This window comes from Jeotgalibacillus marinus, assembly GCF_040801915.1.
GTDB lineage: Bacteria > Bacillota > Bacilli > Bacillales > Jeotgalibacillaceae > Jeotgalibacillus > Jeotgalibacillus marinus.
Genome location: NZ_JBFMIA010000001.1, coordinates 115,343 through 230,685 on the forward strand (window position 1 = coordinate 115,343; position 115,343 = coordinate 230,685).

Annotated in this window: 112 protein-coding genes, 4 pseudogenes and 2 riboswitches (1 of these 118 cut by a window edge); of the genes and pseudogenes, 25 read left to right on the plus strand and 91 right to left on the minus strand. The window is 39.0% G+C overall.

The annotated features are described in order from the left end of the window. Window positions 1-12: 12 nt before the first annotated feature. Genes AB1471_RS00625 through ulaA form a run of 3 tightly spaced genes read left to right on the plus strand, consistent with a single transcriptional unit; the run spans window position 13 to window position 2,017 of the window. Window positions 13-456, plus strand: a complete 444-nt coding sequence (locus AB1471_RS00625) for a PTS sugar transporter subunit IIA (RefSeq protein ID WP_367777579.1) — start codon at window positions 13-15, stop codon at window positions 454-456. A gap of 19 nt (window positions 457-475) precedes the next feature. Continuing rightward, a complete protein-coding gene (locus tag AB1471_RS00630; RefSeq protein ID WP_367777580.1) occupies window positions 476-751 on the plus strand; it encodes a PTS sugar transporter subunit IIB in 276 nt (91 codons plus the stop codon). Window positions 752-754: 3 nt separating this feature from the next. Next, a complete protein-coding gene (ulaA, locus tag AB1471_RS00635; protein WP_367777581.1) occupies window positions 755-2,017 on the plus strand; it encodes a PTS ascorbate transporter subunit IIC in 1,263 nt (420 codons plus the stop codon). Between the two features lie 84 nt (window positions 2,018-2,101). On the opposite strand, the gene AB1471_RS00640 is transcribed toward ulaA, so the two are convergent. After that, complete coding sequence (locus AB1471_RS00640) at window positions 2,102-2,896, minus strand: SDR family NAD(P)-dependent oxidoreductase (RefSeq protein WP_367777582.1); 795 nt, start codon at window positions 2,894-2,896, stop codon at window positions 2,102-2,104. 4 nt (window positions 2,897-2,900) lie between these two features. Continuing rightward, entirely contained in the window at window positions 2,901-3,878 is a 978-nt protein-coding gene (locus AB1471_RS00645; protein WP_367777583.1) for an MBL fold metallo-hydrolase, read from the minus strand. Window positions 3,879-4,270: 392 nt separating this feature from the next. Here AB1471_RS00645 and proC point away from each other — a divergent pair, with 392 nt between their 5' ends. Both proC and namA read left to right on the plus strand, forming a co-directional pair. Then, on the plus strand, window positions 4,271-5,101 hold the full coding sequence (gene proC, locus AB1471_RS00650; RefSeq protein ID WP_367777584.1) for a pyrroline-5-carboxylate reductase: 831 nt from the start codon (window positions 4,271-4,273) through the stop codon (window positions 5,099-5,101). Between the two features lie 169 nt (window positions 5,102-5,270). Beyond that, window positions 5,271-6,287: an NADPH dehydrogenase NamA gene (gene namA, locus AB1471_RS00655; RefSeq protein ID WP_367777585.1), complete on the plus strand. Its 1,017-nt coding sequence runs from the start codon at window positions 5,271-5,273 to the stop codon at window positions 6,285-6,287. Between the two features lie 292 nt (window positions 6,288-6,579). On the opposite strand, the gene AB1471_RS00660 is transcribed toward namA, so the two are convergent. Both AB1471_RS00660 and rnz read right to left on the minus strand, forming a co-directional pair. Next, a complete protein-coding gene (locus AB1471_RS00660) occupies window positions 6,580-7,395 on the minus strand; it encodes a lipid II flippase Amj family protein (RefSeq protein ID WP_367777586.1) in 816 nt (271 codons plus the stop codon). Window positions 7,396-7,558: 163 nt separating this feature from the next. Continuing rightward, on the minus strand, window positions 7,559-8,491 hold the full coding sequence (gene rnz, locus AB1471_RS00665; protein ID WP_367777587.1) for a ribonuclease Z: 933 nt from the start codon (window positions 8,489-8,491) through the stop codon (window positions 7,559-7,561). 382 nt (window positions 8,492-8,873) lie between these two features. On the opposite strand from rnz, the gene zwf reads away from it, so the two are divergent. Continuing rightward, complete coding sequence (gene zwf, locus AB1471_RS00670; protein ID WP_367777588.1) at window positions 8,874-10,382, plus strand: glucose-6-phosphate dehydrogenase; 1,509 nt, start codon at window positions 8,874-8,876, stop codon at window positions 10,380-10,382. Window positions 10,383-10,690: 308 nt separating this feature from the next. Here zwf and AB1471_RS00675 read toward each other — a convergent pair whose 3' ends face one another. Then, on the minus strand, window positions 10,691-10,816 hold the full coding sequence (locus AB1471_RS00675) for a hypothetical protein (protein WP_367777589.1): 126 nt from the start codon (window positions 10,814-10,816) through the stop codon (window positions 10,691-10,693). 225 nt (window positions 10,817-11,041) lie between these two features. Here AB1471_RS00675 and AB1471_RS00680 point away from each other — a divergent pair, with 225 nt between their 5' ends. Then, complete coding sequence (locus AB1471_RS00680) at window positions 11,042-11,422, plus strand: hypothetical protein (RefSeq protein ID WP_367777590.1); 381 nt, start codon at window positions 11,042-11,044, stop codon at window positions 11,420-11,422. A gap of 382 nt (window positions 11,423-11,804) precedes the next feature. Here the strand turns inward: AB1471_RS00680 and gnd are convergent, their stop codons facing one another. Continuing rightward, window positions 11,805-13,217 (minus strand): NADP-dependent phosphogluconate dehydrogenase, encoded by a 1,413-nt coding sequence (gene gnd, locus AB1471_RS00685; RefSeq protein WP_367777591.1) that lies wholly within the window; start codon window positions 13,215-13,217, stop codon window positions 11,805-11,807. Between the two features lie 258 nt (window positions 13,218-13,475). Further along, window positions 13,476-13,892, minus strand: a complete 417-nt coding sequence (locus AB1471_RS00690; protein WP_367777592.1) for a universal stress protein — start codon at window positions 13,890-13,892, stop codon at window positions 13,476-13,478. Window positions 13,893-14,466: 574 nt separating this feature from the next. Here AB1471_RS00690 and AB1471_RS00695 point away from each other — a divergent pair. Next, complete coding sequence (locus AB1471_RS00695; protein ID WP_367777593.1) at window positions 14,467-14,919, plus strand: AraC family transcriptional regulator; 453 nt, start codon at window positions 14,467-14,469, stop codon at window positions 14,917-14,919. 591 nt (window positions 14,920-15,510) lie between these two features. On the opposite strand, the gene AB1471_RS00700 is transcribed toward AB1471_RS00695, so the two are convergent. The 3 genes from AB1471_RS00700 to AB1471_RS00710 are packed head-to-tail and all read right to left on the minus strand — an operon-like array spanning window position 15,511 to window position 18,869. Further along, window positions 15,511-17,787, minus strand: a complete 2,277-nt coding sequence (locus AB1471_RS00700) for a glycoside hydrolase (RefSeq protein ID WP_367777594.1) — start codon at window positions 17,785-17,787, stop codon at window positions 15,511-15,513. Window positions 17,788-17,809: 22 nt separating this feature from the next. After that, window positions 17,810-18,670 carry a metallophosphoesterase gene (locus AB1471_RS00705; RefSeq protein WP_367777595.1) on the minus strand — a complete coding sequence of 287 codons (861 nt, stop codon included), beginning with the start codon at window positions 18,668-18,670 and terminating at the stop codon, window positions 17,810-17,812. A 37-nt stretch (window positions 18,671-18,707) separates the two neighbouring features. Continuing rightward, window positions 18,708-18,869 carry a hypothetical protein gene (locus tag AB1471_RS00710; protein ID WP_367777596.1) on the minus strand — a complete coding sequence of 54 codons (162 nt, stop codon included), beginning with the start codon at window positions 18,867-18,869 and terminating at the stop codon, window positions 18,708-18,710. A 108-nt stretch (window positions 18,870-18,977) separates the two neighbouring features. Between AB1471_RS00710 and AB1471_RS00715 the strand changes: the two are divergent. After that, window positions 18,978-19,191, plus strand: a pseudogene (locus tag AB1471_RS00715) (IS3 family transposase); the annotation flags it as partial. Window positions 19,192-19,209: 18 nt separating this feature from the next. On the opposite strand, the gene AB1471_RS00720 reads toward AB1471_RS00715, so the two are convergent. The 5 genes from AB1471_RS00720 to putP form a co-directional block, all read right to left on the minus strand. Then, window positions 19,210-20,598: a sensor histidine kinase gene (locus tag AB1471_RS00720; protein WP_367777597.1), complete on the minus strand. Its 1,389-nt coding sequence runs from the start codon at window positions 20,596-20,598 to the stop codon at window positions 19,210-19,212. Continuing rightward, a complete protein-coding gene (locus AB1471_RS00725) occupies window positions 20,591-21,238 on the minus strand; it encodes a response regulator transcription factor (RefSeq protein WP_367777598.1) in 648 nt (215 codons plus the stop codon). The genes AB1471_RS00720 and AB1471_RS00725 overlap by 8 nt, the downstream gene beginning before the upstream one ends. 133 nt (window positions 21,239-21,371) lie before the next feature. Continuing rightward, a complete protein-coding gene (locus AB1471_RS00730) occupies window positions 21,372-21,500 on the minus strand; it encodes a hypothetical protein (protein WP_367777599.1) in 129 nt (42 codons plus the stop codon). Beyond that, window positions 21,497-21,820, minus strand: coding sequence for a hypothetical protein (locus AB1471_RS00735; protein ID WP_367777600.1), 324 nt, complete (start codon window positions 21,818-21,820; stop codon window positions 21,497-21,499). The genes AB1471_RS00730 and AB1471_RS00735 overlap by 4 nt, the downstream gene beginning before the upstream one ends. 115 nt (window positions 21,821-21,935) lie before the next feature. Next, window positions 21,936-23,426: a sodium/proline symporter PutP gene (gene putP / locus AB1471_RS00740; protein WP_367777601.1), complete on the minus strand. Its 1,491-nt coding sequence runs from the start codon at window positions 23,424-23,426 to the stop codon at window positions 21,936-21,938. Window positions 23,427-23,639: 213 nt separating this feature from the next. Here putP and AB1471_RS00745 point away from each other — a divergent pair. Next, a pseudogene (locus tag AB1471_RS00745) lies at window positions 23,640-23,772 on the plus strand (IS6 family transposase); the annotation flags it as partial. A 252-nt stretch (window positions 23,773-24,024) separates the two neighbouring features. Here the strand turns inward: AB1471_RS00745 and AB1471_RS00750 are convergent. The 9 genes from AB1471_RS00750 to AB1471_RS00790 form a co-directional block, all read right to left on the minus strand. After that, a complete protein-coding gene (locus AB1471_RS00750) occupies window positions 24,025-24,630 on the minus strand; it encodes a precorrin-2 dehydrogenase/sirohydrochlorin ferrochelatase family protein (RefSeq protein ID WP_367777602.1) in 606 nt (201 codons plus the stop codon). Window positions 24,631-24,640: 10 nt separating this feature from the next. After that, window positions 24,641-25,366 (minus strand): sirohydrochlorin chelatase, encoded by a 726-nt coding sequence (locus AB1471_RS00755; RefSeq protein WP_367777603.1) that lies wholly within the window; start codon window positions 25,364-25,366, stop codon window positions 24,641-24,643. 12 nt (window positions 25,367-25,378) lie between these two features. Then, a complete protein-coding gene (gene cobA, locus AB1471_RS00760) occupies window positions 25,379-26,155 on the minus strand; it encodes a uroporphyrinogen-III C-methyltransferase (protein ID WP_367777604.1) in 777 nt (258 codons plus the stop codon). A gap of 3 nt (window positions 26,156-26,158) precedes the next feature. Then, on the minus strand, window positions 26,159-26,377 hold the full coding sequence (locus AB1471_RS00765; RefSeq protein ID WP_367777605.1) for a DUF3906 family protein: 219 nt from the start codon (window positions 26,375-26,377) through the stop codon (window positions 26,159-26,161). Further along, window positions 26,361-27,992 carry a nitrite/sulfite reductase gene (locus AB1471_RS00770; protein WP_367777606.1) on the minus strand — a complete coding sequence of 544 codons (1,632 nt, stop codon included), beginning with the start codon at window positions 27,990-27,992 and terminating at the stop codon, window positions 26,361-26,363. Before AB1471_RS00770 ends, AB1471_RS00765 begins: the two co-directional genes overlap by 17 nt. A gap of 11 nt (window positions 27,993-28,003) precedes the next feature. Beyond that, window positions 28,004-28,603: an adenylyl-sulfate kinase gene (gene cysC, locus AB1471_RS00775; RefSeq protein WP_367777607.1), complete on the minus strand. Its 600-nt coding sequence runs from the start codon at window positions 28,601-28,603 to the stop codon at window positions 28,004-28,006. Between the two features lie 13 nt (window positions 28,604-28,616). After that, window positions 28,617-29,762 (minus strand): sulfate adenylyltransferase, encoded by a 1,146-nt coding sequence (gene sat, locus AB1471_RS00780; protein ID WP_367777608.1) that lies wholly within the window; start codon window positions 29,760-29,762, stop codon window positions 28,617-28,619. 62 nt (window positions 29,763-29,824) lie between these two features. Beyond that, window positions 29,825-30,865, minus strand: a complete 1,041-nt coding sequence (gene cysP / locus AB1471_RS00785; protein ID WP_367777609.1) for a sulfate permease — start codon at window positions 30,863-30,865, stop codon at window positions 29,825-29,827. Window positions 30,866-30,880: 15 nt separating this feature from the next. Further along, window positions 30,881-31,597: a phosphoadenylyl-sulfate reductase gene (locus tag AB1471_RS00790; RefSeq protein ID WP_367777610.1), complete on the minus strand. Its 717-nt coding sequence runs from the start codon at window positions 31,595-31,597 to the stop codon at window positions 30,881-30,883. Window positions 31,598-32,597: 1,000 nt separating this feature from the next. Between AB1471_RS00790 and AB1471_RS00800 the strand changes: the two are divergent. Continuing rightward, a pseudogene (locus AB1471_RS00800) lies at window positions 32,598-33,601 on the plus strand (serine hydrolase domain-containing protein). Between the two features lie 146 nt (window positions 33,602-33,747). On the opposite strand, the gene AB1471_RS00805 reads toward AB1471_RS00800, so the two are convergent. The 5 genes from AB1471_RS00805 to mce all read right to left on the minus strand — a co-directional run bounded on the left by AB1471_RS00805 (window position 33,748) and on the right by mce (window position 38,784). Further along, window positions 33,748-34,989 (minus strand): DNA polymerase IV, encoded by a 1,242-nt coding sequence (locus tag AB1471_RS00805; protein ID WP_367777611.1) that lies wholly within the window; start codon window positions 34,987-34,989, stop codon window positions 33,748-33,750. Window positions 34,990-35,082: 93 nt separating this feature from the next. After that, window positions 35,083-35,565 carry a chemotaxis protein CheW gene (locus AB1471_RS00810; RefSeq protein ID WP_367777612.1) on the minus strand — a complete coding sequence of 161 codons (483 nt, stop codon included), beginning with the start codon at window positions 35,563-35,565 and terminating at the stop codon, window positions 35,083-35,085. A gap of 54 nt (window positions 35,566-35,619) precedes the next feature. Continuing rightward, window positions 35,620-36,744 (minus strand): M20/M25/M40 family metallo-hydrolase, encoded by a 1,125-nt coding sequence (locus tag AB1471_RS00815; RefSeq protein WP_367777613.1) that lies wholly within the window; start codon window positions 36,742-36,744, stop codon window positions 35,620-35,622. 71 nt (window positions 36,745-36,815) lie between these two features. Then, on the minus strand, window positions 36,816-38,366 hold the full coding sequence (locus AB1471_RS00820; protein WP_367777614.1) for an acyl-CoA carboxylase subunit beta: 1,551 nt from the start codon (window positions 38,364-38,366) through the stop codon (window positions 36,816-36,818). Further along, complete coding sequence (gene mce, locus AB1471_RS00825) at window positions 38,359-38,784, minus strand: methylmalonyl-CoA epimerase (protein WP_367777615.1); 426 nt, start codon at window positions 38,782-38,784, stop codon at window positions 38,359-38,361. The genes AB1471_RS00820 and mce overlap by 8 nt, the downstream gene beginning before the upstream one ends. A gap of 132 nt (window positions 38,785-38,916) precedes the next feature. On the opposite strand from mce, the gene prli42 reads away from it, so the two are divergent. Next, complete coding sequence (gene prli42 / locus AB1471_RS00830; RefSeq protein ID WP_367777616.1) at window positions 38,917-39,012, plus strand: stressosome-associated protein Prli42; 96 nt, start codon at window positions 38,917-38,919, stop codon at window positions 39,010-39,012. A 113-nt stretch (window positions 39,013-39,125) separates the two neighbouring features. Here the strand turns inward: prli42 and AB1471_RS00835 are convergent, their stop codons facing one another. Both AB1471_RS00835 and AB1471_RS00840 read right to left on the minus strand, forming a co-directional pair. Then, on the minus strand, window positions 39,126-40,187 hold the full coding sequence (locus tag AB1471_RS00835; RefSeq protein ID WP_367777617.1) for a tartrate dehydrogenase: 1,062 nt from the start codon (window positions 40,185-40,187) through the stop codon (window positions 39,126-39,128). A 22-nt stretch (window positions 40,188-40,209) separates the two neighbouring features. Next, the gene (locus tag AB1471_RS00840) at window positions 40,210-41,859 is read right to left on the minus strand and encodes an SLC13 family permease (RefSeq protein WP_367777618.1); all 1,650 of its coding nucleotides are present in this window, start codon (window positions 41,857-41,859) and stop codon (window positions 40,210-40,212) included. A 192-nt stretch (window positions 41,860-42,051) separates the two neighbouring features. Here AB1471_RS00840 and AB1471_RS00845 point away from each other — a divergent pair, with 192 nt between their 5' ends. From AB1471_RS00845 to AB1471_RS00860, 4 genes and pseudogenes are all read left to right on the plus strand, one after another. Beyond that, window positions 42,052-42,741, plus strand: a complete 690-nt coding sequence (locus tag AB1471_RS00845; protein WP_367777619.1) for a GntR family transcriptional regulator — start codon at window positions 42,052-42,054, stop codon at window positions 42,739-42,741. A 124-nt stretch (window positions 42,742-42,865) separates the two neighbouring features. Beyond that, window positions 42,866-43,127: pseudogene (locus tag AB1471_RS00850) on the plus strand (recombinase family protein); the annotation flags it as partial. A gap of 171 nt (window positions 43,128-43,298) precedes the next feature. Further along, a complete protein-coding gene (locus AB1471_RS00855; protein ID WP_367777620.1) occupies window positions 43,299-44,804 on the plus strand; it encodes a CehA/McbA family metallohydrolase domain-containing protein in 1,506 nt (501 codons plus the stop codon). A 161-nt stretch (window positions 44,805-44,965) separates the two neighbouring features. Then, the gene (locus AB1471_RS00860; protein ID WP_367777621.1) at window positions 44,966-46,021 is read left to right on the plus strand and encodes a HupE/UreJ family protein; all 1,056 of its coding nucleotides are present in this window, start codon (window positions 44,966-44,968) and stop codon (window positions 46,019-46,021) included. Window positions 46,022-46,401: 380 nt separating this feature from the next. Here the strand turns inward: AB1471_RS00860 and AB1471_RS00865 are convergent, their stop codons facing one another. From AB1471_RS00865 to AB1471_RS00915, 11 genes are all read right to left on the minus strand, one after another. Then, window positions 46,402-46,941 carry a DUF6143 family protein gene (locus AB1471_RS00865; RefSeq protein ID WP_367777622.1) on the minus strand — a complete coding sequence of 180 codons (540 nt, stop codon included), beginning with the start codon at window positions 46,939-46,941 and terminating at the stop codon, window positions 46,402-46,404. 128 nt (window positions 46,942-47,069) lie between these two features. Continuing rightward, the gene (locus AB1471_RS00870; RefSeq protein ID WP_367777623.1) at window positions 47,070-48,143 is read right to left on the minus strand and encodes a YncE family protein; all 1,074 of its coding nucleotides are present in this window, start codon (window positions 48,141-48,143) and stop codon (window positions 47,070-47,072) included. Between the two features lie 854 nt (window positions 48,144-48,997). After that, entirely contained in the window at window positions 48,998-49,972 is a 975-nt protein-coding gene (locus tag AB1471_RS00875; protein ID WP_367777624.1) for an aromatic acid exporter family protein, read from the minus strand. An 81-nt stretch (window positions 49,973-50,053) separates the two neighbouring features. Further along, a complete protein-coding gene (locus AB1471_RS00880; protein WP_367777625.1) occupies window positions 50,054-50,776 on the minus strand; it encodes an amino acid ABC transporter ATP-binding protein in 723 nt (240 codons plus the stop codon). Further along, entirely contained in the window at window positions 50,769-51,422 is a 654-nt protein-coding gene (locus AB1471_RS00885; protein ID WP_367777626.1) for an amino acid ABC transporter permease, read from the minus strand. Before AB1471_RS00885 ends, AB1471_RS00880 begins: the two co-directional genes overlap by 8 nt. 86 nt (window positions 51,423-51,508) lie before the next feature. After that, on the minus strand, window positions 51,509-52,291 hold the full coding sequence (locus AB1471_RS00890; RefSeq protein ID WP_367777627.1) for a transporter substrate-binding domain-containing protein: 783 nt from the start codon (window positions 52,289-52,291) through the stop codon (window positions 51,509-51,511). A 301-nt stretch (window positions 52,292-52,592) separates the two neighbouring features. After that, window positions 52,593-53,030, minus strand: a complete 438-nt coding sequence (locus AB1471_RS00895; protein WP_367777628.1) for a BrxA/BrxB family bacilliredoxin — start codon at window positions 53,028-53,030, stop codon at window positions 52,593-52,595. A 192-nt stretch (window positions 53,031-53,222) separates the two neighbouring features. Beyond that, a complete protein-coding gene (gene meaB, locus AB1471_RS00900; RefSeq protein ID WP_367777629.1) occupies window positions 53,223-54,260 on the minus strand; it encodes a methylmalonyl Co-A mutase-associated GTPase MeaB in 1,038 nt (345 codons plus the stop codon). Continuing rightward, window positions 54,253-56,409, minus strand: a complete 2,157-nt coding sequence (gene scpA / locus AB1471_RS00905) for a methylmalonyl-CoA mutase (protein WP_367777630.1) — start codon at window positions 56,407-56,409, stop codon at window positions 54,253-54,255. Before scpA ends, meaB begins: the two co-directional genes overlap by 8 nt. Beyond that, window positions 56,393-58,213, minus strand: a complete 1,821-nt coding sequence (locus tag AB1471_RS00910) for a methylmalonyl-CoA mutase family protein (protein WP_367777631.1) — start codon at window positions 58,211-58,213, stop codon at window positions 56,393-56,395. The genes scpA and AB1471_RS00910 overlap by 17 nt, the downstream gene beginning before the upstream one ends. Window positions 58,214-58,536: 323 nt before the next feature. Then, window positions 58,537-58,773: a hypothetical protein gene (locus AB1471_RS00915; protein WP_367777632.1), complete on the minus strand. Its 237-nt coding sequence runs from the start codon at window positions 58,771-58,773 to the stop codon at window positions 58,537-58,539. 185 nt (window positions 58,774-58,958) lie between these two features. Here AB1471_RS00915 and AB1471_RS00920 point away from each other — a divergent pair, with 185 nt between their 5' ends. Further along, entirely contained in the window at window positions 58,959-59,399 is a 441-nt protein-coding gene (locus AB1471_RS00920; RefSeq protein ID WP_367777633.1) for a cell wall hydrolase, read from the plus strand. Between the two features lie 489 nt (window positions 59,400-59,888). After that, window positions 59,889-60,014, plus strand: a complete 126-nt coding sequence (locus AB1471_RS00925) for a hypothetical protein (protein ID WP_367777634.1) — start codon at window positions 59,889-59,891, stop codon at window positions 60,012-60,014. On the opposite strand, the gene AB1471_RS00930 is transcribed toward AB1471_RS00925, so the two are convergent. From AB1471_RS00930 to AB1471_RS00970, 9 genes are all read right to left on the minus strand, one after another. Beyond that, entirely contained in the window at window positions 60,015-61,448 is a 1,434-nt protein-coding gene (locus AB1471_RS00930; protein WP_367777635.1) for a Na+/H+ antiporter NhaC family protein, read from the minus strand. It lies immediately after the preceding gene. Window positions 61,449-61,962: 514 nt separating this feature from the next. Further along, window positions 61,963-63,285, minus strand: a complete 1,323-nt coding sequence (locus tag AB1471_RS00935; RefSeq protein ID WP_367777636.1) for a dihydrolipoamide acetyltransferase family protein — start codon at window positions 63,283-63,285, stop codon at window positions 61,963-61,965. Between the two features lie 25 nt (window positions 63,286-63,310). Beyond that, window positions 63,311-64,294 (minus strand): alpha-ketoacid dehydrogenase subunit beta, encoded by a 984-nt coding sequence (locus AB1471_RS00940; protein WP_367777637.1) that lies wholly within the window; start codon window positions 64,292-64,294, stop codon window positions 63,311-63,313. 14 nt (window positions 64,295-64,308) lie between these two features. Next, on the minus strand, window positions 64,309-65,307 hold the full coding sequence (locus AB1471_RS00945) for a thiamine pyrophosphate-dependent dehydrogenase E1 component subunit alpha (RefSeq protein ID WP_367777638.1): 999 nt from the start codon (window positions 65,305-65,307) through the stop codon (window positions 64,309-64,311). A 29-nt stretch (window positions 65,308-65,336) separates the two neighbouring features. After that, window positions 65,337-66,761, minus strand: a complete 1,425-nt coding sequence (gene lpdA, locus AB1471_RS00950) for a dihydrolipoyl dehydrogenase (protein ID WP_367777639.1) — start codon at window positions 66,759-66,761, stop codon at window positions 65,337-65,339. Window positions 66,762-66,776: 15 nt separating this feature from the next. Beyond that, window positions 66,777-67,880, minus strand: coding sequence for a butyrate kinase (buk, locus tag AB1471_RS00955; protein WP_367777640.1), 1,104 nt, complete (start codon window positions 67,878-67,880; stop codon window positions 66,777-66,779). Between the two features lie 69 nt (window positions 67,881-67,949). Further along, window positions 67,950-69,044: a branched-chain amino acid dehydrogenase gene (bcd, locus tag AB1471_RS00960; protein WP_367777641.1), complete on the minus strand. Its 1,095-nt coding sequence runs from the start codon at window positions 69,042-69,044 to the stop codon at window positions 67,950-67,952. A 23-nt stretch (window positions 69,045-69,067) separates the two neighbouring features. After that, window positions 69,068-69,973 carry a phosphate butyryltransferase gene (gene yqiS, locus AB1471_RS00965; RefSeq protein ID WP_367777642.1) on the minus strand — a complete coding sequence of 302 codons (906 nt, stop codon included), beginning with the start codon at window positions 69,971-69,973 and terminating at the stop codon, window positions 69,068-69,070. Window positions 69,974-69,977: 4 nt separating this feature from the next. Then, window positions 69,978-72,041 carry a sigma 54-interacting transcriptional regulator gene (locus AB1471_RS00970; RefSeq protein WP_367777643.1) on the minus strand — a complete coding sequence of 688 codons (2,064 nt, stop codon included), beginning with the start codon at window positions 72,039-72,041 and terminating at the stop codon, window positions 69,978-69,980. 131 nt (window positions 72,042-72,172) lie between these two features. On the opposite strand from AB1471_RS00970, the gene AB1471_RS00975 reads away from it, so the two are divergent. Continuing rightward, a complete protein-coding gene (locus AB1471_RS00975; RefSeq protein ID WP_367777644.1) occupies window positions 72,173-72,418 on the plus strand; it encodes a DUF2627 domain-containing protein in 246 nt (81 codons plus the stop codon). A gap of 83 nt (window positions 72,419-72,501) precedes the next feature. On the opposite strand, the gene AB1471_RS00980 is transcribed toward AB1471_RS00975, so the two are convergent. Beyond that, window positions 72,502-73,233, minus strand: coding sequence for a glycerophosphodiester phosphodiesterase (locus AB1471_RS00980; protein ID WP_367777645.1), 732 nt, complete (start codon window positions 73,231-73,233; stop codon window positions 72,502-72,504). Between the two features lie 387 nt (window positions 73,234-73,620). Between AB1471_RS00980 and AB1471_RS00985 the strand changes: the two genes are divergently transcribed. Further along, on the plus strand, window positions 73,621-73,764 hold the full coding sequence (locus tag AB1471_RS00985; RefSeq protein WP_367777646.1) for a hypothetical protein: 144 nt from the start codon (window positions 73,621-73,623) through the stop codon (window positions 73,762-73,764). Window positions 73,765-74,567: 803 nt separating this feature from the next. Here AB1471_RS00985 and spo0A read toward each other — a convergent pair. The 26 genes from spo0A to AB1471_RS01115 form a co-directional block, all read right to left on the minus strand. Further along, the gene (gene spo0A / locus AB1471_RS00990) at window positions 74,568-75,353 is read right to left on the minus strand and encodes a sporulation transcription factor Spo0A (protein ID WP_367777647.1); all 786 of its coding nucleotides are present in this window, start codon (window positions 75,351-75,353) and stop codon (window positions 74,568-74,570) included. Between the two features lie 379 nt (window positions 75,354-75,732). Beyond that, entirely contained in the window at window positions 75,733-76,785 is a 1,053-nt protein-coding gene (gene spoIVB, locus AB1471_RS00995) for a SpoIVB peptidase (protein ID WP_367777648.1), read from the minus strand. A 116-nt stretch (window positions 76,786-76,901) separates the two neighbouring features. Then, complete coding sequence (gene recN, locus AB1471_RS01000) at window positions 76,902-78,614, minus strand: DNA repair protein RecN (RefSeq protein WP_367777649.1); 1,713 nt, start codon at window positions 78,612-78,614, stop codon at window positions 76,902-76,904. A 17-nt stretch (window positions 78,615-78,631) separates the two neighbouring features. After that, a complete protein-coding gene (gene ahrC / locus AB1471_RS01005) occupies window positions 78,632-79,081 on the minus strand; it encodes a transcriptional regulator AhrC/ArgR (RefSeq protein WP_367778102.1) in 450 nt (149 codons plus the stop codon). 196 nt (window positions 79,082-79,277) lie between these two features. Next, the gene (locus AB1471_RS01010; RefSeq protein ID WP_367777650.1) at window positions 79,278-80,111 is read right to left on the minus strand and encodes a TlyA family RNA methyltransferase; all 834 of its coding nucleotides are present in this window, start codon (window positions 80,109-80,111) and stop codon (window positions 79,278-79,280) included. 2 nt (window positions 80,112-80,113) lie between these two features. Further along, window positions 80,114-82,006, minus strand: a complete 1,893-nt coding sequence (dxs, locus tag AB1471_RS01015) for a 1-deoxy-D-xylulose-5-phosphate synthase (protein WP_367777652.1) — start codon at window positions 82,004-82,006, stop codon at window positions 80,114-80,116. A 362-nt stretch (window positions 82,007-82,368) separates the two neighbouring features. Further along, window positions 82,369-83,250, minus strand: coding sequence for a polyprenyl synthetase family protein (locus AB1471_RS01020; RefSeq protein WP_367777653.1), 882 nt, complete (start codon window positions 83,248-83,250; stop codon window positions 82,369-82,371). Continuing rightward, window positions 83,247-83,486: an exodeoxyribonuclease VII small subunit gene (gene xseB, locus AB1471_RS01025; protein WP_367778103.1), complete on the minus strand. Its 240-nt coding sequence runs from the start codon at window positions 83,484-83,486 to the stop codon at window positions 83,247-83,249. The genes AB1471_RS01020 and xseB overlap by 4 nt, the downstream gene beginning before the upstream one ends. Window positions 83,487-83,488: 2 nt before the next feature. Next, complete coding sequence (xseA, locus tag AB1471_RS01030) at window positions 83,489-84,835, minus strand: exodeoxyribonuclease VII large subunit (RefSeq protein ID WP_367777654.1); 1,347 nt, start codon at window positions 84,833-84,835, stop codon at window positions 83,489-83,491. Between the two features lie 216 nt (window positions 84,836-85,051). After that, on the minus strand, window positions 85,052-85,906 hold the full coding sequence (folD, locus tag AB1471_RS01035; protein ID WP_367777656.1) for a bifunctional methylenetetrahydrofolate dehydrogenase/methenyltetrahydrofolate cyclohydrolase FolD: 855 nt from the start codon (window positions 85,904-85,906) through the stop codon (window positions 85,052-85,054). A 23-nt stretch (window positions 85,907-85,929) separates the two neighbouring features. Continuing rightward, on the minus strand, window positions 85,930-86,331 hold the full coding sequence (gene nusB / locus AB1471_RS01040) for a transcription antitermination factor NusB (RefSeq protein ID WP_367777657.1): 402 nt from the start codon (window positions 86,329-86,331) through the stop codon (window positions 85,930-85,932). A 358-nt stretch (window positions 86,332-86,689) separates the two neighbouring features. Further along, complete coding sequence (locus tag AB1471_RS01045; RefSeq protein WP_367777659.1) at window positions 86,690-87,106, minus strand: Asp23/Gls24 family envelope stress response protein; 417 nt, start codon at window positions 87,104-87,106, stop codon at window positions 86,690-86,692. Between the two features lie 16 nt (window positions 87,107-87,122). After that, on the minus strand, window positions 87,123-88,481 hold the full coding sequence (gene accC / locus AB1471_RS01050) for an acetyl-CoA carboxylase biotin carboxylase subunit (RefSeq protein WP_367777660.1): 1,359 nt from the start codon (window positions 88,479-88,481) through the stop codon (window positions 87,123-87,125). A gap of 16 nt (window positions 88,482-88,497) precedes the next feature. Continuing rightward, window positions 88,498-89,001, minus strand: a complete 504-nt coding sequence (gene accB, locus AB1471_RS01055; RefSeq protein ID WP_367777662.1) for an acetyl-CoA carboxylase biotin carboxyl carrier protein — start codon at window positions 88,999-89,001, stop codon at window positions 88,498-88,500. Window positions 89,002-89,251: 250 nt separating this feature from the next. Continuing rightward, on the minus strand, window positions 89,252-89,800 hold the full coding sequence (locus tag AB1471_RS01060; RefSeq protein ID WP_367777663.1) for a SpoIIIAH-like family protein: 549 nt from the start codon (window positions 89,798-89,800) through the stop codon (window positions 89,252-89,254). Window positions 89,801-89,803: 3 nt separating this feature from the next. After that, a complete protein-coding gene (locus tag AB1471_RS01065) occupies window positions 89,804-90,421 on the minus strand; it encodes a SpoIIIAG-related protein (RefSeq protein ID WP_367777664.1) in 618 nt (205 codons plus the stop codon). Window positions 90,422-90,425: 4 nt separating this feature from the next. Continuing rightward, window positions 90,426-90,959 carry a stage III sporulation protein AF gene (locus AB1471_RS01070; RefSeq protein ID WP_367777665.1) on the minus strand — a complete coding sequence of 178 codons (534 nt, stop codon included), beginning with the start codon at window positions 90,957-90,959 and terminating at the stop codon, window positions 90,426-90,428. Window positions 90,960-90,972: 13 nt separating this feature from the next. Beyond that, window positions 90,973-92,103, minus strand: coding sequence for a stage III sporulation protein AE (gene spoIIIAE / locus AB1471_RS01075; RefSeq protein ID WP_367777666.1), 1,131 nt, complete (start codon window positions 92,101-92,103; stop codon window positions 90,973-90,975). Between the two features lie 16 nt (window positions 92,104-92,119). Then, entirely contained in the window at window positions 92,120-92,518 is a 399-nt protein-coding gene (locus AB1471_RS01080) for a SpoIIIAC/SpoIIIAD family protein (protein ID WP_367777667.1), read from the minus strand. 9 nt (window positions 92,519-92,527) lie between these two features. After that, a complete protein-coding gene (spoIIIAC, locus tag AB1471_RS01085) occupies window positions 92,528-92,734 on the minus strand; it encodes a stage III sporulation protein AC (RefSeq protein ID WP_367777669.1) in 207 nt (68 codons plus the stop codon). Window positions 92,735-92,751: 17 nt separating this feature from the next. Beyond that, a complete protein-coding gene (gene spoIIIAB, locus AB1471_RS01090; RefSeq protein WP_367777670.1) occupies window positions 92,752-93,267 on the minus strand; it encodes a stage III sporulation protein SpoIIIAB in 516 nt (171 codons plus the stop codon). Continuing rightward, window positions 93,264-94,175 (minus strand): stage III sporulation protein AA, encoded by a 912-nt coding sequence (gene spoIIIAA, locus AB1471_RS01095; protein WP_367777671.1) that lies wholly within the window; start codon window positions 94,173-94,175, stop codon window positions 93,264-93,266. The genes spoIIIAB and spoIIIAA overlap by 4 nt, the downstream gene beginning before the upstream one ends. 254 nt (window positions 94,176-94,429) lie before the next feature. Beyond that, complete coding sequence (gene efp / locus AB1471_RS01100; protein WP_367777672.1) at window positions 94,430-94,987, minus strand: elongation factor P; 558 nt, start codon at window positions 94,985-94,987, stop codon at window positions 94,430-94,432. 24 nt (window positions 94,988-95,011) lie between these two features. After that, window positions 95,012-96,073, minus strand: a complete 1,062-nt coding sequence (locus AB1471_RS01105; RefSeq protein ID WP_367777673.1) for a M24 family metallopeptidase — start codon at window positions 96,071-96,073, stop codon at window positions 95,012-95,014. Between the two features lies 1 nt (window position 96,074). After that, complete coding sequence (gene aroQ, locus AB1471_RS01110) at window positions 96,075-96,521, minus strand: type II 3-dehydroquinate dehydratase (protein WP_367777674.1); 447 nt, start codon at window positions 96,519-96,521, stop codon at window positions 96,075-96,077. A 63-nt stretch (window positions 96,522-96,584) separates the two neighbouring features. Further along, window positions 96,585-97,052 carry a YqhR family membrane protein gene (locus AB1471_RS01115; RefSeq protein ID WP_367777675.1) on the minus strand — a complete coding sequence of 156 codons (468 nt, stop codon included), beginning with the start codon at window positions 97,050-97,052 and terminating at the stop codon, window positions 96,585-96,587. Between the two features lie 161 nt (window positions 97,053-97,213). On the opposite strand from AB1471_RS01115, the gene AB1471_RS01120 reads away from it, so the two are divergent. Then, window positions 97,214-98,161, plus strand: coding sequence for a DUF1385 domain-containing protein (locus tag AB1471_RS01120; RefSeq protein ID WP_367777676.1), 948 nt, complete (start codon window positions 97,214-97,216; stop codon window positions 98,159-98,161). Window positions 98,162-98,206: 45 nt separating this feature from the next. Continuing rightward, entirely contained in the window at window positions 98,207-98,584 is a 378-nt protein-coding gene (locus AB1471_RS01125; protein WP_367777677.1) for an SA1362 family protein, read from the plus strand. Here the strand turns inward: AB1471_RS01125 and AB1471_RS01130 are convergent. The 3 genes from AB1471_RS01130 to AB1471_RS01140 form a co-directional block, all read right to left on the minus strand. Further along, complete coding sequence (locus AB1471_RS01130; RefSeq protein ID WP_367777678.1) at window positions 98,576-99,460, minus strand: patatin-like phospholipase family protein; 885 nt, start codon at window positions 99,458-99,460, stop codon at window positions 98,576-98,578. The genes AB1471_RS01125 and AB1471_RS01130 overlap by 9 nt on opposite strands. A 191-nt stretch (window positions 99,461-99,651) precedes the next feature. Beyond that, the gene (locus AB1471_RS01135) at window positions 99,652-102,192 is read right to left on the minus strand and encodes a vitamin B12-dependent ribonucleotide reductase (protein ID WP_367777679.1); all 2,541 of its coding nucleotides are present in this window, start codon (window positions 102,190-102,192) and stop codon (window positions 99,652-99,654) included. A gap of 847 nt (window positions 102,193-103,039) precedes the next feature. After that, on the minus strand, window positions 103,040-103,876 hold the full coding sequence (locus AB1471_RS01140; protein WP_367777680.1) for a lipoate--protein ligase family protein: 837 nt from the start codon (window positions 103,874-103,876) through the stop codon (window positions 103,040-103,042). A gap of 155 nt (window positions 103,877-104,031) precedes the next feature. Here AB1471_RS01140 and AB1471_RS01145 point away from each other — a divergent pair, with 155 nt between their 5' ends. Further along, window positions 104,032-104,412 (plus strand): rhodanese-like domain-containing protein, encoded by a 381-nt coding sequence (locus AB1471_RS01145; RefSeq protein WP_367777681.1) that lies wholly within the window; start codon window positions 104,032-104,034, stop codon window positions 104,410-104,412. A 181-nt stretch (window positions 104,413-104,593) separates the two neighbouring features. Here the strand turns inward: AB1471_RS01145 and gcvPB are convergent, their stop codons facing one another. From gcvPB to gcvT, 3 genes are read right to left on the minus strand one after another with little or no spacing between them, the layout of a single operon-like run. Continuing rightward, window positions 104,594-106,069, minus strand: coding sequence for an aminomethyl-transferring glycine dehydrogenase subunit GcvPB (gcvPB, locus tag AB1471_RS01150; RefSeq protein WP_367777682.1), 1,476 nt, complete (start codon window positions 106,067-106,069; stop codon window positions 104,594-104,596). Then, a complete protein-coding gene (gene gcvPA, locus AB1471_RS01155) occupies window positions 106,062-107,405 on the minus strand; it encodes an aminomethyl-transferring glycine dehydrogenase subunit GcvPA (RefSeq protein ID WP_367777683.1) in 1,344 nt (447 codons plus the stop codon). The genes gcvPB and gcvPA overlap by 8 nt, the downstream gene beginning before the upstream one ends. 26 nt (window positions 107,406-107,431) lie before the next feature. After that, on the minus strand, window positions 107,432-108,529 hold the full coding sequence (gene gcvT, locus AB1471_RS01160; protein WP_367778104.1) for a glycine cleavage system aminomethyltransferase GcvT: 1,098 nt from the start codon (window positions 108,527-108,529) through the stop codon (window positions 107,432-107,434). Between the two features lie 94 nt (window positions 108,530-108,623). Continuing rightward, a riboswitch (glycine riboswitch) is annotated at window positions 108,624-108,700 on the minus strand. Between the two features lie 3 nt (window positions 108,701-108,703). Then, window positions 108,704-108,795: riboswitch (glycine riboswitch) on the minus strand. Between the two features lie 252 nt (window positions 108,796-109,047). Here gcvT and AB1471_RS01165 point away from each other — a divergent pair. Together AB1471_RS01165 and AB1471_RS01170 are read left to right on the plus strand one after the other, a co-directional pair. Further along, window positions 109,048-110,682: a DEAD/DEAH box helicase gene (locus AB1471_RS01165; RefSeq protein WP_367777684.1), complete on the plus strand. Its 1,635-nt coding sequence runs from the start codon at window positions 109,048-109,050 to the stop codon at window positions 110,680-110,682. After that, window positions 110,682-111,443: a YqhG family protein gene (locus tag AB1471_RS01170; RefSeq protein ID WP_367777685.1), complete on the plus strand. Its 762-nt coding sequence runs from the start codon at window positions 110,682-110,684 to the stop codon at window positions 111,441-111,443. Before AB1471_RS01165 ends, AB1471_RS01170 begins: the two co-directional genes overlap by 1 nt. Here the strand turns inward: AB1471_RS01170 and AB1471_RS01175 are convergent. The 7 genes from AB1471_RS01175 to comGA all read right to left on the minus strand — a co-directional run. After that, window positions 111,440-111,946 (minus strand): shikimate kinase, encoded by a 507-nt coding sequence (locus tag AB1471_RS01175; protein ID WP_367777686.1) that lies wholly within the window; start codon window positions 111,944-111,946, stop codon window positions 111,440-111,442. The two genes, AB1471_RS01170 and AB1471_RS01175, sit on opposite strands and share 4 nt — an antisense overlap. A 16-nt stretch (window positions 111,947-111,962) precedes the next feature. After that, window positions 111,963-112,262 (minus strand): hypothetical protein, encoded by a 300-nt coding sequence (locus AB1471_RS01180; RefSeq protein WP_367777687.1) that lies wholly within the window; start codon window positions 112,260-112,262, stop codon window positions 111,963-111,965. Then, window positions 112,153-112,761 (minus strand): competence type IV pilus minor pilin ComGF, encoded by a 609-nt coding sequence (gene comGF / locus AB1471_RS01185; RefSeq protein ID WP_367777688.1) that lies wholly within the window; start codon window positions 112,759-112,761, stop codon window positions 112,153-112,155. The genes AB1471_RS01180 and comGF overlap by 110 nt, the downstream gene beginning before the upstream one ends. A gap of 233 nt (window positions 112,762-112,994) precedes the next feature. Beyond that, window positions 112,995-113,468, minus strand: a complete 474-nt coding sequence (gene comGD, locus AB1471_RS01190) for a competence type IV pilus minor pilin ComGD (RefSeq protein ID WP_367777689.1) — start codon at window positions 113,466-113,468, stop codon at window positions 112,995-112,997. Continuing rightward, entirely contained in the window at window positions 113,428-113,763 is a 336-nt protein-coding gene (gene comGC, locus AB1471_RS01195) for a competence type IV pilus major pilin ComGC (RefSeq protein WP_367777690.1), read from the minus strand. Before comGC ends, comGD begins: the two co-directional genes overlap by 41 nt. A gap of 10 nt (window positions 113,764-113,773) precedes the next feature. Beyond that, on the minus strand, window positions 113,774-114,838 hold the full coding sequence (comGB, locus tag AB1471_RS01200; protein ID WP_367777691.1) for a competence type IV pilus assembly protein ComGB: 1,065 nt from the start codon (window positions 114,836-114,838) through the stop codon (window positions 113,774-113,776). Next, window positions 114,747-115,343, minus strand: the 3' portion of a protein-coding gene (gene comGA / locus AB1471_RS01205; protein ID WP_367777692.1) for a competence type IV pilus ATPase ComGA. The gene runs 474 nt beyond the window's last position; the window shows 597 of its 1,071 coding nt (coding positions 475-1,071); its start codon lies beyond the right edge, outside the window; it ends in the stop codon at window positions 114,747-114,749. Before comGA ends, comGB begins: the two co-directional genes overlap by 92 nt.

The following is a 115,343-nucleotide window of genomic DNA, read 5'->3' on the forward strand; positions in this document are numbered from 1 at the left end:
CTTTACAAACCTATGCTAAACGAAATCATTGGTGGTATTCAAATAGCAGACAAAGTCGAGAGTTGGCAAGACGCTATAGAATTAGCCGCCTCACCATTACTTCAAAAAGGCATGATCAAAGAGGATTATATTGATGCGATGATCACTAACATAAACAAACTAGGTCCTTATGTAATCATTGCACCTCACGTAGCCATTCCACATGCTAGACCTGAAGATGGTGTGAATAAATTGGCCATGAGCTTATTAAAGTTAAATCAACCAATTGCCTTTTCCGAAGAAGAACGACATCAAGCATCATTAATTTTCATATTGGCTGCAACCGATAACCAAACGCATTTAAAAGCATTATCACAACTATCTACCATGCTGTCTGAAGAAGAAAATATTGATACGTTAATCAATGGGAAAACAATCGAAGACCTTCAAATTTTAATAGATAAGTATTCTGAATAAAAAAACGGGGGAATGAAAAATGAAGATATTAGTTGTTTGTGGAAATGGATTAGGAAGTAGTTTTATCGTTGAAATGAATGTAAAGAAAGCACTTAAAGAATTAAATATCGAGGCAGATGTTTCACATACAGACCTCGCAACTTCAAAAACTGAACCAGCAGATTACTATATAGGCTCCAAAGATATCATTGAAAATTTAGATGATGGTAATAGAAAGATCATCCCACTCATCAATTTATTAAATCAACAAGAATTAATGGATGCCTTACAAAAGCAGATTATTGTGGAGGGGTAATCAATGGCTGATCTAATTATGAATGACATATTAGGAACGCCAGCAATCTTGGTAGGTCTATTCGCACTTCTTGGACTACTGTTGCAAAAGAAAAGCGCTGCAGACACCGTTTCTGGTACATTAAAAACAATTATGGGATTTGTTATTCTAGGAGTCGGTGCAGGCGTCCTTATCTCCTCACTTGATTTCTTTTCACAAATGTTTGAAACCGCCTTTAATATAAGGGGTGTCATCCCTAATAATGAAGCGGTTGTAGCCGTTGCTCAACAAACATTCGGTACAGAAACAGCAATGATTATGCTCTTTGGTATGGTAGCCAACATTGTCATTGCTCGTCTTACTCCATTTAAATATATTTTCTTAACTGGACATCACACCTTGTTTATGGCTTGTATGATCGCAGTCATCTTAAGCACAGGTGGGATGAACGGGATTCCTTTAATCGTAACGGGGTCTCTTATCCTTGGGGCGCTAATGGTATTCTTCCCTGCCATACTACAACCGTATATGAGGGAGATCACAGGGAATGATGATATCGCACTTGGGCACTTTGGATCAATTGGATACTTTGTCTCAGGAACCATTGGTAAATATTTTGGAAACAAAGAAAAAACAACGGAAGACATTAAAGTACCAAAATCATTAGGATTCTTGCGTGATACGTCAGTTGCTGTATCCTTAACAATGGCCCTTCTATTCATCGTCGTAGCATTCTTTGCTGGCTCAACGTACATTGAAACACAATTAAGTGACGGGATGAACTTTATTATCTTTTCACTCATGCAAGCAATTACATTTGCTGCTGGAGTATATATTGTACTAGCAGGGGTTCGTCTACTTCTAGCTGAAATCGTACCAGCATTTAAAGGAATTGCAGATAAAATTGTACCAAACGCAAAACCAGCTCTAGATGCACCAATTGTATTCCCATTTGCACCGAATGCCGTCATCATTGGTTTCCTATCCAGCTTCATAGCAGGACTTGGCAGCATGTTTTTCCTACCTGCTGTTGGATTAGCGCTAATCGTACCAGGTCTGGTCCCTCACTTCTTCACAGGTGCAGCTGCCGGAGTATTCGGTAATGCCATGGGTGGACGCCGAGGTGCTATACTTGGAGCAGTCACAAACGGAATTCTAATTAGCTTCCTACCCGCTCTACTATTACCAGTTCTAGGCTCAATAGGATTTGAAGGAACTACATTTGGGGACTCTGACTTTGGTATTGTGGGGATTCTGTTGGGATGGTTTGTGAGTTTATTTTCATAAAATAGCGTTTGTAAAGCCTACTCAGTCATTTGAGTAGGCTTTACCTTTTTGTTACCTCTATGAGCGAGGATACTGCCATCGCTATTATTTCTGATTAAACCCTTTCTTACCTAATGTTTCAACCACACCAGGGAACACGGCGTGCATCTTTGAAATGATATTCATCCATTGTGGCAAGTTGATTTCTCTTCGTCTTGTAAAAAGGGCATCTACCGTTTTTGTTGCGACAGCTTCAGGGTCAAGCATCCATCGTTTCACGCTTTCTGCATATTTACCAGAGTCATCTGCTTGATCAAAAAAAGCCGTATTAATTGGTCCTGGATTAACTGTTGTGACCAAAATGCCATCATCAGCCACTTCCATTCGCAAACTATTTGAAAAGCCAATGACCGCGTGTTTTGTTGCTGAATAAATACTTGATTTAGGTGTAGCAAGTTTTCCCGCCTGAGACGCAATATTGATAATATGACCGCTCCCACGCTTTTTCATTGAAGGAATGACTGCTTGAGAAAGTGTCATCAACGCGATGACATTGACATCAAACATCGCCTTAATGGTCTTGTTAGGTGTGTAATTTAACTTCTCAAAAAGCCCAAAACCAGCGTTGTTAATTAATGCGTCAATTGCTCCAACCTCTTTTTCCACTTTACTTATCAATGCAGGAATCGACCCAACTTCTCCTAAATCAAATGGATAAGCGCGTACCTCTTCCGCTCCAAGGGTCCCACAGCACTCAACTACAGCTGCTAACCGATCCTGGTTACGTCCGATTAAAATAATCGACGCCCCATTTTCCGCACATTTCTTCGCTAGTTCTCCTCCAAGACCACTCGAAGCACCTGTTATCAGTATTGTTTTACCTTTTAAGTTCTTTCTCATATCCTTACTCCTTTGTGTTTGCCAGCGCACGATAAACGACAGCATCTCCTATCAAATCTACTTGTTCAATTTCCCCAATGGAAAGTAAATAATCAATCTGCGCCATCGTTTCTGAAAGTGTCAGACCTAGCTGCTTGCGGTACACACTAGGAAATAGTGCCACACAAAGCTCAAATGCAGTGGCCTCTTTTTCTATAAGTAGTTGTTTTACATAACATGCACGTTCATGTTGCTTTTTTAAACGCTGATGAATTAACGTATGGGCATTTTCCACAACAGGACCATGACCTGGCAACACAGACGAAATCGGCAAATCAAGTAGCTTTTTCAATGATTCATTGTATTGAAGTTGTGGAATTGGTCGCTCTTCTTGTGGACTGAAAGGCGGTTCGATCAGCGGATTTGAGGAAACCTTCGCTAACAGCATATCGCCACCAATTAGTAGCCCATCACGTTCTCGAAATAGCGAAATATGACCTTGGGCATGACCAGGTGTTTCAATCACCTTCCACTCTCGAGCTCCTGGCACAAAATCGTGAGGGGCTACGGTCTTGTCGAGTCCCCGTTGACCAAGTGCTTGAAGTGGTTCTCTCATTTTTTCAATCAATACAAAATACGCTTCTGGAACACCAATTTCTTTAAATGATGTTTCATAAAAAGTATCATGCATTTCCATAAACGCATCTTCCCGAACGAGAAATCGATTCGTTTCCGCAGCACCGAGAACAACTGCCTGATCAAATCGATCAATGAGACCCGCATGATCTGGATGGTGGTGAGTTAAGACGATTTGTTTTATATCTTCCGGGGCAATTCCTAACTCTTTCAATTGACCTTCAAGGGATAGCCATGCTTCTTTCGTTTTAGGTCCTGTATCAACAAGTGTTAATTTTTCCTCTTTAATAACATATACATGCACGTCCCCCACTACAAACGGTGTTGGGATTGTAAGTTGAGCAATTCCATTATACCATTGAACCATACGATGACCTCCTCTTAAAATGAATGTTCATTCACTTTCTTTAAGTGTAGCCTTTTTCCTATAAAAAGTCGATCACCCATTCTAAAAAACTGGACAGAAGACATCACAGTCCGCATAATCGCATATAATTAAACCATAGACAAATGCAATGATAAGGACTAGTACATGAAGGAGAAACGTCAGAGAGCGGAGTTCATAGGCTGTAAAACTCCGTCGCCCACTCCCCATTGAACCTACCTTTGAGTGGCAGAAAAACCTGCCCGTCTTCCCTCGTTACGGGCAATGAAGTGTGCTGGATTTTTCAGCAAAACTAGGTGGTACCACGGAAGCAATCCTTTCGTCCTTGTTACAGGATGATTGGGTTTTTTTATGTTTAAAAGGAGGAGTTTAATATGAAGATCCTATTCGTAGGCGCAGGTTCAATCGCAGAAGCAATGATTCAAGGAATCGTTCAAGCTCCGAATTTAAACAAACTCGATATGTGGGTAACAAATCGTTCGAACCGTGAACGTTTAGATACGCTTCAACATAAATACAGCGTTCAAATTAGCTATGACCTTAGAGCATTACTGTCAGGTGCTGATGTAATCATTCTTGCTATGAAGCCAAAAGATGCAAGAGATGCTATGAAAGACATCCACCAATATCTTACTAAAGATCAGCTTGTCATCTCCGTATTAGCTGGTTTGTCACTCCAATTTATAAATCGTATGTTAGGTGAAACGATTGCCATTGCACGAGCGATGCCAAATACGTCTGCAACCATTCTACAATCGGCAACTGGATTATCCTTTAACGAGTATGTAACAACAGAGCAACAAGGAATCGTACGATCTATTTTCTCAAGCATCGGCACGGTTACGGTCGTAGATGAGCAGCAGCTTGATTTAGTGACGGGATTGTCAGGAAGCGGCCCAGCGTATATCTATTACGTCGCTGAAGCAATGGAACAAGCAGCAGTAGAGCTTGGTTTAACTGCTGAAGAAGCTAAACGATTCATTCTACAGACACTCACTGGTGCATCAAAAATGCTGGAAGCAACAAACAAACCGCCATACGTTCTACGACAAGCCATCACTAGCGCTGGAGGTACAACAGAAGCCGGCATCAAAAAGCTCGATCGATACCACACAAAAGAAGCGTTCAAAGCCTGCATTAAAGAAGCAACCGAACATTCTGGCAGATTACGTTCACAGTTTGAACACAATGAGCCTACCGACTGAGCATGCTAGTTGCCGAGTGTCGTTTGTACGAGACGGCATAAAGTAGCAAGGAACTATTTATCGATTAAAAGAATTGAAAAATACACAAATAAGTGCAAATCTTTTTGTTCTCCAGAAACCGCTTGCTATACTATTTAGGAAATCTAAAGAATATAGGAGGCATTAATTTATGACAACTGCTTTATTTTCTCCTTATACAATAAAGGATGTAACATTTAACAATCGCATTGTTATGGCACCGATGTGTATGTATTCAAGTCACAATCAAGATGGTCGCGTGGAAAATTGGCATAAGACACACTATACAACACGTGCAGTTGGCCAAGTAGGATTAATTGTGCTTGAAGCAACCGCTGTTACGCCACAAGGTCGTATCTCAAATGAAGATCTTGGCATTTGGAGCGATGATCATATTGACGGTTTAAAAGAACTTGTTTCTTTGCTAAAAGAACAAAATACAAAAACAGGTATCCAACTTGCACACGCCGGTAGAAAATCAATGACAGATGGTGACATTATTGCCCCTTCTGCCATCGCTTTTAATGACCAAATGAAAACGCCTATTGAAATGACAAAAAAAGATATTCAAGATACGATTGAAGCGTTTCGTCAAGGAGCAAGACGTGCAAAAGAAGCTGGCTTTGATGTCATCGAATTACATGGTGCTCATGGCTATTTAATCAATGAATTTTTATCCCCGCTTTCTAATCGTCGTGAAGATGAATACGGTGGCTCTGCTGAAAATCGCTATCGATTATTAAGAGAAACGATTGATGCCGTGAAACAAGAGTGGGAGGGTCCATTATTTGTTCGCATATCTGCATATGATTACGACAAAAATGGATTAACTGCCGAAGATTACGTGCCTTTTGCAAAATGGATGAAAGAACAAGGTGTCGATTTAATCGATGTGAGCTCTGGGGCAGTTGTTCCTGCTAGAATTCACGCATACCCTGGTTATCAAGTCCCCTTCGCGGAAACCATTCGAGAAGGTGCTGACATTCCAGTAGGAGCTGTTGGACTTATCACTTCCGGTATTCAAGCAGAAGAAATTTTACAAAATGAGCGAGCAGATTTTATTTTCTTAGCAAGAGAGTTGTTAAGAGACCCTTACTGGCCAAGAACTGCGGCAGAAGAATTGAATGAAGAGATTGAATCACCGAAGCAATACGAGCGTGGTTGGTAGTCATGAGTTATGTACGTTTGATAGTCAAGGCTTAAACAAATAAAAAATAGGACGGCTCAGAATTTCAGCCGTCCTTATTTCTTCCTATTAAATTCTTCCTCGTTAACGTCTTTCGTTTTTAATTTTTTGCATGATTTATACTTCGTTGATACTAACATTTTCAGTTTCTTAAGAAACCTCTCAACTGCATAAAAAAGAATTTTTTCTTCAAAGACCTATTTCCTGGAAATTATCAACCTTCTTCTGGCACGATAGTACCCCTTTGTTCATAATCACCAAACTTCTAAGACACCTATACAATAAATTTAGTAAGCCAAGCTACATACTTTGCACCAGGTATAAACAACACTTGTGCAAATAGTGTTCCTAATAATCTTGAAGTAATCATCAATAATGAAATGCTCTTAAGTGTAAGATAACTTCCCCTTTGATTTACAACATCATCAGCAAGTACGGAGATTTTTGGGTCAATAAATATAACAAGCAGAATCGTGGCTACACCATTTATTAGACCTGAAGCCATAATAGCTGTTGTAGCTTTATCTGGAACCAATAAAGCAGCATATAATGCTGACAATACTCCAATTGTATATATTGCAGTTATTATCAAATTTACTAAGAATAAGTTTATAGGAATATCTTCAATATTAATATTCTTCAAATAAGACAACTTAGGTAAACTAAAATGTTTTACCCCTCTCCTTATAAATTCAAAGGTCATTCCCTTCTTAATCAAAGCAGGAACAGACCCTTTTTCTTCGGATAAATGAATGATAGCTCTTGAAAATAAGGCGATAAATGTAGGTAGTAAAACGATCCCAAATAAGGTACCTAACGTTGATGCACCAATAAGGACTCTAAATTGATTTTCTACAAATTCTAAAGTGTTCTCTGTCGGAGCAGAATCTATAAGGCTCCCTGTAAAAGGCTGTTGCATCATATTAGCTAACCGTGAAACAATGACCATTATATTAAACAGAGACAAAGCCGAAGCAATCATTCTTACCCTTGCCCCCGACAACCTCACAGCATAAGCAAGTGTCTCGACTGAATGAATAAGAAATAAGAAAAAGAATATAAATAATAAATTTACCGTTAAAAAATCCAAATTAAGTACCTACTCTTATTTTTATTTAACACCCTAATATTACCACGATTAGAAGGTAAGCCGAATATATTTTTCAAAATCACAAAGAGAAATCTAGCCATTAAATCTCATAAGAAAAGAATTAAATTAATTTAAAAATCGTGAAACTGTTGATTCGACAGTTTCACGATTTTTCGTTTACGGATGAAATAACCGTTTCAAGCAAGTCATACGCCACATGACTATTAGGGAAAATAGCTCTCGCTTCTTTCTCTAAACGATCTGCGTCCTCTAGTGTGTAACGTGAACTTATGTGAGTTAACCAAAGTTCTTTTACCCCTGCTTTTTTTGCGACCAATGCGGCTTGTGACGTGGTAGAATGAAAATATTCATACGCCATTTCTTCACTATTTTGTTCAAAAGTTGCTTCGTGAATGAGTACATCTGCTCCGTCTGCAAGTTCGAAAGCGGATTGACATAGGCGTGTATCCCCAAGAATTGTCACAATCAACCCTTTTTTATCTTCACCAAGAAAATCTTCTCCGTTTAGCGTCTTTCCTTCGCATTCGACCACTCGCTTCATTTTAAGCTGCTGATAAACAGGACCAGGAGGAATTCCCAAATCACGAAGCTTTTCCACTTGCAGTTCACCTGGTCGATCTTTTTCTTTCACACGGTACCCAAATGAATCAATCCCGTGATCAAGTTTTCTTACTTCGATCGTACAATCATCTTCTTCAATGATCGTTCCATCTTCTATTTCAACAACATTTAACTCATATTTTACATAAGTTGCACTGACTTGAAGTGTTGTTTGGACAAATTGTTCGATTCCTTTAGGTCCGTAAACAGTTAAAGGCTCTGTTCCACCTTGAAACGAACGACTCCCAAGAAGACCTGGCAGACCATAGATGTGATCCCCATGGAGGTGGCTAATAAATATTTTTTCTATTCGTCGAGGCTTAATTGTTGTATATAGAATTTGCTGTTGAGTCGCTTCTCCACAATCAAAAAGCCATACGGCCCCTTGTTTATTCATACGTTTTAATGCAATTGATGTAACGTTCCGATGTTTAGCTGGCACGCCAGCCCCAGTTCCTAAAAATTGTAGTTGCATTGTACAAGCACCTCCACTCGAGCAACATCATACCACATTTTCAAAATTTTTGACGCTTTAATCCTTCTTGCAGGAGTATTTTTTGAGTTTTTGTTCATATTGACAAGTACACGGAAAATATGACGACAAACCTACTATTCCCATCAGCAGAATTTCGAAGTCACAAAATGGCATAATTGGTTACACATCTTAGCATTTTTTCATCCATATCTCCTTACGTACTATAAAAGCCATTTGAATTTCAAATAATTTATATCATTTCTTTAATGATGTTGCATAACTGTTGCATATCAGCCATCTCATCTATACAATCTAGATAATGTGATTTTAGTTTTTTCGACAAATTACTAGCTTGAACAACAATAGAAGTGAGGTTCTTATCGTGAAACAAGAAAATACACCTTCAACATTAATTATGATTTTTGGGGCAACGGGTGACCTTGCTAAACGAAAGCTCTTCCCGTCTCTTTACCAGCTATATTTAAAGGGAAAAATGTCCAATAACTTTGCCTTATTAGGTGTTGGGCGTCGTGAGTGGTCACATGATCGTTTTAAAGATCATGTCCGGGATTCTTTACAAGCTTCATCTCATTCAAAAGAACACATCGAATCATTTATTGAGCATTGTGCTTATCAGTCGCATGACGTGTCAGATTCTGATTCATACATACAGTTAAAAAATCTCGCAAATGAACTTGATCAACAATTTGAACTTTGTGGAAACCGTATTTTTTACTTAGCAATGGCACCAGAATTTTTCGGCACAATTACAGATCACTTAAAGCAAGATGGGCTAACCGACACGAAAGGCTTTTGCCGTTTAGTCATTGAAAAACCATTCGGTCATGACTTGGCATCTGCCTCTGCTTTAAATGAACAAATTAGAAAATCATTTTCAGAAGAACAAATCTATCGAATTGACCACTACCTCGGGAAGGAAATGGTTCAAAACATTGAAGTTATTCGGTTTGCCAACGCTATATTTGAACCACAGTGGAATAGCCGCTTCATTTCAAATATCCAAATTACTTCTTCCGAGACTCTAGGTGTTGAAGAACGTGGTCGCTACTATGAAACGAGTGGTGCACTGCGTGACATGGTTCAAAACCACATGCTCCAAATGGTCGCCTTGCTTGCGATGGAACCACCAATTCGCTTAAGCACAGACGAAATTCGTAGCGAAAAAGTTCGTGTATTCCGTGCCATGCGTCCAATTGAAGGAACAGAAGTAGATGATTATTTTGTCCGCGGTCAGTATGCAGAAGGAACCGTAAATGGAACTGACGTGGATAGCTATCGAAATGGAGAAAATGTTGATCCTACATCCAACACGGAAACATTTGTTGCTGGTAAAGTAATGATTGATAACTTCCGTTGGGCAGGCGTTCCATTCTTTATCCGAACGGGTAAGAGAATGACTGTAAAATCAACAAAAATCGTTGTTCAGTTTAAAGATATTCCGATGAACCTTTATTACAACAAAGAGCATTCATTGGATCCCAACTTACTTGTCATTCATATTCAACCGGATGAAGGAGTGACGTTACACTTAAATGCGAAGAAAACGAGTCAAGGGATTGATACGAAACCCGTCAAACTCAGTTATTCTGCCTCAAGCATTGATGGCATTAATACGCCTGAAGCATATGAGAAACTGTTATACGACTGTATCTTAGGAGATGCAACGAACTTTACGCATTGGGATGAAGTCAAACATTCTTGGAGCTTTGTTGATAAAATATCTACTCATTGGGAGTCTACAACCGAAGAATCGTTCCCGAATTACGCATCTGGCTCAATGGGACCTGCTAAAAGCGATGAGCTACTCGCACAAGAAGGTTTTGAATGGTGGCCAATTGGAGAATTAGATGTTAAAAAAACGATAGAATAGGGTACAAACAGTCCAATTCAACGATGTTATGGTACTCTGGTGATTTAAGTCTGAACGACAATTAAACTATATTGAGAAGACCTGAAAGGCTGTCCGAGAAGTTCTCGGGCAGCCTTTTTGGGTAAACGTTCAGTTTTACGAATAGAATAACCTTGATTCTTACGTGAATGACAAGAGGTGCTACAAGACAACATCAAGTTCACGAGAAAAAACAGAGAAACTTGTAAAGTTCGTACCATTGTACGCGAGCAACATTGCGTTATTATCGTATAAAAAACCGCTGCATGTGCAACGGTGAATATCATTCACTATCTTCTACTTGCCTTGTTATACGCTTCTTCCACTTCTTCAAATGTTACGCCAAAATAATCAGCTACAATTTGAATTATTTCTTCATCGGGCGTGATCCTATATTCAAGTCTAATGGCGTTCATTACATTAACATCACCTTCATGTACAACTGTATAAGATGGTATGTTAGATAGTTTAGTAGATTCAAACTCACCTGTTCACCTTATTCAAAGAATATCACATATTTTGATTTTGAAAAATCATCTTTATACTAAATCATTTGTCTACACAGTTTTTAATTCTATGAATATAGTATATTGATTGTTTCTTTTTAAGAGACACTCTGATCAAAGAAAGGAGAGAAATATATGACCGTAGCTTTATTTACTACTTTACCGGATACCATTATTGTTGATGAACAACAAGCTTTTCAGGTATGCACAGTAAACTCAGACCCTTTACAAGATGGGGTGGAAGTAAGGATCTTTGTTACTCTTAGCAACCTAAACTTACTATCTGAATTTACAGCGTTTATTTTTGATCCAAGTTCAGGCATGTTTGTCCCAATTGAATTTAATGAATTTGGTGTTGCTATTTTAGAATCAACACTTGCTCCGACTAGCTGTAGTCAGGTTCTTGTTACATTCACAGATGATAGTAACTATCGTTTTCAACAACAAGTTGTTGAAAAATCTTCTGGTAAACTACTCGCTTCAAACACGCAAATATTTAGAGTTTTAAGCGCTTAATATCTATGGAATCAAGAGGAGTTTTTTTCTCTCTTGATCCTTTTAAAAAACAAAATTAATACCTAAATTCCACGTCAAATTCATTTGACCTTAACATTAATAATTCTCACAACTCCTATATATCACCTATACAAACCAATTAATTTTACCATCTGATTTTTTTGTTTTTTTGTTTTTTTGTTCTGATTCTTTAATAACATTCTAAAAAATAACATCTTAATATGTCTGTAAGTTGTAATATCTAGATCCCACAACCTCAAAAAAGAGCCTCTATCCAATAGGACGAGGCTCTTTTTGAATATTTCTGCTAACAAAAAAATTGTGCAGCACGTCTTCTACTTATACTTGTCTTGGCTAGATCGAGCTGCTTCTGCTTTTGTATTTAATCTTCCATCCACTCCGTGTGGAAGGTACCTTCTTTGTCGACACGTTGATACGTGTGGGCACCGAAGTAATCGCGTTGTGCTTGGATTAAGTTCGCTGGCAATGATTCTGTTCTATAGCTATCATAATAAGAAAGAGCGGTTGAGAATCCTGGTACTGGAACACCATTTTTCACAGCGAGTGCGATCACGTCACGCAAAGCTGATTGATACGATTCTACGATGTCTTTAAAATAGTCATCAATCATTAAGTTCATAAGCGCTGGATCGCGATCATACGCGTCTGTGATTTTTTGTAAGAATTGAGCACGGATAATGCAGCCACCTCTGAATATCCTGGCGATTTCACCGAACTTTAAGTCCCAGTTATATTCTTCTGAAGCAGCTTTCATTTGCGCAAAGCCTTGAGCATATGCAGCAATTTTAGACATATACAAGGCACGTCTAATTGCTTCGATTACTTCTTTTTTATCGCCTTCAGGTACAACCGGTGTTGGACCACTTAGCACTTTACTTGCTTTTACACGCTCATCTTTAATTGCAGAGATAAAGCGTGCAAATACAGATTCCGTAATGATTGGAAGTGGTGTGCCAAGGTCTAATGCACTTTGGCTCGTCCATTTTCCAGTTCCTTTTTGTCCTGCTTTATCTAAGATCACATCAACCATTGGTTTGCCAGTTTCAGTGTCTTTCTTTTTGAAAATATCGGCTGTAATTTCGATCAAGTAGCTGTCAAGCTCACCCTTGTTCCATTCAGCAAATACTTCATGAAGATCGTCTGCTGACAAACCGAGTACATTTTTCATAATGAAATAAGATTCAGCAATCAATTGCATATCGGCATACTCAATGCCATTGTGAACCATTTTCACATAGTGACCCGCACCATCTGAACCGATGTATGTGCTACATGCTTCGCCGTTAACTTTAGCTGAGATCTCGTCGAAAATTGGTGCCACAAGCTCATACGCTTCTTTTTGACCACCTGGCATAATCGATGGACCTGTTAACGCTCCTTCTTCCCCACCAGAAACACCTGTTCCAATAAAGTGGATGCCGTGTGTGCTAAGTTCTTTGTTACGACGAATGGTATCTTGATAAAACGTATTCCCACCGTCAATTAAAATATCACCTTTATCAAGTAAAGGAAGCAAGCTACTAATCGTTGCGTCAGTCGCTGCACCTGCTTTTACCATTAACATAATTTTACGAGGTGATTCGAGTGACTCAACAAACTCCTCCAGGCTATATGTACCATAAATTTGTTTGCCTTCTGATTCTGCCAGCATATCATCCACTTTTTCAGCTGAACGATTATACACAGCAACAGAAAACCCTCTACTTTCAATATTCCAAGCAAGGTTCTTACCCATTACAGCAAGACCTACTACACCAATTTGTTGTTTTGACATAGTTAAACGTCCTCTCTTTCACGTAATTCATTTACTCCGAAAAGCAGGAGCTTCTTTTATCATTCACTATTGTACCACTTTTTTATGTAAAGGCGAAAAAAAAGCTTTTCAATAAATGTAACAGGTTTAACCATAGAAAATTCTCTTGATCGCTGTGTTGCTTAGTAGCACTTATTTAAACATTCACCTTAAGATAAATAAAAACCAGCCCATTGAACATATGAGCTGATTTTTTTTATTTATGTAAAATCTAAAATATTATTTAACAACCATTACAGGAGCGTCAACATATTTTACTAATTTGTGACTAACGCTACCTAAAAGCATAGTTTGAAACTTATTGCGCCCTCGGCTACCAACAACAACAAGATCATAATTACTATTATTAGCATACTCGATAAGCGTTTCAAACGGAGATCCATGAAGAATCTTGATGTTCACTTGTACGTCTGCTTTTCTTGCAAGATCTGCACTTTCTTTTAACATTTTTTCACGCTTATAACTAGCTGTATCCGAATCTCCGTAACGGAGTACATCTGCTTTAGATGTCTCGCCATCCACAACATAGACTAAATCAATCGATACCTCATCTTTTGATGAAATCACACTAATCGCTTTCTTTAGAGCGCGGTTTGAATGTTCAGAGCCGTCCGTTGCTACCATTATCTTCTTCATAATTAAACCCTCCATACGATCTTTTTTTATGTCGTCAATGGCACTGGTCGCTGAATCTATAGGTGAGCACCAGTAAAAGCTAACTCAACTTCTGTAACTCTTTCTTGGAAATCAAAATTTGTTAGAATTTTCATTATCGAAAATCCTATTAGTAATTATTGTATCTAAAATCAAAGGGGTTTCATAGTAATGAAGCTTTACATTTTTTGCGAATATTTTGTCGCTTTTGACGACATTTTGTCATTTTTGATATTTTTCTACTGAACTCCTTGTTCGACTTAAATGCCTCATTAGTTAAACAAGAATATTAACGTGACGACTTTTCACTCTCAGAAAAGTCAAGTTCTCTATAAATGTGGCGTCTATAAAAAAGGCTATGTTCCAAAAGATTGTTGGTATCTTTTTAATAGATGAGTACCCTTTTGAAGTCCTCTTTTGTCTATATTTTTACGCTAACGCCTCCGGTTCGATTATTAAGAAAATCATAAATTTTAAAAAAATAATTGATTATATTTTTATATCCTAATAGTATTCGAAATGTAGTAAATATTTATGGAGAAAGGAGAAAGGGACTATGAATATTAAAGTTGAAACTCTTCCCAAATATCGCATTGCATATGTGCGACAAGTTGGTCCATATGGGCCTGCTAACATTCAAGCAATGGAAAAGTTAAAGAAATGGGCTGAGGAGAAAAATCTTATTAAATCGGCAATAATACTTGGAATTCCGCAAGATAATCCTGAAACAACACTTCCCAAAAATTGTAGATATGATGCTTGTATTGTGATTTCAAAGGATTTTCAAATTGATGCTTCAATTTGCGAATGTGAACTTTCTGGCGGAAAATATTTTATTTACAAAGTCAAACATACAGCAGAAGATATTCAAAAAGCGTGGGCTGAAATTTTCCCAGATTTACAAAACAGTGGATATCAAATTGATAATAAACCGATTTTAGAAAGATACACTAATGATATGATTAACAACAATTATTGCGAAATATGTGTACCTGTAAAACCGTTATAGCTTGATTAGTTACATTTTACTTGTTCGGCTTTATATCCATCACTAGAAAATTAAACATAGAAAAGGAGGAACAAGTAGTTTTCAGTAACGATAACTTCTTGTTCTTCTTTTATTATTCTGCTCCGATAGTGAAATAAGCTATATTAGTGAAATACATCAGTTAAAATTTCTAATATCGATTACAGTTGTGAAATTTACTTTTTAGCAAGTAAGTTAATTGGTTATGAACATTTAAAAACTTCTCCTAAAGTTAAGTTCAATTAACGGGCACGTTAGTTGATAAGGATTGGGGAGCCTTTATAGTTGGGGATTCCCTTAAATTATCAACAGTAATATTTAACATTGTTAAAAAAAAAAAGATGTGTATGTAAATCGCTTGGAATCTAGTATGAACGCTTTATTCATTAAAGTCCCTGTTCAATTATCTAGCGATTGAAAGTAAAAACGACGAGGGCGAAGGCGATCTCTGTTAGAGCTAGTAAACATTTATCGTATAAGTGATCCAACGTACTATGAAGCCAATTAACAAACTTTGACTATCATTCGCAGCTAAAAAAGGAGCTCAGCGTTGAGCTCCTTTTTCTTTCTCTATTATTCAATCTTCACTTCATGATTCCCATCAATAATAACAGCTGAATTCGCGCGAATCGTTCGATCGTCGTCTTGGAAGTCTTGATCCGAGAAATTAGCAATCACTGTTAATGACTCGCCGTACGTCGTTGATTGCACGAGTCGATCATCCGACAATACACGAAAATCAGTCATCGGTTGTTGCACGGCTTCCTCATGAAATGCCGACCATGTTTGATAATTGGTTGTAATGGTTTCCTTTTTATCTTCCCATGAATTTGCATCTAAATGATACATCGGCGGGATGTTGTATAGATATTCATTGATCTTACGTTCTGTCTCTAATCCCTCTATTTTTAAGCTATCCCATTCCCATTGGTGGGTAGTGATGACTGAATCATTGTATACAAGCTTATAAAGCGGGATCGAATACGTTGGATCAGTATAAATTGCCTTGTATTCCTCTTTAATTGGCACGGCCTTGCTATAACGTTCGGGTATTCCCCCCGTAGGTGAGTAGTAATTCCCTACAAAATACTCACTATCTGCGTTTTCTCGCATGTCGGGATCTCCCCACTTGATTACGGGTGTTTCAATCCCATGAGCAAAGGCGATTACTTCACTAGCAAAATCGTTTCCTCCTTCAGCTCCAACGACTAGACCATGCTCTTTTGCTAGGTACTCCATTCTCTCTAATCTTGCTGTCCAGTCTTCTTCTTGCGTCGTTAGATGCGTTGGCGAATAATCATCGTAGATTTCTCCTGTTGCGTCTGTATCCATGAACCACGAGTTAAATTGAATGCCTCCTGCTAGAACACCTTCCACACGATCCTTCACGCTTGGCAATGAAAGCGTTGGGTTTAGCTTGCGTCCTCTACCTAAAAACCCTGTGACGTGCTCTCCGTCTTTCTTTGTGATCGTAGCCTCTTCAAAAAGAGCGGGATCTTTAAAGGTTGCTGTATTCCAACTTATATCGGGTGTTTCGTGGATCGAGTGATACGAATCATAAGGCGCAACTAGATAGCCCGCATCCTCCGCATATTTCACCATGTCAGGTTGCATAAGACCATTCACCCAGTTCGGTAAACCAACCCAAGCACGGTCGATTCCTTCTTTCTTCATGTCTTTCAGAACCTCTGTAGATGTTTCCTTCCCCCAGTCTTCCACTGGTGAAACGGCTTCTTTCAGTACACTCGCAAGCAGGGATTTATTTGTTGCGTATCGCTCTTGCTCATTTTGGTTATCGTTCGGCGCTTTGCCATCGGGGAAGACGGCTGCGTCATAAAATTCTTCCAGTTGAATAGCGAAATTTAAACCGTTCAGAATCGCCGTTTTTTGGAATGGTGTCACGTATTCTTCGTCATTCAGACTTTCAAGAACTTGAATAAATTCGTCCCCGCTGTCTTCGCTGTGTTCATCAATAAGCGTAGCAACCCATGCAAAAATAGGATCATCCACTTTTTTCTTTAATTTCTTCCAATCCACACTATGATCATCTAAATATTGATCATTCCAAAAATAGATATGTGGGGCACCGTATAACTTTTCAATGTCGGGAACATATTTGGCTTTTTCCGCCAATGTGGTGAAGTTGTCCGACTCTAGTAATTCGTTTTTGTAAATCGTTGCCCAGTCTACTGGATCATTCTCAGCGACATAAATACGCGTGTTATACGTCTTGTTGTCGTTGATCGTTGGATATTCGTGGGTAATGTTAAATTCAATGTCGTCCTCTGTGTCATACGCTATCGTGTTGTTAAACGTGTTTTCGGGGAGGTAAAGAATCGAATAGTCATCTTTCTCACTCCCATAAAGAGGCATCGTGAACGAATCGTTCATATCCATTTCATGATCTAAATGTGTTTTCCAGTCTTGATCATCCTTTGGGATTCGTTTTCCTTCTCCTATCGGCAATATAAGTTGTTCTCCCGCCACGTAAGGGAAACTTACCTCATTTTCTATACCTTCTCCCGCTAGTGACGTGATCGACACATCTATAAATTTATCTTCTTGGTGAATCTCTATTTCTAGTTCTGATTCGGGATAGGTCCACGAAATCAATTTGTTCGTTTCCTCAAAATTCTCTACGGCTTCCGCTTCTCTTGCTTTTGAAATCGTTTCCTCCTTCCCGTCATGAATAGCGGTGATTTCGAATGTTGACGGGTCTACATCCACCGTAAACGCCTTTTCAGGGTTATTTATCGGTGTATTTCCCGTGTTCGATCCGTTTGGTTTATCGGGTGTACACGCCCCCGCTAATAACAATAATGCACTCGTTGATAGTAATACCTTTTTCATGTTGTGTTTTCTCCTATCATTTTTATTTTTTATCTAATGTAAACACCGTTACTTCGGGTCTACATAGAAATCTAAATGGTAGCCTTGCCGTGCCTATGCCTCTATTCACGTAAAGAGTTAAACCATCTACGTTATATTTCCCAGCATCGTATTTTTCCGCATAAGGTGGCGTGACTAACGACCCTACAAACGGTATTCTTACTTGTCCGCCGTGGCTGTGACCGCTCAATTGATAGTGAATGTCGTATTCTTTGGCTTCGTCTGCCAAATCGGGGCAATGGGATAGTAAAATGGTAAACGCCCCTCTTGGGATCGAGTAAATAGATTCGTGTATGTTTGGTCTACCTAAAAGGGCATCATCCACACCCGCTATATAAATACTTGTCCCATCATCAATCGTAATTTCAGATACGTCATTGACTAAAAGAGTAAACCCCGCTCCCTCCATGATGTTGCTATAAAGACTAGAACCCCATCCACCACGGTCGTGGTTGCCGTATATGGCGTATTTGCCGACATTGGCATGTAATTGCTCTAATGCAACGGTAAGAGCCTCAGCCCCCTCGTATTGGTTCGGCTTGTCCACCAAATCCCCAGTAAAAAGAATAATGTCGGGATCTAGCCTGTTAATCTTCTTCACCAATGAATTGAGATCACCAATGGTGTAATTGAATCCCATGTGTAGATCGCTAAATTGAACGATTTTTAACCCGTTAAATCCTGCTGGTATGGCTGTGTGCATCATGGTCTTCTTATTGATGTCTACTAGTTTAGGCTCAATCTTACGGGCATATAAATATCCTCCGGCACTCAATCCAATTGCTGTTAATAGAACTCCCGTTGTTTTTTTTAGAAAGAATCTTCTTGATACCTTTTCCTGCATTGTTTTCTACCAACCTTTAAATTTAAGTCTCATAATATTAGACGCGATCATTGGAAATTAAAGCGTGCAGTTTGTCAATTGAATAGACCTCTACGTACATGACTTCTTTCAAAATCCCTTTTAGATCAATAATCAGCCAACCTAAGAAAAAATGTTCATTTCTTGTCGAGCATAAATTCCTCATTGTTTCAGCTGTCACACCTCCTCTTAGAAAAACTATAATTTCTTTTTGTTACATTAGTTTTACAACTTTCTACAAAATTGCAGTTTTTGAATGTATAAAAAAAGAACCCTAATGATTTGATAATCCATGTCTCGTATAGGAATTTGTTAGGATAACGCTCCTATCGAATCTTTCTTTGGTCATTTTAAAGATGAAGTCGAAGAAAAAGAATGCGAGAATTTATGTGAATGAAAGGAATTAGTGGATTTATCTATCGAAGAGTACAATAATCATCGTTTCCAGTGGAGATAAAAAAATGACCCCGAGTCAATACCGAGGTCATCTTTTAGCAGCCTAGTCCGTTTTATAGGGTAATTCAGGTGATAGGATTCTTTTCAAAATAAATATAGAATTCGATTTGATCGTCGGACATCAAGACTCCATGATTAAAGTCATGGCGATTAAGAATGGATTTGACAATGGCCAACCCTAAGCCTGTGCCAGAGACTTTTTTGTTTCTAGAGGCTTCTATCACATAAAATGGTTCCCAAATCTGCTCAAGCTTTTCTGTTTTTTGTATATTGCTACCATTCTTTATTCGGAATAAGATACCTTTTTTTGAATCCTCAAATGTAACTTCAATTTTATCATCTGCTGTATATTTAATCGCATTGCTTATTAAATTGTTAAAAACCATCTCTATTTTATCTTTATCCGCTAACACAAATAATTCTTGTAAATGATCATTAACAATGGTTACATCTAGTTTTTTCGTTTCGATTTCTATTCTGTGTTTTACAAGACCAGTATGAAATAAGTCTATAAGATCAAACGTGGTCTTTTCAATCTCATCTCTTTCAATTTTTGAAAAGTTTAATAAATCCTCAATTAAATTGGTGATATTATCTGTTTGTTTTACGATCGTGTCGATATAAGTACCATCGTCTAATCCATCTTTTATCCCTATACTATAGGCTTTTATTAAAGACAATGGGGTTTTCACTTCATGTGTAAGATCGGACATAACGATTTTTAAGTTCTCATTTTTTCGCGTTAAGTCCTGATGAGCCTTATTAAGCTTCATACTCATCACATTGATGCTGGTAGCCAGCTCCTCAATTTCATCATTTGTTTTTATATGAGCCGTTGCAAATTTCAAATTCGAAATATCTTTAGAAATATCTTTTAATTCTTTTAAAGGAGTGGTTATCTTTTTTGACAATAACCAGACTAACATAACGATGACAACAACGGAAAATCCTAACATATATAAATTAAATTCATTGACAATTATTGCCGTATCGCTAAAATGTTCAATGGAAATACCGACTACAACGACCATATCGTCTTTTTGCATAAAACTGGCTAAAAAACTTGATTTTAACTTTCCCTGGTTATATAATTTATTCACTTTTTTTCCTTCTGCCAATTTTTCTAACGTTTCTTGTGTTATCCAAAATTTATTTAAAGTAATTCGTTTTTGGTCTAATTGATTACGTATTGTCTTATTTAATTCATCTACATTGCTAGAAACAGGCTCGTATACAATGGTTATACCATACTTATTTTCAATCGTTTCTATCGAATCGATAAATGTAGTTTTATCCATTTCTATTATCTCATTCGAAACTTGCTCTACCTTTTCTTTTGTTTTGTACAAGTAATATTTAGGCAAAAAAGATTGAGTAAGCAAGATTGAGATAGAAAAAATGACGATGACCGCTAAGGATATACTTATGGATAGCTTTCTTCCAAGCTTATTCATCCTCTTCCTCCAAACTATATCCCAACCCTCTATGAGTTCTTATCACGTCTTCTCCAATTTTTTCTCGTAACCTTCTTATATGGGTATCAACCGTTCGTTCTTCGCCAAAATAGTCAAATCCCCAGACGATATCAAGGAGTTTTTTTCGTGTCAATATACTCCCTTTATGATTTAAAAAGCATCTCATAAGTTCGAATTCCGTTTTTGTCGCATTCAAATCCTTTTCGTTTTTATAAATCTTTTTTGCTTCTAAATCAATTTTTAGGTCTTTTATATGAACGACCTTCTCTTTACGAAGAAGTTTCTTTGCTCTTGCCAATAAAACACCTGGATGGAAAGGTTTCCTTACGTAGTCATCTGCCCCAATCGTTAACGCTTTCAGTTCATCTTCATTTTCACTTTTCGCCGTAAGCATTAGTACTTTTGTGTCACTGGTACTTTTTATTTGCTTACAAACGTCCAAACCGCTTATCTCAGGCATCATCCAGTCCAGAATAGCTAAGTGGATTTTGTTGCTATAAATAATAGTTACTGCCTCTTCTCCATCTTCAGCTAGAAAAACATGAAACCCTTCCCGCTCAAAATAAACCTTTAAAATTTTCAACATATCTTTTTCATCGTCTGCGATTAGTACGTTCATTTTCCCCTCCACTTATCAGTAAAATATGATGTTCTTAGTATTTACACGTTTCGGAAATTCCAACAGCTCTTCGTCAGTGTAACAGCTAGTTATTACCGATTAAATACAGAAATTTGTAAAAAAGTTCGATAATTTATAATAAAGTTTGATTAGAGTTATCGTAAACTTTTTTGAAATGTTTAATTAAATATTCTACTTCTGCTTGTAAAGCCTCAAGTGATCCTTCAGATGGCGTTGTCTGTTTTGTTCCTTTTTTCTTCATGGATTGATGCCCCTTTTTCTTTGGTTGTAGGGCGTCAACACCTCCATCTTTATAAAGAGCTTGCCATAAACATCGTAGCTGTCTCTCTCGTAGACGTCCTGTTTTCTTGCATATATTTGAGTACCTAGTTTATCGCTTGCGGAATAGGTTGTATAGGATTTTTCAAACGCTTCTTCCCCTCTGTATTCAAATTGTTTCAACCAAGCAGGGAAATTATCTGGGTCTGCACAAATAGAGTCTGGGATCCCTCGAAGGGAACCTTCCCCTGCTATATATCTTTTGACTGCCACTAGTTTTTCTTCTTTTGAAAATTTAGCCATAAAAAACTGCACCTCCAATTGTTAGTGGTGTCTAACAATTAGGGGGCAGTTCACTTTTTGGAATCAAACAACAAATCCCACTAGATCAACGTTCATATCTCCCTTTTTGTTTTCCCTATTTATTTGATTCAACTTCATGGACTTTTTCGAATGCGTTATAACCTTCACGAGTGATTTTATCAGCTCCACCAGTCATTTTGCTGACTACAATGATTGCAAGTAAGCTTAATATGAATCCCGGTATCATTTCATATAAGAATGCGCTTAGTTGGAATACATAAATCCAAAGAATAACGGTAATCGCGCCAACAAATATACCCGCAATAGCTCCCCAACGGTTCATTTCTTTCCAGTAGAGACTCAATATAATTGCTGGACCGAAAGCAGAACCAAATCCTGCCCAAGCATTACTAACAAGGTCCAAAATTGTATTCTCCGAATCAAGTGATAAAAAAATAGCGACAATAGCAACTAAAAATACAGATGCGCGTCCGACAAAAACTAATTCTTTATCCGAAGCTTTGCGTTTTAAGAATGTGTTATAGAAGTCCTCTGTTAGCGCGCTTGATGTTACAAGAAGTTGTGAAGAAATCGAACTCATAATGGCTGCTAAAACGGCAGCTAATAAGAATCCAGAAATCAATGGGTGGAACAATACGTGAGAAAAAACAATAAAGATTGTTTCTGGATTTTTTAGCTCTTCACCTTGAGTAGTTATATAAGCTAATCCAGTTAACCCAGTTAATACAGCACCCGTGTTGGCTATAACCGTCCAAGTTATCCCGATGTGACGAGCTGTTTTTAATGATTTTACATTACGAATGGCCATAAAACGTACGATGATATGAGGTTGCCCGAAGTAACCAAGTCCCCATGCCATTAATCCTAAAAATCCTAACACAGTGGTTCCTTGAAAGAACGATGTTAGGGTAGGATCGATGTCTTTTATTGTATTAAATGTCGAACTAATACCACCAAGTTCGCTAAAAGCAACGATAGGTACGAGAATTAGTGCAATAACCATGATACAGCCTTGAACAAAGTCAGTCATACTTACAGCTAAGAATCCACCAAAAAGTGTGTAAACCAGCACTACACTTGTCGTAATAATTAATCCAGTTAAGTAATCAAAACCAAAAGCACTTTCAAACAATACGCCACCGGCTACCATTCCTGATGAAGTATAAACAGTAAAAAAGATAATGATAACTATTGCTGATATAAAGCGTAAAATCTTTGTATCATCTGAGAATCGATTTTCAAAATAATCTGGAATCGTGATTGAATTATTTGCCACTTCTGTGTATGTCCGTAAACGAGGTGCGACAAAAATATAATTTAAATAAGCTCCGATTGATAAAGCAACAGCAATCCACATGCCGGATAGCCCAGAAACATAGATCGTACCCGGTAAACTAAGTAAAGTCCAACCACTCATAACAGATGCCCCAGCAGACAATGCTGTAACGGCAGGTCCTAACTTTCTACCTCCCAACATGTATTGTGATAAGTCACCAGTAGATTTTTTATAACCATATAAACCAATACCAAGCATAGCTATAAAATAGAGTACGAGTAAAAAATAAATTTCAATTTCAACCTCCATCAAATTTCTCCTTTTAAAAAGATCAAACCGCACCATGATTGGATGCGGTAGGGCTTTTTCACATAAAGCGGGGCGGCAATCCCGATCCCTATTGACTACCTAGCGACAGCATGTGAGTCACCTTTCTCACCTCAAGCACCCTCTGTTTTAATAAATAGTGTATTCAATAGGGACTAGAAGGTTCTGGTGCAAAAACATAGGATGCGTGATCATATGGAAAATAAATTTAAATGGAAGCACTATCAGCCTGATGATGATTTTATTAACGGTAAGATGGTACTTACGTTACAACCTAAGGTTTCGTGATTTATTGGAAATGATGGAGGAACAAGGTTTATCGATTACTCCTCACCATTCCAGTCCTTGCATCATCGATCAACAAAATATAGGAGAATACCAAAAGAGGCTCGTTCCTTCAATCGATAAAAGAATTCAGCCGTTCATTTCCCACGCTAATGGAAGTGCTTTAGATATCATGGTCAGCGATAAAGTGGCGTAAGGTGTAAACACTGTGTTAGCAGATAGCATCAAGTATTTTATGTAAATATACATAGCTAATAAAATGTAATGAAAAACTTTTCATTCTAACACACCGTCTTCACAAATATTGTAATTTATTCCATTTTCCTTGCCTTGCTTTTTTGTCGAGACGATAGCGCTCATCTAGTAATTCCAGTAATAGTTCGTTTTTTTCTTGTAAAGGAATTTGTAGGTGTTTGATGAGTTCTCGAGACTGGGCCAAAAATTCAGTATATGGTTCCCACGATTGCTCGAATTGTTGTTCTAATTCCTGCTTCAATTTACGTGTTAGCTTAGGACTGGCTCCGTTAGATGTGACAGCTACTTGAAGATGACCTCTCCGCACGGTAGCTGGGAAAGTGACATTTCCTTCTCCTCCTTCATCTACAACGCAACTTAATTGATAAGGAGGAAGAGAACGAACTAATGTCTTATTTGCTTCTCGGTCGTTTGTTGCCAAAATGACCAAAAATGCTTCTTGAAAGTCTGAGGTATGAGCTTTCCGACTTATAAGTAAATACCCTTTCTTTCGTGCCAATTCTAGAACTTCTTCAGAAAAAGCAGGTGAGACGAACGTGATCTCCGCTTCTTCAGCATCTAAAACCTTTGCCTTACGTGCAGCAATCCGTCCTCCTCCGGCGATTACTACCTTCTTCCCCTTTAAATTAATAATAAGTGGTTGCATAAAAATCCTCCTATCCTAAAGCACGATCTATAACGATGTCTTTAATCACTCGATGGCTAGAAAGAGGCCCTGTATGCACAATGGATTGCCCCTGATTTCGCCTCTTATTCACCTCTTTAATAATCTCAGAAAGCAATAGACCAGGGAATAATAAATATGGAACAACAATAACCCGTTCTCCTCGTGCTTTTTGAATGATCGTTTCTAACCCCACAGTAAACGTTGGTGATGCGGCAGCTAAATAACAAACTTGAATATTCCTCACACCAAGTTTTTCCTTTATTCCTCTAGAGATTCTAGTAAAGGCATCGTGTATAGCTAGGTCGCTACTCCCTCTTCCAACAATTAAAATCGAATCCTCCAAGTTCACATCATGTACTACGCTTCTTACAAGTTCTCCAATAGCATTTAAAATTCTGTCCTGCACACTAAATGGAGGAGCTACTTTCACCTTTATATGCGGATACTTCTTTCTTAATGGGATAAGTGAATCTGGTATATCCTTTTTTATATGTCCTGCAGCTAGGAGGAAGAGTGGAACAACCGAAATCTCTGTTGCACCTCTGTTAACACACTGTTCAAACCCTTCCCCTATAAATGGTTTTGTCAATTCAAGAAAACTAATCTCTTGAATGGGTACCTCGACTAAATCAATCACACTTTCTAAAAACCGCCTAACTTCTTCTGCACCTTGCTTAGATCGTGTGCCGTGGCTAACATATAAAATAGCTTTCATGAAGTCCTCCTCTTAACCATGTATTACAGGAAGGTGAGGGACAATCTCTTCATCAAACCAATTTAATTTGTGGTGAAGCCCCACAACCTCACCTATGACAATCATACTTGGATTAGAAAGCTTAGCCTCCTTCACCTTACCCTCTATTGTTTGGAGAGTTCCTGTTACCGTATGCTGATCTTTTCGTGTACCCCAATGAACAAGAGCGATCGGAGTATGAGGAGATTTACCATTCTCAATTAAACGATTAATAATGCTTGGAAGGTGAGCAACGCCCATATAGACACAAATCGTATCTACAGCATGAGCTAAATGTGCCCATCTAAGCTCAGATTCCTTCCCTCCTGCTTGATGGCCAGTCACAAAGGCAAAACTCTTACTTAATGTTCTATGTGTTACAGGAATCCCTGCATAGGCTGATGCAGCGATTCCTGCTGTAATTCCAGGGACAATCTCAAATGGCACATCATGCTTCGCGCATTCCTCCGCCTCTTCCCCTCCACGTCCAAACACAAAGGGATCCCCCCCTTTCAAGCGTACTACCTGAAATCCTTTTTTGGCGTATTTTACTAGAAAATGGTTAATCGTTTCCTGTTTCATCGTATGGGAATCTGGCAGCTTTCCACAATAGACAAGCTGAGCATCTTTTGGTGCAAATTTAAGTAATTCAGAGTTAACCAGTCGATCGTACAAGATGACATCTGCCTGCTCTAGGCACCGCAATCCCTTGATTGTTAATAACTCTGGGTCTCCGGGGCCTGCACCAACTAGATAAACCGTGCCTACCATGCCTTACCACCCTTTCTCATCTTCATCAAGGATATAACCGCTTCTTTTTCCTAATCCCTTTTTCTCTCTTAAAATAACCTCTTTGACCTCCGGCTTTTTTAAGTAAAATTTTTCAAGTTCAATATCTAAATGTGCAAAAGCAGCATCATCGTTTTCTGCATGAATAATAGCGACAACCTCTTTTTGTATGGTGATTACATCAAACCTATATAGATACGCCATCAGTATCTTTCCCCAATATAGAATCAAGGACCTTCTGAAGTGTTCCAACGCTTTTACGTTCAACAAAATCAAAGAAAGATTCGCCTTTTACTTTGTCTTTTTTAAAGTAATGCAATAACTCATCAAGTACATCCGTTAATTTTGTCGCCGGTACTTTTCCTTTGAGTTTTTGATTGAACCTTCCATCATCATTCAATGTGCCACCCACATAGATTTCATACGCTTCAACCATCTCTTTGTTTTCATTGCGTAGCTTTATGCCTTGTAACCCAATATCTGCAATTTGCCTTTGACCACAAGAGTTTGGGCAACCGACCATATGAATTCTTACGGGAACGTCTAATTGAATTCGTTTATCTAGTTCCTCTGCTATTAATCTCATACGCTCCTTCGTTTCAACAAGTGCTAGGTTACAATATTCTATTCCGGTACATGCAACTGCATAACCGATAAAGGAATTCGGGTTTATAGATATACGTTTAAATATAGGTTCAGCTAACAAAGCTTCCACATTTTTTTCAGGAATATTCGGTATAATCAAATTTTGCGAGTTACATGTACGTATTTCTCCGCTCCCATATTGACTAGAAATACGTGCAAGTTCAAAAACCTCATCAGCGTCAAGGCGACCTACTGGTACGTTAAAACCGAGAAACTTTAGTCCCTCTTGCTTTTGATCTTGAACCCCGTAGAAATAACCTGCGTTCCATTCTTCGGTCGGTTCAACTCCTTTTGTTAGAAGCGGTCCTGTATATTCCTCTAGCTTCTCTTTGAATTTTTCAGCTCCCCAATCGGCAACTAAGAACTTCAGCCGAGAAAGATGACGTTTTTCACGATATCCGTAGTCACGGAAGATGGTCGTTACAGCAATAGCCACTTCAAGCGTCCTCTCTGGTTCAATGAATATATCTAATGTTTTAGCTAAGAACGGACGAGAAGATAAACCTCCCCCCACCTTTAAATGAAATCCTTTTGTTTCAACACCATCAATCACTTTTATAGCTGGGGTAAAGGAAATACAGTTAATCTCTGCATTGGAAGCATTTTTCTTATTAGCGCTAATGGACATTTTATACTTTCTTGGTAAGTTAGAGAAATCCTCATTTCGTTGGAAAAAATCATATACTTCTTTTACAAGGCTTGTCGTATCAAATAGCTCGTCAGGATCTATTCCTGCAATCGGGTTCCCAACTATTGTTCTCGTAATATCACCACAAGCCCCTACACTAGACAATCCAGCCGATTCTAAGCGTTTAAAAATATCTGGAATTTGTTCGATCTCAAGCCAATGAAATTGCACAGCTTGACGTGTCGTAATGTCAAAAACGCCTCTGCCGTAGTCTTTCGCAATTCCTGCAAGTGTATCTACTTGTGATTTTGTTAAAATTCCAGATGGCACGTTTACTCTCATCATAAAATATCCATCTTCTTTTGGACGTTGAAGATAAAGACCTGCCCATTTGAATAAATCCCACTGTTCCTTAGGGATGGAGTCAAAGCCATTTTCAGCATAAAAAGGAATATTATCTAATATACGAAGACCATCTTTTTCTAATTTTACTTTTTCTGTTTTGTTAAGCTTCTTATTTTCCTTCCAATGCTTTTCATATACCATGTTCTTCCCCCCTATATAATATTCTTCTTCTCTAGGTAGCTAATGATTTGTTCGACTGATTGTTCGACTGATAGCTGATCTGAACGGATAGAGATCTCAGGATTCTCTGGTGCCTCGTACGGAGAATCAATTCCTGTAAATTCTTTAATTTCCCCACTGCGTGCTTTGGAATAGAGCTGTTTTGGATCACGCCTCTCACATTCATCTAGTGGACAATCTACAAATACTTCAATAAATTCTCCTTCTTTAAGGAGATTACGTACTTGTTCTCTCTCTGAACAAAATGGAGAGATAAAAGCAGTGATGACTATTTTTCCGCTGTCAACAAAAAGCTTTGCTACTTCTCCGATTCGACGAATGTTTTCCTTTCGGTCATCGTCCGAAAATCCGAGATCCTTATTTAAACCATATCTGACATTATCACCATCTAGAACATATTCATTAATTCCTTGCCTATATAAGTAGTTTGACACCGCATTAGCTATTGTTGATTTTCCTGAACCTGAAAGGCCTGTAAACCATAATACATAACTACCATGCCCAGTTTGATTACGGCGGTCTTCGTTTGTTATCTTTGGTTCATGCCAAGTAATGTTGTTTAAATTAGACAATTTAAGGTCCTCCTTACACGATTTCTTTTTCTTTTAGTCCATCAATTAATACCTCTACAACTTCTTTACGGCTAAAAGTAGCTGGAGGCAATACACCTTGACGAAGCATTTCTCGAACTTTTGTCCCTGATAAAATAACACGATCTTCTTTACCATGAGGACATGTTTTTTCAGATGACATCCCCTCACATTTATTGCAATAGAAGCTATGCTCAAAGAACAACGGCTTGATTCCTAGTTCCTCCTCAGAGAAATCATTGAAAATATACTGTGCATCATACGTTCCATAATAATCCCCTACACCAGCATGATCGCGCCCCACAATGAAATGAGTGCATCCAAAATTTTTTCTAGCAATAGCGTGAAAGACTGCTTCACGTGGGCCAGCATATCTCATAGCAGCAGGATAAATCCCTAGAAGAACACGTTCTTTAGGATAATAGTTTTCTAGTAATACGCGGTAACTTTTCAAACGGACATCGGCAGGAATATCATCGGCTTTTGTTTCACCAACTAGCGGATTTAAGAATAGACCATCGACCGTCTCAAGAGCTACTTTTTGAATATATTCGTGTGCACGATGAACAGGGTTTCTCGTTTGGAAGCCAACAACCGCTTTCCATCCCTTCCTTTCAAATAGCGCACGCGTTTCCTTTGGCTCTAACCAAACGTCTCCAGAACCCCCCTTCTCAAGATGTTTGACAACGGTTACCTCACCAGCAACATAAACGGGTCCACGTTCGAATAGTCTTTCCACGCCTGGATGAGCAATGTCTTCTGTTTTATAAACATAAAGTGCTTCTTTTGCTAAGTCAGGTTCAAACCACTCTGTCACTTTGATGACACCATACACTTCATTTTCATGCGTAAGCTTGAATGTTTCTCCCTTCATTAAATTTTCAGCCACATCATAAGATACAGGCAATGTGATAGGGATTGACCAAACCGTACCATCTGCTAAACGTAAATTTTCCACGACTGAATCGTAGTCAGCTTTTCCGAGGAAACCTGTTAAAGGACTAAACACACCAACACCAATTAACTCCAGGTCGCTTAAAGCAATCTTATCAATCTTAATTTCTCTTTCGATGGACGTAAAATCATAAAATGGATCAAATGATTGAACAAGGCTTCCCCCATGTGGTTTTGGTAAAGACATCTTTATCCACCTTTCTTTACTAATTTAAATTGTTTGGTTTTCTTTTATGTGGATGATTTTTTCTATCTTCCTTTTGAACGTTTCATCAAGAAAAGCACTCCAAAAGCGGAAACTAATATACCAACCATGATAATGATCGGGTAAACATTGTGTTCAATGACGATCTGAATGATCGTGTAAGAAAGAACCATCGATAAAACAGGAGAAACGATCCAAACAGTTAACAGCTGAACGACAATATCTTTCTTTAAAACTGCTCCCCCCTGCTTTACAAATCCGACTCCAATGATAGAAGAGGTTGTAATTTGTGCTAATGGAACAGGAATACCAACGATAGAAGCCGCAGTAACAATTCCCGCACCAGTTCCTGATATGACGCAACCTTCTTCAAGGCGGAGTTGGGTGATTTTTTTCCCATTTGTCTCTAGCACTCTTTTCCCTAAAAGGAATGCACCAATCGCAACAAATAATCCTCCCCAAAAGATCCCACCATTTGTAGATAGCAAGCCTGCTCCAACAAGCGGACCAATAGCATTGGCAACATTATTCATCCCTGCTGCAAAAGCTTCAAACAAACCCATTATGAGTACAAGTAAGGATAGGACTTTTGCTGATTTTGGAGCATTCACCCAAGCCTTTATAAGCTTGATCTTTAATAGCGCTGTTGCCATAACGGCAATCAAGAACGCAACGATCGGTGTGATGAACCAAAATAGAACGATCACAAGAAGCTTTCCAACGAATACTGATTGATACACAATTCCAGCGCCTACAACAGCACCTACAGTTACTTCACTTGTTGAAAGTGGTATACCGAGGACATTGGCTAAAAATAAAGATAAAGTAGCGGAAGCGACTACAATAAGTGCAATAGCAGTTGTAAAAGTATTCTCCGGAACGATGCCACTTCCTATCGTTTTTACCACTTCACCACCGCCGAACCATGCTCCAAGAAATATAGCCACTCCACATATCCCTAAGGCTATTCGTCGGTTTTTAATAACGCCAGATCCGTAGGCAACCCCCATCGTAGCAGCGCCTCCACTAGCACCGATATTCATGGCGAAAAACAAGCCAACCGAGATAGCGATAATTGTGAGCATTCCGTTCAACTCCTGTTAATCAGAATGCAAGCCGCATTCTGTTTTACTGCTACCTGACCAACGACCTTCACGGGAATCTCCGTTCGATTGGACTGCCTTTGTACAAGGAAAACAGCCTATACTTGGATAGCCTTGATCATGCAATGAGTTGTACGGTAAATTTTGTTCTTTTATATAGGTCCATACTTCCTCCCAAGTCCAATGTATAAGAGGGCAAATCTTAATATTCAGAAATTTTTCATCCTTATTAAGAAATTCAGTATGCGCCCTTGTATCCGATTGTTCCCTTCGTAAACCTGATATCCACGCATCTTTGCCTGACAATGCTTTCTTTAATGGGATAACCTTTCTAATGTTGCAACAGCTATTTGGCTCTCTCTTCCATAACGCCGAACCATGCTCAGATGCTTGTTCATCTAATGTGAGCGAAGGTTTGATTCGATCAACTCGAAGTTTAGGAAAACGTGCTTCGATCTTCTTTATTACTTCATATGTTTCTGGAAAGTGTAGGTCTGTATCTAAAAATACAATTCGAGCATCAGGTTTCACCTGTACAATAAGATCGATTAAAACAATCGCTTCAGCCCCAAAGCTTGAAGCATAAACGATTTTATCATCTGGATAAGCATTATAAGTCCATTTAAGAACTGCAAGAGCTCCCTTTGTTTTATCATCAATTGGAAATATGTGCGAAATAGATTTCCAATTTTCATAAGTTACTGCATTCGTCATGATCTTCCAACTCCTTTTGTTAACTTTCACCTTCTTCATACAAAATATCTTCTAGATGAAGGTAAACATTGAATATTATTTTAAATATAATAATTCTAAAGGTGTTAATATTAAACATACCACACCGATAGGAATTATCAACATTTAAAATATAATATGATAAAAATCGTTTTTTGATAACTTGTTCCTATTTATTTGGGTAAATAACGTAAAATTTTAAGGGGGTTTTATTGAAGGTTTAACCTGCCATCAAGATATACTTACATGATGATATAATTTGCTATTCGAATTAAAGTGAGAGGTTTGAATGAGCGTCGGTGATGTGCATTCCTTAACGAAAGATTGCCGTTTGAGAAATTATTTTGATCAACTTTATTTTATTAACTGTACTATGATTATAAGAGGATAATTAGTTCAATATATAAGCTAATATCCTCTTTTTTAATATCTCCGCTCATACGAGCCAATGAAAAAATTAATTTTAACAGTGTCTCAAATGAATCAGGTGTAACGAAAACAACGTTGTACAACAATGTCTTGTCTATATTCGGGAACGGATTGAAGCCAAGGCATTAACAATCACAAGCACCTACACCAAAACAAGTTAAGCAAGAAATAAATGAGAGCAACAAGGATGCTCTTATTGAATCACTGAAATGGAAGATTAAGAAATTAGAAGATGATAACTAACAACTTAGAGAGCAATTGAAAGGTGCTAATATAGAGGTATATAAAAAAGTTTAGTTTATGGCTAGAACGGTGCTCTCCGTCCCTGCATGTTCAACAAACGGACCATATTCTGGAATAAGCGATTGTGAAATTTCTTAAAATTCGAAATGATTGTTAAGCAATGGGGCAGAATTGCGGAATATGGAAGGTGGTAAATTCAACTCTTAAGCGTCTCCATAAAGAGGTATTCTTATTTATTTAGGAAAGGGATAAAGTATGCCTAAGTTAAGTTGGAATGTAATGGATGATAAGGAAAAGGGGTAATTTTAGGATGAAGTCAAAGTACAACAAATTAGTTTCTTGGATAGAAAATATTAAAGAATGGAATCAAAGTTCTGCATCTGCATTGATTATTCTTAAAGATAATCAAGTTGAATTAGAGCATTACAGTGGTGAGCATTCCAATACAGTTAAGGCATTACCAGTGACAGCAAATTCCCGATTCAATGTGGCTTCCGCTAGAAAGAGTTATTTAGGTTTATGTATGGCTTTGGCTATATACGAGGGTAAGATACAATGTATAGACGATTACGCTAGTCAATACTTTATTGATATTAATCCTGAACTACTAGGGAAAACCACCATCAGGCATTACTCATACTCATGGATTAGATGAAAATTCAAATGGAGAGATAATCAGAGAATTTAATCCTGGTGAAAATTGGGCATATAGAGGTATAAATATTAAGCTAATGACTAAACTGCTTCATAGATTATATGGTGTCCCTTTTCCTGAATTATTATATCAGAGAGTATTTGCACACTTGAAACTCTCGAGGACACAATGGGAGACACAAGACAACGATGAGTTAGTAAGAGTTATCATTGATCCGAAAAAAAATGGGGAAAAGTCTATTGGTATTACTGATGATGGTATGGAATCGAATCTTTTTGTATCTACTAGAGAATTTGCAGAGTGGGGAAACCTCTTTTTAAATTATGTTTAATGGTAAACAAATTGTACCGGAAGAGGTTATTAATTTAGCAATTCAAATACATAGTCCGAAGGATTTGGATAAAGAGTTACCACGTAACGGGATGTTCTGGTTCGTTCAGGATATCCCTAGAGAAATGAGTGAATTTGGAAATCGCGTACCCAGTGGGTCATACCAAATCCTTGGAGTTACAGGACCTACTTTGCTAGTAATACCTGAAAATAATTTAGTGGTTGCAAAAATGTATAACAAAAGATACAACTACGGAAATGAGAATGAGAATTATCTATACTATCTTAAAGAGTTTAGTAATATTGTTGCGGATACATTTAAAGAATAAATGGCTATTTTCGTTATTCAATTAAAGGCGTTTGTTGAACAAGAAGTAAAAGAGTGATACATATTATACATAACTAATATGTATCACCCTATATTTTTAATCGCTTTTTACGATTTAGATCTTGATAAATTTCAAACCAACACTCGTCATTCATGGTCTTGTAGAAACTCCTTACTAAAACTTGTTTGGGCTGAAGACTTATGAGATTTCCTGTTCATCTGTATTCCTCTTTTTAGCTTTCCTGATCCGTAGCGTTTTTCGATGTCTTCTAATAAGCGATCAATCGGCTCGTGTTTAGCATCTTCTTCATAGTTGAAGAGGTCGAGTTGCTTCACAGCTTGATTCCGTTCGATAAGTTCTTGGGATGTCACCCCTAAAAGTCGGATCGGTGTCCCATCCCAATGTGTTAAAAACAATGATTTTGCTACACTGTGCAACTCATCAATACTTGCTATGGGACTTTTTAACATGATGCTCCGCGTAATTGTTTTGCGATCTTTAAAACGAATCATTACTGAAACACCGTACCCAAGCATGGATTTTGCTTTTAATCGCAGGCTCACTTTCTCAGAGAGCTTATGAAGTATGCCAATCAGCTCCGATTGATTCGTCACATCAGATGGCAATGTGGTTGAATGGCCAACACTTTTTAAATCATAAATGCTGTCGGGATCCACTTTTCGATCGTCAATACCATTTGCACGGTCCTTCAATCGTTTTCCGTTTATTCCGAGTAGCGCTTTTAATTGCAAATCTTCCCCATGTGCTAACTCACTAATTGTTGTGATGCCAATCGTTTCTAGCTTTTTTGCCGTTTTCTTCCCGACACCATGCATGGCCTGAGCAGGCATTGGCCACATGATTGCCGGTATATCTCTTTTTCTGAGAATCGTAATTCCTCGAGGCTTTTTCATATCAGACGCCATCTTGGCTAAAAATTTATTCGGTGCGACACCGATACTGCATGGTAAATCGAGTTCTCGCAAAATTTGATCCTGAATCTTTTGAATAAGTTCAATTGGAGATGTTTCACCAAGAATTTCAGTTAAATCCATATAACCTTCATCAATAGACACTGGTTCAACATGAGGTGTAAAGGATCGAAGAAGTTCAAACATTGCTTTAGAAGCTTGACGGTATCGATCGAAATTCGGGCGCATGACTATCAGCTGAGGACAACATTTTTTTGCTTCCCATAAAGGCATCGTTGTTTTCACACCAAAAGCACGTGCTTCATAACTACACGTAACGACGATCCCTTTTCTTTCTTGCGGATTTCCTGCAATCGCCAGTGGTTTTCCTTTTAAAGAAGGGTCATGAGCAGCTTCAACTGATGCATAAAAGCTATTCATATCTACGTGTAATATCACTCTTCCTCGCTTTGTCATACTTTGTCCCTCCTTCTTCCATTATACATAAAAAAAGAGTGTATTTAAAAGACGAAGCACCCAAGGATGTGTCTTGGGTGCTTCTTACGATTACTAAGTCATTTGTTTAGCTTTAAATTCCTTCATATACGATTGAATTTGTTTCATTCCATCAAGACTTTGCGCGAGGATCGTTGGATCGATGATCGTTATTAAACGATCGTCAAGCTGGGCAATTGCTGTGAAATAGGTCGTCTTCCCATACGCGACAAGACCCATTTGCTTCAAGCGATCACCTGGAATATCTACTATCTCTTTTGCCTCTTTCACTCGGATTGCAAATGAAAGATCATCTGTTTTTAACACGATTATTTTTGCTTGTTCAAAGCCCTCGCTTGAACGGTGATACAAAATTTGTTCAAAATCTAAAATAGGTACAAGCTCACCTCGTACATTGATCATACCAAGCATATACGATGGTAAATGTGGAATAGGTGTTACTTTTTCGTCTTTTTCGATGGACAATATTGCTTCAATCGAGATCCCATATTCTTCATCTCCACTTTCAAACACAACTACTTTTCTACTATCTTCCACAGTTAATCTTCCCTTCATTTCCAATAAGCATGTGTAATGTAAGAGAAAATGTTTTTATTTGTTTGAAACTTCTTTCACCACTGCGATAAGCAATTCACTTAGTTTATTTAATTCCTCAATTGGCATTTTTTCATTTTTTGTGTGAATCTCTTCGTAGCCTACAGCTAAATTCACGGTTGGGATGCCTAAGCCAGCGATGACATTGGCATCACTTCCCCCACCACTTGTTAGTAATGCGGAAGGCCGACCAATTGACTCCACTGCACGCAATGCAATTTGTACGACTTCATCTTGCTCTTGAAATTTAAAGCCTGGGTACATGATCTCCACCTCAACATCAGCTTTTCCCCCCATTTCTTCGGCCGCTTGTTCAAATGCATTTTTCATTTTCGCTACTTGTGCTTCCATTTTTTCAGGAACTAATGAGCGCGCTTCTGCTAACACATCGACACGGTCACATACGATATTTGTAGCACTTCCACCTTCAAAACGTCCAATGTTGGCGGTTGTTTCTTCATCCAAACGACCTAGTGGCATTGAAGCGATTGCTTTTGATGCAATCGTAATCGCGGAAACACCTTTTTCTGGTGCAACACCAGCGTGTGCTGTTTTACCGTGAATGACGGCTTTTACTTTTGCTTGAGTAGGTGCAGCAACAACGATGTTTCCAACTTTTCCATCGCTATCAACCGCATAACCTAATTTGGCTTTCACATAAGATGGGTTTAGCTCTTTTGCACCAACTAGACCAGATTCTTCACCAGCTGTAATGATAAATTGAATCGTACCATGTTCGATATTTTGTTCTTTTAATTGACGAATCATTTCTAACATAGCTGCAATCCCAGCTTTGTCATCGGCACCAAGAATAGTTGTACCGTCCGTATGTACATAACCGTCATCTTTCACAATCGGTTTAATGCTTTTACCAGGTGTTACAGTATCCATATGAGAAGTGAAATAAATCGGATCAACACCTTCTTTTATTCCTTCTAACGTACAAATTAAGTTATTGGCACCATGTCCTGTTTCACCCATAGAATCATCTTCTTCAACATTGACACCTAATGCGTTAAATTTTTCTTTTAATACAACAGCAATTTCCGCTTCATGTTTTGTTTCTGAATCAACTTGCACAAGTTCTAAAAATTCTTCTAACAGTCTTTTTTCATTAATCATTTTTGACCCTCCAATTATGGTTTCACGTTGATTAGTATATCGTGAATTCTCTCCATACTCAAAACAATGTCTTACAGTGGAATATTTCCGTGCTTTTTCTTCGGTCTTTCTTCTTTTTTGTTGCGCATCATATCAAGTGCTTGAATTAACTTGATTCTTGTTTCCCGTGGATCGATCACATCGTCCACCATCCCTCTAGCTGCAGCAACAAATGGATTAGCGAATTTTTCACGATATTCTTCTATTTTTTTCGCACGAGTCGCTTCAGGGTCTTCACTTTGGGCAATTTCTTTCGCAAAGATGATATTTGCTGCTCCTTGAGGTCCCATGACAGCAATCTCAGCATTCGGCCAAGCAAATACAAGATCCGCTCCTATGGATTTACTATTTAGCGCAACGTAAGCACCTCCATAAGCTTTACGTAAAATAACCGTTATTTTTGGTACCGTCGCTTCTGAATAGGCATAAAGGATTTTTGCTCCATGGCGAATAATTCCACCATGCTCCTGTTTGATGCCAGGGAAAAATCCGGTCACATCTTCAAATGTGATCAGTGGTATGTTAAACGAATCACAGAAACGAATAAAACGTGATGCTTTATCACTTGAATCAATATCAAGCCCACCCGCCATCACTTTCGGCTGGTTACATATAAGCCCGACTACTTCACCTTTAATTCTAGCAAGTCCAACGACAATGTTTCGAGCGAATTCCTTGTGAACTTCCATAAATGAACCCTCATCTACTACGTGCTCCAATACAATGCGTACATCATATGGACGAATGGGATCAAACGGAATGTCATCTGCCAAGTCCGGACGATCATCTGATCCTTTATCTACTTCCAGGCGAGGTGGTTTCTCTTCATACGTTTGAGGCAAATAGCCTAACAAAGTTCTAACTTGTTCAAGAATTTCTTTTTCAGAATCCGCTCTAAAATGAGCATTACCACTGATTGAATTATGTATTTTCGATCCACCGAGATCTTCAGATGAAATTTTTTCACCTGTAACGGTTTCAATGACTTTCGGTCCGGTGATAAACATTTGACTCGTTTTATCAACCATGAACACAAAATCCGTGATTGCAGGTGAATAAACCGCTCCTCCCGCACATGGTCCCATGATAACCGAGATTTGAGGAATGACCCCCGAATAAATAGCATTGCGGTAAAAGATGTGACCGTATCCATCAAGTGATACGACACCCTCTTGAATTCGCGCTCCACCGGAATCATTTAACCCAATAAAGGGGGCACCATTTTTTGCAGCTAGATCCATGACGTGGGCAATTTTTTCTGCATGCATCTCACCAAGCGCTCCACCAAACACAGTGAAATCCTGCGAGAATAAATAAATTGGTCTTCCATTTACTTTCCCATACCCCGTAACTACTCCGTCTCCTGGTCCTTTCATTTCATCCATCCCAAAATCACTCGAACGATGCTCGATAAATGGGTTAAGTTCCATAAAGCTCCCCTCATCAACGAGAAGATCTATACGTTCACGTGCGGTTAATTTCCCCTTTTCATGTTGGCGTGCAATTCGATCATCACCACCGCCCAGTTCGATTTCTCTTCTTCTATCATAAAGTTCATTGATTTTTTCAAACATATCACTCATGACTTGACGCTCCTTTTTTACCTCTATGGTCACATAATTCATATAATACCCCGTTTGCTTGAGTGGGATGTAAAAAAGCTATATCAGCCCCCCCTGCCCCCCGTCTTGGCTCGTCTGAAATAAATCGAATGCCTTTTTCTTTTAATTCTTGGATTCTTTCTTCTATCCCGCTTACTTTGAAAGCCACATGATGGATACCTTGCCCTCTTTTCTGAATAAATGTAGCAATCGGTGATTCGTCATGTAAAGGCTCTAGCAGTTCGAGTTTTACATTCCCTGCATCGATAAAGGCAATCTTTACCCCTTGTTCTTCTACTCGTTCTACTTTTAATAGTGTAAGCGTTAACATATCTACATAAAAAGGAAGTGATTCCTTGATAGATTGAACCGCAATCCCAATATGATCAACCGTTTCCATTATACCATCTCCTTCATTCCGCCTTCTTCTCTCCTATTCTACCGATTTCTTGTATTATTGACCACCTACTTGCGAATTTCCTAGGATGACGATAAAATAAACGTACTATGCCTACGATAAGGAGAGAGAATATTGAGCAACCGTAAATTTCGTAAAGTAATTGTGTATGTAATGATTTTCGCCATGTTAGCATCGACATTAGCAGTTGGCCTGTCGTTCGTTTTATAAAAATAACTTACGTCATCAATGAAATAGAAGATGAAAACAGCCTTTCCACTTTAATGGATAGGCTGTTTTTTTGTTAACCACTTTATTGATTGTTAACAAGCCATTCTTATTACTTATCCTTTCTTTTGCAATGTTGAAAGGATTGCTTGTGTCACTTCTTCCGTAGAGGAAGTGCCTTGAATATCTGCTGTTTTAATTCCACTTTCTGTGACTTCTTCAGTCGCATCTAGTATGGCTTGTCCTAAATCGGTATAGCCTAGGTGATCGAGCATCATTTTTGCTGTCCAAATTTGTCCAATTGGATTTGCTTTACCCTGCCCCGCAATATCTGGAGCTGAGCCATGTACCGGCTCAAACATCGAAGGATAAGTACCTTCAACATTTAAGTTAGCAGATGGCGCAATCCCAATACTCCCCATCACTGCACTACCAATATCAGTCAATATATCTCCAAAAAGGTTAGAAGCCACAATCACATCAAAACTTTCTGGCTTTGTGACAAAAAATGCAGAAAGGGCGTCGATATGGGCCGAACTCGTTTCAATATCAGGATAGTCTTTTGCCGTTTCTTGAAATACACGGTCCCAAAATGGCATGGAGTGAACAATACCATTTGATTTTGTTGCACTCGTTACCTTCTTACCTCTTGTCCTAGCAAGCTCAAATGCGTATCTCATCGCTCTTTCAGTTGCCTTGCGTGTGAAGATTCCATTTTGGACAGCGATTTCATTTTGTCCATTATGAATCACTCCACCTGCTTCGCTATATTCTCCTTCGCTGTTTTCCCGTACAACGATCAAATCAAAATCTTTCGGGGAACGAAGAGGTGATTGAATTCCTTTAATCAATCGTGCGGGTCTCACATTCAATGAAAGCTCAAGCTCCCTGCGGATTTTGATTAGCATTCCCCATAAAGAAATATGATCAGGTACAACGGCTGGATTTCCTACAGCTCCTAGAAAAACTGCATCAAATTCTTTTAATCTCTCAATGCCATCTTCAGGCATCATAGCCCCTGTTTCTATATAATGGTCTGACCCCCAGGGAAAATCGGTCATTGAGAATTGGACACCCCCGTGCATATCAGCAGCCTTCTGCAGCACTTGCTTGGCAGAAGCCATTACCTCAATTCCAACTCCATCCCCTGGCAAGCAAGCGATTTCAATTTTATTCACTTCTATTCATCCTTTCATCAAGTTACCTAAACTCATCTGGAAAAACAGTTAAATCAAGATTAAACACGACAGGCAAGTAAATGTAGACTGCTGCCGCAATTAATATAATACAAGCAATATTCACCCAAAACCCATTTTTAACCATCTCTGTCACCTTTAATTTTCCAGTAGCAAAAATGATCGCATTTGGCGGTGTACCGACAGGCAGCATAAATGCGCAGTTTGCTGCCATTGCAGCAGGCACCATAAGTGCATAAGGATGGACGTTAATAGCCAGTGCAAGTGCAGCTAAAACAGGTAACATCATGGTCGCTGTCGCTGTATTGGATGTAATTTCTGTTAAAAACAGAACCAATGTTGCCGTAATAATAATCATGAAGATAAAGTTTACACCTTCAAGAACGGACAGTTGCTCTCCAATCCAATGAGCTAGACCCGTTTCTTGGAATCCTGCTGCAATCGCAAGACCTCCTCCAAAAAGTAACAAAATGCCCCATGGAATATCTTTCGCAACGGTCCAATCTAACAATCTTCCTGCAACTTTCTTTGAAGGAATCAAAAAGAATAATACACCAGCAGTGATGGCGATCATCGTATCATTGATACCTGGAATGACAAAAAAGTTTTCATTTTCCCAAAGGAATGTACGAGTGATCCACATGAATGCAGCAAAGGTAAAGATACTAGAAACAAGAACTTCTTCATAAGAAATTTTTCCGAGTTTATCTTTTTCTGATTTTATTAATTCTTTCCCACCTGGTAAGTGTTTCAGCTTAATTGGATGCGCTACTTTTATTAAATAAAGCCATGTCGCAAAAAGCAAGATCACTACAACAGGCGCTGCATAAAGAAACCACATGGCAAATGAAATTTGCACGCCATAAATCTCTGCAACAACCCCAGCGAGAAGTAAATTTGGAGGCGTTCCGATTAACGTACCTAACCCTCCAATTGTTCCAGCATATCCTACCGCAAAAAGAAGTGCTTTTGAAAACTTTTTTTCTTCAAGTGAATAATCTTCTTTTGAATGCTTTAAACTTTGTCCAACCTGGTAGGTGATCGCTGTAGCAATCGGCACCATCATCATAACCGCGGCTGTATTGGATACCCACATTGAAAGGAAGCCAGTAGCGATCATAAACCCAAGCACAATATTTGAAGTTGAGGTTCCCACTACAGCAATAATATTTAGCGCAATTCGTTTGTGTAATCCCCATCTTTCCATGGCTAATGCAATGATAAATCCACCCAGAAATAAGAACACAATCGGATCACCGTAACTAGAAGTGACTGCCCCTCCATCTAATGCTCCTGTAAGCGGCAGCAAGATAATCGGCAGTAATGAAGTGACTGGAATGGGAATGGCTTCTGTAATCCACCATGTTGCTACCCAAAGAGTAACGGCCAACACCATTTTCCCTTCATGATTAAGGGTGTCATGGTTAAAGAAAAATGTCGTTAGAAAAAACAATAACGGTCCGAGAATCAATCCAACACGTTGAGGCGTTGTATAGCTAGGTTCGTTTGAAGGACTTTTACCTTGACTTGATCTTCTTGCTTGTTCTTGTGATTTGTTCGATACTTCGTCCAAATCCGTTTTTTTGATAAGCAATAAATTTTTTGTCTTCTTGTGTGAACGCCAAAGCGCCTCCACGATTCCTGGGTACGACATTAATGATCCCCCTTTTATTTTAAAGCGCTTACATATATACTTAGAATAAAAGTGTCGACTGTCGACAACTATTGTTAGTTTACAAGTCATCCAATCGTTCGTCAACAATTTATTTAAAATTTCGACAAATTTTTCTATACTATCGGACAAGACAAATCATCATGTTCTTTTACCTACTTGAGGGGGATTACAATGAGTGAGCTTATTGAAAAAAAGAAATCTATACATGAACAGGTACATCAGTTGATAAAAAAAGGAATTATCGAAGGCGATTATTCACCAAACGAACGACTGTATGAAGCAAAATTAGCACGTGCGTTTCGTGTTAGCAGAAGTCCCGTCCGCGAAGCAATTCGAACCCTCGAGAAAGAAGGTCTAATCGAACAAGATCATCAATCGCGTATCTTTGTCTATAAACCTAATGTGGCAGACGTTCAACAAATTTACCAATGCAGACAGGTCCTGGAATCCTTAGCTGTTTCACTCTCAGCTGAACATGCGACCACCAAAGAACTTGAAGATGTATTGGAAATCGCCATTCAGTCCGAACAAGCCATTAATGATGAGGACCTGGAATCAAAAATGAGATTGATTCACCTGAATAGTTCTTTTCATGATGCGATTATTCAGTGTAGCAGAAATCATCGCCTTCAAAAGCAGCTTAACGATTTACGTACCCTTACATTCTTTTACAGAAGAATGAATATTGATGATCCAACACGTCGAATTGAAATCGTGAGCCAGCATATAGAAATTGCAAAAGCGCTTCAACTTCGTAAAAAGGAAAAAGCCGCTTCATTGATGCATAGCCATATTCACTCAGACATGCTTTACTTAGTACGTTTTTTGGAGAGAAATGAATCATCAATAACCTTGATATGATCTGCTATTCTACTTCTATACACAAACTACAGATATGTACCAAAAAAGCCCTCTTCAAGGGCTTTTTTGGTATGGAATAAATTAGATTATCAATGGATCTTATTATAAAGAAAAAATTTCCTAGTTAGATGATCTACAGCAAGTGGATACAATTTTTGTTACGGACTTAACACGTATTACTAGAAGTACAAGAGGTTTATTTGAGTTAGTTGATCACATACTAAATAAAAAAGTGAAATAAAACCCTTGAAGATACTTGGCTAGATTTATCAGATGAGCATCTATACAGTCAATTCCTAAAGACTGTCCTGGGTCGAGTAAATCAACTTGAACATGATCTAATCAAGATGAGTCAACGAAGATGCCGACCTTTCCTCCAAAAAGAATTTAGCTGTATAAAATGGTTTGAGATGAAGGATGGCGATACTCCTATTAGAACGATTATTGCACCAGTAGAAAAATTTACATAGATTTTACATGGTCTTTATATCATTTATATATTTAACCTTTACTCTAAAAGGGCCTTACATACACTTATACTAAGGAGGAAAACACACATGAAATCTCGTTTAAATAAAAAAATTCCTTTTGTCGCCATTACCGTTCTAGCGGCAACGGCCCTTACAGCTCAAACGTTTATGCATGATGAGTTTGGACTGAAAGCACGAGCAAAAAATAATGATCGAAGTTGGCTCGCTGGGGATCATCATGTCCATAGTGAGTGGAGTGTTGGCTGGGACTACTCGACCAATCCACCAACTCCTATCCAAGCCGGGGACGCTATTTATCCCATTGTACAAAATGCGGAAATGGCAAGGGAATACGGACTTGATTGGATAACATCTACCGACCATGGGGGTCCAAATCATTCCAAGGTGAATTTAGAACAAGCCTATCCTGAATTGCTGAGATCTCGCGATGAAGTTCCAGAAGTTCTTCAATTCTACGGAATGGAGTTTGATACACCTGCTGCGGATCATAGTTCCTTGATTATTCCAAAAGGGGAGAATGAATCAGAGGCACTTTATGAGATTGAAACCCAGTTTAATAAACAGGAACCTTATCCAAATGACGGAAGCCGAGATACCGAATCGAACATGATTGCTGCCCTTAATCATATGAAAGAGATGGACGAAGTACCTCTTCTTTTTGCCAATCATCCTTCCCGTTCTGCAACAGGTGAAGGCGAATGGGGACAAGATACACCGCAAGAATTCCGTAATTGGAACGACACGGCGCCGAATGTGGCTGTTGGAATGGAGGGGGCTCCGGGTCATCAGGCAGGCGCGATAAACCGGGATGGTTCTCTTGATCCAAATGGCACACGAGGATCGTACGACAAATCCCCAACTATGGGCGGGTATGATCAAATGACCGCTACATTAGGGGGGCTATGGGATTCGATGCTAGGAGAAGGAAGACACTGGTGGATTACTGCTTCTTCTGACTCCCATGTCAATTGGAGAGATGGAGGAAGTGATTTCTGGCCTGGTGAATATGCGAAAACGTACGTAAAAGCAGAAAAAGAATACGATGATATTATGGAAGGTCTTCGAAATGGGAATGTGTTTGTTACAACAGGGGACCTCATATCTGAACTTGATGTGAAAGTCCAAGCTGGCGGTAGATCTCCTTTATTTGCCCGCTCTAACGGAAATTCTGCATCGTTCGGTGAAACACTTACCTTGCCAGGCAAAAAATCGGATGTAAACATCACCATTCGCCTAAAAGATCCAGATGCACTGAATGCCAATGGAGACAATCCAGCAGTAAAGCGTGTGGACCTGATTATGGGAGCGGTGACTGGGGAAGCAGCGGATCCAGCAAATGCAACGAATTCAACAACAAAAGTTGTAAAGCGTTTCACAGAGGACGATTGGACACTTGACGGGGAATACATTGAAATTTCTTATACGTTAAAAGATGTGGATCAAGACAGTTATATTCGTTTACGCGGAACAAACACAGATGAGTTAGAGCCAGAACTGGACGAGCCTGGCGAAGACCCATGGAGTGATCTATGGTTCTACTCGAACCCCGTGTTTATTAATACCTCAAAGTAAAATGGAAGAGGCGTACATGCGGCGAGGAGCAACCGACTCCTCGTCTTTCCTTTCTTCCGCAAAAGCGAGCGGTCACGCCTACGCGTTCGAGAACCCAGCATCGCATGCGCGTTTAAGCGCGGGCGTGCATAGAGCGAAATCATGAAATGGACGTGGATGACATGAACACACGACGAATCTTTTTGTTACTTGGGATGATGACATTTTTCGTATTCCTCCCGCTAACAACGCACGCCCATACAAATGACAGCGAAGGCTTCTCCTTCATTGAAGTCAACGAAGAAACCATCCATTACGAACTAAAGCTCGACCTAGAAGAGTTTGCTGAGGCGATGAGTAGAGAAATGAATGAGAGCCAATTATTCGACACGGATACTGTACAAGAATTTCTGAATGCTCGCATCGAAGTTTATGCAGACGGCGTTATCGTGGAAGGGGTTATCGAACAGGCAGAGATTGAAACTATACAGGAACGCCCGGTTGCCGTGATGAATCTGACCTATGAAATGAAGCGAAAACCAGAAAAAATCATACTTGACTATCACATGTTTTTCGACGAAACTGCCCCGAGTCATGCGAACTTTGTCACTATTGATATGGATGGCGTAAAAAAGCAAATAATTCTTACATACTCGTCTAGACAACTTGAAGTGGGAGAGATGAGTTTTATTCAAAACGCCAAGCAGTTTTTATCGCTCGGTGTCAAACATATCTTTACGGGGTATGACCATATCTTGTTTATCCTTGCTTTGTTATTCGGGGCAAAGACGATTCGAAACATCCTTTCTTTAGTAACGGCCTTTACCCTCGCCCATAGCATCACCCTAGCTCTTGCCACCTTCGATCTCGTGCAGCTTCCTAGCCGCATTGTCGAATCGGCGATTGCCTTAAGCATTATTTATGTCGCGCTGATTCATCTCTTGAATCTAGACGCCAAGCATCACCCTTGGCTTGCCTTCGGTTTTGGGTTGATTCACGGGTTTGGTTTTGCGGGCATTCTTTCCGAAATGCAATTAGAGGGAAGCCAAATGGCGATGTCCCTTCTATCGTTTAATCTAGGCATAGAACTCGGGCAGCTATTCATCGTCTCGCTCGCGTTTCCTTTGATCTTGTGGATCAAAAAATCCACCAAAAAACCAGTGAAATGGATTATCCCAGGAATATCAGTGTGTATACTGGTTTTTGGATTGGTGTGGTTTTTCCAGAGAGCCTTTTGATTCATAGAGGGTACGCTATCGGAAGAAACGTCCAAACCAAGGAGGAGGGAGCGGCGTGTGGTGCATTCAGCAACCCAGTGCGAAAAGAAGCCTGTCAGAATCCATAGATTCTCTTCAGCGCGCCTAGCGCCAACAAATGCTCCCTCCCTTTTCTCATAACAGTCCTTCCCATTCTTGAACGACTTAAAATTTCTTCCGTGTAGGTACTGCTTCCATTCTCCCTTTTACATCTTTAAGAGCTTTTTTAGCACTTCGAATGCAACATCATAAGTTTTTCTACTATTACCAATAGAGAAAACCCCTCCATAGTAAACAGATTAATGTGCTTTCTTTTTTCTGTTTACTATAAGGGGGATATCAGGATGCTACGTCTGATCAATTTAAAAAATATTTTTACCTTCCCACCATTCAAATCCAATTCTAGCATTTACAACTTCATTACTTGTTAAAAAGAAAAGAATTGAATTCCCAGGAGCTATAATAATCTTCCCACTTATTTGTCCGCTAGTTACTGTCTCGTTTGCTGGTACTCGTCTGAGAGCTGTATTTACCCCCCCAATTAGTTCTCCATCTACACCTGGGTTAAATTGTAATTGCCCCACAGGGAATTTATTAGCGAAATTTGTATTTAAATTACCTACATTAGAAGAAACTAGTATTTCTCCAGGGGGGATGGCATCTACGAAAAGATCGGCAGTATATGGAGATGAAGAGAAATTTGTTAACGTGAAGAAATCAAAAAATAAACAAACTTTGGAGTTAGGAGGATTAACAAGGCGACCCCAAGCAACAGTTTCCCCACCAAATGTTAATAAATCTGTTAATCCCGCAAAATTTCTACCTTTAGTGGATTGAAAAGCTGAATTGATAATATTGGCAACAGGTTTAATATTTTTTTTCTTTTTTTTCTTTTTGTTCATTGTATTTCCTCCAATCTATTTGAAATTTATACCATTACAACCAAACTTAGCTGTTATGGTATAACAAAGTACCATTTGAAAAAATGGTGTGCTTTTTTGCAATTTTGCAGTAATCCCTTTCCATCCTACTAACAGCACAACCACTTTATTAAGAGGTCAGCCAAATCAGGCTTGGAGGATTCTGTGCTGACGAACAAAGCTTGCTCTGGGCTTTTTCCCACTTTAATCTGTTTAATTTCTTTTAGTTTTTCTGTGTCAATTACTGAGACAGTATTTGCACCAGAATTAGGAATATAAAATCGAGTTCCATCCGGAGTGAATCTTCCAACTGCTGGACTTTCTCCGACCTTAATCTTTTTAATTTCAGTCAATGTGCGTACATCAATAACTGAAATCGTATTTTCTCCATCATTACTTACATAATAGAATGCTCCATCAGGAGTAAACATCGCGAAAAACGGTTCTTTACCAACCTTAATCTGCTTAATTTCAGTTAATGTTGCAATATCAATCACTGATATGCTATTAGATCCAGTATTACTTACAAAAACCAATTTGTTATCTCGAGAAACAAAATTTCGTCCTGGTTGTTTTCCCACTTTAATTTGTTTAATTTCCTTATTCGTTGCTGTGTCAATCACTGATACGGTATTAGAACATCTATTTGGAACATAAACTTGTTGATTATTTCGAGACACCCGAGCTTGGAATGGACTTTTTCCCACTTTAATTTTTTTAATTACAGTTAGATCAGTTGTGTCAATTACTGAAACACTGTTGGAACCAGTATTACAGACATAATAAAAATCTCCATTTGTTGTAAAACTTGAAGTGAAAGGTTGTTTTCCCACTTTAATTTTTTTTACCACTTTATTTTTTTCTACATCAATAACAGAAACATTATTTGAATCATTATTTACGGCAAAATTAAGATTCCCATCAGGTTGAAAGTCAATATCTATTGGTGTATTCCCAACCTTAATTGATTTAACTACCTTATTTCTTTTTAATTTGATCACCGAGATGTCATTTGAACATCTATTTGCTACATAAAGAGATTTATCATCTGGTGTTACATCTATATCAAAAGGTCGTTGTCCTACAGGAATTGTTTCAATCACTTTATTCGTCGCAACGTCAATTACAGACACACTATCGGAAGCACTATTAGTTACATAGATCAGTCCTCTTTCTTTACACATAAATAAAATCACCTCCTTTAATAATTTTTAATTTACTAATATTCACATATATTATTGCGACCTACCTTTTATAAAATTAGACAGGACCATCACACTCACATCCAAATTTATCTTTTCAATTGATAGATAATAAGAGTGATACTACTAATCTATGCAGTTAAGAAGTAGTCTGTTTGTGCGAATAGACCTGACGAGACTTAATTCTACAAGAAAAGGGCTTTTTCTATTTATTCATTTACGTGCTTATATGAGTGTTAAGACGTAATAAAAAAGCCTGCTGTACAGCAGACCGTTAATCATTGTTACGTGCAATCTCACGATTCTTCATTTGCTTGTATAACTTGGATTTAGATACATCCGTCTTCTCTGTGATCTCTTTGATACTGTACTTCTTTGTATCGTATAGAATAAATGCGTCGTCAACTATCTACTGACTCATTGCAGGACGTCCACCATTCCGTCCTCTAGCCCTTGCAGATTGCAAACCTGCCTTTGGACGTTCGCAGATTAAATTCGCTTCCATTTCCTCAAACCCAGTCATCACAGTTTGAAGAAGATATAAAGCAAGATCAAGACTATCACTTTGGAATATTTAAAAACGATATTGTACTAGTGGGCACGATTAACCTCTTTCAAGTACTTCATAGATCATTACAAAGTGCATGTATTGGCTATTTTTCAGACAAAAAACATAATGGCAAGAGTTTTACAACTAAACTTGCTTCAGAAAAAGGATACTAAAGAATAAATCCCAATTTCTCATTTGTAACACTGAGAAATTGGGATTATTAATACTGTCATATTCTTAACGTTGTTAATCGTAAATATTTTAGTTCAGTTACACTTAAAAAAACTTAACGCGTTGCTTTCACTTGTTTTAAGGGGAACCCTCGAAATGACTGTTTCAACTGTAAATACACTTCCATTTCTCTCGTGAATTGGAAAAGTGCCGCTCTCGTTTCAAATTCATCTCGTGATTTTGGCATAGGCATTTCTTCAAACTCCAACTTCATATCGTATAATTTTGTCAAATAAAGAATCGCTGTATTTCCTGAATGAATATGATCACTCAATTCTTCAACAAACCCAGCGATCATTTCACGTTGTTCAACTGTTGTTGATAAAGAAGAGATAAGTGGCAGCATACGTTCAATTAACTCAAACTGACTTTGTCTCATTGTAAAATAGAGATAATAGTGATTTTCATTTCTCATAAAGTGATTTTCTACGTCTTGATATGCAAGTGTTTTAGCCTCTTTTATGAGCTTTTCTATATGAGTAATTTCAATTCCATCCCACCCACTGTCTCCTTCACGTAAAAAATGGGCCATATGAAGAAAAATCCGTCGGAAATTTTCCTCAATCTCCACTTGAAATTGGACAAGCTTCGATTCAACACTAGGCATATACACATTCATTACAAGTGCAATCCCAACGCCAATGATTATAATAGCTAGTTCATTAAATGCAGAACTTACGGTAATCTCTTGTGCAATAAAAATATGTAACACGATAACACTGCTCGTAACGATGCCTTCTTTAACGTTTAACATCACAGTTGTGGGGATAAATAAAAGAAGAAGAAGGCCTATTACAAAGGGGGAGTAACCAATTCCTTCAAAGAAAACAAATGAAAAACCAATTGCAATTAAACAAGCAACCAATCGACTCCACGATACGCGAACAGACTTGCGCTTCGTGTTTTGAATACAGAGAATCGTAATGATCCCTGCCGATGCATAATTATCTAGACCAATTGCTTGAGCCAAAATAATCGCGATAGCAGTTCCAACAGCGGTTTTTAATGTTCGATAACCAATTCGAAACATTTCATAATTCCCTTCAATAAATAAATTTAATGCAAAAGAAAGATGATCACTTGATCACCTTTCTTTATCAGAATACTACTATTAAAGCACCTTTTGCAAGAAATCCTGGGCTCGCTGACTTGTCGGGGATGCAAAGAATTCAGCTGGGACAGCTTCTTCGACCAACATTCCTTCATCCATGAAAATCACTCGATCCGCTACTTCACGTGCAAACCCCATCTCATGAGTCACAATCATCATTGTCATGCCTGTTTGAGCTAATGATTTCATCACATCCAACACTTCTTTAACCATTTCAGGATCTAAAGCCGAAGTTGGTTCGTCAAAAAGCATAATTTTTGGTTCCATGGCTAATGCACGTGCAATGGCTACACGCTGTTTCTGACCACCGGATAAACGATTTGGATATTCATCTGCTTTTTCACCCAATCCAACTTTTATTAAAAGGTCCATGCCAAGTTTATTCGCTGGTGCTTGTTTAACCCCTTTTACTTTCATCGGTGCATACGTTACATTATCAAGTGTTGTCATGTGAGGAAACAAATGAAAATGTTGAAACACCATTCCTACTTCTGAACGAAGCTTTAATGGATTATATTTCACTCCTGTAATATCATCAGATCCGATATGAATTGTTCCTGACGTGGGTTGTTCTAATAAATTTAAACAACGGAGAAATGTTGATTTACCAGAACCAGATGGTCCGATAACTACCACAACTTCTCCTTCGTTTATTGTTGCATTTATCTCTTTTAACACTTCAATATTTCCAAATGATTTTGATAACCCTGTTACATTAATCACTTTTTTTCATTCTCCCTTCAACCCATTTCCCTGCCATTGTTAATACAAGTACCATACAATAATAAATGAGTCCTGCAAATAACAGCGGTTCTAAGAAAGTAAACTTATCACTGCCGACGATGTAAGCACGTCTCATTATATCTGTTACCCCAATCACAGTTACAATCGCTGATTCTTTTGTTAGAGTAATAAATTCATTCATCAATGCGGGTAATATATTTTTCATCGCTTGTGGCAAAATGACGTCTTTCATCATTTTATTATAAGGCACACCTAGCGCCATTGCAGCTTCCCGTTGCCCTTTATCTACAGCTTGGATACCTGCACGAATAATTTCAGAAATGTACGCTGCAGAATTTAAAGCAAATGATAAAATAGCAGCTGTATATGGTTCAACTTGTACCCCAAAAAGTTGAGGAGAAGCATAATAGATGATCATTAGTTGTAAAACAAGTGGCGTTCCACGGAAAATCGAGGTGTACGCATCTGCAAGCCATCTTAATAGTTTCATTCTCCCAATTTTTAAAAATGATAACACAATACCAATGATGAATCCTAAAACACCTGCTATTAGCACAATTTTTAGTGTAACCCATATCCCTTGTAAAATATAAGGCATCGAAGGGATGATTTGTTGAAAATCCATATGTTCCTCCTCCTGTAGAAATAAAGAAAGAGTGCTCGTCAATGGCTGGTGCCAATCACACATGCACTCCTTCTACATTTACTCATTTATTCTGTTTGATCATTGTCAAACCATTTCTTTGCTAGTTCATCAATCTCTCCTGATTCTTTGAGTTCCTCGAGAACTTCATCAAATTGCTTTGTCCATTCGCTTTCTTTTGGAAAAGCAATGGCAGATCCTGCTTCTTGTTCTTCTACCTCGATGACTTCACCTCGAAGTTCATCATCTCCTTGTAAATACCCTTCAGCCACTATATTTTCTACAATAATCGCATCAAATCGTTCGTTTGCTACATCCTGCATTAATTCAGGAATTCGGTTACGTGTTTCAACGGTCAGATGCATTTCCTTACCTAGATCATCTGCAAATTCTTGTTGTATCGATCCAAGCTGAACACCAACTGTTTTTCCTTCCAAATCCTCAACGGTCGAAATATCGCTTCCATCTAGTGAAATGAGTAAGTCTTTCGCAACGTAATAAACGTCTGTAAATTCAACATTTTCCTTGCGTTCTTCCGTAGGCGTCATCGCAGACATAACGAAATCTACCTGACCATTAGATAAAGCTGTTACAAGACCACTAAAATCCATGTCTTGTATTTTAATATCGAAACCTAACTCATCAGCAATTAAATTCGCCAAGTCTACATCATATCCAATGATTTCATCACCTACTGCTGTATCGACATATTCAAACGGTTTGTAATCAGCCGATGTCCCCATTGTTAGCGTAGGTTTATATCCATCAGATTCTTGCCCTTCATCTGATACTCCACAAGCTGCAAGAACCATTGATGTTGCTACCGTCATCGTTAAAAGTGTTTTCTTCATTTTCATTCCTCCAAATTATTTTTGTATTTTAATACATATTTATGAATATTTATTATTATTGTATTCTATCATTCTCTTAAAAATATGCAATACCTTTTTGCTAAATGAATAAATATAAAATTTTCTGACAATATAACCATAGACATAAAAGAAAGAAAAACAAAAAAACTGAACGCATGCCAATGCATGCGTTCAGTTTAAAAACACTGATTATTTAAGTTTATATTTCGGAGAGTTAAGATTTCTCTCATCCCTTTAGGTTATCAAACGGCCTGTCTAAAGAAAACCTCAAAGATAAAGGTTATACCTCTTCGCAGTGAACTTCAAATAGTCCTTGAAGGTTTGTGATCACTGACATTGGATCGTGTCCTTCGATTTCATGGCGTTCTACCATTGATAGGACCTTGCCATCTTTTAATAGTGCAAAAGAGGGTGATGATGGTGGATAGCCTTCGAAATAGCTACGCGCTTTTGCTGTTGCTTCTTTATCCTGTCCTGCAAAAACCGTTACTAAGCGATCTGGTCGTTTATCATAATGAATAGAATGAGCAGCAGCTGGACGTGCAATGCCTCCAGCACAACCACAAACCGAATTTACCATAACAAGCGTGGTCCCTTTTTCTTGAAGCGTACTTTCTACTTCTTCAGGTGTGCGAAGTTGCTGATATCCTGCTGTCTCAATTTCTTCTCGTGCTTGACGAACAACATCATTCATAAAAATATTAAAGTCCATACTCATTAGACGTCTCCCCTTTTGGTGGTAATATGTATTTTAATAATAGTTCAAGTCGAACATTGAATCAACTTATTTAGATTTTCGTTTGATTAAACGATTACTTTTTGATAACAATGGATATACTATTATTGATTCTAGTTTTTACCCCTAACTCCCTAGATGGTTGGATGGTTTCTCCCCCGAGACCATCCTTTTTTATGGTGTAAATAGCGTTTCAACCGCCTCTGCTGGTGAAACCTCTCCAACAATCACACCCTCTTTTAAGCGACGTAATTCCTCTTTGCGACCATCTATGTTCATAAACTCATCGAACAACCGATCGTGAATCATTTGCTTCATCCAATCGAGAGACTGAGATTTACGGCGATCTTCCATCACACCACTTTCTGATATTTCTTCAATAAACCGCTCAATCAATTCCCAGATCTCAACAATCCCCTCGCCTTTAATTGCAGAACACGTAATAGCTTTTGTTTGCCAACCTTTTGTTGCGGGCTGTAGGTAATGTAAAAGTTGACGGTACTCATTTCGTGCTTTTGTAGCACGGACTTTATTGTCTCCGTCTGCCTTATTGATCACAATAGCATCCACGAGTTCCATGATTCCTTTTTTCATGCCCTGTAGTTCATCACCACCACCAGTTAAGGCAAGTAATAAGAAGAAGTCAACCATTCCACGGACCATGACTTCACTCTGTCCAACACCTACTGTTTCAACTAAAATAATGTCATAGCTAGCTGCTTCACACAGGAGTATCGTTTCACGTGTCATTCTGTGTACACCACCAAGAGTTCCTGCTGTTGGACTCGGACGAATAAAGACATTTTGATGATGCGAAAGTTCTTCCATTCTCGTCTTGTCTCCTAAAATACTTCCTCCGGATAACGAAGAACTAGGGTCGATGGCTAACACAGCGATTTTATGATCTTCTTGAACGAGTTTTTTACCAAACGCTTCTATCCATGTACTTTTACCCGCTCCTGGAACACCTGTTATTCCTATACGAATACTTTTTCCTGTGTTTGGTAACAGGAGTTGAATAAGCTGTGCTGCTTTCTTTCTGTGTTTATTCGCTCTACTTTCAACAAGTGTGATTCCACTTGCTAATGCTTTGCGATCGCCATTAATGATCGACTGAGCAAGCTCTTCAATAGACCACTCATCATTGTCTATTTTCTTAAACACTCTCTTTTTTAAGCGCTTCTGTTGTGAAGAATGATTGATGTCAGACATCCTGCTCCACTTCCTCATACCCTAGTCGGCGATAAATCTCTACAATGACTTTTTCCGCAGCAACAGGAATGACTGTTCCAGGTCCAAAAATCGCAGTTGCTCCATTTTCTAAAAGGAATGGATAATCTTGAGCAGGGATCACACCGCCTATGACAACAATAATTTCTTCTTTACCCCATTTTTTAAGTTCTTTTATAAGAGCTGGTAGTAAGGTTTTATGTCCAGCTGCGAGTGAACTCACACCAATCACATGTACATCATTTTCAATCGCTTGTAATGCTGTTTCCTCGGGGGTTTGGAATAATGGACCAATATCAACATCAAATCCTAAATCTGCAAATGCTGTAGCGATTACTTTCGCCCCGCGGTCGTGTCCATCTTGTCCCATTTTGGCAATTAAGATTCGCGGTCGTCTTCCTTCAGCTTCTAAAAATTCTTCTGACATTTCTCTCACATAATCAATGTCTTCTGCATTCGAGAACGATTGGCTATAAACCCCGCTTACAGAACGAATAATTGCGCGGTGGCGGCCATGTACCTTTTCGATAGCTGTTGAGATTTCACCTAGAGTCGCTCGAACTCGTGCTGCCTCAATAGCCAGAGCCAACAAGTTTCCTTCACCTGATTCAACTCCACGCGTAATACCATCTAGTTTTTCTTTTACTTCATCTTCGTTTCGATTTTCTCTTACTTGTTCAAGTCGAGCAATCTGACTTTTTCTTACGGCTTCATTATCAATCGATAAAATATCCATTGAATCCTCTTTATCAAGTCGATATTGATTAACACCAATAATAACTTCTTTCCCTGAATCAATTTTCGCTTGGCGTTTAGCTGCTGCTTCTTCAATTTTCATTTTCGGTAAACCGGTTTCAATTGCTTTTGTCATGCCGCCAAGTGATTCAATTTCCTCCATGTGTTTCCACGCTTTTGTCATGAGCTGATCAGTCAGTGTCTCAACATAATACGAACCTCCCCATGGATCAATCACATCGGTTATCCCAGTCTCCTCTTGTAAGAAGAGCTGTGTGTTACGTGCAATTCGTGCAGAGAAATCCGTTGGTAGTGCAATCGCTTCATCCAATGCATTGGTGTGAAGTGATTGCGTATGCCCCATCGCCGCAGCATGTGCCTCAACAAGTGTACGCATGACGTTATTAAATGGATCCTGCTCAGTCAATGACCAACCTGATGTTTGCGAATGCGTCCTTAGTGCAAGCGATTTATTATTTTTCGGCTCAAAATCAGACATAAGTGTCGCCCACATGCGTCTCGCAGCCCTCATTTTCGCGACTTCCATAAAGTAATTCATACCAATTCCCCAGAAAAATGACAACCGAGGTGCAAATTGATCAATCTCAATCCCTGCACTCAATCCCGTCCTAACATATTCAAGTCCATCTGCTAGCGTATAAGCAAGCTCTAAATCTGCAGGTGCACCTGCTTCTTGCATATGGTAGCCTGAAATACTAATTGAATTAAATTTCGGCATTTCTTTAGCTGTAAATGAAAAAATATCAGCAATAACCTTCATTGATACTTCTGGAGGGTAAATGTATGTGTTACGCACCATGTATTCTTTTAAAATATCATTTTGAATCGTTCCAGATAGCTTGTCAGGTGAAACACCTTGTTCTTCTGCCGCAACGATATAAAACGCCATAATAGGCAATACAGCACCATTCATCGTCATTGAAACGGACATTTGATCAAGCGGAATACCATCAAACAAAATTTTCATATCTTCAACCGAATCAATCGCCACGCCCGCTTTTCCAACATCTCCTGTAACGCGAGCATGGTCTGAGTCATAGCCTCGATGCGTCGCTAAATCAAACGCCACCGACAACCCTTTTTGACCCATTTCCAAGTTTCTTCTATAAAATGCATTACTTTCTTCAGCTGTTGAAAATCCTGCATACTGCCTCACCGTCCATGGCCTACTTACATACATACTAGGGTACGGTCCCCGCGTGTATGGAGCGAATCCTGGAAGGTCATCCATATGTTCAAAAGAATGAATGTCTTCTTTTTTGTATGCAGTACTCACCGGAATTTCTTCATTCGTTTCGATCGTTGCATTTTTAGGTGTATAATTTTGTTTTAACTTTGACCATTCAAAAGGGCTCTGTTTAAACGACGGTTTCACTTGAATTCACCTCTTCTAGTTGTTTTAGCAAGTCGACTAAAAATAAAATCATGTCTTTCCCTTCATAAACAGTTCCTGCTAGACCTGCATCTGTCCATGCAATAAATTGATCTTTTTTCGGTTTCCCCGCAAGATAAAGGTGTTGATTCTGTGCTTTTGTTGATAACAATCCTTGGACAGATTGCTCATACGCTTGATTCGTTCCACAAACAATTTGAACAGGCGATGTTCCTAATTGATTGGTAATCTTTGATTTCAAACCTACTGTACTTAATAAACCTTGGATAAAATCCGCTCTTGGCTTGTATTCTTTTAAAAGTCCAAGGCAAATGAGCTCTATGACGGGTAGAGAATGACTAGCTTGCTTATGTTGTACTTTGGCGACTAGCTGTTCCCACTCCTGTCCTATAGTACGTCTAACCAACGGCGGGATCGCGGAAGAAAGATTAGACTCATCTTGCCCTTCTATATCGATTTTTTCATATGGAGCATAGCGATTTGTTCCAACAAGCGTTGTTTTACGGGTTGCGCTATCTTGCTTGCGAAGCGTCCAAATTTGATCGATTTCTTGTTGAAGCCAACCTTTTGTAAGCGCCTCCTGCACTCCACCTTGTTCTTCTATCTGAAGGAAATAGGACCATGCTTGTTCAGAAAGTTGTTTTGTTAGCGATTCAATGTAAAAAGAACCGCCACCTGGGTCCGATAATCCCTTTAAAAATACTTCTTCTTTTAAAATAAGTTGAAGATTACGAGCGATACGGGTAGATAGTGCTAAAGGTTTTTCATATGTAGCATTGAATGGTTCGACATGCTGGTAATTTACGCCACCAAGCGCGGCAGCAAATGCTTCGTTTCCACTTCTCAAAATATTGACATGTGGATCCTGAACGGTTTTATTCAACGGTGAGCTTTCACTTCCCACTGAGACAGGATGATCTACAACACCATAACAGCCAATAAAATGAGTCCATAATGCACGAAAAGCTCGCAACTTAGCAATCTCTAAAAAGAACGTTGATCCCGTTGCAAATTGAATGTGCATACGGCGAACAATCTCTTCCACTTTCCAACCTTTCTGAGTAAGATGATTGATGATCCAAGCAGCTTCAGCAAGTGCACTAGCCAACTCTTGAACCGCATTAGCCCCAGATTGGTGGTACGGAACAGTTGAAATAACGATTGATTTAACATCTGGTTGAGCAAGAGAAAACTCGTTTAACTGAATCACCCATTGTGAAAGTTTTTCTTCATTTAAAAATTGTCCTTTTAATGCTTCTTGTGAAATAAAATCATAGCCAAATACCCCTTTTACTTGATGGTTCTCTTTTAACTCAACAAGTAATGGGCACCATTTTTCAAGCATTCTTTCGTCATTGATAAAAATATGAGGAGATTCTTGGAGAGAAAGTAATTGATCCAATTCATCTTTTGACCATGTAGTAGTGTCTCCTGTATTTTTAAGAGCGATTACATCAGAACCTTTTGACAGCTCTTCTTCCACTCTCTTTTGAATAATAGAGGTGGTATCAGCTGTCACTTGCTGAGCAACATACCAGCTATCACTTTTACTCCACCACCTTGATGGATGGTTATCAGGTGTTGTTGGTTGCTGTGTATATAAAGGCTGCAAAGTCAGCCCTTCATAAGTATTTGTATGTAAATCTTGAAATGAACATCCTTTTAGAGATGATTCAACTAACGTTTGCCACTGTTTGATCGTATACGATTCAAAAGCATACTTTTTTTCTCTCATGTTGTTGCTGCTAAATGCAGCTTCCCTCCCCAATAGTGTAATCGCTTTCAATTCTATTACTCTCATTTTAGTACAAAGAGCTTAGTGATGGAAGTCATTCAGTTAATTTAGAAGGTTCTACGCAAAGCGTGAAGTGAAATCATCATAGAAAAAATGCGGAGGGGATGTTTGTAAAGTTTGATCAAAAACACCTCACAAAACCAAATATTATGATTAATAAAAAGAATCCATTTTGAAAAAAATTGATCAAAAGTATAATAAAGGGGTACAACGGTGCAACTTTTTTATAAACGGTTAATCTTTATTTCAAATCAACAATTTGTATATTTATCTTCTATTTCCCTTCGTGTATGCTTCGTTTGCTTCTTCAAAACTTACACCAAACTCATCAGCACTTCTTGTGTTACTTCGTCCTCGTCCTTCAATTCTCCAGGCTCTACATCATAAAAAATATCAATCCAACGGAAATACATGTCTAATTGTTCAGCACTCGGATAATCTTCTTCTGCTTTCGGTAGATCGATATTCATTACCGGTCCATATTTATAGTTATATTCATGATCTGAATAGTCACCTGCATTTATGTTCAGAGCATCTTCATGTGAATTCATTCACAAAAATACTAATTATCATTACTTTAAACGACCGTATTCCAGAAACAATTGTTCATTGATCATCGGCTGCACTTGTTGTGAAAAGAATCGATAAATTAATTTACCTTCTATTTTTACTTTTGAATTGCTATTTAACATTTTTCTAGACTTTTCTTAATACAATTCTTTTAGAGGTGATGATATTGGCAAGAGTAAAATATACTGACAGTGACATTGCTTTAGTGGCAAGGATGATGAGGGCAGAAGCCGAAGGTGAAGGGCGACTAGGCATGCTTATGGTTGGTAATGTAATTGTAAATCGACTAAAAGCAAATTGTTTAGATTTTGATGCTTTAAGATCAATATCGGATGTGATCTATCAAGTACAAGGAGGAAATTATTCTTTTGAAGCAGTACAAAAAGGGAATGTTTTTTATAACAGAGCAAGAGGTGTAGAAAAAAAATTAGCCAAACAAACCTTAGACTATTGGAGGGAGCATCCTTCCAAGTATGCTCTTTGGTATTTTAATCCTTATGGTGAATGTCCACCTACATGGTACGATCAACCATTTACAGGACAATATAAACAACATTGTTATTATGAACCACAGGCTAATACATGCGAAGGTGCTTATAGGTGGTAGAAGAAACCCACACACATGAAGTGAACCCAAAAAGTGAGACACTTTAATGCAGGAAAAAACGAGCCTCTAGAATCCCTTCTAGGGCTCGTTTCGCATGGAGGGTGATATTTTTGACCCCCTACATTGTGCTACACATTCTTTCATGTGTTTTCCTCAATAAGTATCGATTATCATTTTGATCTTTTAAAATTTTAATTGTATACTTGCTAGATTTTTTAGATCGTATCAAAATTGATACAGTCTTTTTTTTGGTTCTGGTGCAAACACATTGGTTTAAGGGGTACCGCCAACATTTTAACGGCAACTGAGATGGCTTCTTGATGGGTTTGCTTTTCATCAAAAACAAACCCATCAAGCCGTACATGCGAAAATCATTCTGTAAAAAAATCGTAGAGGAAGAAGGAATTTGAAAAAAAGACGCAAACGATTTCCGTTGTTGTATACTTCTATTGCAAGTCAACTTGTTTAAAATGTTTAGGGGGATTCAGTATGGGAAAATTAGTAATGAAAATGTTTTTAATCACTCTATTAGTATTTAGCATGTACGTTCCTTCGGGTGCTTCTGCTGAAACAGATGAGACTAACGATGACAATGGAATGACTATTTCAAAGTAATTATGCTTCTTCAACTGCATCTAATTCAGTATCGCCGTCTTTTCTTGAGATATCATTAGACAATGTACGGTTCCAACCTGTCATGACCGAGAAAAGCAGTACAGCCAACATAGCCCACGAATATGGATTTAAGAATGATGATAGTATACTCGGTAGTGCAATATTCCAAGTTTGAGCAGTAGTAGTCAAAGTACTGTACCATACGATGACAGCTAGATTCCAAGGGATCATAAAAAACACAACAGCCATCATGCATTCCATAACGTTTGCTCTTCGCTCCGGAGATAATCTAAATCGCTTGCCAAAAGGGTTAACAAACGTAGTACCTATCACTAATAAAAGAGGTGGACTTGCCGAAATGAGAACGGAGCCAATTCCTGCAACTGACATAATCGATAGCTCCGCTTGACGGTGTGACTTAATTTTCCTTTTTTGAACCCATTTAAGAAAGGCATTCATCACTCCACTTTCAATCATCACTTGAGTAATAGCTAGAACAAATAATGCAAAGACAATCATCCCTGTCACACTAGAAATACCTTCTTGTATCAATCCGGTACTATCTCCTGGGTTTTCTGGAATACTAAAAACGCTACCAAAATTTAAATTCCCGTTTAGTAAACCTAGGATAATTGCAGAAATATTTCCGTAAATAAGTGCTTCAACGACATGTCTCTTTGCCAATGCAGCAATGATAACGATCGCCAAACTAATTAACATAAAGAGGCCTTTAGGATCTAAATTAGCCGCTTCCATTTCCGGTAGCTCAGCCACAGTGCCCCCTCCCCCAACAAAAAACAGGACGATGATCGCTAAAATGCTTGCTGACATAGCAAGTGGAAAGCGACTTCGTACAACCCCATTCAATGTTGCCTCCTGTGAGTATGCAGACGCAATGGTCGTATCGGAAACGGGTGCAATATTATCGCCAAAAACTCCACCACCTAAGATGGCTACTGCGAGCATCGTTGGATCAGCGCCTAGTAACACACCAGCCGGGTAGAGAACTGGCAGTAAAGCTAAGTATGTTCCGTTTGAAGTCCCTGTCCCAGCGGAAAATACCATGGCTAAGAAAAAGGCAAGTACAGTGAATACAGATCCTTGAGCACCTGTTGTTAAACCGAACCATAGGATCCCATCAACCAAACCTGCAGCCTGAACAATTTGCCCGTAAACGGCTGCAAATATCCATGCCACAACAATGACAATCCCATTTTTCTGAGACATGCCTTTCATAAACGCACTAATATAATGATTCTTATTTTTGGCAAGCAGTAAACCTACTGATAAAGCAACGAAACCACCCGTCCAAAAAGCTTGTGTACCACCTCTTTGAGCAATGGATAATGCAACCAAGAAACCAATTAAAATGATTAGAGGGATTAAACCACCAAATAGTCCTCCATACATTTCAAGTCTTTTTTCTTTTTTCAATACCTTATCCCCTTCCCTAGGTGAGTTCGCTTTCAAAAAATATTAATCATTTCCTTTGTATTATGAATGAAACTTTTAGAGCCTTTGTGCCTTAAGGTTTTAAGGGATGAACAAAGGAATTCTCCTCATAATGTCGAAATAAGTTAGTCTGGTTCATCCCAAACATCCACAGATGGTATTACATCGGTGGTGTCCAATCTAACCATTATCGAATGACCCTTACTACGATTCTATCTATTCTTATGTGTTTAATCGGAATTATTATGACAATTATATCTAAAGAAGAAGTAAAGTCAATATCTGTTTTTAATGGGGTTTCTTCGTACCATACAATGAGGTGTGTTTTAAGCGGATTCTAGTAGGGTAATTATAAGAATGTTTACCTTTGAAAATTTAACAGGAGATTTTCTTCGAAATGCATTTTTTATTTCACGGAAGTTTTGTGAGAATCCAACAGCTATTGTAAAACAATTAAAAAAGCTAGGTGCCGTTTGGGTACCTAGCTTTTTTATGATTAATAAACAGAAGTGTTTTCTTTAGAAATCGTTTCAAGAATTTCTTTTACACGCTGAAGGAATCGGCCACACACAAGTCCGTCCAGAACGCGGTGATCAAGTGATAGGCATAGGTTAACCATATCTCGCACACCAATCATACCGTGGTCCATAACGACTGGGCGTTTTACAATCGATTCTACTTGTAAGATTGCCGCTTGAGGGTGGTTAATGATCCCCATTGATTGGACAGATCCAAAAGAACCTGTGTTGTTCACGGTAAATGTACCACCCTGCATTTCATCTGACTTTAACTTACCTGCACGTACTTTTTGTGCAAGCTCATTGATTTCACGACCAATGCCTTTAATGGTTTTTTCATCAGCATGCTTGATTACAGGAACAAACAATGCATCATCTGTTGCCACTGCAATCGAGATATTGATGTCTTTCTTTTGAATGATTTTATCGCCAGCCCACATAGAGTTCATTTGCGGGAATTCTTTTAGCGCTTGAGCGATTGCTTTTACGAAGAAAGCGAAATACGTAAGGTTAAAACCTTCTTTTTGCTTAAATTCGCCTTTCATCGCATCACGGAATGCCACAAGATTGGTTACATCCACTTCCATCATCGTCCATGCATGAGGAGCTTCATGCTTACTTTTAAGCATGTTTGCAGCGATCGTTTTTCGAACACCCGTTACTGGAATTTCGATATCACCAGGAGCTGATTGACCCTGAGTGGCTTGACTTGGAGCTTTTGTAGCAGGAGCTGAAGTCAGAGCTGATTGATGAACTACTTCCTTCTCAGGTGCAGCTTGTGATTTCTCATCCCCAGCTTTAGGAATATCCCCACTATCGATTAGCTGTTGAAGATCTTTACGTGTAATACGTCCTTCTTTACCAGAGCCAGAAACTTGTGTTAAGTCAATATCATGCTCTTGTGAAAGACGTAAAACAGCTGGCGAATAACGAACTTTTGATCCGCTAGTCTCTTTTTTGTCTTGCTTAGGTTTTGCTTGAGTATTAGATGCAGGTGCTTGAGAATCTTTTTTTGTCTCTTCTTTTTTCTCTTCAGCAGGTGCCTCCTCAGATCCGCCGCCTTCAACGTTAATCGTACAGATAACTTCACCGACGTCAAGCGTGTCACCTTCTTGTCCTATAAGCTTTTTCATGACGCCTGTAAAAGAAGATGGAACCTCTGCATTTACTTTGTCTGTATTTACTTCGGCAATCGGATCGTACTTATTCACGTGGTCTCCAGGTGCAACCAGCCATTTTTCAATTGTTCCTTCTGTTACTGATTCACCAAGTTGTGGCATGGTCATTTGTTCAATACTCAAGGGAACGCCCTCCTTTATTTTCGAATTAATATTCAGCCAATTCCTTCATTGCTTTTTCTACTTTATCAGGGTTTACCATGAAATGTTTTTCCATTGTTGGTGCGTATGGCATTGCAGGTATATCAGGTCCTGCTAGACGCATGATTGGTGCATCAAGATCAAATAAGCAGTTCTCAGCAATGATAGCTGCTACTTCACCCATAACGCTTCCTTCTTTTGTATCTTCCGTTAATAGAAGAACTTTACCCGTTTTCGAAGCTGCTTCGATAATTGCTTCTTTATCTAAAGGATAAATGGTACGCAAATCAAGTACGTGTACACTGAAACCATCTTGTTCCAAACGTTCTGCAGCTTGAAGAGCAAAATGAACACACAATCCGTATGTAATGACGGTAATGTCTTCTCCTTCACGTTTTACGTCAGCTTTCCCGATTTCTAACGTGTAGTCGTCTTCAGGAACTTCACCTTTGATCAGACGGTACGCACGCTTATGTTCGAAAAACAACACAGGATCGTCATCACGGACTGCCGCTTTCAACAACCCTTTTACATCATAAGGAGTTGAAGGGATAACGATTTTAAGGCCAGGTTGGTTCGCGAAAATCGCCTCTACTGATTGCGAGTGATACAATGCGCCGTGAACGCCTCCACCATAAGGAGCACGGATAACCATAGGACAGCTCCAATCGTTGTTTGATCGGTAACGAATTTTTGCAGCTTCCGAAATAATTTGGTTGACCGCTGGCATAATGAAATCAGCGAATTGCATCTCTGCAATTGGTCGCATCCCATACATTGCAGCACCGATCCCAACCCCTGCGATTGCCGATTCAGCAAGAGGTGTATCCATGACACGATCTTCCCCAAATTGATCGTAAAGACCATTTGTCGCTTTAAAAACGCCACCTTTTTTCCCTACATCTTCTCCGAGAACAAACACACGCTCGTCCCGTTCCATTTCTTCCTTCATAGCTAATGTAACAGCATCAATATATGACATTACTGGCATCGGTTTGTTCCCCCTTAATTTTCTTCTGCGTAAACATATTTTAAGGCTGATTCTGCATCAGCATATGGTGCATTTTCAGCGTATTCAGTTGCTTCGTTGACTTCTTTCATAATGCGATCATTGATTGCTTTTTCAATCTCGTCATCCATCACTCTTGTTTCTTTCAAATAAGCACCAAATGTAATGATTGGATCAATTGACTTCGCTTCTGCTACTTCGTCAGGTGAACGGTATGCACGGTCATCATCATCTGACGAGTGAGCTGTTAAACGATATGAAACCGTTTCAACTAACGTTGGACCTTCTCCACGACGTGCACGATCTGCGGCTTCTTTCACTACACGATATACTTCAAGTGGATCGTTTCCATCAACCGTCACACCAGGCATACCATAACCGATTGCACGATCTGATACATTTTTACATGCCAGTTGCTTTTCGATTGGAACAGAGATCGCATATTTATTGTTTTCACACATGAAAATAACTGGCAGCTTATGTACTCCAGCAAAGTTCGCACCTTCGTGGAAATCACCTTGGTTCGATGATCCTTCTCCAAATGTTACGAATGTCACTAAATCTTTTTTCTCCATTTTCCCAGCAAGAGCTAGACCCACTGCGTGTGGAACTTGCGTCGTTACAGGAGATGAACCTGTTACAATACGGTTTTTCTTTTGACCAAAGTGTCCAGGCATTTGACGTCCACCTGAGTTCGGGTCCTCTGCTTTTGCAAAACCTGAAAGCATCAGCTCTTTTGCTGTCATGCCGAAATGCAAAACAACACCCATATCACGGTAGTAAGGAAGCGCATAATCTTTCTCCGTGTTAAGCGCATAGGACGCGCCTACTTGTGCAGCTTCTTGTCCTTGACATGAAATAACGAATGGAATTTTACCTGAGCGGTTAAGAAGCCACATGCGTTCATCAATTCTGCGAGCTAAAAGCATCGTTTCATAAATTTCAAGAACTTGTTCATTTGACAAGCCAAGTTCTTCGTGTCGATTGTTACTCAATGTGAGTACCTCCTTTAATAGATAGAAAATTAAGAGTGAATAGCATTTCCGTCAACAGCAAGAGCTGCTTCTCCAATAGCTTCGCTTAAGGTTGGGTGTGGGTGAATGGTTTGCCCAACTTCCCATGGTGTTGCGTCTAATACGCGAGCAAGTCCTGCTTCAGAAATCATATCAGTAACATGAGGACCGATCATGTGTACACCGAGCAAGTCGTTTGTTTTTACGTCAGCGATCATCTTAACAAATCCGTCTGATTCACCAAATACTAGAGCTTTTCCGATCGCTTTAAATGGGAACTTACCAATCTTCACATCAAACCCGTGATCTTTTGCTTCTTGTTCTGTTAATCCAACACTTGCTGCTTCAGGGCTTGAGTATATGCACTTAGAAACGAGCGAGTAATCAATAGGAGTCACTTCACGGTTCGCGATATGCTCCACTGCATGAATTCCTTCATGAGAAGCAACGTGTGCAAGCTGTAAGCCACCAATCACATCACCAATCGCATAAATATGAGATTCTTTCGTTTGAAGCATTTTATTTACTTGAATAAAACCTTTTTCAACTTGTATGTCTGTATTTTCAATACCAATACCTTCAACGTTCGCTTGGCGTCCAACGGATACAAGAATCTTCTCAGCAGTGTAAGTTTCTTTCTTGTCCTTTACGTCTGCTTGAATGGACACATCACTATCGCCTTTCGTTACACTTGCTGCATCCACTTTGGCACCTGTGATAATATTGATGCCTTTTTTCTTAAGAAGCTTTTGCATTTCTTTTGACACATCATGATCTTCTGTTGGAATGATTCGGTCAGCATATTCTAATACTGTTACATCCACTCCAAAGTCAGACAGCATGGAAGCCCATTCGATACCGATCACACCACCGCCAACAATTATAATCGATTTAGGTAAGTTTTCTAGCTCAAGCGTTTCATCAGAGCTTAAAACTTTTTCACCATCAATTTCTAGTCCCGGAAGTGAGCGTGGACGAGAACCTGTTGCAACGATCACATTTTTAGGGATAAGCATTTCGTTTTCTGACCCATCAGTCATTTCAACAGAGATCGTACCAGGCATAGGTGAGAAGATTGAGGGTCCTAAAATACGTCCAAAGCCATCATACACATCAATTTTCCCTTGCTTCATTAAATGTTGAACACCTTTATGAAGTTGATCCACGATCGATTGTTTGCGTTCCTGCACTTTTGTAAAATCAAGTGACACGTCGTTTGTGATGACACCAAATTCTCCTGCATTTTTAGCAGTTGAGAAAACTTCTGCGCTACGTAAAAGAGCTTTACTTGGAATGCAACCTCTATGAAGGCACGTTCCGCCAATTTTACCTTTTTCAACGATTGCAGTGTTAAGGCCTAGCTGTGATGCTCGAATTGCAGCTACATAGCCGCCTGTTCCTCCACCTAAAATAACAAGATCATACTCTCTAGACATGATTGTACCCCCTACTTATTTACTAACTGCACTTTTCACATTTGGATACACTTTTGCTTGCTCTTCATTACGCAATACACGTAGTGCCCCTTCTGCTAATGCTTGAAGTTCATTTTCACCTGGCTGAACAATAACATCAGCAATCCAGTCAATGCGTTCAGAAATCGCATTCACAAACCCTTTGCCGTATGCTAATCCACCAGTTAGAATGATGCCATCTACTTTGCCCGCTACGACTACACTAGCAGCACCAATTTCTTTAGCTACTTGGTAGGCCATTGCATTGTACACTTTTTTGGCTTCTTCATTTCCAGCATCAATCATTTTTTCAACTTGTACAGCATCGTTTGTTCCAAGGTATCCGACTAAACCACCTTGCCCCACAAGTTTTTTCATTATTTCGCCTCGGTAATACTTACCTGAGAAACACAGTTCAACAAGGTCTCCAGCTGGAACTGTTCCCGCTCTCTCAGGACTAAATGGTCCATCCCCGTGCAGTCCGTTATTTACATCAATCACGCGGCCACCCTTATGAACGCCAACAGTGATACCGCCACCCATGTGTGTCACAAGAAATGTGCATTCTTCATATTTCTTGCCAAGCTCTTTTGCTACTCGACGCGCCACCGCTTTTTGATTTAATGCATGGAAAATACTTTTTCTCTCAATCGATGAAAAGCCAGAGATTCTTGCCACATCATCCAATTCATCCACAACAACAGGGTCCACTATATAAGATGGAATGTTTAATCCTGTCGCAATTTCATAGGCAATGATTCCACCTAAATTAGAAGCGTGTTGGCCTAAATAACCTTCTTTTAAATCTTTGAGCATTTCATCATTTACTGAATACGTTCCACCTTCGATTGGACGGAGAAGTCCTCCCCTTCCACATATAGCACTTAATTTTGAAATGTTAAACCCTTCTTCATCAAGTGCCTCTAGTATGGTTCGTTTTCTAAAATCATATTGATCAATAATGTTAGAATACTGCTCAATTTCAGCAGATTCGTGGCGAATGGTTTTCTCCAAAATAGCGGTTTCTCCGTCAAATACCCCTATTTTTGTAGACGTTGAGCCAGGGTTAATGACCAAAATACGGTTATCTGATTCCTGCACGATTTCCCCTCCAATGATACAGACTTATGCGCTTATAAAATTCATAAGGGCATAAGTCTTAAACTGTTCTTATTTACGACTTAAAATGTGGTGTCCTTGTTGAAGGAATTGTCTTCTTGACTTCGCCATGCGTTCAATTCTCTCTTCAGCCATTCTGTCAGCTGCAACATAGCTAGGAACGCCGTCACGTGAAGCAATTTCAAACACTTTTGCCACGTTGTCATAGATTTTTTCAACATTTTGCATTGCTCGCTCACGGTTGTAGCCATAAAGTTCATCAGCGACGTTGATTACACCACCAGCATTTATAACATAATCTGGCGCGTAGACAATTCCACGTTCATGAAGAGTATCTCCGTGTCTCGTTTCTTTTAGTTGGTTGTTTGCTGCTCCAGCAACTACACTTGCCTTTAATACTTCTAACGTGTCGTCGTTAATGATCCCTCCTAGTGCACATGGTGCAAAAATGTCACATTGTACACCATAAATTTCATTTGGTTCAACAGCTTGCGCACCGAACTCTTCTACAGCACGTTGCACTGCAGCTTTGTTAATATCCGTTACAATTAGTTTTGCACCTTCTTCATGTAAGTGACGGCATAATGTAAAAGCAACGTTACCCACACCTTGAACAGCAATCGTTTTGCCTTCAAGTGAATCATCTCCATACGCTTCCATAGCTGCTGCCTTGATTCCACGGTAAACGCCGTATGCTGTTACTGGTGAAGGGTTACCAGAAGAACCGAACGCTGGTGAAATCCCATTAACGTAATCTGTTTCTTCATGAATGATATCCATGTCCTTAACCGTTGTACCTACATCTTCAGCTGTAATATAACGACCAGCTAAACCTTGAATATAACGACCGAACGCACGGAACATTTCTTCGTTTTTATCTTTTAAAGGATCTCCAATAATAACGGTTTTACCACCACCAAGATTTAATCCTGCAGCAGCATTTTTGTAGGTCATTCCTTTTGCTAAACGAAGCGCATCTTCAATTGCATCCTCTTCTGAATCGTATGTCCACATTCTGGTTCCACCTAAAGCAGGTCCTAGAGTTGTATCGTGAATCGCGATAATCGCTTTTAGTCCGGAGTTTTTATCTTGACAAAATACCAATTGCTCATAGTCGTATTTTTCCATATAAGTGAATAATTCCATTATTAATTCCTCCTAAGTATGGTTTAATTAATTGAACAAATTGCAAGTGCTAATGAATGAAGTTTACTTTGTCCGGAATCTGCTCGCGAAGTTAACACGATCGGTGCCTTCGCACCTGCAATCACCGCTCCTACTTGGCTATTGCCAAAGTACATCAATGATTTATATAATATATTGCCCGCTTCAATCGTAGGAACAAGCAAAATATCAGCTTGTCCAGCCACATCACCACCAACCTTTTTGTGATGAGCAGCTTCATGTGAAATCGCATTATCAAGTGCTAAGGGACCATCTACAATACAGCCTGCAATTTGACCCCTCCGATTCATTTGGGTTAGTGCTGCTGCATCCACTGTTGCTTGCATTGCAGGATTTACAACTTCAACCGCTGCAAGAGGTGCAACTTTTGGTTCACTTATCCCAATCCCATGAGCAACCGCAACGGCATTGTTGATTATTTGAGCTTTTTGTTGTAACTCTGGCTCGATATTCATCGCGGCGTCTGTCACGAAAATCGAACGCTCAATAGCTGGCACTTCAAAAAGTGCAACGTGTGAAAGAACACTTCCTGTCCGGAGACCATATTCTTTATTCAGCACTTCTTTTAGTAACAGCGATGTTTCGATGTGGCCTTTCATTAATACAGATGCTTCGCCTTCACTAACAGCTTGAACACCTTTAGTAGCAGCTTGGAGTTGCGTATCAGCACTGAGTGTCACAACCCCTCCACTTTCCAATAAACCCGGAAAATGTGCAGCAATAATTCCATCGATTTTTTGTTCATTGCCGATTAAAATGAAATTTGCCAGCTCATACGACCGAGCCATTTGGACTGCACTCAGTACTTCAAGATCTTCAGCGCATACGACTGCTACTGTCACTTCTTTTTTAGAAGAAGCTTGTTTTATAATATCGTTAAATGATACCACCAGGTTACACGCCCTTTTCTATTTCTATCTCGTACTTTTCAACTTTGTAATATAAATTCCGAATGGAAATATCAAGCTCTTTTGAAGAAGCTGTTTTATTTCCTTTATGCTTGATGAGGGTTCGTTCAATAATTTCTTTCTCAAGCTGTTCAAGCTGCTCAGCAAGTGTTCCTCGCTCTCCACCGTCCTGTCCATTAAGTTGATCAGATGGACTCGGTGAATGAAGCGGAATCAAGTGCTTCGGTTCAATTACTGTTTCTTGGTAAGACATAAAAATTATTGCGCGACTTAGTACATTTTCTAATTCACGTACATTTCCTGGCCATGCATAATCCATTAATTGCTTGATGGCATTTGGTGACACACCCCTAACATGTCTTCCATATGCTTGATTAAGATTTTGAACGAGTCTTTCACACAGAGCAGGAATGTCCACTTTGTGATGACACAACTGAGGGAGTTGAATCGGTAGCCTATTTAGGTGATAATAAAGTTCTTCTAAAAAGTGACCGTCTGCAATTGCGCGTTCTAAATTGTTGTTCGTAGCAGCAATAATTCGAGCTTTAAGCGGAATACTTTTTTTCCCACCAAGTCGGACGATTTTTTTAGAATGAAGTACTTCTAGTAATGCTTTCTGTGTATCTAAGCATAACTCTCCAATTTCATCTAAAAAGACACTTCCTTCCCCCGCTTGTTCTATTAACCCTTTTTTAATATTAATTTCTGGCTCATCTTCAACTGTTTCCTCTATTCCAAACAACGCTTCTTTTAAATAGGTAGCTGGCATCGAACTACAATTCACACGAACAAACGAGTAATATTTCCGGTCGCTCGCATTGTGAATGGAATGGGCGAACAATTCTTTGCCGGTACCTGCTCCACCTCTCAGTAAAACAGTTGTCGGTGTATTCGCTGCCACTCTTGCCTGTTCGATAGCTAATTGCATGTCGTCTGACTTTCCAATAATATCTTCAAATGTATACTTTGCTTCTAAGGTTCTAATAATACGCCTTGCACGATCAAGTTCTGAGGTTAGTGACTGAATTTCTGACATATCGTGAATAACTCCGACACTACCTTTAAGTTGCCCGTTAACGATAATTGGAGCAACGTTTACAACAACTTCTTTTTTGTTGGGACCTACTAGCATGCTAGCACCTCGGACAGGCCTTCTCGTCTTGAGCACTTGCATATGCATACTGTCGCCTTTAGAAATATCCGTTGTTGCTGGTTGATTAATGACTTCACTTTCTGATAGTCCTGTTATACGAGTGTAAGCAGGATTGATTAGTAACCCTCGTCCACGCTCGTCCACAACGGAAATTGCATCGTCACTCGATTGAATAATCGCTTCGAGCATCGTCTGTATTTCCTTTAAATTCGTCATTTCCTCAGCCAAATCAACAACTTCGGTTATATCTTTAAAGACAGCAAAGGCACCAATAATTTCACCTTGTTCGTTGATCACTGGAATTCGTGTAGTCACTACTTTAAGACCGTTATCAAGTATAAGCTCTTGGTTGCTTTCTGTACGACCTGTTTCAATAATTCTAGGCAATCCACTTAATGGAATAACTTGATAAATGGATTGATGCATAGCTTTTTCTTTTGGAATACCAACCATTTTAGAAGCACGATCATTAAATAAAAAAATTTTATGATCACAATCAATTCCGATCATTCCATCATGCGTCGAATTCACGATTAAATCTCGCATGAAGGAATCGTGCTCCATCTGGTCTATTAGCAATTCTTTTTCTGTTAACAATTGATAAATGAGTGACGCTACACTGCCAGGTATTAAAACCGTACGGGTGGATCGTGCATTACGCAAATCCAAAAATGTTTGCTGGTCTCCTGTGACATCGATAATAATATCGGTTTCACGAGACAAATAGTCATGCCAATCCGATCCCGTCTCGATAAATAATGAACGTGCCAATGTAAGTCCTGGCGCTTGAGGGTCGTGATCTACAACGGCATATACTTGGAAGGCGTCACTTTCAGCCATCACTTGTAATAAGGCGGTTCCTCCTCGCCCAGCTCCTACAATAAGCACTTTTTGCAAGATTTTTCATCCCCTCTAATATGTAACGCAACTTTTTGCAACCTCTTACATTGTACAAGAAAGACTTTTTCTTGACAATGATTTATATAAATAGGATAGTTTGTGTAGAAACTTGCAAGGAGACGTGAGATATGGCACGTATAATCGCACTTATTATTATTCTAATTCCAGGAGTCATTGCCGCGTTTGGTATCAAGCTAATGAGAGATATGTTTTTCGGTATTCAAGCGAATTGGATCCCTGCTTTATGGCTTCAGTTTGTACTTGGTTTTATTATGTTTGCTGTCGGAATTGGTTTTATAGGTGGATTCTTACTGCATCGTGACCGCAAAAACAATAAAGTACAAGATCGTTTTAAAACGAAGCCTAAACAATAATCCACTTCACTCATTGAACATAAACACCCCACAACTGGTTTAAAATCATCCATTTGTGGGGTGTTTTGTGTTTTAGATAGTAGTTAGTTTAAAAGGTTATTACGTACCACCATTGCACGTTCAGGAAAATCAGTAATAACCCCTGACACGCCCATATTCATCCACTGTTCCAATAGAGGTTCTTGATTTATTGTGTAAAGGCGCACTGGGACTTTTGCTCGTTGGCAAGATTCCATTTGTGCTTGAGTCATTACGCGATAATTTGCGTGAACGGCACATGCATGTGTAGTCGTCGCTAATAAGAGAGGATTCACTCCCTTTTTAGAATAGATTGGAGCAATGGACGCTGTTGGGTCTAATTCATGTAATAAAATGATCGATTGATGGTTGAACGATGAAAGTATAATTCGGTCATCTAATTTAAATGCTGCAATTTTTTGCAAAACTTCTTCTTCCATGCCTCTATAGCGAACTTTATTGTTTTTCAATTCAACATTGCAAATTAATTGATTTCCTTGCAGCCATTGAAAGACTTCATCTAACGTAGGAATGCGATTATGGCTAAACCATGTTTTCTTATTATAGCTAGCATCAAGTTCTTTTATCTCCTTTAACGTTAAAGACGCAACAGCCCCTCTACCATTGGTTGTGCGATTGACGAATTCGTCATGGATAACAACCAAGACGCCATCTTTTGTCCGTTGTACATCAAGTTCAATGCCTTCGCACCCAGTTTTCTCTGCTTCTTTAAATGCTCTCATCGTATTTTCTGGGTACATTCCTGACGATCCTCTATGGGCAAAAATTTGTGTCATACCACCACACTCCAATCGTTACTGTATTCTATGTAAACACTATTCATAATGAGAAAGATACCACAAAAGGCCGAATCGTTACATAAAAGGTTTCCCTTTACGTAACGATTCAGTAACAACTACTGGGATGAACTATGAATTTATTTTTACACAGCAGCCTTTCCGCCATTTCCCAAAAAGTTAAATTCGAGCAATAATAACCTGATGTCAATGAACAAAATTATCCTAAATTGGTGGTTTATATAAAAAAATATATAATTATCTCTTGAAATCTCTTAATATCTCCTTTTTACTAGTTTGACATATTTTACATTTCATGTTGAGTTTTGGTTCAAAACTCAGTACACTTACATTATGAGGATAAGGTGAGCGAAAGCGAGGTGAAACATGCAGACGCTTGAAATTGTAATTGAAGCGTTAACAGAACTAAGAATGTTTTTAGATTCGTTATTGCCGTATGCTCTAATTTTTGCAAAAACTAAAAAAGACGACTCCCCAAAAATAGAGAAGTCGTCCACAAAAAAAGAATAAACATACCCACCAATAAGTGTCCGACCACTTATTAGCCCAAACACTATTATATAGACAATAATTTTTGCTTTCAAGAACCAATATTTATTACTCTTCTCATCTTACTCCTCGAAGTCAACAATAATGCATGCTAGCTGAAAATGTTTCATCGGTACCATGCTCTTCAATATCTTTGTATTGATAACCTCGAGTCAATTTCAATTCATGCCGATCATCTCCTACGTTTTTATTGTGAATCATCTCACAATAAATGAGTACTGAAACTTTCTTACATGAATATCTGTGGTTTTTTATTACCAATTTATCACAAATATATTTTGACGATCTTAGCTGAACCTGTTAGATATTCGTTGGATCTTTTCCGAAAGAGCCCTGTCACTTGACAATGTATCGATAATCCGTTAAAGTAAGCGTTAGGTTAGGTGAGCTATTCTAATCGAGGCGCTAGTCGTTTCGTACGGGGTAGCTCCCTTTTTTTATGATCGAGATTCCATGATAAGTGTCTTTGATATTTCTTCATCGTTTGTGCAATTGAGATAAGTCTCTTGTGTAACTTCCACGTTCGCATGACCCAAATTCTCGAAACCTTACGTCACCTCTGTTAAGCAAGTAATATTTAACGAAATGGTTACCGAGTGACGGTCTTTTCCCCCTTCTTTAACACCTTAACGAAACTTGACTGATCACCGAATTCTTTGAACACAAAAAGCCTCCTATCGTACGTGAATACGAAAAAGAAGGCGGAATATTACCGAAAAATTTACTGGAATTAATTTATCAACACTTCCCGTGTCGTATAGCGACTAGCTTGCTTTATGCTCTAGTCGAAGTTTATCTGCTACCATCGCGATGAACTCTGAGTTTGTTGGTTTTGATTTAGCGACAGATACTGTGTAGCCAAATAAATTTGAGATAGCATCGACGTTTCCTCGATTCCACGCAACTTCAATGGCGTGTCGGATCGCACGTTCAACACGCGAGGCCGTAGTATTGAATTTTTTACCGATGTCTGGATATAACACCTTTGTAATAGAACCTAATAATTCGATGTCGTGGTAGACCATTGATATGGCTTCACGTAAATACATATAGCCTTTAATATGAGCTGGGACACCTATTTCATGAATAATTCCGGTAATATTTGCATCTAAATTTTTCGGTTTTGAAGAGGATTCACGATTTAACTTACGGGTGGACGTATGTGATTGTACTGATTTCCCACGTACCTGACGAATGGTTTGAACAAGGTTTTCCATATCAAATGGCTTTAAAATAAAGTATGCTGCACCTAATTCAACAGCCTTTGTCGTCACATCTTCCTGACCAAATGCCGTTAGCATAATCACAAGAGGGTGCTTAGGTAATTCCATTTGTCTCATGCGTTCGAGTACATTTAGACCATCAATGTGCGGCATAATAATATCGAGCAAACATACATCCACCTCGATGTCATCTAAAACAGCAAGACAATCTTGCCCATTATAAGCTGTTGCAACCACTTCCATGTCGGTTTGATTTGAAATATACGCTTCTAATGTGTCCACCAATTCTCTGTTATCATCCACAATACAAACTCTGATCTTTTCCACTCTTTATTTCCTCCTCAGTCGAAAATGTTCTTTGTCCCTAATATCAATTTCGACAGAACTTTAAGAATCCCTTTTAATTTTTTAATTTTTTTAAAAAATAAGTTTTTTCTTTCCTATACTCTCATTTTCTCTTCCGTTTGGTATATTTCAACATTTTTGGACATTTGTCATCTTTTATATAGTTTATCAAAGTCAATTACGTTCGGCTAGAAACATTTCAATCAAGATTGAGAAACCCCTAGTCCTTTCATCCATATTTTTAATTCCTAATTCCTCACTCAGTTTCACATAAATATACGTTTCCTACGGAAAAACACCTTCGTAAAATATACATTTTACGAAGGTGTTTGTATTTTATATTGTAAATTAAGTTAGTCCACTAGGACGCCTGTTTTTTGTTTGTAAATTGATCGCTTTCTTTAATCATTTCTTCCATCGGGAGGGCATATCCCGATGTAGGATCATGTACCAATACATGTGTCACTGCACCGATGAGCTTTCCATTTTGAATAATTGGGCTACCGCTCATGCCCTGTATGATACCACCAGTCTGATCAATTAAAGCTTGATCAGTTATGCGAATGAGCATACCAGTCGTTCCACCTGGAGCCTGTGTTTTTGCTCGAACGATTTCAACCTCAAATCGTTCGATCGTATTATCATGGATGACCGTTAACATCTCTGCTTTTCCTTCTTTGACTTCTGCGTGCTTTGCCACAACAAGAGGTTGCTTATAGAGAGCATGATTCGGAACCTCTTGAAGCGTTCCAAAAATACCATACGCTGTATTCTTTGTAACAGTTCCTAAAATGGGGTCATCAGACATAAAAATGGCGATTTTCCCACCCGGTTTTCCTGAAATACCTCTTTGAATGCCATCAATTTGCGTTTGTAAGACAGAACCTTTTCGCATGTCAACTGGTTTTTTGGTGTCTGCGTCTGCTACGACGTGACCAAGTGCACCAAATGCTCCAGATTCAGGGTCGATATATGACACAGTACCAATCCCTTGTGTCTGATTCCTTACATATAACCCAAGCTGCGGATGTCCTTCTGAATTTATCTCGGGCGTTACAGCAACTTCCTTCATTGCTCCTTCACGTACTATTTCCACGTTAATTAACTCTTTTTTCTCGAGTTGCTGAGATAAAACTTGGGATAAATCCGTCGCACTAGAAACTGGAACTCCGTTTATTTTGGTTAATGTATCGCCAACCTTTAAACCAGCTTGTGCAGCGGGTGTTTCATCAGCCGAACTCTTATTAACAGAATGAAATCCTACGACCATGACACCTTTAGTCTCCATTGAGATACCAATGGATTGGCCGCCTGGAATTAATTTTAACGAAGAAGCATGAATCGATTCATCCATTGGAGGGAACAACAACAGCATGTTTATAATCATGATGACCCAAATTTTCTTCCATCTCATCCTTTTTTCTCCCCCTTATAGACTTCAACGATTACCTTCTTAATGTGATCGAAATCAAGGGGAATTATCAGCTAGAAATAAATAAAAAGCCATCCGTAAATGGATGACTTTTCATGTTAAGCCGTTGTCTTTTTTATGGAATGACCAAGATCAAGTAATTCTTTAGCGTGACTAAGTGTTAATTCTGTAATTTCAACACCAGAAATCATACGGCTTATTTCATGTATGCGTTCTTTTTCCTCAAGTGACAAAACATGCGAAATCGTTCGATCATTTTTCACTTCTTTAGAAATGAATAAATGGCGATCGCTAATTGCTGCTACTTGAGGTAAGTGAGAAATGCACAACACTTGGGAGTGATGCGATACTGCATGAATTTTTTCTGCAATCGCTTGTGCAACTCTCCCACTTACACCTGTATCCACTTCATCGAAAATAATCGAAGTAATACCTTGGTGTTTTGAGAAGATCGTTTTTAACGCAAGCATGATGCGGGAAATTTCTCCACCGGATGCTATTTTCGTTAGTGGTTTCAATGGTTCTCCAGGATTTGTTGAAATAAAGAACTCTAACAAATCTACACCATCACGCTTAAATTCATATCCGTTTTCTTTATCGTTTGAAGCATAGTGGTGAAAACGCACGTCGAATACTGCTTTATCCATGTAGAGCGCTTTAAGTTGCTCGTGAATTTCAAATATTAACTTTTGCGCCCATTTTTGTCGTTCATTCGATAATTGGACAGCCTCTAAATAAAGATCTTCTTGAATAGATGCACGTTTTCCTTCTAAATCCAGTAGCGTTAATTCACGATTTGTAATGGATTCAATTTCTTCTTCTATTGAAGATCCAAATTCTAATATTTCTTCGATCGTTGAACCATATTTTCGCTTCAATTGATTGATTTCGTTCAAACGGTCATCAATGACTTGAAGTCGATCAGGATCATATTCCAATTCATCCAATTGTTGACGAATCGAACTTGCAGCTTCCTCAAGCAAATAAAAACTATTTGCTACAGATTCACTCGTTGCCTTCAAATTGCTATCAATTTCTGCAGAGTGCTCTAGATTAGACATGGATAGACCAATCCAATCCAACCCTTTTTGTTCGCCTTGTAGCGCTCTATACGCTGTTTGAAGGGAATCAAATAATCGTTCGAAATTGACAAGACGGCTTTTCTCTTCCATCAATACGTCATCTTCATTTATTTCCAAGCTTGCTTGTTCAATTTCCTGGTATTGAAACCTAATTAAATCTAAACGATGCGCCATCTGTTGTTCATTCTCAGACAATGAACGAATTTGTTTTTGGACGGTTTCATATTTAGTAAACAGATCAGAATATGCATCTTTCGCAGGTTTAATGTCATCGTATCCAAATTGATCGAGTAAAGCCAAATGCTTCGTTTCATCCATCAATTCTTGGCTTTCATGTTGTCCATGAACATCAATAAGACTCGCGCCAACCTCGCGTAATATGGCAATGGTCACGAGTTTGCCGTTGATTCGACATGCACTTTTCCCTGTTTGTGAGATATCTCTCTTTAAAAGAATCATGCCCTCTTCTAACTCAATACCAAATTCAGCGCATTTAACATAGCAAGGGTGACCTTCTTCAACAACGAATATTCCTTCAATCTCAGCCTTTTTCTCGCCATGACGAACAAATCCTGCTGAACCACGACCTCCAACAAGTAGCTGCACTGCATCGATAATGATTGATTTCCCTGCACCTGTTTCCCCCGTCAAAACAGTTAGACCATCCTCTAAAGAAAGAGATAGTTCATCAATAATAGCAAAATTTCGAATGGACAATTCCTGCAACAATGTGGGTCACCTCATTTTTAGAGCATCTCAATGAAACGTTGTGATATTACCGTAGTGTCTTCTTCGCTTTTACATATAATTAAGCATGTATCATCCCCACAAATTGTTCCTAAAATTTCGTCCCAATCTAAGTTATCGATAAGTGCTCCAATCGCGTTCGCATTTCCTGGTAGTGTTTTCATCACAAGAAGGTGACCTGCTCCATCAATGCGAACAAACGCATCCATCAACGTTCGCTTAAGCTTTTGTAACGGATTAAAACGTTGATCTGCTGGCAAACTGTATTTATATCGCCCATCAATCAAAGGTACTTTAACGAGGTGAAGCTCTTTAATATCTCTAGAAATCGTTGCTTGTGTTACAGGAAATCCTGTATTTTTCAGCTCATCAACGAGATCATCCTGTGTTTCAATATCATTGTTCACAATAATATCCCTAATTTTAATGTGTCGCTGCCCTTTGTTTATCATGTCTCCCACTCCACGTTTAATAATGAATAATTATACTTCTACATACGTTATCGTAACGCATAACGCCTTGTTTGTACATCAAAAGCGAAAGCCAGCTTTGTTCAGTAAAGATACAGAAACGACTGGCAAAAAGAACATCTCTTTACCTCTGGTCGCATGAACATTGAAAAAGAACAGCCAATTGGCTGTTCTTTTATTTTACCGCTTTCAACTGGTCGTGCGCTTCTTTTACAATCCTTTTAACGTCGATATTAGGAAATGACCGTTCAGGATCTGGCAAATGCTCATTAGATGTCAAATGCAATAAAAATTCAATATTTCCGTCTCCGCCAGTTATCGGTGAATATGTTGCATCTAAAACGTTAAAACCTTCTTTAAATGCATATTGAATAATCCGTGTAAGCACTTCCTCATGTACAGACGAATCACGAATAATTCCTTTTTTACCTACTTGTTCTCGTCCCGCTTCAAATTGAGGCTTTACAAGCGCTACAACCTCACTACCATCAGCTAACAGGCTTCTTAACACAGGTAAAATAATACGCAGTGAGATGAATGATACATCAATGGATGAGAAATTCGGAACACCAGCTTTCAACTCATCGGGTGTCAAGTAACGAAAATTTGTTCGCTCCATTACGATAACTCTTTCATCTTGACGTAGTTTCCACGCAAGCTGATTGTACCCAACGTCAACTGCATAGGACATTTCAGCTCCATTTTGCAGTGCACAATCGGTAAAACCGCCTGTAGATGAACCGACATCGATCATTCTTTTTCCAGATACATCAATTGAAAAATGGGATAATGCTTTTTCAAGCTTTAGTCCACCTCGACTCACGTAAGGTAAAACATCGCCTTTAATTGTAAGTATCTTGTCCTCAGGTATTTTTTCGCCGGGTTTTTCAAGACGTACTTCATTTGCATAGACAAGTCCAGCCATAATAGATCGTTTCGCTTTTTCTCTCGTTTCAGCTAGTCCTTGTTCGACCAACAAAACATCAATACGTTTTTTTTGAACTTTCATAATTACGCCCTTTGTTGTTTAATTGGAGCGATCGCTTGAATAATTTCTACTGCACGATCATCCGTTAAGTTAATTTCATCAAGCAATTTATCAACACTGCCATGTTCAATAAATTGATCTGGTATACCCATGCGCTCAATGCGTATATGGCCCATTTCACTATCATGAGCAAACTCGATTACAGCACTGCCAAATCCACCTTGAAGAACCGCTTCTTCTATCGTTAAAACTGGCAATCCTTCTGCAAATAAATCCTTCAGCATCGCTTCATCCAATGGTTTAATAAATCTGGCATTCACAACTCTAACGGAAACGCCTTTAGATACTAACTTTTCAGCAGCACTTAACGCCAAAGTAATCGTCGTTCCAAATGTTAAAATTACTGCGTCTGACCCTTCTCGGATCACTTCCCAACTGCCTATTGGAATTTGCTTTAATTCTTTATCCATTGCAACGCCTAGACCGTTTCCTCTTGGAAAACGCATCGCAATTGGTCCGTCTTCATAAGCGATCGCTGTTTTGACCATATGTTGCCCTTCATTTTCATCTTTAGGCATCATAACCACCATATTTGGCAAATGTCGTAAAAATGCGATATCAAATACACCTTGATGCGTCTCGCCATCTGCACCAACTATACCCGCACGATCAACGCCAATAAAGACATTTAATTTTTGTCTACAAATGTCGTGCACAACCTGATCATACGCACGCTGTAAAAATGTTGAGTAAATAGCAAGGAAAGGCTTCATGTTTTGTGTCGCAAGTCCAGCAGACATCGTTGTTGCATGCTGCTCAGCAATTCCGACATCGAACATGCGATCAGGAAATTCACTTGCAAAGCCTTCAAGTTTTGAACCGACTGGCATCGCTGGGGTCACTGCGACAATGCGCTCATCCTCTCTCGCAAGCCTACGAACGGTTTCACTAACAAGAGCGCTCCAACCTGGTGCTGTTGTTGTTGATTTAATTAAATCACCCGTATCAATTTTATAGGGGCCTGTCCCGTGCCAAGTTCCAACCGTATCGGTTTCTGCTGGATCAAAGCCTTTACCTTTTTTCGTAATTACATGAAGGAGAACGGGCCCTTTTGTTTTTTTCGCGTATTGAATATTTTCTTCGAGTTCATCAAAATTGTGACCATCAACAGGTCCTAAATAGGTGAAGCCCAGTTCTTCGAAAAACACACCTGATACAAGGAGATATTTTAAGCTATCCTTTACCCGCTCTGCAGTAGATGCAAGCTTGCCACCAACCGCCGGAATCTTTTTCAATAAATACTCCAATTCATCTTTTACCCAATTATATTTTCCAGCCGTGCGTAAACGACCGAGTACACTATGAAGCGCACCTACATTAGGCGCAATCGACATTTCGTTATCATTTAAAATGACAGTAATGTCCTTTTTCTCATGTCCAATGTGATTTAACGCTTCAAGTGCCATTCCGCCTGTTAATGCTCCATCGCCTATGATAGGCACGACATAGTTCGAATCACCTTTGATATCGCGCGCAATTGCCATTCCCATTGCTGCAGATAGAGAAGTAGAGCTATGACCTGTTTCCCAAACATCATGCTTACTTTCAATCATTTTTGGAAAACCACATAACCCTTTGAATTGACGCAGGGTATCAAACTGGTCCCCTCTACCTGTTAATATTTTATGCACATACGATTGATGTCCCACATCCCAAAGGAATTTGTCTTTCGGGCTATCGAAATGTTTGTGCAGCGCGAGTGTTAATTCAACAACGCCTAGGTTAGGTCCAATATGACCACCTGTAGCTGACAATTTTTCGATAAGAAATTTTCGAATGTCTATACTTAGACTCTCGAGTTCTTCTTTTCCCATTCCTTTTAATAATGACGGATCTTTTATTTTTGATACGTCCATAGGGGTCACTCACTTTCATCCAGGTTCATGTTTCCTGTTTTTTCGATTTTTCATTGTATCTTTTATTATAACAATGTGTAGCTTTTCCTCAAGAAGTTGTAGGATTTTCAAAACTGAAAGAGAATAACTACTGTTTAATACTTCCCATCATTTTTCCACCAACAGTTCATCCGCGATAAGTCTCGTTAATAGAACTCTCAGCACGATCCAACATAAAACTTTTGTATAAGCTAAAATCGTCACCATCGCTACTCTCCACTTATTATACCCGCTATATCAGCAATTACTTCATTATAAAGGTTCGCAAATCGATTATTGCAAACAATACGTATAGAATAGCGAGGTTATCACGAATGTTGCGCTCATGATCGACGTTTGACGATTAAATCAGCAATCGAAGCTAACAAATCGTTTTGAAGCGGTAGCTCTTCTAGAGACTTTTTAGCACTGATTAGATGGTATTCAAGTTTTTGTCTAGCTCCCTCCATGCTAAGTAACGCAGGGTACGTGCTTTTATCTTTTGATTCATCACTTCCAACACGCTTGCCAATTTCATCTTCTTCTCCTTCAACATCTAAAATATCATCTCGAATTTGAAAGGCTAAGCCTATGTGATGCGCGTATTCATTTAATTTATCTAGTTGCTGTGGATTCACACCGCTCATGATTCCTCCAGCAAACACAGAAAATTGAAGTAGGCGACCTGTTTTTCTCACATGAATTGATTCAAGTTCTTGAAGTGAAAGCTCAGCACCTTCTCCATCAATATCAGCCACTTGACCTCCTACCATACCTTCAGCCCCCGCTCCTTGAGAAAGCTCATTTATGAGAAGAACTTTTTGCTCTGGTGTAATCGTTGGCATGGACGAGATAAGATGAAAACTATAAGTAAGTAAAGCATCACCTGCTAAAATGGCATGTGCTTCTCCAAATACTTTATGGTTAGTCGGCTTACCTCTTCGTAAATCATCATCATCCATGCTTGGCAAGTCATCGTGAATAAGTGAATAAGTATGAATCATTTCAAGGGCAGCTGCTACAGCCAAACCTTTTTTGCAGTCCTGTCCAAATGAATTCATTGTAGCAAGCACGAGAAGTGGTCGAATGCGCTTCCCACCTGCACGTAACGAATAGTTCATAGCTTCTTTTAAGATAGGTGGGGCTTGTAATTTATCGATTTCATGATACATCTTTCTTTCAATTTGCCCCTTGTACGTTTGAATGAAGGTTTGAAGTTCAATCATGAAGTGGAATCCTCATTATTCAGATCCAACGGTTCTTCACCTGTATCAGTCATAATCGTCGCCATTTGTTTTTCCGCATGTTGTAATTTATCATGACAGACTTTAGAAAGTTTCACACCTTTTTGGTAGATAGACAATGCTTCTTCTAGCGGTACGTCACCTTCTTCAAGTTTAGTGACGATCGTTTCAAGTTCATCCATTGCTTGTTCAAATGTAATTTGTTTTTTTGCAGACATCATTATTCACGCTCCTTGACTTCGTTGACCTGACAAAGTAAGTCTTTTGTTGCCAGTGCTACACGAATTTCTTGTCCTTTAGATACCTTGACATTATCTTTTATAAGACTATTGTTTTCATCATACACTAAACTGTATCCACGGTTCATGATTTTGAGTGGGCTTAATGCTCCAAGCGTTGAGATCCTCCCACTAAACTCGGATGATTTACGTTTTATAACTTCTTTCATTCGTAATTGAATTGCTCGATCTAATTGCTTTCTCCGGTTCTCTTGAATTGTAATCATCTCTTTTGGATGCAAGCGAGATAACTGTCGATCAAACTGACTCATCTTTTCTCGACTTGCTTGCACAGTGAGAAATAACTCCTTTTTTAGTTGTAGTGAAAGTCGGTCAAGTCGTTCCATCTGTTGAGTGTATAAACGTTCTGGCTTTTTAAATACCATTGATTCAGCTAGGACTCGCAACTGATTTTGCTTTATCTTAAGTAGCTCATTTATTGAGCGCATACTACGAACTTCTTTTGTCATCAATCTCTCTCTCACCTCATCGATATGAGGGACAGCCATCTCGGCAGCTGCAGTTGGCGTTGGTGCTCTATGATCTGCTGCAAAATCAGCAATTGTAACGTCTGTTTCATGCCCAACCGCTGAAATAACAGGGATCGGAAAAGCTATTATCGCTCGTGCTACTTGTTCTTCGTTAAATGGCCACAACTCTTCAATCGAGCCGCCACCTCGACCAATAATTAGTAGATCAAGTGAATCGTCATGCGATGCTTTTTCCATGGCTTGAACGATGCTTGGTGCAGCTTTATCCCCTTGAACAGATGAAGGATAAAGCTTAACCTTGGCGATTGGATAGCGTCGTTCAATCGTCGTTAAAATATCTCGAATAACGGCACCTGTTGGCGACGTGACAACACCAATCGTTTTTGGATAAAGTGGCAAAGAACGTTTTCTAGATACGTCGAATAATCCTTCTTTTGATAGGCGCTCCTTTAACTGCTCGTACGCTAAAAACAATGCACCGATTCCTTCTGGCTGCATTGTTTTAACATAAAGCTGATATTGGCCACTTGCTTCATAGATCGATACATCCGCTGTTATAAGTACCATCATACCATTTTCGGGTCTAAACTTTAGTTTGCTAGTATTGGCAGAAAACATCACGGCTAAAATCCTTGCTTTATCATCTTTTAACGTAAAGTAACAGTGGCCACTTGAATGTCGTTTAAAATTAGAAATTTCGCCTTGAATATAAAGGTTGGATAAATGGGGGTCTGCATCAAATTTTCTTTTTATGTATTTGGTTATGGCTTGTACGGTGAGATACGTTGGTTCGCTCAAAAATTACACTCCTTCCGTATAAATTGTGTAAGCTGTTCGACCTGCTCAGTATGCACAAGGTTACATGCAGATGTTGACGCGTTGATGACTTATGACCTCAGGACTGAACTAGGCTAGATCTATTGATAGCTATCATATAAAATATGTTGTTTTCTTCAGATAAAAAAAGCTGACCCCCCAAAAAGCGAGCCAGCTCGGATAAATAATCAGTTGATATTAGCGCGCAAAACTTCGCTCAGCTGATTCTACCGTATTTGCAAGAAGCATTGTGATCGTCATGGGACCAACACCTCCAGGAACTGGTGTAATCGCTGATGCTTTTGATAAACAACCTTCGTAATCAACATCGCCGCAAAGCTTTCCATCATTATCGCGATTCATACCAACATCAATAACAACTGCGCCTTTTTTAATGTGGTCAGCGGTAATCATGTGCCGTACACCTACAGCAGCAATTACTACATCAGCTTGTTTTGTATGATAGGCTAAATCTTTGGTTCGAGAATGACAATAGGTCACTGTAGCGTTTTCTTTAAGCAAAAGTTGTCCCATAGGCTTTCCTACGATATTACTACGACCAACAACAACTGCATGTTTACCATTTAATTCGATTTTTTGGTTTTTAAGCATTTCTATGATGCCATATGGAGTGCAAGGAAAAAAAGCTTCTCCGCCTGTCATAAGTCGGCCAGCATTGATTGGATGAAAACCGTCTACATCCTTTTTCGGATCGATTGATTCAATAACGTTCACTTCGTCAATATGATTAGGCAGTGGCAGCTGAACAAGTATGCCATGTATTGCGTCATCTTGGTTAAGCTCAATCACTTGGTCAAGTAATTGTTGTTCTGTGAGATCACCAGGCAATTCAATTAAAACAGAATGTATCCCCATTTTTTCACACGCTTTTTGCTTCATAGCAACATACGTTTTAGATGCTTGATTATCGCCGACTAAAACAACAGCTAATCCGGGTATTACACCATTGTTTTTCATTTTCACTACCCGGTTTTCAACCTTTGTGCGAATGTCTTGTGATATTTTTTTACCGTCAATGGTTGCTGCTATCATATGATTATTGCCTCCCGTGATTGTTAATCCCGTGAATACAGCGTATCTACAATTTTTGAAAGGACACCGTTCACGAATTTGCTTGATTTTTCATCACCGAAACGCTTGGAAATCTCAACAGCTTCGTTTAGCACGACGTTATGAGGTACTTCATCTTTATTATATAGTAATTCATAAAGGGCTACTCGAATAATGTTGCGATCAACTCTAGCTAATCGTTCGATCTTCCAGTGTTCCAGATGATCTTGAATTTTTTTGTCAATTTCTTCTTTACTATCGTATACACCATTTACAAGTGATTCTAAGTAGCTATCACTTTGTTCTTCTTCTAAAACATTTTGTAATGCCTCAACCGGATCCATCTCATTCATGTCCATTTGAAAGAGGGCCTGAAGGGCTTTTTCTCGAGCCGTTCTTCTTTTCATTTCACACTAAACTCCTTCACTGAATACGTAAAAATTCCATGTCATAAAACGATAATAGCACAAAACTAACTAAAGCGGAAGCAGGCGTTCAGGCTCAGCTAGCTTATGGGAGCCAAAGAGGATGACATTCTTGACCACCGCAGTCAGATCACTTACTACCCGAGAGCCTGCCTGCTTGTGCTGGATAAAGTAAAAGCGGATCGTTCAGCCCCGACAAGCATAAGACGCACAACACAAATAGGCGCTTTTTGCCTATTAGGTTGTTTAGCTAGACCATAGAGGGGCTTACCGCTGGAGCTGGATGACGAAAAAATAAAACAAGCAGGCACATATCAATCTGTACCTGCTTGTTTTAAAATTATTCTACTTCTCCCTCACCTTGTTCAACCTTTTGTGATTCAAACTGAACACCCACAACGTGCACATTCACCTCTTCAGCTAAAAGTGCCGTCATATTTTGAAGTGTTTGACGGATGTTATCTTGAATTTTTTGAGCAACAGATGGAATCGATACACCAAATTTAATGGTGCAATACACATCGACCACAATTCCTTCTTCACCAAGCTCTACCTTTACGCCTTTACCGTGAATTTTTTTACCTAATCGCTCAACAACACCCGAAGCAAAATTACCACGCATTTGCGCGATACCCTCTACCTCAGAAGCGGCAATGCCTGCGATTACTTCAATAACCTCTGGAGCAATTTCAATTTTCCCCAGTTGATTGTGGTCTAAGCTGCTCATTTGTAAAAGTTGCGGCTGGTTTTCTGCCATGTTTTGGACCTCCTTATCAGTCTTTTGTAGCCATAACATCATAGGTCTCTAAAAACTTGGTGTTAAAATCTCCACCAACAAACGCCTCATGATCTAACAACCGTAAATGGAATGGGATGGTCGTATGCACACCTTCAATAACGAATTCGTCTAATGCCCGCTTCATTTTTGCAATCGCTTCTTCGCGTGTTGCTCCATGTGTGATAACTTTAGCGATCATTGAATCATAATATGGAGGTATCGTATAGCTAGGATATGCTGCTGAGTCAATTCGTACCCCTAAACCACCTGGCGGAAGATACATATCAATTTTACCTGCTGAAGGCATAAAATTCTTCTCAGGATTTTCAGCATTGATTCTGCATTCAATTGACCAGCCATTAAACGTGACCTCTTCTTGCGTTAAGCTTAAAGGCTCGCCTGAAGCTACTCGAATTTGCTCCTTAATTAAATCCACACCTGTAACCATTTCTGTTACCGGATGTTCCACTTGAATACGTGTATTCATCTCCATGAAATAAAATGATTTATTACGGTGATCGTAAATAAATTCGACTGTTCCAGCTCCGGTGTAATTTACAGCTTGAGCCGCTTTAACCGCTGCATCACCCATTTGAGAGCGGACACCCTTGTCAAGAGCAGGAGATGGCGTTTCCTCAAGTAACTTTTGAAGTCGTCGTTGGATCGTACAGTCTCGCTCACCTAAATGAATGACAGAACCGTGTTGGTCAGCCATTACTTGGATCTCCACATGACGAAAATCTTCAATATATTTTTCTATGTACACACCCGGGTTACCAAAAGCGGTTGCTGCTTCTTGTTGAGTTATTTTCATACCTTTGACTAAATCTTGTTCTGTTTTGGCTACACGAATTCCTTTTCCGCCTCCACCAGCGGTTGCTTTAATAATCACAGGATAGCCCATATCATTTGCAAGAACAATTGCATCATTGACCGTTTCCACAATTCCTTTTGAACCAGGTACGACTGGAACGCCTGCTTCTCTCATTGTTTCTCGCGCAACATCTTTTGTACCCATTCTTGCGATGGATTCTGGACTTGGTCCGATAAAAGTAATGTTGCATTCGAGACATAATTCTGCAAAATCAACATTCTCAGCTAAAAAGCCGTACCCCGGGTGAATTGCATCAGAGCCAGTTAGTTTTGCAGCGCTAATGACATTGGTGAAATTTAAATAGCTATCTTTAGATGCTTTCGGACCGATACAAATCGCTTCGTCAGCCATTTGTACATGAAGAGCTTCCTTGTCGGCTTCAGAATATACTGCGACTGTTTCAATGTCCATTTCACGACATGCGCGAATGATTCGAACAGCAATTTCTCCTCGATTGGCAATTAAAACTTTTTTAATCATTCAGATTCTCTCCTTACTATTCCTTTACAAGAAAAAGTGGCTGACCATATTCTACTAGCTGGCCATCTTTCACAAGAATTTCCATAATCTCTCCGCTCACTTCTGCTTCGATCTCATTAAATAGCTTCATTGCTTCAACGATACATACAGTTGAATCTGCACTAATCTTTGATCCGACTTTTACAAATGGTTCAGCATCTGGTGACGATGCGTGGTAAAACGTTCCTACCATTGGTGATTTCACTTCTGCCAAGTTTTCTCCGCGTTGCTCTTCAACTTGTGGGGCAGCTACCTCTGTATGTTGTTGTGCGCCTGGTTGAATTTCTACCTGCGCTGTGTTTTTTTGTAGTGCAGGTGGACTTGTTTCTACTGGTGCTTGAACTAAAGTTGTTTGAGCTTGCGCTGTTAGAATCTGTTTTTTCATTTTAATTTTTTCACCTTCGTGCTCATAAGTGAACTCATCGATAGTTGATTGATCAATTAGTTTAATAAGCTCGCGAATCTCTTGTACTTTTAACATAGTTGACACTCCTTGACCTTTAATTGTAATTAGTAGTAGCTCATAATATCATACGATAAATTAATGTCTAAATTCAACTTGACAGTAAAAATAATTCAAAGATAGCCCGAAATCGTTTTCAAATTTCATTGTAACATAAATAGTAAAAACGGAAACGTCTATTCAACTCCGACTAAACATTAGGCACATTGAGCAAAGAACAATGAAAAAAGGACTAGCCCTGATGAGCTAGCCCCTCTTTGTATTTTTTTTATTCTACAGGCTCGAATTCAACAAAAACAAATTTAGACTCACCCATCTCTTTTCTACCTAGTTGGATCAGTTCGTTCGCAGTTTCTCGAGAGTGATCATCTGATTTAACTGTGATTGTCACTCGATCTCCATCCGTACGAACAAGCGCATCTTCATAGCCCATTGTGGTAATTATTGTTTCAACCATCGCTTCTTTTGATTGGACCTTGGTCAGCTCTTCCATTGCAGTATACGCATCATTTTTTTCTGCTGACGTTAATTCACTCGAAGCTACCTGCGTTTCTAATTGTTCTTTTAAAGCGTTTCTCTCATCTTGAAGTTCCATGCGTAACGCTTCAAACAACTCATCATCTCCAACTGAATTGGCAGAGACCTCTATTTCATCTTCATCGAGTCCCACCCACTCTTCATCTCCAATTACCATGTCTGTATTCTCATCTAAAGACGGAGATGCTTGTTGACCTGGAGAGAGTACGTAATAAACAGATAGGACGACAACTAAACTCACCATTGTTAATAGCCAGACCGTTTGTTTTTTTAGCATCATTTGTCACGACTCCTTCTGATTAAATGGGATGACTGACACGCGATGTGTGGAAATATCCAGGACCCGCGCGACAGATTCTGTAATCCATTTTTTTTCTTTTATGTTATCTGCTCCTTCTGCCACAATCATGACACCAAGAACAGTTGGTTTTTCAATGTAACTTAAAATGGGTTCACCGTTTTGAGATTGATTTCCAAGGACAAGCTGACTACTTGAAGATCGTCTTTCCATGGAAGATTGTTCATTTTCTCTTTGGTCTGTAGATTGGTCTTGTAGCAGGTCTTCATTTTTTTCGTATACCTTGCGTTCACTTGTGGCTAAGTTGATCATGACGTCCACCCTATTTGTTCCGAGTGCTTTTTGAAGAATGTCAGCTAACTGTTTTTCCATATCTTCCTCTATTTTACTAATCGTCGGATCTCTTGATTGTTCATTTTGTACAGCCGATTCTGCAGGATTTGAAGGCAAATCACTTTCCGGTGGCTTTCTCCCTTGCATAACCATCATCAGTGCTCCTGCGATAACCAAAATCAAAATAAATTGCACTTTTCGATTTGGTGTTGGATCCCTAGAGGACGCAACCCATTCTTTCAGCTTGTCCCACCCTTTTTTTTCTCCCACACCGTCACTCCTCAATTCCTATAATTTTAATGGTAGAAGCAGGTATTTCCCACTCTTCCGCAAGTACGTTCAGCACATTTTTCTCCATTTCATACGACATAGAATTCAACCCTTTTAGCTCCACTTCAACTTCACCACTAAATTGCTCCATTGATGAGTCTTGAGGCCAAACGACAACATCGGTCAGTTCCAACTGAAATTGTTCTGACATCACTGGACCAGCTTGTCTTGCTAATTGTTCTCCAACCTCATTCCATATGTATGATTGATGTCTGTTATTCATGTCTGCGATAATCAATTCACCTTGTTGTTGTTCAAGTGCAATATTTTGTTCGATTAGCGAAAATGGTTCAAAGTCAACTTGATCACCCTTCTGAAGAAGTGAAAACAAAGGTTCAATGAGTAAGAGCAGCAACAACACACCTAACACTAACCGTATAAATGGTCGCCAGCTTGTGGAAGGCACCAATAGATCAGAGAGCGCCATCAGCACAACTAAAACGAGTAAATTTGTTACCCATTGATATACTTCACCCATGGCGCTCCACTCCTTACCTGATCATCATCGGAATATTACTTACAAATAACAACACAACAATTCCTAACAAAAACATAATAGACACCAACACAAGCGCTGCACATAAATGAAAAAGTCCTTTGCTCACTGCATCAACTGCTTGAACCATCCCAGGATGACCTAGGGGTTCCATTACAACCGCACACACACGATACATAAACGCGATCACTAAAATTTTCAGTGCTGGAAATAACACGATAACTCCAAGTACAAGCGCTCCAGCGAGACCGACTGCATTTTTTGCTAAGACAGAAGAGGCAAGAAATAGATCTGTTGTATCCGCAACAACCTTTCCAATAAAAGGGATAAATGATCCCGCGATCGTTTTGACTGTTTTAGCAGCCACTCCATCTGCAACAGCAGTCGTGACACCTTGGATGGAAAAGATCGAGATATAAATCATTACAATAACCCCGAGAATCCAAACCCCTAATTGTCGGCAGAGTTCAGCCATTTTAGACGTTCGAAAAGAAGTTGAAATCGTATCAACGATATCCAATAAAATGGATAGTACAAACAAAGGGACAAGAAAATGCTGCATTAAAAAATGACTCAGCTGCACGATGAATAGTAACAATGGATGTGATACCGCCACTGTTGTAATACTTCCAGAAAGTGTGAGCATCGCTAAATAAAGCGGCAGGAGTGCATACATAAAATCAGCCATTAACGTAACCGTACTCATAACATAGGTGACGCTTGCCGCAACACTTTCAACAACAATGATTAATAAAAGACCTGTCATTGCGACTGAGCTAACATTTGCTACACCACTTGTTGAAAATGACTCCTGAAGTGTTTGTAAAACTGACCCAAGGACAAGTAATAATAGCAGCCAAAAGAGAATATGTGCATTCTCTGCTACTTCATGAAAAACAAATCGAAGGATTCCAGATAACCACCCAGTTAGAGAACCTTGTGGATTAGTGAGTAGTTGCAGTAAATCCTGTTTATTCAAATAAGGTAAATATTCTCCATATACACCTGTAAGTTGATCCCAAAACCCAAGCCATGCTTCATGGCTGCTGTCTTCGAGCTGATCGTTTAATTGTGCGTCGACTAGATTTAGTTCTTCAGTTTCATTTAGAGGCGGTTGATAGCTCAAAGTTTTGTTCACCCTCTCAAAGTGTACCTGGCAACAATGTAAGCATCCGTTGCAGCAACTCGTAAAAGATCGGTAATGCAATGATCAGAATAAAAATCTTGCCTGTCCATTCAACGATCGTTGACAGTAAATGTTGATCAACACCTTTTAATAAATGAGAACTAGTTTCTGAAATAAAAGCGATTCCCAGCACTTTTACGAGCGTACCAATATATAGATCCATGCTAGGTAAATAATCTGAAAACCGTTGAACCATTCCAATCACTAGCTGAATCGAGAAAAAAAGTTGAGTGATTAGCACGGCAGCTGCACAAACAGTTAGTAACAGGGATATGGTAGGAGATTTTTCTTTTAGCATCAAAGACATAAAACCAGCTAAAAAACAAATCCCAATTGTTTGAAGTAAGTCTTCCATATTTCGCCTCTATTGGTAAAACATAAATACAGATCGTATTGTTGTAAAAAAAGTATCTAATGCTTGCAGTACCATAAAGAGTACATATAAAAAACCGAAAAATGCTAGCCACTGGGCAAAATCTCTTTTTCCAACTTGTTCAAGCACCGTATATAAAAGAGCGACGACAAGCCCTACTCCAGCAATTTTAAATAATGTATCCACATCCATTGCCACGTAAATCGCTCCTATCTTTAGCTAAGCAATAGCACTAATAATACCCCTCCCATTACCCCTAGTGTTTTATAGAGCTTTCCAAATTGAATCGCTCGGTTTCGGGCTTCATGGTGACGATTTCGCAATACATCAATGACAAAGCTTAATTCCTTATCGATCGATTGACGATCAAATTGTTGAATCGCTTCACCTATTCGCTCAATCCATTCAAGGTCTTCTTGATTCAAAAGGGAATATTCTCCATATTCTTTTACTGCTTCGATCCAAGCGTCTCTTAAGAGAAATTGAGAGACGACAAGGTGGTGATTGAATTTTTCATATAAAAGCTCGACATCGCCTTTTCTCAACTGTTGGTCTTTTACGATGTCAAGGATTGGGGTTTGTCGTTTGACGATTTCATTTTGCATCCAAGAAAAGGCATTAGCTAAATTAATCAGCACACGTTGGTGTTTTTGTAACATGTACGCCCGTCTAAATCCTTCAAGCCCCGACCCAACAACGATAAAAATTGCACCTAATAGTTGAATTGTCATCTTTCCCTATCCACAGTTATGACTTTTTCTGTTCCTCGAAAAAGTGAGGAACCACGACTGCTGCATTCAATAAAATGAATCACCTCTGACTGAAGAAGCTTGTCCATTAACGGTCTTTTTCGTAATTCTTCCATCGAAGAAGCATGTGCTGTCATAATAATCGTTACGCCTGTGTAAATAGCATCTACTACTGCTTCTATATCCCGTGTGTGTCCAATTTCATCAACAATTATCACTTCTGGACTCATTGAACGAATCATCATCGTCATTCCTTCAATTTTCGGGCAACGATCTAATACATCAATTTTTGTCCCGAAGGTAAGTTGAGGAATTCCAACATGACAAGCTGCTATTTCAGAACGCTCGTCCACAATGGAGACCTTTTGTGCTTTTATTCCTTGGTGAGTTTGTTCACTCGAGATAAACCTTGCCATATCTCTGAGTAATGTCGTTTTTCCACTTTTCGGAGGCCCGACGAGTAAGCAATGTTTCCATCTTTGTTGTCTTGGGTCCCACAATTCCTTCATAAATTGATCAGCACAACCAACTCGTTCAGCTGCTTTTCGAATCGCAAATGATGAGATCGATTGAATAGCTTGTACACTTCCGTTTTCTAACGTGACCTTGCCCGCAATACCAACTCGATGTCCTCCTTCAATCGTGATGTACCCTTTTTTTAATTCTTCTTCAAGTGAATAAAAGGAGTGTTGTGATATTTTTTCTGCGATGTACTGTCGATCTGATGAAGAAGGAATATAGGTCAACGCAATCGTGTTTTGTTCCATGACAAGTTCTACTGGTCGTCCAATTCGAATACGCAATTCTTCTACTCCATCGAGTGCCATCGTAACAACTGAGCCTATCTCTTGCTGAAGTGACTGAGGTAATAGCGAAAGTATTGGATGCATGGTTTGAATATCACCTCAACGATTCATCATTGTGTTCTATCCTATTGTGTAAGAGTACTTTTTATGACAGAACAAAAGCGCGAGTTACTTAATTTAGCCAAGTCGAGCATAAGTCAGTGTGGCTAGACCATAGATAGGCTAGTCCTGGATGAATAACTTCACCATGTGTAGTTGCACGCACTTAATTTAAAATACATTTTCTAAACAAAAAAACCGGCGCAAGGGATAAGACCCTTGCACCGGTTTTAGGTGTTTTATGCTCTTGAAACGTAACTTGAATCTGTTGTATTGATGATTAAAGCGTCGCCTTCGTTGATGAAAAACGGGACGTTGACAGATAACCCAGTTTCAACAACAGCAGTTTTTGTTCCACCACTAGAAGTATCCCCTTTAATGCCAGGCTCCGTTTCAGTTACTTTCAATTCAACTGTATTCGGTAATTCTAAACCAAGTACTTCTGTTTGGTACATCATAATTTGAACATCCATATTTTCTTTAAGGAATTTCAATTCGTATTCTATTTGACTTGCTGGAAGCTCAATTTGTTCGTATGAATCATTATCCATGAACACATGCATGTCACCATTTGCATACAAATACTGCATACGAGCGTTGTCGATTTGAGCTTTCGCCACTTTTTCGCCTGCACGGAACGTTTTTTCTTGGATCGCACCCGTACGAAGGTTGCGTAGCTTCGAGCGTACAAATGCCGCTCCTTTTCCTGGCTTAACATGTTGGAAATCCATTACACGCCAAATGCCACCATCTACTTCAACTGTTAAACCCGTACGAAAATCATTTACTGAAATCATTGTATATCCTCCTATTAATGAAAATCATAATATAAGTAGTTCTTTTGTAGAATGAGTGAAGGTTTCGTTACCGTTCTTTGTTAGTAACGTGTCGTCTTCAATGCGAACACCACCGATACCAGCAATATAAATTCCTGGTTCAACTGTTATGGCCATGTTTTCTTCTAGTCGCACATCTGAACGCACAGACAACCCAGGACCTTCATGAACTTCTAAGCCTATTCCATGACCTAGTGAATGGCCAAAGAAATCGCCATAACCTTTGGAAGTGATGTAATCACGAGCAATCGCATCGGCTTCTTTCCCTGTTAAGCCTGGTTTAATGTTCTCCATAGCTAACAGCTGCGAATCAAGCACAACTTGATACATCTCTTTTAATTTTTCACTTGGTTGACCCACTGCGACTGTACGTGTGATATCAGATACATAACCATTATGAAGAGCGCCATAATCTAGTGTAACAAGATCACCCGTTTCGATTATTTTGTCACTCGCCACACCGTGCGGTAATGCGGAACGAAGTCCTGAAGCAACAATTATGTCAAATGACGAAGATGAAGCACCAGCTGTCCGCATGAAAAACTCAAGTTCATTAGAAACTTCTAACTCTGTCTTCCCTGGTTGAATAAATTCAATAATGTGTTTAAATGCTGCATCAGCAATATCTGCCGCTTCCTTTAATATCTTAATCTCTGAATCTGACTTAATCAAGCGCAACTTTTCAATTAGACCAGTGACAGGAACCAATTCAGCTTTCATGCTTTTTTCATATTGCTTATACGTACCAAATACGACATGATCATTTTCGAAACCAAGGCGCTTAATACCTAAGCGTTCAACTTGTGCAGCCACTTCATTATGAATCGGCCCTTGGTGCTGAACAACTTTAAAGTCAGGTGCTTGCGCAGCCGCTTGCTCTGCATAACGAAAATCAGTGATAAATAGCGCTTCGTCTTGAGAAATAACGACCACACCAGCTGTCCCGGTAAAGTTAGTTAGGTATCTACGGTTATAGGTACTTGTAATGATCATTCCATCTACATTATGCTTTGTAAATTGCTCTCGTAATTGATTAATTTTCCCCATGTCAATTCTCCCCCTTAAGATGTTCAATCATTGCTTGAAACGCAAGTTCATAACCAAAAACACCAAACCCAACAATTTGACCAATTGTGACCGACGAAATGACGGAGTGGTGACGAAACGCTTCTCTAGCGTGAACATTTGATATATGTAGTTCAATGACAGGTATATCAACTGACAAGATGGCATCTCGCAATGCATAGCTTGTATGCGTGTAAGCTGCAGGATTAAATATGATACCGTCCCACTGTTGTTGTGCTGCTTGGTGAATTGCGTCGATTAGTTCACCTTCATGATTTGACTGTTTCGCAACCAGTTCAATACCTTCTGCGTCTGCAAGCATAGAAATACGTTGTTCCACTTGCTCAAGTGTCACTTTCCCGTACACACCTGGTTCACGAAGTCCTAAACGATTTAGGTTCGGTCCATTCAATAGTAAGAAGGTGGTCATCTGCGTCATCCTTTACCAATTAGTTATCCTAATCAGTTTATCATACTAGAACAAATTCTCCCACTAGTGTTCTTCTGATTCATAAGGCTCATCATAGGAGATAGAAAGACCAACAAACGCACCATGAAGAACGAATAAACACGCAATGGAGACGACCGCATGATGCTTTAGTTCTTTAACATTTGTTCCTAAATCTAGCCACCATCCAAAAACCACAAAGATTACAACAAAAAGAATTGAGTTTATTATGATACCTGGCCACATCGTTTCAGACCATTTTACCGTCAATTGGTAAAGTAAACCCCATATAATGGATAAAACACAAATCATAGCCCACCAAATTATATGTGGAATAAACCCTTCTTGCCACGAAGGAGCTAAAAAGGACCACGACGGCATCAATGTTGTTTTCTCGATAAAATGAAAAAAATGAAAAACTTCATAAAAAGCACAAAATAAAAGCCCTCCAACAAGTCCTGTTATGATCGTCAAAGGCGTTCGTTTAATAGTTGGAAGTTCAACATCCGACATTTTTACTCCTCCTTTTCCTTTCAAGTATGTCCATTACTAAACAACTTCATAATAGAAAGCTAATCGAAAATCGAGCTTTCATCTAGTAGGAATCGGATTTTTTTAGTAAACTAAAAGCACCTTTAGAGATTAAAGGAATGAAACAATAGGCTGGTGTAAAAATGAGTAATGAAAAAAAGCCCGCATATGGCGGACAGGCCGTAATGGAAGGTGTCATGTTTGGTGGTCGTCGTCATACGGTAACTGCCATTCGACGTAAAGATCAAACGATTGAGTATTTTCACCTTCCACGAAAATCTCTACCTGCATTTCAAAAAATGAAAAAGATTCCGTTTTTGCGTGGAATTATTGCTTTAATCGAATCAAGTGCCAATGGTACACAGCACCTTAATTTTTCTAGTGAACGTTACGATGTATTACCTGAAGAAGATGAAAAAGTTCAACAAGAACAAAAAACATCCAAGCTAGAAATGATTTTTGGCATAGCTGCAGTTGGCGTTTTATCTTTTTTGTTTGGTAAGTTTGTCTTTACACTCATCCCTGTTTTTTTAGCTGAAGCATTACGTTTTGCTTTTCCAGGAGATGTCGCACAAATTATGATTGAGAGTGTATTCAAGATCATCTTATTACTCGCATATATTTATTTTATTTCTTTAACGCCATTGATTAAACGAGTGTTCCAGTATCACGGAGCTGAACATAAAGTGATTAATACCTTTGAAAACGGTTTGCCCTTAACCGTTGAAAATGTCCAGTCTCAATCAAGACTTCATTATCGCTGTGGTTCTAGTTTTATTTTATTCACCGTCATCGTAGGAATGTTTGTGTATCTACTCGTTCCAACAGAGCCATTAACGGTTCGTATTTTAAACAGAATCGCGTTGATCCCTGTCGTTCTTGGAATCTCCTTCGAAGTTTTACAGCTAACCAATAAAGTTCGTTCCGTTCCAGTACTTCGCTTCCTCGGTTATCCGGGTCTATGGCTTCAGCTTTTAACAACCAAAGAACCAAAAGATGACCAGGTTGAAGTGGCCATTGCTTCATTTAATCGAATGATGGAACTGGAAAAAGAGTCAGAATCAGGTTTACAAAAGGCTACACTTGTATAGACTATATACTAAAGGACTGTCTCACGAGAGGTGGCTAGTATAAATATGAAGATGACCGTTTTTTATATTGTAGTCGTTCTTGCGTTTTTTGGACTTACCCATGCTCTTTTCACCGACCCAAGTAGCTTAATACGTAAAATATTTACGTACGCCTTATTCGCCGGTGTCATTTATGCAATATACCGGCTGTGGGCAAGCCGAAAACCAAACCATAGCGAACAACAAGCATTTAAAAAGGCTGCAAAATACTCAAAGAAACGATATGGCAATCCTGTTTCTGCTTCAAAAGTTAAAAAAACTGCAAAGCAAAGTGGGAAAAAACCCTTACCACTAAAAAAACCTTTAACTGTGCGTGGAGATGCTCCCAAACTGACTGTAATTGAAGGAAAAAAAGGGAAGAAAAAGAAACGCATGTCACTGTAGTAAGCGATCTAAATAACGTAATGTCTGTGCACGCCCTGTTGAAATAAGGGTGTGTATTTGTTTTGGCGTTAATGAGGTGTCCGTTGACGACAATTCAGGGACTGGAATAATAAGTACCTTACGCTTCCCTATTTTCTCTAAGTGACGTACATCATGTGCCTCCTTCATCGTAATAAAAAGAGCTGAATAGAGTTCAATCACATTGTTAATTTTTTGTTCTTGTTCTTTCTGATTTTCCGCTTGAAGTTGAAATCCAATGATTGGAATTTCTTTTTTCGCTCCTTTTTCTTCTAAAAGCCAGATTGGAAAGTTACTTAAAACACCACCGTCAACGATCAAGTGACTATGTTTCCCTTTCTTCAACTTCACAGGTTGAAAAAAGAAGGGGAGTGATGCACTCATACGAACCGCTTTTGCGACATGCATCGCTTGGGGGTCACGACCGTAATATACTGCATCATCTGGTAACACGACCATTTTTCCAGCAGTTAAATCTGAAGCGACCATCTTAAACGATCCTTGGGGTAGATCATCAAATGTACGTATTCCTTTTTCTTGCAAGCGAAGCTCCAACCATTCTAGTAGGCCATCTCCTGTATATAATCCCTTCTTCCAATAGAGTTGAATCCAGCGTAACCACGTAGGCACCCACCATCTTTGCTCTTTTTCCTTATAAAATAATTCCGAAAGGGGAGGAAGCATCGTTTTTATTTCAGCAGACGTATAACTTGCAGCAACTAATGCTCCAACAAGTGCCCCTGCACTTGTTCCCGCTATTCTCCTGACTTTTATTCCTCTCTCTTCTAATGCTTCAACCACTCCAATAAATGCAATCGCTTTTACACCGCCACCTGAAAACACCAAATCAATGATCATGTGTGCACCCCCATTCTTACTATCTATATGAAGGGATAAAAAAAGAAGAAGAGGATATAGATCCCCTCCTTCTTCAGTCAACAAGTGAATACGGCTCGTTGGTCCCATCAAACAAAAATAGGTGCCTATGCTTATTAAAGATAATTCTTATGACTTCTTAGAAACTGACAGCAAGTAGACAGATGACAAAATTACAAACCGCACTTAAGTTGAGCATTACAGTTCGTACAAGTGTTACATCCACCAATTTCTTTTACGGTACCTTTCCTGCACACTGGACATGTATTACCAAGCTCTGATCCAATTGTGACCTTGGTTGATCTTAAGTCTTGAATTGTATCAACCAAGACAACAGTTTGCTCTTTTGCCTTTGTATCTATTTTATTTTCTTCCGCTTTAAGCGTTAAGACTTGAGAGTCACGACTGCCATCAACATATACCGTTCCACCCTTTGCACCACCTTTATAAAGACGCTCATACACGCTTTCCACTTGCTCAACAGCGTAACCTTTTGGAGCGTTAACCGTTTTGGAAATAGAGCTGTCTATCCAACGCTGAATTACGCATTGTGTATCTGCATGAGCTTCCGGTGCTAATTCCATTGCTGTCACAAAAAAGTCTGGTAGTTCATCTGCTGCCTGCGGGTTTGCCTCCAAGTATTCACGCAGAATATCTGCTTTGACTTCTATGAATTTCCCTAGACGACCACTTCTATAATACGTGTAGGAAAAATATGGTTCAAGTCCAGTTGAAACTCCCACCATCGTTCCTGTACTTCCAGTTGGAGCGACCGTTAAAAGATGAGAATTTCTAATTCCGTGAGTTAAGATCCCTTGTTTAATATCTTCAGGCATTTTTTTCATAAACCCTGTTTCCGTATACGCTTTGCGAAGAGAATTCGTTTCTTCTTGTGACTCACCTTCCAAGAATGGGAATTCACCACGTTCTTTGGCAAGTTCAATTGACGTACGGTATGCAGTCGTTGCAATCGTTTCAAAAATTTCGTCTACGAGCTGATTACCTTCCTTGGATCCGTATTCTTTTTCACAATAAATAAGCAGGTCAGCAAGTCCCATAACACCTAGACCTACACGACGTTCACCGAGTGCTTGCACTTTATTGTCTTCAAGAAAATAAGGAGTAGCATCGATCACATTATCCTGCATACGAACACCAATTTGGACTGTTTTTTTCAATCTATCGAATTGAACTGTTTTGTTTTTCTTGTCCGCAAACTCCGCAAGGTTGACAGCTGCTAAGTTACATACAGAATAAGGCGCTAATGGTTGCTCTCCGCACGGGTTTGTTGCTACAACTTGTTGACCGTATGCTTTTGCATTGGTCATATCGTTTGCATTGTCAATAAAGAAAATGCCCGGCTCCGCTGAATACGTTGCGCATATATTAATCAAATTCCATAGTTCTTTTGCTTGGATTGTACGGTACGTTCTGACCTCATACCCTTGTTTTTCCCATTCACGGACATCCCCAACCTCATGCCATTTGTCGTTATACTCAGCCATTTCTTGTGGAGAGTATGATTCAACGTCAGGGAACCGCAAGTTGTATGTTTCATTGCTCTCAACAGCTTTCATAAAGTCATCCGTCAAACAAATTGAAATGTTGGCACCAGTAAGAAACTCTGGATTATGAACGGAGTATATTCCACCTGTTGCAAGTTTTTCTTGTGCATCCTCAATAATGTGTTGATTAAAACCACCTTGACCAGGAATATCTTTGTAGTTCACAATGCTTTGGTACATAGCCACTTCTTGCTCTGTTAATGGGGTGAACTTTAATTTTTCATGTGCGATTTTTTGGATGAATTCGTCCTCACTTGTTTCCAGTAAAAAGCGTAAAATACGTGGATTCTGCATTTTAGAAATGATGAATTCAATAATATCTGGATGCCAATCAGTTAGCATGATCATTTGGGCACCACGTCTTGAACCACCTTGCTCGACTAGATGAGTAAGCTTCGCAATATCGTCTAACCACGAAACAGAACCAGATGATTTTCCGTTCACACCTCTTGCTAATGTATTTCTAGGACGCAACGTAGAACCATTCGTTCCAACACCACCACCGCGGCTCATGATTTCCATCACTTGCTTACGGTGATCAGAAATTCCTTCTCGTGAATCTTTTACAAACGGCATGACATAGCAGTTGAAGAATGTAACATCAGTATTGGCTCCTGCACCGTACAAAACACGGCCAGCTGGAACAAAATGAAGACTTGATAGCTCTTCATAAAACTTTGTCGTCCATTCCTCTCGGAGCTCTTCTGTTTTTTCAACTGAAGCAAGTCCCGTCGCATTTCGAAGCGCAATTTGTTCGTAATACACTTCAAGCGGTTTTTCAATCACATCAAGTGAACGATTGATAATTCCTGTTTCTATTTCCTTTGGCGTATCGAGCGAGTTACGGAACTCTTCTTCAATCAACACCTGTGCCTCACGACGTGATTGGTTAATGCTCTGAATGTAACCTAACCCACGTGCTGGAAATTTAGGATCTTCTCTAATTGTTAGCACAACAAAATCACCTGTGCGTAGTGTTTTTTTCTCCGTGTCTTTAAATGCATAACGATCCAGCATAACAAGCCTTGAGACACCTTTATGTGTAAGTTTCATATTTGAGGTAATAGGGTGAACTGGGTCAAATAATGTAATATCCTCGTTTAATTGTTCGATATTCAATCTTGTTTGTTGTGGAGTTAAAGATGTCATGTATTAAATCTCCTCTAATTGTATTATTTGATTGTAGTCTACTCCTTTTTCAACAAAAACACAACATATAGTGTTCGCCATTTTTACCCTCATACTACATATGGTTTTTTTCGTCAATGTTAAAAATGTTGTCAAATCCAAAAAGAGAAGATTTCGGCTAAAAGAGGGAGAAAACACGGTCTAAAATGTAATTTTCAACTCGTTTTGGACTTTTTTCAGATTTGCAATTCTCGACAAGGCATTCTTAAGAACATCGGTTGATTTTGAAAGGCATTTTTAGTATAAAACATAGAGTAGGGTAACCTTTTTCAAGGCTACCCAAACCGTACGTGCCTTATTAAGGCATACGGCTAATTCTATTAAATCAGGGGTTATTTGCTAAGTGAGGGGGTAATTTCACAATTTCTGCAAGTTCTCTGTAGTTATGCCTAAATTAAAACCTCTTACCGTCATACAAAAAATCAAGGGTGTGCAACAATATTAAGCTGTGATCACTCGGCTGATTCATAGAGTGATCACCAAATTAGAGGGTTTCCCGTTATTTGCGGACGGTCACCAGCTTAACCCGTCGCCGTGCTTCACACTTATTGCATCTGGGTCTGCTTGTCCAACAACGGATCTCGACGATCCGCTTCTCCTTCAGACACTACCTCACGATAATGCCCTAGATTAGCTTTCACTGGTTGTATCAGCACTAGTGGAAGGACTTTCACCTTGGAGAAAATAGACCTTCGGAGACTAGGGAGTCGTGTTTACAAGCTGTAACGTTCTCCAACCTTTAACAATGATGCACACGTGCGACTGGCCCGTCTCACGCAAAAGACGAGCCAATTGGCTCGTCCTTTTATTATCGTTTAAAATTCCATTCATCTGTACTGTATCGATTATGCATTATTTGCTCTACGTAACTTCTCTCTTCTGTTGTTAACTCGTGTGGTTCAAGTTTAATTGATAGTCCTTCTTCAAATCCTTGAAAAAAAGCGGTTTTAGCTTCGTCAATCTTGACGGGTTGATCAACCATATCGTTAATAGCAACTGCCTTCTTTCTAAAAGCATTCTTCATCCGTTCTTTGACACGGTCACTCGAGTAATGAAAAAGACTAAAGAGCTTGTCTTCATCAATCTCAAGTAAAATTGATCCATGCTGTAAAATAACACCTTTTTGTCTTGTCTGAGCACTTCCTGCCACTTTTCTACCTTCCACTACCAGCTCATACCAGCTTGATGCATCAAAACACACTGCACTGCGAGGGTTTTTTAGGTCATTACGTTCTTCCGCTGTTTTCGGAATGGAGAAGTATGCGTCCAACCCTAACGTTTGGAACCCTTTTAATATCCCTTCTGAAATCACGCGATAGGCTTCTGTAACCGTTGGAGGCATTTTGGGGTGATTTTCACTTACAATAACACTGTAGGTTAACTCATGTTCATGTAGTACCCCACGACCACCAGTAGGTCGACGGACGAAGCCAAGCCCGTGTTTCTTCACCTCATCCAAATTAATTTCTTTATGTACATTTTGAAAATAACCGATTGACAATGTTGCTGGATCCCATCCATAAAATCGAATGGTTGGTGGAATTTTCCCTTCACTATGCCAATCTAGTAATGCTTCATCAAGAGCCATATTATAGCTTGGTGACGAATTTCCTGAATCAATATATCTCCAAGTTTCAATAGTCATTGCATTCAGATCCTTTTCGTAAAAGTCGACTTAAGTCTAACAGACACTTATACAAATTCAAAGAGTGTCGTATTCAAAAATATTTTTCTTTGAACTTCTATCGTTTGAGCCCTATAATAGTACCTAGTGTTCATAAATAGAAAGGGGGCAAAACGTTGGAATCACTTTATTTCTTAATAGCTGTAGTAGTTGCTATTATTTTATACTCAACGTACACGTATTTCCGTCAGAAACGCATTTTAAAGCCTTTAACAGAGGAAGAGTTCAGAAGTGGCTATCGAAAAGCTCAGTTGATCGATATTCGAGAGCAACGTGAATTTGACGCAGGTCATGTTCTTGGCGCTCGTAACATTCCACTTTCTCAATTAAAAATGCGCATTGGCGAAATTCGTTCTGATAAGCCTGTTTATATGTATTGTCAAAATGGGATGAGAAGCGGACGAGCTGCACAAATGCTTTTTAAAAAAGGAATTAAAGACCTTTATCAACTTAAAGGTGGATTTAAGAAATGGGCTGGAAAGATTAAAAAAAAATAAGTTAAAAAGATCCAAAGTGATTGCACTTTGGATCTTTTTTGCTGCCAAAAACTCTGGAAGCAGCGTGTTCTTCTTCAGCACTCAAAGTTGTATAGACCTCTTATGTGGTGTAACTGACATGTAGTTGTAGTATAGGAAGAGCTCACTTAAAAATTGGGTTCAATGCTGTACTATAAACTCCTTATACCTCGACAGCTTCTTTTTTTGTATAACGCAACACGGGTTTTCTTGCTGCTTTTGTTTCATCAAGACGACCAATAACCGTTGTATATGGAGCATCTTGAACAACTTCTGGTGATTCCTCTACTTCTTTTGCAATTTGAATCATCGCATCAATAAACGAGTCTAGTGTTTCTTTTGACTCTGTTTCAGTCGGTTCGATCATCATGCACTCCTCAACATTTAGAGGGAAGTAGATCGTTGGTGGGTGATAACCAAAATCTAACAGACGTTTCGCAATATCAAGCGTACGTACACCGAGTTTCTTTTGACGCTTGCCACTTAGGACAAATTCATGCTTACAATGACGATCAAATGGTAAATCAAAATGAGGAGCAAGTCTTCTCATCATATAGTTTGCATTTAATACGGCGAACTCACTAACTGCTTTAAGCCCATCTGGGCCCATCGTACGGATGTATGTGTAAGCACGCACATTGATTCCGAAATTCCCATAAAATGGTTTTACACGTCCGATGGATTGCGGACGGTTATAATCGAACTCATACTTGTCACCATTTTTCACAAGAATCGGTTTTGGTAGATGTGGTATAAGATCTTTTTTCACGCCTACTGGACCTGATCCAGGACCACCACCACCGTGAGGACCTGTGAACGTTTTATGCAAGTTTAAGTGAACAACGTCAAAGCCCATATCGCCAGGTCGTGCTTTGGATAGTACAGCATTTAAGTTCGCACCGTCGTAATAAAGCTTGCCACCTGCTTCGTGAATAACCGCAGCCATTTCAATAATATTTTCTTCAAATAAGCCTAATGTATTTGGATTTGTTAGCATCAATGCGGCAGTATCATTTCCTACTACACGTTTAAGGTCTTCAATATCCACAAGCCCTTCGTCGTTTGACTTAACCGTAATCGTTTCAAAGCCAGCTACTGTCGCTGATGCTGGGTTTGTACCGTGAGCAGAGTCAGGTACGATCACTTTCGTACGATTGAAATCACCGTTTGCTTCATGGAATGCACGGATCATCATAAGTCCTGTCCATTCTCCATGGGCTCCTGCAGCAGGCTGAAGCGTTACTTCGTCCATCCCAGTAATTTTGATTAAGTGCTCTTGAAGGTCATACATCAATTCCATAGCGCCTTGAACAGATGAGGCTTCTTGGAGAGGATGAATATGAGTAAATCCTGCATAACGAGCAACCGCCTCGTTCACTTTTGGATTGTATTTCATCGTACAAGATCCGAGTGGATAAAATCCAGAATCTACCCCGTGGTTACGTTTTGAAAGCGCTGTATAGTGACGCATAATGTCTAGTTCTGCAACTTCTGGCAGTTCAGGTGCTTCTGTTCGAATAAACCCTTCAGGAGCAAGAGATGCTAGATCTACTTCAGGAACGTCTAATTCGGTCAAGCTATAGCCAGTACGTCCTTCTTTTGATAATTCAAAAATAAGTGGCTGATCTTTCTTATGCATATACAGTCAGCTCCTTTACAAAGATGTCAATTTCCTCTTTTGTACGTTGTTCCGTAACGGCTATAAGCATTTGATGCTCACGGTCTTCAAAGTCACGACCTAAATCATAACCGCCAATAAAACCTTTTTGTAAAAGTGCTTCATTAACATCTGAGACAGGGCGATCAAGCTTAATGACGAACTCATTGAATGTGAAGCCTTCATCCATAATTTCAATACCAGCTGCTTTCAACTGTTGTTTTGCGTAATGTGCTTTTTGGAAGTTTTGTTGTGCAATTTCTTGAATACCTTTTTTCCCAAGCGCTGTCATCGCTACAGATGCAGCAAGAGCATTAAGTGCTTGGTTTGAACAAATATTTGATGTCGCTTTATCTCGACGAATATGTTGTTCACGTGCTTGAAGAGTTAACACATACCCGCGTTGTCCTTCATCATCAGTTGTTTCACCAATTAAACGCCCTGGAACTTTTCTCATAAGTTTTTTCGTTACAGCAAAATAACCACAATGCGGACCACCAAAAGCTTGCGGAAGACCGAATGGCTGTGCATCTCCTACAACGATGTCAGCACCAAATTGACCCGGTGGTGTTAATGCGCCTAATGAAAGTGGATTGGATGACACAACAAACATCGATTTTACGTTATGTGTCAATGCTTCAATTTCATCAATGCGTTCGATGTGACCGAAAAAGTTCGGGTACTGAATCATAACAGCAGCCACATCATCTGAAAGAAGTTCTTGTAGCGAATCAAGATCTGTTACACCGTTTTTCTGAGGAACAGTCACGACTTCAATATGTTGACCAGTTGCATAGGATTCCAAAACCGCTCTTGATTCAGGATTAACTGCTTCTGACACGAGTACTTTTTTACGACGCGTTTGACCTGCCGATAGCATGGCCGCTTCAGCGAAAGAAGTTCCCCCGTCATACATAGATGAATTAGCAACATCCATACCCGTTAATTCACAAAGCATCGTTTGAAATTCAAAGATCGCTTGAAGCTCACCTTGTGAAATTTCCGGCTGATACGGGGTATAGGCTGTGTAAAATTCAGAACGTGAGATCACATGATCAACGATTGTCGGCATGTAGTGATCATATACTCCTGCTCCTAAGAAGGAAGCGTATTGCTTCGTGTCTAGGTTCTTATCAGCCATTAACATGAGTTCTTTTGTTAAAGCAGATTCCGATTTTGCTTGCTTAATGTTTAGTTCACCTTGAAAACGTACCTTTTCTGGAATATCTGAAAATAGTTCATCAACTGATTGTACGCCAATCACTTGCAACATATCTTTTTTATCTTGTTCGGTCATCGGTAGATATCGATGGTTCATAGGTGGATCTCCCTTCGCCCAAGGCTTTATTTTCTTTTATAAAATGGTGATTTTACGACTTCAGCCTTCACTTTCTTCCCTCTTATTTCAACAAACACTTCTTGTCCAATGGTTGCTAGTTCTTTTTTAATTAAAACGAACCCTATGTTTTTCTTAAGGGTTGGTGATTGCGTACCAGTCGTCACAAACCCAATTTCTTCTTCACCAACAAATACAGGGTACCCATTACGTGGAATGCCTCTATCAATCATTTCGATTCCTACAAGTTTTCGAGGTGCACCATTTTCTTTATGACCTTTAAGCACTTCTTGACCGATAAATGCTGCTTCTTTTTGTGGACGAACAGCAAAGCCAATTCCCGCTTCAATTGGAGAAATCGTAGATGAAAGCTCTTGTCCATATAATGCAAGCTTCGCTTCAAATCGTAATGTGTCACGTGCACCTAATCCACATGGCACAAGTCCATCTTCCTTACCTGCTTGGAGCAAATCTGTCCATACTGTTGGTGCAAGGTCTGCTTGGCAATAAATTTCAAATCCATCTTCACCTGTGTAACCAGTTCGCGATACAAGAGCTGATACGTTGTTGATGTGGACCTCATTTTGGAAATGAAAAAATGAGATTTCCGCTAAGTTTGTATCCGTTAAGCGTTGCAAAATTCGTTCTGCATTTGGCCCTTGGATTGCGAGTTGTGCGATTTCAGTAGAAATATTTTTCACTTGTACATCTTCATTTACATGCTCAAGTAACCAAGCTACATCTTTATCAATATTTGAAGCGTTAATGACAAGTAGATAGTGATCTTCTTTTAAGCGATACACAAGAAGATCATCGACTGTACCACCGTCTTCATAACACATAGCTGTATAAAGCGCTTCATTATCATTTAATTTTGATACATCATTTGTCATCATTTTCTGAAGGTAGCTAAGACTGTCTTTCCCTCTTACATCGACCTCACCCATGTGAGATACATCAAAAAGACCTGCTTTTGTTCGAACTGCTTCATGCTCTTCTTTAATACTTGAAAATTGAACTGGTAAATCCCAGCCTCCAAAATCAATCGTTTTTCCACCTGATTGTTTATAAAGATCGAATAATGGTGTTTTTTTCAATAATGAGATAGACACATGATTTCCCCTTCCATTTTGTTTTTGTTCAAAGATGCCCTATACACATACAAAAAAGGACAGGGATGACCCTTTAAAAATAAGGGATCCCTGTCCTTTTCACCTGAAAGTTTACCATAATGGCTTTCCTCTTTGGTGGCTTCGTAAACGAAACACTCTCCAGAGTAGCGTCCAACAAGAGTCTTTTTGCCTGAGAGATTCACATCACATGATGCTTGCTCCTTCGGCGTCCATAAATGGATCTCTCCCCTTGTTTTCATTCGCTCATATTTGTAATGATTATTGGACATACTATGAACAACAAATTACTTTTCTACAGAAGTGTTCTTATTTATTTTGTTTTTTGTTTGAATCTATCTTTATCCTATCATTATTTCTAATTTTATGGCAATGGTTTTTTATTCTGAATTTAAAGATTTCTCAGATTTACTAGTCATTTAAATAAACAACATCTTAAAGATGAAAAAATTGTGTTTTTTTAGATTATTTTTCAATTGAAAGGTTTGATGATTTTGAGACACTCATTATGTTTTCAAGATTCTGCATGGCCAACACATTTTCTTCAATGGTTGCAATCAGATAAACAGTCATATGACTCTACCCTTTTACATCATTCCATTAGCGATAAAAAAGAACAACGACTCTATCCCGCCCGTACACTTTCATGTTTAAAAGAACTTCCACATTTAACTCTCTACCCTCATCAACTCAATGCAGCATCAAAAGTCGTGTTTGACTTAGGGGGACGAGCGTTACTTGCCGATGAAGTGGGGCTAGGAAAAACAATTGAAGCTGGATTAATCTTAAAAGAATATATTGTAAGAGGGCATGTATCGAACGCTCTAATTCTTGTTCCATCCTCTTTGGCAGGTCAATGGCAACAAGAACTGTCGAATCATTTTGGATTGAGCACGATCATTCATAAAGGTAAAAAAGAATGGCGACAAGCTCCTATTACCATCTCAACCATCGATTTGTTAAAGCGACCACCTTTAAGAGAGCAAATTGAAGCATGTCACTATGATTTAGTCATTGTAGACGAAGCACATAAATTAACAAACCCTAAAACGTTAAATCATCAGTTCATTCGTTCATTATCTAAAAGCTATTGTTTATTTTTAACCGCTACTCCAATACAAAATCGCTCAGAGGACCTATATCATTTATCTACGTTACTTCGACCTGGTTTATTGGGGACACTACATGATTTTAGAGATGCCTGTAAAGATGAACAAGAGAAAGACAAACTAAAAGAAAAAATAAATGAATTCATGATCAGAACTCGCAGAAAAGAAACCGATATCGCTTGGACTAAACGAACCATTCAAGTCGAATGGATTGATCAGTTACCCTACGAACAAAAATTGTATGGAGCTGTCGAAAAATTTTATCATGAACAAAAGGAAGCGAATCTCCATGCCTTTTCTCACATTACTCTTTTAAAACAAGGATGTAGCTCGATTATTGCTTTATTAAAAGCACTTAATCGAGAAGAAAATAAAGAACTAAGCAGTAATCTAGGAGTAAATCTCAATGTTACTCCTGATCAGCTAGTCTCGGCAAAAGCACAGAGAATCCTTTCTTTCATTCAACAAACAGACGAAAAAGTCATCGTGTTCACACAATACCGTGCAACACAGCTTTACTTAAGTTGGTTTTTAAAAGAACATCAGATAACGTCTGTGCCGTTTCGTGGTGGTTTCAAAAAAGGAAAAAAACAATGGATGACGGATTTATTTAGAGAAAAAGCACAAGTATTAATTGCTACAGAAGCTGGATCAGAGGGGTTAAACCTTCAGTTTTGTCGCTATATGATTCATGCAGATATACCATGGAATCCGATGAAGCTTGAACAACGAATTGGTCGTATTCACCGGATCGGTCAACAAGAAGATGTGGAAGTTATTTATTTACTTAATCGGAATACGATTGAAGAACGAATATGGCATATCCTTCAAGAAAAAGTTTCGCTATTCCGTTACATTATTGGTGAACATGACGACTTATTGTCATCAACAACTACTAATGAAATGAACCGTTATTTAAAAGATGCATTTCTTCATTCTAGATCTGAAAAAGAGATGAGATTAAAGTTAAACCAGCTTGAACATTTTTATAATATGAACCAAGTAGAGGGGGAGGCATAATGGAAAACGCGATTCAGTGGGAACTCGTTCATCGCTATTTAGAGCTTAAAGGGGTACATGCTACAAAAGGAGCCTCCCAATCATTGCTTCATTTAACAGAGGAATTGGATCGAAAATTTATGAATCGTCCATTTTACTGGCATTATCGGGATGCAACCAACCAAGTTGGCGAGCCAATGACCGTTACGTTAATTAAGCAAAACATGGAACCCATGCCTGGTAACGCAATTATCGCATCTACGTTAAATCCTATTTATCGGCAGCTCGTTGAAGCCGCACATGCCGAAGCCAGCTGGTACAAAGCATATGAAGCACCTCAGAATTTTTCTCAAAATCATGCTCCTCTTTATCCGTGGATCCTCATTCAAGGCGTCCTTACAATGGACCCTCCTGGTGCAGCTTCTTATTGGAAAGAAGCTGCGATTTCCTTGACCACTGGGAGAGTTCAAACGGGTGATGATCTTTTTGAAAGTCGCACATTGCAATCGAATTTACCAGATTACCATTTTACAGTCGCACCAATCATTCAATTTGAACGGGCGATCGAAACACTGCTCTTGGAACTTGAACAATCTGGTGAAAAACAGTATGAAGAAGATCTACTACGTGTACGTAATCAATACGAAACTAAGATTTCATTGAATGAAACAATGAAAAATACCGAAGGTTTGCGCGATCTTCAAACACATACTGAAATGTACAAAGTAAAGCTTAGATTTGACCAACCCTTAGGAGGAATCGTTTATTTACAGCACCCCTAAGTAGTTAACTTGACTATAATTTCATCAAGTGTATCTTCAACAGAACGTTTAGAAACAGAAACAATGAGATCAGCTGCTTCTCGGTACACAATGTCGCGTTGGTTAAACACTTGTTCAAGAGAAGCTGCTGTATTATTCATTACGAGTGGTCGATTACCATCACCCGTAATTCGTTCATACAGTTCCTCAAAAGGAGCATTCAGATAAATCACAGTTCCATTCTTTTTCATCCATCGTCCCGTGTCTTGAAAATACAAAACACCACCGCCTGTTGAGATGACTTTTTCACCTTTTACTGCTTTAAGAACTTGCGCCTCAGCTGCTCTAAAATAAGGCTCACCCAACTCCTCAAAAATAGCTGGAATCTGCTTTTTTTCAGACAAGACAATTTCTGTGTCTAAATCGATGTATTCACGATTTAATTTCCTGGCAAGCTCTAATCCTACTGTTGATTTACCAGCGCCCATATAGCCAATTAATATTACATGGTTATTTTCATTCATCTTAATTCCTCCGTTTTTAGAATTCGTTGTCATTATATACGAACGTTGTGGGAAAATACGATACTCCGTGCAAAGTTGGTGTAAGTAACACACTTTTCTGATCAAGATATTGAAACTTCACGTGTCCGTTTGAAAAGTGAATTACACCTTGTGGCTCATGATTCTCCATTACTTTTATCGCAGCTAATTCAACCATTACTCCTTTTTCATAATACTGTCCAATCGTTTCGTAGTGCTTGGTTTGATCCATACTCGCGGTTAGGAGTACAGCAACCATAGCCAGTACAACTGTAAAAAGCAAGAGAACAGGCAGCATAATGCTTCCTGTCTGTGATGACAGCAGCGTCAATAATTTGCGCTTTTTTTGTTGTACCATTTTGAAATAATACCTCCAATTGTAGCAAAGTGTCTTGTAAAGAAAAGGAGATTGATTGAATAGAAGTTAAATAAACTTCATGACCCGCACCGTTCACCTGTCTTCGTAATAATGAACCGTAAGAAGAAAACAGGATCGTATCTCCCTCTTTGCTTTTCAGTGTTAGTTTTTGTTGATCAATTTTTTCAATATCATGCTTTTCGACCTCTTTGCGAAATTGCATTAAAAACAAATCCCATTCAGCAGCGACAGATTCTTCTATACGTTCATTTGCTCCATGCAAACTTAAAAACAGGATGGGCATTAAGCTTGCTATCACTACCAACACGGATAAACAAAACATAACTTCGATTAAGGTGAATCCTTTATTATTTCGTTTCACTGCATGTTTGTACGTTATTAAATGATCGAGTCTCATAATCCACACAAATCCTTTCATTTTCCTCCCATATTAAGTGAAATGTAATGCCTTCTCGCTCGATCGGTTGGTAAGAAGCTTGTCCTGTAACACGAATCCTCTGTATTTGTTCGTACAATACTACCCACGAGGTAGCTCTATCTTTGGATTCTTCTACTTTACTAACCACATTTAGCAGAAGAGGCAGGATGGAAAGACACAAAAATAAAATGCACGTTAACGCTAACACCGCTTCATAAACAGCGAAACCATCACTATTTTTCAACATAAAACCGTCCCTTCCCTAAATAGAAATGAACCGTATAAGGCTGTTCATTCACTCTAAATCGAATGGCTCCAAAAGTTGACGTGCTGCCAGATGGCAGAAATCGAAATGTTAATAGCGTACTTGTTTCAAGCAATTCAACACTAAGTGGGAGCTCACGTTTTACGATCGTTCTTTCTTGTGTACCCGATCCGGTTAAAATGTGATATTGCTGTTCAAGGGGATAAAAGCGTAGACTTACATACCGTTCAGACGTAATAGCCGTTAATTGCGCTTGGTATAAATCTTGAGTTAATTGCTGTTCAAACAAAAGGGATTCTTCCACAATGATCGAACGATAAATAAACTGAGCTGAAACGGTCACAATGACCGTTATCAGCAACAGTACAACCATCACTTCAATCATCGTAAATCCACGCAAATTAAGATATTTCAACAATTGTGACATTACCGTTTGAATCAATTTCCAGCCCTCTCCCATCTGGACATGTCAATTCATCTTCTCTCAAATAACCCGAATTTTGCAGCTCCTCCATTGATTCTGGGACGGATTTCATCGACATACGATAAGACTCAACCTGAGCCTGAACCATTTGCTGAAAAGCCTGACAGCCCTTGCTGTTGATTTCACTACTTTGTTTTGAAATATTCGGTAAACTAACAACAAGTAGTATTGAGATAACAAGTAATACAATCACCATTTCTATTAAGGTAAAAGCACGATTATTTTGAATAATTTTTACTATTGTTTTTTTCATTTTATTCCTCCTATATCGTTTGCATAAGTTGAAATGTTGGTAGCAAAATGATGAGATATGCACTGATAATCGCCACTCCAAGTAGTAAAAACAAGCATGGCTGAATAAACACCAGTATTTTTGTTGTTCGTTCTTCTAAAGAAGCCAGACAATAGTTGCTGTAAAATTGCCACTCTTCCTCAAGTCGTCCATTTTCTTCTCCATGGTGGGTAATTCGTTTTAATTCGTCCGTTATATATGGAAGCTGCAATAATGTTTGGTGCATAGTCTGTCCTCTCTCTAATTCACCACTCATAAAGGCAGCCATGTCATGGTACAGTTTTCGGTAGGGTTGCGCCATAAACGTTTGGAGCATTGCTTGAATGGACATCCCACCTTTTAAAAGATGGGATGCTTCACGAGAAAAAACATAGCTATGATAATGCTGTACATAATAACCAATGACTGGTACAGCAGATAATTTGGACCACCGCTCATGTGGATCAAGGTTCCGCATGAATACGATAATCAACAGTCCAATAAAGATAAAAATAAGCCAAACAAAAAACATAATAAAGGGGAGTTGGTTAAAAAATGATGAAATCCATCTAACAAATCCGGAGGAATTTTGACCAATGGTTGCGTACAATGTGGTGAAACGAGGCAATAGGTAGAAGTTTAACACCATGACAATGACAACAAATAGTAGCGACAAAAAAATGGGATAGTACAGCAGTCCAACTAAGCGTTTCATTTCTCGCCTTCTATGCTGGAGTAAGGTAGATGTTTCAAGCAACGTTTCTTCAACATTGCCGTAGCGTTCTGCGAAATAAATGTGCAGGCAGACAAACGAAGGAAAACCAAGCTTCTTTAAGGTGTCACTTAACGACTGTCCATTTAAAAAATCTTCTATCACATCTTGATGCAAGCCCTCTAAATGTTTTTTTTGGTTCAACAAAAGAAATTCAATCGCATTTTTAAGGGGATAACCGTGCGCTTTCAACTCACCCAATCGTTTTAGGAATGTTCCCTGTTCGTTGCGATGAATCGTTTGCTTCGTGTTCCATCCACCGAAGATACTCTTCATTTGAGACATACCCTAGTGCAACCCCCTTTACCATCAATTGATTTAAAGTAACATGTGACGATAAATGGTTGGATTGATAAAAGATTTGTTGTAACTCTCGACCTGTAATAAGTTCAAAGATTGATGCACGACGAGCCGAAGACTGCTTTTCATTTATTTTGACGAGCCTTTGCCCTGTTACACCAATGAGCGTTTGTTTGAGTTCTTCCATTGTCACGCCTAAATCAAGCATGCGATAGATAGCTCCTTCAGCGTCTTTCGCATGAAGAGTCGATAAAACTAGGTGCCCACTAAGTGCAGCTCTTGCAGCTATTTTTGCTGTTTCTGCATCACGAATCTCGCCTACAATAATAATGTCTGGGTCATGGCGCAAAACAGCGCGTAGTCCTGTCGCATACGTGATGCCCGCTCGCTCATTAATTTGCACTTGTAAAACATGATCTTGTAACCGTTCTATCGGATCTTCTAAAGTGATAATGTTGCGATTGAGGTGAGTAGCGCAGTAATGAATGAG

Excerpts from the sequence above, each read along its gene's own strand:
- AB1471_RS00625 (WP_367777579.1), top strand. The coding sequence starts at position 13 with ATGCTAAACGAAATCATTGGTGGTATTCAAATAGCAGACAAAGTCGAG.
- AB1471_RS00630 (WP_367777580.1), top strand. The coding sequence starts at position 476 with ATGAAGATATTAGTTGTTTGTGGAAATGGATTAGGAAGTAGTTTTATC.
- ulaA (WP_367777581.1), top strand. The coding sequence starts at position 755 with ATGGCTGATCTAATTATGAATGACATATTAGGAACGCCAGCAATCTTG.
- AB1471_RS00640 (WP_367777582.1), bottom strand. The coding sequence starts at position 2,896 with ATGAGAAAGAACTTAAAAGGTAAAACAATACTGATAACAGGTGCTTCG.
- AB1471_RS00645 (WP_367777583.1), bottom strand. The coding sequence starts at position 3,878 with ATGGTTCAATGGTATAATGGAATTGCTCAACTTACAATCCCAACACCG.
- proC (WP_367777584.1), top strand. The coding sequence starts at position 4,271 with ATGAAGATCCTATTCGTAGGCGCAGGTTCAATCGCAGAAGCAATGATT.
- namA (WP_367777585.1), top strand. The coding sequence starts at position 5,271 with ATGACAACTGCTTTATTTTCTCCTTATACAATAAAGGATGTAACATTT.
- rnz (WP_367777587.1), bottom strand. The coding sequence starts at position 8,491 with ATGCAACTACAATTTTTAGGAACTGGGGCTGGCGTGCCAGCTAAACAT.
- AB1471_RS00675 (WP_367777589.1), bottom strand. The coding sequence starts at position 10,816 with ATGAACGCCATTAGACTTGAATATAGGATCACGCCCGATGAAGAAATA.
- AB1471_RS00680 (WP_367777590.1), top strand. The coding sequence starts at position 11,042 with ATGACCGTAGCTTTATTTACTACTTTACCGGATACCATTATTGTTGAT.
- gnd (WP_367777591.1), bottom strand. The coding sequence starts at position 13,217 with ATGTCAAAACAACAAATTGGTGTAGTAGGTCTTGCTGTAATGGGTAAG.
- AB1471_RS00690 (WP_367777592.1), bottom strand. The coding sequence starts at position 13,892 with ATGAAGAAGATAATGGTAGCAACGGACGGCTCTGAACATTCAAACCGC.
- AB1471_RS00695 (WP_367777593.1), top strand. The coding sequence starts at position 14,467 with ATGAATATTAAAGTTGAAACTCTTCCCAAATATCGCATTGCATATGTG.
- AB1471_RS00700 (WP_367777594.1), bottom strand. The coding sequence starts at position 17,787 with ATGAAAAAGGTATTACTATCAACGAGTGCATTATTGTTATTAGCGGGG.
- AB1471_RS00705 (WP_367777595.1), bottom strand. The coding sequence starts at position 18,670 with ATGCAGGAAAAGGTATCAAGAAGATTCTTTCTAAAAAAAACAACGGGA.
- AB1471_RS00720 (WP_367777597.1), bottom strand. The coding sequence starts at position 20,598 with ATGAATAAGCTTGGAAGAAAGCTATCCATAAGTATATCCTTAGCGGTC.
- AB1471_RS00725 (WP_367777598.1), bottom strand. The coding sequence starts at position 21,238 with ATGAACGTACTAATCGCAGACGATGAAAAAGATATGTTGAAAATTTTA.
- AB1471_RS00730 (WP_367777599.1), bottom strand. The coding sequence starts at position 21,500 with ATGAAGAAAAAAGGAACAAAACAGACAACGCCATCTGAAGGATCACTT.
- AB1471_RS00735 (WP_367777600.1), bottom strand. The coding sequence starts at position 21,820 with ATGGCTAAATTTTCAAAAGAAGAAAAACTAGTGGCAGTCAAAAGATAT.
- putP (WP_367777601.1), bottom strand. The coding sequence starts at position 23,426 with ATGGAGGTTGAAATTGAAATTTATTTTTTACTCGTACTCTATTTTATA.
- AB1471_RS00750 (WP_367777602.1), bottom strand. The coding sequence starts at position 24,630 with ATGCAACCACTTATTATTAATTTAAAGGGGAAGAAGGTAGTAATCGCC.
- AB1471_RS00755 (WP_367777603.1), bottom strand. The coding sequence starts at position 25,366 with ATGAAAGCTATTTTATATGTTAGCCACGGCACACGATCTAAGCAAGGT.
- cobA (WP_367777604.1), bottom strand. The coding sequence starts at position 26,155 with ATGGTAGGCACGGTTTATCTAGTTGGTGCAGGCCCCGGAGACCCAGAG.
- AB1471_RS00765 (WP_367777605.1), bottom strand. The coding sequence starts at position 26,377 with ATGGCGTATCTATATAGGTTTGATGTAATCACCATACAAAAAGAGGTT.
- AB1471_RS00770 (WP_367777606.1), bottom strand. The coding sequence starts at position 27,992 with ATGGTATATGAAAAGCATTGGAAGGAAAATAAGAAGCTTAACAAAACA.
- sat (WP_367777608.1), bottom strand. The coding sequence starts at position 29,762 with ATGTCTTTACCAAAACCACATGGGGGAAGCCTTGTTCAATCATTTGAT.
- cysP (WP_367777609.1), bottom strand. The coding sequence starts at position 30,865 with ATGCTCACAATTATCGCTATCTCGGTTGGCTTGTTTTTCGCCATGAAT.
- AB1471_RS00790 (WP_367777610.1), bottom strand. The coding sequence starts at position 31,597 with ATGACGAATGCAGTAACTTATGAAAATTGGAAATCTATTTCGCACATA.
- AB1471_RS00805 (WP_367777611.1), bottom strand. The coding sequence starts at position 34,989 with ATGACAAAGCGAGGAAGAGTGATATTACACGTAGATATGAATAGCTTT.
- AB1471_RS00815 (WP_367777613.1), bottom strand. The coding sequence starts at position 36,744 with ATGATTAATGAAAAAAGACTGTTAGAAGAATTTTTAGAACTTGTGCAA.
- AB1471_RS00820 (WP_367777614.1), bottom strand. The coding sequence starts at position 38,366 with ATGAGTGATATGTTTGAAAAAATCAATGAACTTTATGATAGAAGAAGA.
- mce (WP_367777615.1), bottom strand. The coding sequence starts at position 38,784 with ATGGAAACGGTTGATCATATTGGGATTGCGGTTCAATCTATCAAGGAA.
- AB1471_RS00840 (WP_367777618.1), bottom strand. The coding sequence starts at position 41,859 with ATGTCGTACCCAGGAATCGTGGAGGCGCTTTGGCGTTCACACAAGAAG.
- AB1471_RS00845 (WP_367777619.1), top strand. The coding sequence starts at position 42,052 with ATGAGTGAGCTTATTGAAAAAAAGAAATCTATACATGAACAGGTACAT.
- AB1471_RS00855 (WP_367777620.1), top strand. The coding sequence starts at position 43,299 with ATGAAATCTCGTTTAAATAAAAAAATTCCTTTTGTCGCCATTACCGTT.
- AB1471_RS00860 (WP_367777621.1), top strand. The coding sequence starts at position 44,966 with ATGAACACACGACGAATCTTTTTGTTACTTGGGATGATGACATTTTTC.
- AB1471_RS00865 (WP_367777622.1), bottom strand. The coding sequence starts at position 46,941 with ATGAACAAAAAGAAAAAAAAGAAAAAAAATATTAAACCTGTTGCCAAT.
- AB1471_RS00870 (WP_367777623.1), bottom strand. The coding sequence starts at position 48,143 with ATGTGTAAAGAAAGAGGACTGATCTATGTAACTAATAGTGCTTCCGAT.
- AB1471_RS00875 (WP_367777624.1), bottom strand. The coding sequence starts at position 49,972 with ATGTTTCGAATTGGTTATCGAACATTAAAAACCGCTGTTGGAACTGCT.
- AB1471_RS00885 (WP_367777626.1), bottom strand. The coding sequence starts at position 51,422 with ATGGATTTTCAACAAATCATCCCTTCGATGCCTTATATTTTACAAGGG.
- AB1471_RS00890 (WP_367777627.1), bottom strand. The coding sequence starts at position 52,291 with ATGAAGAAAACACTTTTAACGATGACGGTAGCAACATCAATGGTTCTT.
- AB1471_RS00895 (WP_367777628.1), bottom strand. The coding sequence starts at position 53,030 with ATGAGTATGGACTTTAATATTTTTATGAATGATGTTGTTCGTCAAGCA.
- meaB (WP_367777629.1), bottom strand. The coding sequence starts at position 54,260 with ATGTCTGACATCAATCATTCTTCACAACAGAAGCGCTTAAAAAAGAGA.
- AB1471_RS00915 (WP_367777632.1), bottom strand. The coding sequence starts at position 58,773 with ATGAATTCACATGAAGATGCTCTGAACATAAATGCAGGTGACTATTCA.
- AB1471_RS00925 (WP_367777634.1), top strand. The coding sequence starts at position 59,889 with ATGGGAAAATTAGTAATGAAAATGTTTTTAATCACTCTATTAGTATTT.
- AB1471_RS00940 (WP_367777637.1), bottom strand. The coding sequence starts at position 64,294 with ATGCCAGTAATGTCATATATTGATGCTGTTACATTAGCTATGAAGGAA.
- lpdA (WP_367777639.1), bottom strand. The coding sequence starts at position 66,761 with ATGTCTAGAGAGTATGATCTTGTTATTTTAGGTGGAGGAACAGGCGGC.
- bcd (WP_367777641.1), bottom strand. The coding sequence starts at position 69,044 with ATGGAATTATTCACTTATATGGAAAAATACGACTATGAGCAATTGGTA.
- AB1471_RS00975 (WP_367777644.1), top strand. The coding sequence starts at position 72,173 with ATGGCACGTATAATCGCACTTATTATTATTCTAATTCCAGGAGTCATT.
- AB1471_RS00980 (WP_367777645.1), bottom strand. The coding sequence starts at position 73,233 with ATGACACAAATTTTTGCCCATAGAGGATCGTCAGGAATGTACCCAGAA.
- AB1471_RS00985 (WP_367777646.1), top strand. The coding sequence starts at position 73,621 with ATGCAGACGCTTGAAATTGTAATTGAAGCGTTAACAGAACTAAGAATG.
- spoIVB (WP_367777648.1), bottom strand. The coding sequence starts at position 76,785 with ATGAGATGGAAGAAAATTTGGGTCATCATGATTATAAACATGCTGTTG.
- AB1471_RS01010 (WP_367777650.1), bottom strand. The coding sequence starts at position 80,111 with ATGAAAGTTCAAAAAAAACGTATTGATGTTTTGTTGGTCGAACAAGGA.
- dxs (WP_367777652.1), bottom strand. The coding sequence starts at position 82,006 with ATGGACGTATCAAAAATAAAAGATCCGTCATTATTAAAAGGAATGGGA.
- AB1471_RS01020 (WP_367777653.1), bottom strand. The coding sequence starts at position 83,250 with ATGATTGAACTTCAAACCTTCATTCAAACGTACAAGGGGCAAATTGAA.
- xseB (WP_367778103.1), bottom strand. The coding sequence starts at position 83,486 with ATGTCTGCAAAAAAACAAATTACATTTGAACAAGCAATGGATGAACTT.
- folD (WP_367777656.1), bottom strand. The coding sequence starts at position 85,906 with ATGATAGCAGCAACCATTGACGGTAAAAAAATATCACAAGACATTCGC.
- nusB (WP_367777657.1), bottom strand. The coding sequence starts at position 86,331 with ATGAAAAGAAGAACGGCTCGAGAAAAAGCCCTTCAGGCCCTCTTTCAA.
- AB1471_RS01045 (WP_367777659.1), bottom strand. The coding sequence starts at position 87,106 with ATGGCAGAAAACCAGCCGCAACTTTTACAAATGAGCAGCTTAGACCAC.
- accC (WP_367777660.1), bottom strand. The coding sequence starts at position 88,481 with ATGATTAAAAAAGTTTTAATTGCCAATCGAGGAGAAATTGCTGTTCGA.
- accB (WP_367777662.1), bottom strand. The coding sequence starts at position 89,001 with ATGTTAAAAGTACAAGAGATTCGCGAGCTTATTAAACTAATTGATCAA.
- AB1471_RS01060 (WP_367777663.1), bottom strand. The coding sequence starts at position 89,800 with ATGATGCTAAAAAAACAAACGGTCTGGCTATTAACAATGGTGAGTTTA.
- AB1471_RS01070 (WP_367777665.1), bottom strand. The coding sequence starts at position 90,959 with ATGGGTGAAGTATATCAATGGGTAACAAATTTACTCGTTTTAGTTGTG.
- AB1471_RS01080 (WP_367777667.1), bottom strand. The coding sequence starts at position 92,518 with ATGGAAGACTTACTTCAAACAATTGGGATTTGTTTTTTAGCTGGTTTT.
- spoIIIAB (WP_367777670.1), bottom strand. The coding sequence starts at position 93,267 with ATGACAATTCAACTATTAGGTGCAATTTTTATCGTTGTTGGGTCGGGG.
- spoIIIAA (WP_367777671.1), bottom strand. The coding sequence starts at position 94,175 with ATGCATCCAATACTTTCGCTATTACCTCAGTCACTTCAGCAAGAGATA.
- efp (WP_367777672.1), bottom strand. The coding sequence starts at position 94,987 with ATGATTTCAGTAAATGATTTTCGTACGGGTTTAACAGTTGAAGTAGAT.
- AB1471_RS01105 (WP_367777673.1), bottom strand. The coding sequence starts at position 96,073 with ATGGGGAAAATTAATCAATTACGAGAGCAATTTACAAAGCATAATGTA.
- aroQ (WP_367777674.1), bottom strand. The coding sequence starts at position 96,521 with ATGACCACCTTCTTACTATTGAATGGACCGAACCTAAATCGTTTAGGA.
- AB1471_RS01115 (WP_367777675.1), bottom strand. The coding sequence starts at position 97,052 with ATGTCGGATGTTGAACTTCCAACTATTAAACGAACGCCTTTGACGATC.
- AB1471_RS01120 (WP_367777676.1), top strand. The coding sequence starts at position 97,214 with ATGAGTAATGAAAAAAAGCCCGCATATGGCGGACAGGCCGTAATGGAA.
- AB1471_RS01125 (WP_367777677.1), top strand. The coding sequence starts at position 98,207 with ATGAAGATGACCGTTTTTTATATTGTAGTCGTTCTTGCGTTTTTTGGA.
- AB1471_RS01130 (WP_367777678.1), bottom strand. The coding sequence starts at position 99,460 with ATGATCATTGATTTGGTGTTTTCAGGTGGCGGTGTAAAAGCGATTGCA.
- AB1471_RS01135 (WP_367777679.1), bottom strand. The coding sequence starts at position 102,192 with ATGACATCTTTAACTCCACAACAAACAAGATTGAATATCGAACAATTA.
- AB1471_RS01140 (WP_367777680.1), bottom strand. The coding sequence starts at position 103,876 with ATGACTATTGAAACTTGGAGATATATTGATTCAGGAAATTCGTCACCA.
- gcvPB (WP_367777682.1), bottom strand. The coding sequence starts at position 106,069 with ATGCATAAGAAAGATCAGCCACTTATTTTTGAATTATCAAAAGAAGGA.
- gcvPA (WP_367777683.1), bottom strand. The coding sequence starts at position 107,405 with ATGAACCATCGATATCTACCGATGACCGAACAAGATAAAAAAGATATG.
- AB1471_RS01170 (WP_367777685.1), top strand. The coding sequence starts at position 110,682 with ATGGAAAACGCGATTCAGTGGGAACTCGTTCATCGCTATTTAGAGCTT.
- AB1471_RS01175 (WP_367777686.1), bottom strand. The coding sequence starts at position 111,946 with ATGAATGAAAATAACCATGTAATATTAATTGGCTATATGGGCGCTGGT.
- AB1471_RS01180 (WP_367777687.1), bottom strand. The coding sequence starts at position 112,262 with ATGCTGCCTGTTCTCTTGCTTTTTACAGTTGTACTGGCTATGGTTGCT.
- comGF (WP_367777688.1), bottom strand. The coding sequence starts at position 112,761 with ATGAAAGGATTTGTGTGGATTATGAGACTCGATCATTTAATAACGTAC.
- comGC (WP_367777690.1), bottom strand. The coding sequence starts at position 113,763 with ATGAAAAAAACAATAGTAAAAATTATTCAAAATAATCGTGCTTTTACC.
- comGB (WP_367777691.1), bottom strand. The coding sequence starts at position 114,838 with ATGTCTCAAATGAAGAGTATCTTCGGTGGATGGAACACGAAGCAAACG.